We start from the raw sequence: 114,117 nt of genomic DNA on the forward strand, positions 1-114,117 counted from the left end.
TGCAAGAGCTTGAATCGGAATGCTTAACCGTTCTGTCAGACGGTTTTGACAATTTCGTGAAGTCGATGGGAAATCTTGAAATCAGCCGCGCTGGTTGGGCCAGATACGTTCGAACTTGAATAATTCCGGGTCGAGCGTGACACCTTCTTCTGTATTGAACAGGGTCACTGTCGTTTCGATCCCGGCGGGGTCGGTGACAATCCACTGGCGCAACTGCATCGGGTTTTCCTGGAATACAAGCGTGACACTGCCAGCACCCTGATCGGATTTGCGGACCATTTCGACGCGCATGGTTTCTGCAGTCCGTTTGAAATCGACAACCTTGACTTCGCGCGTTAGCGAGACGTCTTTTGCCAGAATGATTCCGGCTGGGGTTTCGTCGATGTCAAAATAGGTCGGAGCGTTGATTTCCTTGTCATAATAGATGAAATCGGATCCGGTCGAGACCAGCAGAATCTGGGCCGGCGGATTATACTCAAATCGCATCTTGCCGGGGCGCTCCATATAAAGCTTCCCCTCGGCAGCAGCACCATCCGACGAAATCTGGACAAAATCGGCTTTCAGCGTGGTGATGTCTTCGAGATAGTTTTCGATCTTGTCGGTGGTTGCCTGATCAATCGCTCCCGATTGTGCAAGTGCATTTGCCGGGGTCAGGCTAATTGAAGCCGGTGCGGCAATCGCAAAGGCGGTCGCAAAGACCGATGCCGCCGTCATGGTGCGGAAGCGCGCGCCCATCTGTTTGATGCGGAATTTGCCGAATTTGCTGAAGAACGCCATTTGACAGCCTGTTTACCCGTTTAAGAAATTATGTGATCGCGATTGCGAAACCCGAATGGCGAATGATAAAAATTCAGCCAAATTGTAACCAACCACAATATGTACAACATATCGCATCATTTGGCCGGGAAGGCCAGCCGGGTCAAGTCGCGCCCGCAAATGATCACAATTGGCCGGGTTTGGCCGCATTTGCAGCAGTGACCGGCTTTCCGGCAACAGGAGAAAGCGTTTCATGAGTCGCACCGTCGCTATTCAGATGGATCCGATCGCATCGATCGATATCAAAGGGGATTCAACCTTTGTCATGGGGCTCGAAGCCCAAGCACGCGGTTATGACCTTTTGCATTATCATCCTGATGACATGTTTTATGACCGTGGCCGGATCAAGGCCGAAGTCCGCCCGATGAAGCTTCGCTACGAAAAGGGCAACCATTACGATCTTGGTGATGCAAAGATCATCGACCTTGCGAAGGAAACCGATGTGATCCTGATGCGTCAGGACCCGCCGTTTGACATGAATTACATAACGGCAACCCATCTGCTTGAAGCTGTTCATCCGGAAAGTTTCGTGGTTAACCATCCTGGCCATGTGCGCAACGCACCGGAAAAGATTTTTGTCACCGAGTTCCCCGACCTGATGCCGCCGACCCTGATTACCCGCTCAGCTGCGCGCATTCGCGATTTCCGCGAGGAATTCAAGGATATCATTGTCAAGCCGCTGTTTGGCAACGGCGGGGCTGGCGTGTTTCACCTAAAACCGGGGGATGAGAACCTTAATTCGCTGTTGGAACTGTTTGCCGTCCAGTCGCGCGAACCGCTGATGGTCCAAGCCTATTTGCCGGACGTGCGCAAAGGCGACAAGCGCATCATACTGGTTGATGGCAAACCGGTCGGTGCGATCAATCGCGTTCCGGCAGAGGGCGAAGCACGGTCGAACATGCATGTCGGCGGGGTTGCCGAAAAATCCATGCTGACCCCGCGTGAGATTGAGATTTGTGAACGCATCGGGCCGGAACTGAAAAAGCGCGATCTGATCTTTGTCGGGATTGATGTGATTGGTGACTATATGACGGAAATCAACGTTACCTCTCCTACCGGACTCCAGGAAGTGAACCGGTTTGATGGATCGAAACTGGAATCCCTGATCTGGGATGCGATTGAAACCCGCCTATCCTGAACGGATTTCAGGACGGTACGATTTTGGGGCCAAGTGGTATAACCACTTGGCCTTTTTTCTGGTTTTTCGGTCTGGTTGAAACAGATGGCCGTGAAATGGCCGGATTTTATCATCAATTCTGCACCAGTTAGCTGCCCATATCGGTTGATGTGACCGAATTCATGCCCGCAGGCTGGAACCAAATGCCTGTTTCTGCGTATGATTTTGGGGATCAATTATCAACAAAGCGGAATCCGATTGCATGGCGGATAAGCAAAACAGCGCAATTTCAACGAATGGCACCTTTGGTCCGTTTCTGTTTGCGCGTGGCAGCGACGATAAAACAGCCCGTCTGGCCGCCCTTGTGGTGACGCAGGAAGGGGACGATCCGGCCGAGTTTCGCATCATGGATAAGGACATTGTGACCCCGGCAAAGCTCGCGACCCGGTTTGGACGCGATTACTGGCGCTATGATTTCGAGCTGCCGGTTGCATCGGATGCGCGTTACAGTTTCGATACCGAAACATATCATGTGAATACCGATATGACCCATGACCTTCGGATCGGGTTTGTTTCGTGCAACGGGCAGGAAGACGGCGATTTGGACCGGCCTTTGGCGGATCGCAACGCGCTTTGGATTGATCTTGGTCACGAGCATGAGAAACGGCCCTTTTCGCTGCTTTTGCATGGCGGGGACCAGATTTATGCCGATGGTGTTTGGGAATGCCATCCTGATATTGTCGCGTGGCAAAAGATGCAAAAGCGCCAGAAACTGGCGACAGATTTCACGCCAGACATGCATGACGGCGTTCTGAAGTTCTATCTTGAACATTATCTTGAAATTTATGGCCAGCCGCAGATCAGCCATATGCTGGCGCGCGTGCCGTCTTTAATGATGTGGGATGATCACGATATTTTCGATGGTTGGGGCAGCCACAAGAAATGGTTCCATGACAGTATGGTTGCCAAGGGCATATTTGACTGCGCGCGCGAGGCATTCTGTTTGATGCAGCTTTGCACGGCACCCGACGATCTGGCTGGCAAGATTATTGATCGCAGTGGGGAAAGCCTTGGCTGGCGGACGGATTTTCCCGAATTTTCGGTGATTGCGCCCGACCTCCGGTCGGAACGGACCCCGCATGCGATCATGGGCGAACATGGCTGGCGGGACATGATTGCGACACTCGATACTGTTCCGGAACATAATCGTATTTTGTTGATGTCGAGTGTGCCGGTAATTGGCCCGCGCCTGTCGCTGGTCGAGGCGATTTTGCACCTGATGCCCAGTGCCCAGAAATACGAAGATGACCTGCGCGATCAGTGGCAAAGCCGCTGGCATCGCAAGGAATGGTGCCGTCTTCTGGAAACGCTTGAAGAAGTTGCGAATGATCGCAATCACGATATCACCCTGCTGTCGGGGGAAATTCATGTGGCGACGCGAGGCACGTTTGAAACAGGTGGAAAAATCATCCATCAACTGGTGGCATCGGGGATTTCACATACTGCACCTCCGGTCGCATTCGCACGTGCACTTGGTCTTCTGGCGTGGATTGGTGACAATCCCCTGCCTGGTCGCCCGACGAAGCTTAAACCGCTTCCGGGGCGATTTGGCACCTACTGCGCGGCGCGCAATTACCTGACACTGGATCGCGAGGATGAAAACTGGCGGGCCAACTGGCATCTGGAAAATATCGGCTGGACGCCGGATTTAAAGATTTAGGGAGGATCGCATAGTACCCACCATGCAGCTTTATTACGCACCGACTTCGCCATTTTCGCGCAAGGTCCGGATTATTGCGCGTGAATTGGGGCTTGAAGGCAAGATCGCCGAAATCATGATCGATCCTTGGACCGATGCGGCGTTACGCGAACACAATCCGCTGGCCAAGGTACCGACTCTGGTACTTGAAAACGGGATGGCGGTGTTCGAGTCTGCGGTGATTTGTGATCACCTTGATGAAGTTGCCCGTGCGAATAGTGATGAGACCGGCATCATTCCGCAGGAAGGCTCCGAACGGCTTAATGCCCTGCAGTGGCAGGGATTATCTGACGGCATGATGGCGGCAACCGGTCGACTTTTTGCCGACAGCAAACGACCAGAAAATGAACGTTCCGATTTCGTAATGGATCGGCAGCATGCGGCAGTCCAAAGAAGCATTGACGCCATAGAAGGCGGCATCCTCAGTCTTGCAGCAGGCCGGCCCGATATCGGCACTCTGTCCGTCGCAGCCGCCCTTGAATATGTCGATTTTCGCTGGCCAGACGGGCGCTTTGCCCTTTCGGATGATCTGCGTCACTGGATGGCGGCACTAGCAGATCGTCCATCAATGATCGCCACGCGGTATCATCTTTTGCCGGCTTGACAGACCTGACCTGCATGGATGCGATATTGCCCGTGCAGTTTATACCGGCTATAGCGTGGTCGGGCTGCCAAATGTGCTATGATGCCGGGCAGCAACTTTTCAGATGAAACGGGTTTCATGACCGAAATTACCAAATCCATGCGTGAACGGGCCTGGGCCAGGGCCGGTAAAATCCAGGGCGAGGATTCCGCCGAAGTGCGCAAGCACCGTGCGAGCGGCATCACGATGAAAAAGGAAAGCTTTGGCAAGTTCCGCAATTTCGGCTGGACCGTGGTCAATGGCGTTGCCGTCCCGTGCCGCAAGGAATTCCTGCCACCACGCGATGAAAACGTGGGTGTTGGCGAAAATCCTGATGAAGATAAGGCAGCATCCGAAGATTAAGCTGTGATTGGCTTGACGCACTTTACCGGATTAGCCGGCATGTTCCCGTGACAAGCTGACCAGATCAGCCAGAAGCTGTGACGAATCCGGACCGGCAACCATGCTTTCAAGTTCAGCCTGGGTTTTTTGCCAGATCGGAAAGGCGCGCATCAGAAGCGCCATGCCCGGGTCGGTCAGGGTCAGAAGGCGACCGCGTTTGTCCTTCGGGTCGGGCTGAATATTAACCAGCCCGCGTCGTTCCAGCGGCTTGAGATTGGCCGTCAGTGTCGTTCGATCCATTGCCAGCAAATTGGCGACATCCTGCATATGCGGTGGTTCGGGCCGGTTAAGTGACATCAGCAGGGAAAATTGCCCGCTGGTCAGATCAAGTGAACGAAATGCATCGTCAAACCGTCGCGCAATCGTGCGCGCGGCCCGTCGGACATGCAGGCATAGACAACTGTCACGCACCATCAATGTCGATGAAAACGGGACTTTATCGTTCTGGTTGAAATCTTTCTTTGACATGAATTAATTATGTTGATATCAACGTATTTGTCAAACGGGAAAATAAGAAAAAACTGATCAACCCTTTGGTTCAAAAGCGCCACCACGCCTTTGATCTTTACGACAACCTTCTGAGAGGCAAGGAGGAAGCCCAATGCAGAAGATAAGCCCCTTTTTGTGGTTTGACGGCAACGCCGAAGAGGCCGTCAATTTTTATGCGTCCATTTTTCCAAATGCCAAGATCGGCGAAATCCTGCGCAGCAGCAAGGCAGGACCCGGACCGGAAGGCAATGTTTTAACCGTAAGTTTCGAGCTGGAAGGTCTGCAGTTCACGGCTCTTAATGGCGGGTCGCAGTTCAGGTTTACCGAAGCTGTTTCCTTCACCGTATCCTGCAATGACCAAGCAGAAGTTGATTATTACTGGGACTGCCTTTCCGAAGATGGGGAACCCAGACAGTGTGGATGGGTAAAAGACAGATTTGGCCTTTTCTGGCAGATCACTCCGGTCCGCCTTATCGAACTGATGAACGATCCGGACCCCGACATAGCCGCCCGGGTGGCAACAACCATGATGTCGATGGACAAATTCGACATCGCCGGGATTGAACGTGCCGCCAAAGGCATCTGAAAACTCCACACAAAACTTTAGCCAGTCCCTCGCACCACCAAGGCAAGGAAATTCCCCCATGACTGATAAACAAATTAAAGATCAAGCGGCCATTCGTGAGATTTTCACCCGTTGGTCAACGGCGGCACGCAACAAGGATCTCGACGGTATCATGGCGTTATATAGCGATGATATCTGCTCCTATGACGCAGTCGGTCCGCTGCAATTTAGTGGCCGGGAAGACTACCGTGCCCATTGGGAACGCTGTATGGCGTTTGATGATGAATTCATCATGGAACCGCAGGAACCGACTATTCGTGTTTCCGGTCATCTGGCGGTTGCACGGTTCCTTATCCGGTGCGGTATGCGCAAGGAAGACGGAACCGAGCAGGCAAGCTGGATGCGGTCAAGCTATCACCTTGAAAAGCAGGGTGGTGAATGGCGCATCGCGCATGAACATTTTTCCGTGCCCTTTGATTTTGAAAACGGTGCCGCCCAGTTCGGGCTGCAGCCGTAAATCTCCAAACCAACCAGATTTTTACACATAAAGGAACGCTCCGATGAAACTGATCACCTATCTGAATTTCGATGGGAACTGCCGCCAGGCATTTGAATTCTATCAATCCATCCTGGGTGGTGAACTGATTATGATGCCGTTCGGCGATACACCTATGGCTGCTAACTCGCCCGAGCATAATGACAAAATTGCCCATGCATGCCTGATGGGCGATGGCTGGCATTTAATGGCATCCGACTGCCCACCGGAATATTTCACCAAGATGCAGGGTATGACTGCATCCCTGCATCTTGAAAATGCGACTGATGCCAGAAAGATGTTCGATGCCCTTTCCAAAGACGGCCAGGTGACCATGCCGTTCGAAGAAACCTTCTGGTCGCCGGGCTATGGCATGTTTACCGATAAGTTCGGTACACCCTGGATGATCAATACTGATATGTCGCCGGAAGACAGCGCTGGTTGCGCCTGATCTGTCGCGGATAAACGACTTGTTGCCTTGATCCCCGTTTCCCGCCAAAGTGGTATATAGAACTTGGGGTTACGGGGATCAGCACCATATGACAGCACGGGTTACGACCGTCGCCTTTGCCGGGATTGATACAATTCCGGTCGATGTGCAGGTCCAGATGGCAAGCGGTTTACCGGCCTTTACCGTGGTTGGTCTGCCTGACAAGGCAGTTTCCGAGGCACGCGAACGTGTAAGGTCGGCACTTTCGGCGATGGGGCTGGCATTGCCGCCCAAACGCATAACGATTAATCTGGCCCCGGCTGATTTGCTGAAAGAAGGATCGCATTTCGATCTGCCGATTGCACTTGGCCTTTTGGCCGAAATGGATGTGATAGGGCACGAGGATATCGCCAGTTTTGTCGTGCTGGGTGAGCTGGGACTTGATGGCAGCGTTACAGGTGTTGGTGGGGTTTTGCCAGCAGCCATGCAGGCGAACAGCATGGAAAGGGGAATTATCTGCCCCGTTGACAATGGTGCGGAGGCCCTTTGGGCCGGGGAGCTTGAAATTCTCGCACCATCACGCCTGACCACCTTGATCAATCATTTCAAGGGCACACAAATCCTCCCGCGACCAAAGATGCCCAAGACTGAACCATCGCCCATCTCCCTGCCCGATCTTCGCGATATCAAAGGGCAGGAAAGCGCCAAACGCGCGCTTGAGATTGCCGCGGCCGGAGGGCATAATTTACTGATGAGCGGTCCTCCCGGTTCGGGGAAATCGATGCTGGCGGCAAGGTTGCCGGGGCTTTTGCCAGAACTGGATGCCAGACAGGCACTTGAAACCACAGTAATCCATTCGGTTTCCGGTATGTTGCCTGAAGGCGGGCTTATTCGTACCCGTCCCTTTCGTTCGCCGCACCATTCAGCATCCATGCCAGCACTTGTTGGTGGGGGACACAGGGTGCGACCGGGCGAGATTTCGCTGGCGCATAATGGTGTGCTGTTTTTGGATGAATTACCGGAATTTCAGCGCAATGTCCTTGATGCGTTACGCCAGCCGCTTGAAACTGGGCAGGTATCTGTGGCACGCGCCAATGCCCATGTGACTTACCCCGCGCGCGTCCAACTGGTCGCCGCGATGAACCCTTGCCGGTGCGGATACTTGGGCGACAATGACCTTGCCTGTACGCGGGCGCCGCGTTGCGGCGAGGATTATCAGGCCCGAATATCAGGGCCCCTGCTGGATCGTTTTGACATTCAGATCGACGTTCCGGCCGTCCGTCCTGAAGAGCTTGACCTTCCCTCAGGTGGCGAGACGACGCAAACCGTGCGGGACCGGGTTCTGGCCGCGCGTACCGTTCAGTCATTACGATATAAAAATGATCATATTTCAACCAATGCCGAGGCAGATGGTGAAGTGCTGCAGACTGCTGCGGCACTTGATACTGATGGCCGCGGTCTTTTGCAGGATGCCGCGCGTCAGATGAGGCTGTCGGCACGCGGGTATCATCGTGTTTTGCGCGTTGCGCGCACAATTGCCGACTTGGCAGGCATGGATGGCGTCAAGCGTAGCCATATTGCCGAAGCTCTTGGCTATCGGCATATGGTGTATCGGCGATAATCAGGACATGCGTGAAATACGATAAACCGACGATGGTGGAACATTGCGAACAATGGTGCCAATTCGTACGGATTTAAGACCCATTCGTTCCAGAATGGCGGAGGGTACCGGGCAGCGCGGGCCATAGGTAAACTGATAAAATGCCCCATCGGGTCCGAGATAACGGAATGCACCGTTCAATACTCCCATCACCTGACGCGGGCGCATTGACAACAAAGGAAGTCCGCTGATGGCGGCACCAAGGCCGTGCGCAGGATACAAATCACTACGGGCAAGCCGGGTGGCATCTGTGTGAAAAACACGGGCGCGCGGATAGCGATCTGCCAACAGGCGCGCGAATTCCGCCCCGGCTTCAATCAGGGTCAGATCACCTTCATCAAGACCGCGCGCAATCAGAGCCCGGGTAAAAACACCGGTTCCCGGTCCAAGCTCCAATACCGATCCGGTTGTGGGGGAAATTTCAGACGTAATCATTTCTGCCAGAGCCGGGCTGGAAGGCGATATGGCCGAAACGCGTCTGGGGTCGGCTACCCAGGCCCGGAAGAACGGCAAAAGATCTGACATGGCGGTTCCCTGTATTGACCACGAATGACGATATTTTCCCCGACTGGTGCACTATATGGGGATGGGAAGATGTGCAGTGCAACGTGTTGTCACGAAATATCGATCCTCATCATGTCGTTACAGGTGCGGGTTTGTGTTCTTTTTGTGTGGTTCAGTGGGTATTCTTGCGCAGCTCGTCGATCAGCTGTGCCTTGTCGGGGTCGGCATGGAAACTTGACGGAATGATCATCATACCCTTCGTGCCATCACGGGCCTCTATCATGTAAAGGGTGGCGTCATCCCCCGGATCGGTGCCGGCATCGACACTGTTGCTATGAACGATTTTTAGATCGGCAGCAGCATAAACCGGACCGCTGCCGTCGCAGCGTACCCCGCCTGCCTCGTAGACAAAATGATGTGAAAAGCCATGACGGATGGCATTTTCCTGAAGTTCGGCCAAAGTCATTGTCGTCTCTCCTGCTGGTTACGGGATACCTGTTCCTGAAACGCGGAAGCGATGCGACTGTTCCGATTCTATCGGGACTGACTGCGCAGATGATCGATCAGTTCCGCCTTGTCGTGCTCGGTGTAAAAGCTGCTGGGCACGATCAGGGTGCCACGTGTGCCGTCGCGGGCTTCAATCATATAAAGCGTGGCGTCATCCCCAGGATCGGTGCCGCTATCGACGGATCGACTATCGATAATGGTCAGATCATTGGCGGAATAGCTGACTTCCTTACCATCGCAGGTGACATGATTTCCGGTCGCACTGAAATGGTGGGTGAAGCCCTTTAGTGTGGCAATTTCCTGCAGTTCGGAGAGGTTCATGTCTTAAGCTCCGTTTGCTGGTGTTTCCGGGATCTCGATCATAGCACTATAAGGCTGGGAAATATTGCCATCACTATGGCAGAAAACCTCAGATTTCCTTTTTCATACCTTCGTGGCTGGCAACAAAACCAAGCCGTTCGTAGAAGCGATGGGCATCCTTGCGGGTTTTGTCGGTGGTGAACTGCACAAGCGATGCGCCTAGTGATTTCGAAATCGAAATGGATTCGATGATCAATTTTTCGCCTACTTTCTGACCTCGGCATTTCGACGGTACCCGTACACCTTCGATCTGTGCACGCAGACGGCCTTTGCGCGAAAGTCCGGCAATCAGGGTCAGTTGCAGACAACCGACAATGTCATTCCCCTGACATGCTAAAAGGTATTTGTTTGGAAGGGCTTCGGTGCTTTGACTTTGCATGGCATCAAACGCGGCATAACAGACATTGGGCAGCGGATTGCGCAGTTCTTCGCGGGTTTTACCCTTTTCGTCATCGGCGAGAAGGGTAACGATGGCAGGCAAATCTTCGCGGGTGGCATAGCGGAAGGTAATATCGGTCATAAAGGCATCCTTGTTCGGGACATGGTGCCATCATGATGGAAAATCCGGAACTTGCCAATTTACCCAGCGGAAATTTCGCAAAACTTCTGCCCCTGTTTCGGCAACAGGGTGGTCTTCAAACGGCAAGGGTGCCTTCCCATGCATTGGAAACGGCACCCTTGGTCAATTACCCTGTCGCACAGGATCTGGGGAAAGGCGGCAAGGCAATCAATTTAGTGATCCAGATCAGGCAAGCCCGCCATTGGCGCGTAGCGTCTGTCCGTTGACCCAGCCCGAATCCGGTCCGGCCAGGAAGGAAACGACACCGGCGATGTCTTCGGGTTGACCAAGACGTTCAATCGGCGGCATTTTCGAAAACTGTGCGATTTGTTCATCGGTTTTACCATTCAGGAACAGTTCGGTTGCAACCGGGCCGGGGGCGACGGCATTTACCGTAATGTTACGACCACGCAGTTCCTTGGCATAAACACCTGTCATCGCTTCAACCGCTGCCTTGGTTGCGTTGTAAACAGCATAACCCGGCAATTTCAGATGTAGGGCGGTGGTCGAAAAATTGATGACACGTCCGTCGTTACGCAGGCGCTTGGCCCCCTCGCGCAGCATGTTGAAGGTGCCGCGCACATTGGTATCCATCATCGCGTCATAGATCGCGTCACTCATTTCCGAGATTGGCTGTGTTGTCATGATACCGGCATTATTGACAATGACGTCAACCCCGCCAAAGCGGGTTTCGGCGTGATCAAACATCTGTTTGACGGCATCTGCATTGGTGATGTCGGCCTTGATTGCCATCGCCTGATGGCCGCTTGCTGTCAGTTCTTCGACAAGGGCGTCCGCGCTGGTAGCGCTGTTGGCATAGTTGATAACAACCGCAAAGCCATCCTGTGCCAGGCGTTTGGCAAGGGCGACACCAATGCCGCGTGCGGCACCGGTGATGATGGCGGTTCTGGTTTCATTTGCGTTTGTCATGTCGGGTTCTCCTGTTTGGTGATGAACCAATTTCGATAGGCGGAGTATGAACCGGATGACATTTGGGATAATTACGCCATAATCGACAATACTGTTCGATTATCTACAACAATTGGAAATATGATGGACCGGTTCGAGGAGATGCGGAACTTTGTTCGCATTGTCGAGCGCAGCAGCTTTACCAAGGCCGCGACGGATCTTCAGATCCCGCGTGCCACCATGACCAATACCATTCAGCGCCTTGAAGAACGGTTGGGCACGCGGCTTCTGAACCGGACCACCCGACAGGTCCGGCCAACCCTGGATGGTGAAGCCTATTACAAGCGCTGTATCCGGATACTGGGCGAACTGGAGGAAGCCGATGGCCTTTTTCGACCGTGTGCGCCCAAGGGGCTTTTGCGCGTCAATCTTCAGGGGACACTAGCCCGGATGTTTGTCATTCCGGCTCTGCCTAGCTTCATGGACGAATATCCCGATATCACGCTTGTGGTGGCGGATGGTGACCGCTATGTCGATCTGGTTCATGAAGGATATGATTGTGTGTTGCGCAGTGGGGAGTTGGTCGATTCATCCATGATCGGCCGTCGTTTGGCAACAATGCCCGAGGTGACGGTTGCAAGCCCCGGCTATCTTGAAAAATATAGCATGCCCGAACAGATCGAGGATTTTGAACGACAGGGGCACCGGGTTGTTTCCTTTCTTTCCGGGGCGGATGCCAAGCCGATGCCACTTGATTTCACAATTAACGGTCTTGTGCGGCAGGTGGAGATTCCGGCCAATATTTCCGTGACCGGTGCGGATCTGTATATGGCGGCAGCTATTGCAGGACTTGGGATCATTCAGGTCCCGCATTACCGTGCGGTGGCCGATCTGAAGGCCGGTCGGCTGGTCGAAATCCTGCCGCAATATCCACCGGAACCGATGCCTGTATCGGTGCTTTATCCACAGAACAGGCAACTTTCACCGCGCGTTCGTGTGTTTACCGACTGGTTGGGGCAGCTTTTTGCCAATGGGGTTGAAGGGCTAATGGCAGGCTGAATGAGATTTGCAGTGAATAACACTGGCCTCCAGGATGGCTAGCGATACCATCTCATCTCTTCCGTGTTGTCGTTACGGCTTAGTATCCGGTTTTACGATCAACAAGGCCGCGCGGGGTTTCGCCGCGGGTGATGCGATCAATATTTTCGGCGATCTGATCGACCGATTCCTCAATTCGGGTCGCGGCCGCGATATGCGGCGTGATGCGGATTTTTGGATGGTCCCAGAACGGATGGTTTTCGGGTAGCGGTTCGTTGACCGCAACATCAAGGAACGCGCCGCGCAGATGACCGGTGTCAAGCAGGCGTAGCAAATCAGCTTCGACAATCATCGCGCCACGTGCGGCATTGATGACAGCGGCATCCTTTGGCAGGTGTGACAGGGTCTTGCCATTCAAAACACCTTCGGTTTCGGCGGTGCGCGGCAACATGCAAATCAGGATGTCAGACTGTGACAGGAACTCGCGCAGGGTTTCGGACCCGGCATAGGTTGTAATGCCGTCAATCGCCTTCATCGTGCGGCTCCAGCCTGATACGGCAAAGCCAATCTGCGTCAATGCACTGGCAACCGCAGCACCAAGTGCCCCCAGCCCCATCACGCCAACCCGGCATTTGGAAATACGGGCAACATCATGCTGGGCCCAGTCGGCCTTGGCTTGCTGGCGGGCGTAAATATCGAAATCACGCATAAAATGCAGGGCGGCATATAGATGATATTGCACCATCTGATCGGCCATACCGGCATCTTCAAGACGAATGACCGGCACATCCGCCGGAAGGCTGGGTGCTGAAAGCACATGATCAACCCCCGCGCCAAGCGAGAAGATCGCCTGAAGGTTGGTCAGGCTTTTAAGCAGCCCCTGTGGCTGTTTCCACAACAGGGTAAAGTCAATCGTTTCGGGATCGTAATTTTCATGTTGGGTGACGATATATGCATCCGGCAGTCGGGAAACCATCGCCTCTTTCCATTGTTCGTCCACGCCCGCCGCGGCAATCAGGATTTTCGGGTTGGCATTGGCGGTGGGGCTGGCGGCAGACATGGGCAATTCTCCTGACGGGCGGATGAAATGGGTTGATGATTTTGGAGTGTTGCGGATATCGGTCGGAACCGGTATCGCTAATAACACATGATCATATAACGCATTGCAGAGCAAAGCGTTCCGGCACTGTGATCAAAGTCGGTTGGCAGCTCGCCCAAAGGCGGCACGATAAGGCAAATCAGTGCGCAAAAATCATCGCCGGATCGCGGAATGTCTTGAATTCAAGGCCATTGCCAGCCGGATCTTCGACAAAGAAAGTTCCCTGTTCGCCCGGTTCATCTTTGAATCGGATTTTCGGTTCGAGCAGGAATTTGACCCCTGCAGCTTTCAGGCGATCCGCGAGATCATGCCATTTCTCCCATTCCAGAACCGCGCCGAAATGCGGGATGGGTACCGCATCGCCATCGACATTTCCGGCACCGGCATTTTGGCCTGCTTCGGGGCGAACATGGGCGGAAAGCTGATGACCAAAGAAATCGAAATCAATCCACGCCTCGGTTGAACGGCCTTCGTCACAACCAAGGATGTCGATGTAAAACGCGCGGGTATCGGCAATCGATTTAATCGGAAACGCCAGATGGAACGGGGGTAGCGACATGGGAACCTCATAACGTTAAAGAAAATTGCTGCGGCCTAGGCACTTGGTTTTCGATGATAAATACTGTGCAACAAATGATCTTTCTTTGGGCCTGTTATTTTTATTTTCGTTTCGAAATGATTTCTATCATACCAGATCATGCAATGATGATAAAAATCCTCCCCACAAGTGTGAATGTCGCGCGCGCTGTACCCTTCGTCAGCAGTATCCTCACCGAATTGCAGCAGCACATAGCGATTGCCAAAGCTTAATGGATCACGAAACAGCATCTCGATCGCGGGCGGTTTTTCATGCAGGACGAAGTCATATTCGCGGTAACCGTCAAAGCGTTTGCCATCGCCGCGTTCAAGAATCCCTTCCTCTCGATAGCGCAGAAAACCTGCCTTTTCCGGTTCTGCCATGTGGAAGGTCACATTGCCACTGAACTTTCCTGTAGGACCAAGGTCGCGCTCAAGCGTCCAGTGACCCGGGAGGTTTTGAAAAATCGTTGCGGTGGATGGCACAGGTTGGATCATGACATTCCAATAAAGCAAAAAGGCAGGGACGCCTTGGTTGCCCTGCCCTGAATTCTGGTTTCGCGGGCGTTAACCTTAGTCTTTTGGCAACATCAGGCCCAGCTTCTTGCCGCCAATGATATGAACATGCAGATGCGGGACGTCCTGACGGCCGTGATCGCGGGTATTGGCGATCAGACGGTAACCGTCCTCGACAACGCCTGCCGTGGCGGCAATTTTGCCGATTGCGCGGGTATAGGCGATGATTTCCGCGTCCGATGCGTTGGTCGCAAAGTCGTCATAGCTGGTATAGGTACCCTTTGGGATCACAAGGATATGGGTCGGGGCCTGCGGGGCGATGTCGTGAAATGCAAGGACGTGGTCGTCCTCAAAAACCTTGTTACACGGGATTTCACCACGAAGAATTTTGGCAAAGATGTTTTGTGGATCATAGGCAGAGACGGCCATGGGGATGCTCCTGATCTTGACGGGATATGACCCTACTTATCTGTGCGGGATGCCTTTTCGGCAATACCGGAAATACCCTGGCGTTCGGCCAGAATGTTCCATACGTCTTCCGGCTTTACCCCCTGATCGGCCCAAAGCACGGTCAGGTGATAGAGAAGATCGGCACTTTCCGATGCGACTTTTTCCGGGGTTTCGGCAAGGGCCGCGATCACGGTTTCAACGCCTTCCTCGCCAACCTTCTGGGCGATTTTTGCCGTGCCTTTGGCAAAAAGTCTGGCGGTATAGCTGGTTTCGGGATCGGCACCCTTGCGGGCGGCAACCACAGTGTAAAGCTGATCAAGAATATGTTTATTAGTCATAATCACCCCTCGCGGACCGGGATGCCGGCTGCTTTCATGTGGTCCTTGACCTCGCGGATACGATAGGTCCCGAAATGGAAGATCGAGGCAGCCAGAACCGCCGAGGCATGGCCTTCGGTCACACCTTCGACCATATGGTCCAGCGTCCCGACACCGCCCGATGCAATCACCGGCACATGTACGGCATCTGCAATTGATCGCGTCAGCGGCAGGTTAAAGCCCGACTTGGTGCCATCCCGATCCATCGAGGTGACCAGAAGTTCCCCGGCACCATATTCGGTCATTTGTTTTGCAAACGAAACAGCATCAATCCCGGTTGGTTTTCGGCCGCCATGGGTGAAGATTTCAAACTTGTCCGGGCCGGTCGATTTGGCGTCAATCGAAACCACAATGCACTGTGACCCGAACTTGCGTGCTGCTTCGCGCACGAAATCGGGGTTATTGACCGCAGCCGTGTTGATCGAAACCTTATCCGCACCGGCCAGAAGCAGCTTGCGAATGTCTTCAAGCGTGCGTACGCCACCGCCGACGGTGACGGGCATAAAGCAGGCTTCTGCCGTGCGAGCGACGACGTCGAAAATTGTATCGCGATTGTCGCTTGATGCGGTGATATCAAGGAAGCAAAGCTCGTCAGCGCCTTCGGCGTCATAGATGCGCGCCTGTTCTACCGGATCGCCAGCATCGATCAGATCAACGAAATTAACCCCTTTGACGACACGACCGTCCTTAACGTCGAGACAGGGAATGACACGGGTTTTCAACATGATCGGTTATCCTGTTTGGGTCCGTTCAGGACAATGCCCTGATGGCATCTGCCAGATCAATACGGCCGTCATAAAGCGCACGCCCGGAAATCGCGCCGTCAATCCCGGCATCGGTATGTTTGGCAACCGCTATCAGATCATCCAGCGATGAAACACCGCCTGATACGATGACCGGGGTCGAAATCGCACTGGCAAGGGCCACTGTGCTTTCGATATTGGGGCCGCCCATTGCACCATCGCGGTCAATATCGGTAAAGATGATTGCGGTGACACCGCAATCCTCGAATTTTTGTGCCAATTCAAGGGCGGTGACTTCGGATGTTTCGGCCCAGCCTTCGACCGCGACATAGCCACTGCGGGCATCAATACCAACCGCAATCCGGCCCGGCCATTTTACACAGGCTTCCTTGACGAAATCGGGATTACGCAGGGCCACAGTGCCAAGGATCACACGGGTAATACCCTTGTTAAGCCAGTAATCAACCGTTTCCATCGTGCGAATACCGCCGCCAAGTTGTGTTTTGGCCTTGCCAGAGACTGCGGCAAGGATGCTGTCGACAGCTGCGCCATTGACCGGTTCTCCGGCAAAGGCACCGTTCAGATCAACGATATGGACCCAATGGCAACCAGCAGCAACAAATTCACCAGCCTGCGCGCCTGGATCGTTGTTGAATACGGTGGCCTTGTCCATATCACCGCGCAGCAGGCGAACGCAGGCACCATCTTTAAGGTCGATTGCCGGATAGAGATTCACTGGTCAGTGTCCTGTATTTTCTTGGTGTAGTAGTAACCTTCGACCATTTTGCCGTCGACCATCGCATAATAAGGATTGATACCCCAACGGACATAACCCAGCCCATTATAAAGTGCGATGGCAGCAGTCTGGGTTTCACGAAGATCAAGTTTCAAAACCGAGTAACCGCGTTCACGTGCATAAAATTCGATGCTGCGCACGATGGCCTTTCCATTGCCGCGCCCGCGCGCCCACGGTGCCACGAAATGGCCGGTGATCTGGGCCGAATGGCGCTGTGCTTCAAGGTTGGAAGGTGTTTCAAGAAGCTGTGCGGCCCCGGAAATCACGCCGTCTACACGCGATACAAACAGATGACGTCCCGGCATCAGTAAAACGCCGCGCCAGTATTTTTCCATATCCGGACGATCCGGCGGTGTTAACCAGCCAAAACCACCGCCTTCGATGATTGCCTGGGTACAGGCATCAACGATGTCGGAAAGGTCGCCCGCACTAAGTTCCGTAACGCGTTCGGCGGTAACACCGGGTTCGATCGTATTGCTGGGTGCGGTCATGGTTTCCATCCCAGGAAGTTACCAATGATGGTAAGTCCGGTTTTCTGGCTTTTTTCCGGGTGGAATTGCGTGCCGATCATGTTGTCACGCCCCATCATTGCGGTCAGCGCCCCGCCATATTCGACCGATGCCAGACGCTCGTCCGGGTTTTGCACATGCATGTGATAGCTGTGTACAAAATAGGCGTGATCGCCATCCGAAATATCCGACAGCACGGCATGTTTCCTGCCCGACGGATCAAGCACCAGCTCGTTCCAGCCCATATGCGGGATTTTAAGCGACGGGTCGGCGGGTTCAATCGCAACCACCTCTCCCTTAATCCAGTCAAGACCCCGGGTATCGGCAAATTCACGCCCGACGGATGACATCAACTGCATGCCGACACAAATGCCAAAGAATGGCTTGCCGCCCTTGATGACCTGTTCGTTCAGAACTTCGACCATACCGGTAACGGCATCAAGTCCGGCCCGGCAATCAGCATAGGCACCAACACCGGGCAGGACGATATGGCTGGCATTGCGGACCTTTTCCGGATCATCGGTGACAATGATATCGGCGGAAATGCCGTTTTCGCGGGCGGCGCGTTCAAACGCCTTAGCAGCAGAACGCAGGTTGCCTGAACCGTAATCGATAATCGCAACACTCATGGGTATTGGGTGCTCCCGGATAAGGGGGTGGGTGCAGCAATTTGCAGGTTATTGTAAGACGCCTGACCGCCACGCAGACGATCAAAGAAGCGATGTTCGGCTGCGTTTTCGTTGGGGCCAGCGACAATTTCGACAAGCTTCCAGCCGCGGGCCGTAAGCTTCTTGCGGCGCAAGTCATTGGCAATCAGGCCAAAACCGATGCCGGTCGCAAGGGCGAGGGCAAAATCCATTTCCGGTCCGCCGTCAAACACATAGATCAGCAGATTGCAAATCAGCGATACGCCAAGCAGGCCAAAAAAAGCGGCCCACAAACGGTGATAAAGCGCCCATATACCGCTAAAAACAAAGGCCCAGAAATTAAAGCCTTCGCGGATCAGGATCGCATTTTCCATCGGATCGGCATCGCCGGGATGGGTATGAACTGTGTAAACCTTCATCGAAAACCGACTTCCTGTTCCGGGTGATGCGTCACTCGGTCATTCGGATCTGATCAGGGGCATTTGGCGGGTTAAAGCGACCCGCCCAGAACACCCTTGGTCGAGGGAATGGCATCGGATTTGCGCGAATCGATTTCGATCGCACTGCGCAGGGACCTCGCCAGCGCCTTAAAGGCACTTTCGACGATATGATGGTTGTTATCGCCATACAGGTTTTCGACATGCAGCGTCAGACCTGCGGCCTGGGCAAAGGCCTGGAACCATTCGCGGAACAGTTCGGTGTCCATATCGCCAAGTTTGTCGCGGGTAAATTCGACATTCCAGATCAGATAGGGGCGGTTTGAACAATCCAGCGCGACACGTGTCAGCGCCTCGTCCATCGGAAGCAGGCAGCTGCCGTAACGATTGATGCCCTTTTTGTCGCCCAGTGCCTGCGAGAACGCTTGACCAATGGCGATACCGGTATCTTCGGTGGTGTGATGGAAATCGATATGCAGGTCGCCCTTGGCCCGGACTTTAAGGTCCATCAGGCTATGGCGTGAAAGCTGTTCGAGCATGTGATCAAGGAAGCCAACCCCGGTCTCGACATCATAGATGCCGGTTCCGTCAAGATTAAGCTCGACCATGATCTGTGTTTCGTTGGTATTGCGCTCTACGCGGGCCTTGCGCATGCAAAGCTCCTTTCCTGCAGGTATCGATGCATCTGTTGGGTCGTATTTAGCAATAACAGCAGCGAAAAGCCAGTTTAACCGGCTACGCATTGGCCGCAAATATGTCCGGAGCCTGCAGTTGGCCGGCTCGGGTTGCTTAGCGGGAGGTTTATTTGGTTTCGATATGGGAAACGCCACCCCAGTCGCTAGGTGGCGGTGACTTTATGAATTGTCGGCAACGTTTGATATAGATCGAAACAAGTTTGTCCACGCTCGCCTGCGTTTTCAGGGCATTAAAGGCTTCCAGAGACTCTTGCCAGTTGCGGTCTCTATAAAGCTTCATGCATGCGTTCCACTTGGAGACCTCGTCATATTGTTCTTTGGTGGCAGAGAGGTCACTATTTGCTTCGTCCTTTTCGCCCAACAGCTCAAAAATATCGACTGGAAGGGTTGTGCCAACCGGGGAAACGCGGTCCACAAAACGAAACAGGAAGTTTTCCTGTGCTTTTCGGGCGATGGTGCCGCTGGCGAGAATGCGGGTGCCATAAATTTTGTTCAGCCCCTCTATCCGGGAGGCAAGATTAACCGCTGCACCCAATGCAGTATATTGAATGCGACTTTTTGACCCAACATTGCCAACCACGACCTGATCGCAATGCAGACCGAACCGTGTACGTAGGGGAAACAGTTCCGACTGGCTGGAAATCGAATTCAATTGCCGTCCGGCATGTCGGCAGGCCAATGCAGCCCGGCAGGCATGAACGGCATGATCCGGGTCCGTTGTCGGGGCGTTCCAGAAAGCCATGATCGCATCGCCAATATATTTGTCGATCGTGCCGTTGCCATTGGCGGTGATTTCCTTTTCCATGGCCGCAAAGTAGTTTGACAGTTCAAGCATCAATGCCGTTGGCGCATAGCTTTCGGTCTTGCCGGTAAAGCCCTCAATATCGGTAAACATGATCGACAATTCGCGCGATGTACCTCCGATTTCGACGGGGTGGCCAGAGGCAACAATCGACTTCACCAGATCAACAGGTACGTAAGAGCCAAAGTTCTTCAGACTTACTTTCATATTCGATACCGCATTGGCCAGCGCACTGACTTCGTAAATATGGGACGACATCTGAAAGTCGCCTTCAAGATCGAAATGGCCGACTCTCTCGGCCTCCAACGCTACGGCATTAAGCTGGCGGCTTAGCATGCGCGATATGATAACGATCAGAATAACGGTAACAACGATGATGATTGCCGCAATCTGCAAGACGTTTCGGGTGGTTTCCTTGATGGCACCGACAAATTCATCTTCGGGTACGATGAAGCCAAGTGTTGGGGAAATACCAAATAATTCGGGAATGGGCGCTGCGGATGCCAGATATTTACGCCCATCTTTGGTTCCTGTGAAGTCGAAGAAAGTCTCGCGACTTTTTATCCATTGCGTAATCGCCGTTTCGACAATGGAATCATCAATTTTACGATTACCGGCTTCGGTAAATTTCAGATCGGTGGCATCGTCACGTGTCCCGCTATAAGCGATGACACCATCCTCCCTATCAAGAAGAAAGACACGGCCTTCGTTGCCTATCCGGATGTCGTTCAGGATGTTTGTGATCTTGTCCATTGTCAGGTCCGCGCCGACAACACCCAAGAGTTTTCCGTCGGTATCTGTCACCCGTTTGGCAAAGGTAACCCCAGGTTTTCCGGTGCTATTAAAAATGTAGAAGCTACTTACGAAAATCTCGTCTTGCTTACGTGCACCTTCGTACCAAGGGCGGGTTCTGGGATCATATTCAACGTTGATCTTTTCGCGCCCTGTAACCGTTCCCCAAGATGACTGATACAGGAACGTTTCGATCATATCATTGGTCGGTCCGTCGATTGTGCGATAGATGATTTTGGTATTTGCGGGTAACGGGCTCTTGTTCGGACCAAATTCCGCAACGCCGACAGGGACTTGTACGACCTGATAAAATTGCCCTTGATCCTCAAGGCCAAAGAACAAGCCGTAAATATAGGAATAGGGTTTGATCTGGCTTGCCATGACAGCCCCGCTACGCGGTTCGGTTATGGCTTCTGGGAAGGTTTTGATAAAATCAACGCTTGTTTCAACCACTTGCCCGACCGGGACGATCACATTTATCAGGTTTTCAACCGTATTTTCCCGCGCGGAGGTCATCTCGGATCGCGCTGTTTCCAATGCAAGCCGGTGATTACTTTGGTAAAGAATGGCAACAGTGATCCCGATCATGAATACCGCGATTGCTGTGAACGCGGTGGTCACACCTATTTGCAGTCTGATCTTCACCTGTTCACCCCATCGTCAATTCCCAGGATCAGATATTTCTTTTCCGGGTTGAAGATTGGTATGTGGTATTGCGCGTTAGGATGAAAACCCATCCATTAGAACAGGCTAAAGGTGCCAAAAGGTCAGACAAAGTCAAACTTGTCGACGTCAAACAGGCCTTTGTCGGTCATTTTCAGATGCGGGATTACCGGCAAGGCCAGGAAGGCGACCTGAAGGAACGGTTCGGGCAAAACACAGCCAAGATCCTTGGCCGCAGCGCGCAGTGTGATCAGGTCGTTTTCGACGACCTCGAACGGTTCCGTGCTCATCAGTCCGGCGACCGGTAACGCCAGTTCGGCCGTAATCCTGCCGCCATCTGCAACGGCAAAGCCGCCACCCAATTCGATCAGGCGATTGACGGCGGCGGCCATATCCGCGTCATTGGCACCGACCACGGTGATATTGTGGCTGTCATGGCCGACCGAAGATGCAATTGCCCCGCGTTTCAGACCAAAACCACGGACGAAACTGCGCCCGATATTTCCGTTCTTGCCATGGCGTTCGACGACGGCCACCTTGATCACATCGTTTTCAAGATCGGGCGTCAGCCCGTTTTCACCAATTTCGAGGGTGGCTTCATCCCGGAAGGTCAGGATCAGGCCGGGTTTGACCTTGATCACCGGGGTCTGATTCTGACCCGGTTTGGGCTTAGTCATGAAGGCCTCGACGTTGACCGGTTTGGCCTTCATTGATGTTAAACCAATTGGCGCAACGGTTTCGCGGGCGTCAAACAGACCGTTGGTGACCAGTCGTCCACCGGCAATCACGTCGCTGACCGCACAGGTTTCCAGATCATCAAGGATCGCGATATCGGCCCGCCAACCGGGCCCGATCAGGCCGCGGTCACGTAGCCCGAAAATACGGGCCGCCGAATGCGATGCCGCGCGATAGACATGATGGATTGGGCAATTACGTGCCTTTAAATGACCGATTAATCTTTCAATAAGGCTATCAAGATGACCTTCTTCGCCGATATCAAGCGGATTGCGGTCGTCCGTGCACAGTGCAACGAAGCTTGAAGTGTTTTCATCAAGGATTTCGGCCAGTGCCTCAAGATCCTTGGAAACCGATCCTTCGCGGATCAGGATCGCCATGCCTTTGGCAAGTTTTTCGCGCGCTTCGGCGGCGGATGTTGCCTCGTGATCGGTGCGAATGCCCGCAGCCATATAGCCGTTCAGTGCAGTGCCTAGAACCAGCGGTGCGTGACCGTCAATGTGACCATCCTGAAAGGCTTCAAGTTTTGCCATGATGCCGGGATCAAGGTTCAGAACACCGGGATAATTCATCATTTCTGCCAGCCCTACAACCTTGGGATGGTTTCGGAACGGCAGAAGATCATTGATTTCAAGCTGCGCACCCGATGTTTCAAAACCGGTGGCCGGCACGCAGGAAGATAGATTGACGCGGATATCCATCACGGACCGTTCGGCGCAATCCAGAAAGTATCTAATTCCGTCTGCGCCCAGAACATTGGCAATTTCATGGGGATCACACAGGACCGTGGTCACACCATGCGGTAAGACGCAGCGATCAAATTCAAGCGGTGTGACGAGCGAGCTTTCGATATGCAGATGCGTGTCGATGAAGCCCGGAACGGCGAATTTGCCGGTACAGTCAATTTCGCGATCACCTTCGTATTTGGCGTGGGTGCCGACAATCCGGTCGCCGACAATGGCAATGTCGGTTTCAGTTACTTTGCCGGTGATGACATCAAGCAATCTGACATTGCGCAGGACCAGATCGGCCTTGATCCTGCCCTGACCGGCCATAATGCATTTGCCAAGATGGGTGTGGGCAAGGTCGGGATTGCTCATGACTATCGTCCTTCATTCTTTGAAATTCTTTTATCGACCAAGGGTAAAGCATGTGGCGGCGATACGCCCTGAATTTTTTAACCTCTTTCGCTTTGAAACAGTGTTTGTGAATCGGCAATTGTGGTTCGCGGGGCTTGGCCCTTGACCGGGCGGTTGTGCGTGCTAACTCTTGATCGAATGCATTGGATGAAAATCTAGGGATTATTTATGAGCGAACAATCGCAGCCGAGCTGGCATGGCACGACGATTCTGTCAGTGCGCAAGGGCAATGAAGTGGTGGTTGCCGGTGATGGTCAGGTTTCTTTGGGCCAGACCGTAATCAAGGGTAACGCCCGCAAGGTGCGCCGCATCGGCCAGAAAGGCGAGATCATCGTCGGATTTGCCGGGGCAACGGCGGATGCCTTTACCCTTTTGGAACGTCTTGAAGCCAAGCTGGATCGTCATCCGGGCCAGACCATGCGCGCCTGTGTTGAACTGGCCAAGGATTGGCGCACGGATCGTTATCTGCGCAAGCTTGAAGCAATGATGGCGGTGGCCGACAAGGATGTTTCGCTGGTGCTGACCGGGATGGGTGATGTGCTTGAACCCGAAGACGGCATTATTGCCATCGGATCGGGCGGGAACTATGCGCTTGCCGCCGCACGGGCTCTGATTGATCTGGACCTGAGTGCCGAGGAAATTGCCCGCAAAGCCATGGCGATTGCCGGTGATATCTGTGTTTACACCAATGACAGCGTCACGCTGGAAAAGATCGAGGATGCGAAATAAGGGTGCCGTTTCGGGCCTGACATCGCATTTCCGTCGCAAGAACTAACGGATAAATTTAATGACCCAACATTTCAGCCCGCGCGAGATCGTTTCCGAACTGGATCGCCATATTATCGGTCAGAAAGATGCCAAGCGCGCGGTCGCCATTGCCTTGCGCAACCGCTGGCGGCGTCAACAACTTGACGACAATATGCGCAATGAAGTGCTGCCCAAAAACATTCTGATGATCGGCCCGACCGGCGTCGGTAAAACCGAAATTGCCCGGCGTCTTGCGAAACTGGCAGAAGCCCCGTTTATCAAGATCGAAGCCACCAAATTCACCGAAGTCGGTTATGTCGGCCGTGATGTCGAACAGATCGTTCGCGACCTTCTGGAAGTGTCGTTGGACCTTACGCGCGAAAGCATGCGTAAGAAAGTCCGTGCCAAGGCGGAAATGCAAGCCGAAGAACGCATTCTGGATGGTCTGGTTGGTGAAAATGCATCGGCCGATACCCGCCAGAAATTCCGCAAGATGCTGCGCGAAGGCGAATTGCAGGACAAGGAGATTGAAATCCATGTCCAGGAAAGCAGTTCATCCTCGTTGCCGACCATCGATATTCCGGGGATGCCGGGGGCACAGATGGGGATGCTTAACCTGTCGGACGTGTTTGGCAAGGCATTCGGCGGTCAGACCAAACCAAAACGCATGACCGTCGAGGAAGCGTTTGAACGTTTGATCGACGAGGAAGGCGACAAGCTTCTGGATATGGACAAGGTCACCGCCGAGGCGATCGAGAATGTCGAGCAGAATGGCATCGTGTTCCTTGACGAGATCGACAAGATCACAGCACGATCCGAACGCGGCGGCGATGTATCGCGCGAAGGTGTCCAGCGTGATTTGCTGCCGCTAATCGAAGGTACAAGTGTTTCGACCAAACATGGCACGGTCAAGACCGATCATATCCTGTTTATCTGTTCAGGTGCATTCCATCTGGCAAAGCCTTCTGACCTGCTGCCGGAATTGCAAGGCCGGTTGCCGATCCGGGTCGAGCTGAAAGCCCTGACCGAGGAAGATTTCCGCCGTATTCTGATGGAACCGGAAGCGTCCCTTATCAAACAGTATGTCGCATTGTTGAAAACCGAGGATGTTACGCTGGAATTTACCGACGATGCAGTTGATGAACTTGCCCGCATTTCGGCCAGCGTCAATGAAACCGTGGAAAATATCGGCGCACGTCGACTGCATACGGTGTTGGAAAAGCTTTTGGATGACATCAGCTTTACCGCGACCGACCGGGGTGGTGAGACGGTCAAGATTGATGCGAATTACGTCCGCGAACAGGTCGATGAGCTTGCCAAGGATGCAGACCTTTCGAAATTCATTCTTTGATCCTTGGCGATAGCGAAAAACAAAAGACCGGCATAAAAATGCCGGTCTTTTTATTTTATGCGAGATATTCAGGTCTTCCCTGAATCAGGCTCGATGCAAGGTTCGGATATTATCGCTGGCCTTGGCAGGCAGATAGACCGTAAAGACCGATCCGACACCCTGTTCGCTGTCGATAGTCATTGTGCCGCGGTGGCGCTGCACCAGATGTTTAACGATGGCAAGACCAAGACCGGTGCCGCCAACGGCCCGCGACCGCGCCGTATCCACTCGGTAAAACCGTTCGGTCAGGCGTGGCAGATGTTCGCGTGCGATCCCGTCTGAATGATCCCGAATGGCGACGGCCAGAACACGGTCATGCCGGTAACGGGCTAATGCACCGGGGGTGTTTTTGGCCAATGTGATCGAGACATCAATACTGGTTTTCGGGTGACCGTATTTGATGGCATTTTCGACCAGATTGACGAAAACCTGCGTCATTTCCTTTTCCTCGCCAACAATTTCCGTGTTGTCGAGTTCGCAGGAAACCTTGATTTCCATGCCTTTCGCTTCGGCTTTCATGGCGAGAGTCTGTGCGACTTTGTCGATGATCCTGCCGATATCGCAGTCATCGGATGGCGGAGTATGTTCGTTCAACTCAATCCGGGCGAGTGACAGCAAATCTTCGATCAGATGCTGCATGCGCTGTCCCTGATCACGCATGACCGGCAGGAACTGGTTCAGGGCATCGGGATCATCTTTGGCTGGGCCTTCAAGCGTTTCGATAAAGCCCAGCAACACTGAAAGTGGTGTGCGCAATTCATGCCCGGCATCGGTTGCGAAATCGGCACGCATTTGTTCAAGCTTGCGAAGTTCGGTCAGGTCCGAGAAGGACAGAACAAAGTTCCGGTCGCCGGTTGCGGCGGGCAACCGTGCGGTTAGCACATCGAAATGACGATGGGCATCACTTGCCAGTACAAATTCGGCATGTTTCATCTGCTCGCGTTCGCCCGCGACATCATCAAAGGCGTCCAGCAGGATCGGATCGCGGATATAGCGTGTCAGATCACGACCGATTTCCAAATTGTGGAATAGGCCACGCGCTGCCTGGTTAAAGCCGGTAACAACGCGTTGCCGGTTCACCATCACCACCGGGTTTGGCAGGTGGTCGAGAATTTCGGCATCCGTACTGGTCTGGGCTTCGAGATGGGCGATGCGTTCGCGAAACGTGCTGGCGATCTGGGTATAAAGAGACGATAGTTCGGACGCGGCACCGAAAGAGAGATGCTGTGGCGGTGTGCCACGGAACTTGTCACGCAAAGCCATGGCGTAGCGTGCTACACGGCGCAAATCGCCAAAATAGATGCGCAGGACCCCGGCAATGCCAAGCCATGCCAGCGTTGCACACAGGATCGCCGTGCCCCAGCCAAGCAATTCCATCGCCGCCAGAATGATAAATATCGTGGCAGTCGGGAATCCAACCGCAAATGCGGTCATTAACAATTGGCGAAAGCCCAACGGATGCTCCTGATGTTGGGGATCTGTGCCGGTACGCGTTAACGCATGCAAAAAATTTGGACTAAAATGATTATGCGCCAGTAAAGATCAAATAAAAGTTAGATGACAGTTTTCAAGCATCGGAAAAGCTTGAAAAAATACGTCGTCTGAACCGTGATCATACATGCGTATAAGCCGGGTTTGCCAATAAATATGCAAATGCGTTAACGCCGTTGTCCCGCGTCGGTTTTGACCTCCGATAGCAAATCAGAGAATTTCGGCTCCTTCGTCAAACGCAAGACGTGGGCTGCGGGCAAACAGTTTTGACGCATCACCATAGCCGATATTGATCAGGAAATTGCTTTTGACCGGGGTACCGGCAAAAAATTCGGCATCGACCTTGGCATTGTCAAAACCTGACATCGGGCCGCAATCAAGGCCCATAGCCCGCAACGCAATAATGAAATAACCGGCCTGTAGCGTACCATTGCGAAATGCGGTAGCGGCAATTGCGTCATCCTTGCCGGCAAACCACGATCTCGCATCTGTATGCGGGAAGAGTTGCGGCAGTTTTTCATAGAATTCCATGTCATGGGCGATAATGGCAGTCACCGGTGCTGCCATGGTTTTTTCAAGATTTCCTTCGGAAAGTGCAGGTTTCAGCCGTTCCTTGGCTTCGGGTGATTTGACGAACTTAATCCGCATCGGCTCGCAGTTCGCACTGGTCGGACCCATGACGGTAAGGTCCCATGCCTTTTTTAGCAGAGCCGTATCGACGTCACGATCCTGCCAGCAATTGTGGGTTCGGGCTTTGTTGAAAAGGATGTCGAGTGCGTCGGAATCAAGCATGCGAATCTCCGTTAATGCTGCGGTTGAAACAGGTATCCTGAAGTTAGGCTACGGAGGACTATACACAAGCGCAGTGACGAAATTGTGGAAAAACAATTGGTTCGCTGGTAGGTTCACAAAAAACACAATTACCGGAAACCATGAAATCAAGGCTGTGGTTTTGGGGGCTGCAGTGACCAATGAGTGGGGTCGCAAATAAAGATGGATGTGGCAATGCAATCACAGACCAATGTGCAGCAAAATTCTGACGCTGTTGTGTGCGCCAATGGCGTGAATATGTTTCGTTGCATGGTATTTGGTGCGGCCTTTGCGATTGGCCTGACGGTTGGAGTTTCGCCGGGGATTGCGCAGGAAGCCAGCACAAGTGGTGCAACCACGTCCGCAGAATCACCGTCAGGTAATGCAAACTCGGCCGTTGTCTTCATGTATCACCGGTTTGCGGAAACCGATTACCCGTCGACCAATATTCGCGGGCCGCAATTTGAAGCACATATTCGCGAGCTGACAAACGGAAAATACACGGTGATGGGTGTCCCCGAAATCATCGATGCCATGCAAAACGGCAAAGGATTGCCTGATTACGCTATCGGTATCACCGTCGATGATGCTTACCGGTCTGTGTATGATGTTGCGTGGCCAGCGTTTAAAAAGCACAACCTGCCGATGACAATATTTGTTTCGAGTGAGCAGGTCGATGCCGGGTACGAGAATTACATGACCTGGGACATGTTGCGCGAGATGGTCAAAGACGGGGTTACCATTGGCGGCCACAGCCAGCATCATTCGCATTTGCCGAGCTTGTCGGTCGAGGAAGTGAAAGCGGAACTTGCGCATTCTGCCCGGCGCTTCAAGGAAGAACTAGGCTTTGTTCCGGACATTTTTGCGTATCCTTACGGGGAAGCCAGTGATGATGTGATCGCGGCGGTCAAGGAGGCCGGTTACAAGGCGGCATTTGGCCAGCAAAGTGGTGCCGTGAGCACAGAATCGGATATAATGTATCTGCCGCGTTTTGCGATGAACGAGAATTATGGCGAGATGGACCGTTTTACGCTGGCAGCCAATTCATTGCCACTACCGGTCAGCGATGTAACCCCGCCAAATTATACGCTGGAACGTAACCCGCCAGCGTTTGGGTTCACATTGAAGGAAAAGACAGGTGATGTCGCCTGCTACCCGTCGGAGGGTGAACCGACCATGAACCGGCTAGGCGAAGAACGGGTTGAAATTCGGCTGGATGCCCCGGTTTCGTCAGGACGGTGGCGGATCAATTGCACCTCGATGGGGCCGAATGGCCGGTGGCGCTGGTTCGGAATGCTTTATACCGTTCCGTGATAAATTGTTGAAAATGAATAGTAAAATAACGCCATGGGTTTTACGAACCTGTGGCGTTTTTTCTGATCATTTTGGACGCTTGCACGGGATCAACGGAGAAGGTAGGTTAACCACACTTCTTCAACGTAAATAGTTGGTAACCACAGTGCTAGCAGGAAAAAATATCCTTCTGATCATCTCGGGCGGCATTGCTGCCTATAAGGTTCTTGAGGTGATCCGACGCTTGCGCGACCGGGAGATCAATATCCGAGCGATCCTGACCAAAGGCGGTGCGGAATTCGTAACCCCGCTTTCGGTGGCCGCCCTGACCGAGAACAAGGTTTATCAGGATCTTTTTTCCCTGACCGATGAGGCCGAAATGGGCCATATCCGCCTGTCGCGTGAGGCTGACCTTGTGCTGGTCGCCCCGGCAAGTGCGGATATTCTTGCCAAAATGGCGACTGGACAGGCGGGCGATCTGGCGACGACGGCCCTGCTTGCGACCAACAAGCCGGTGATGGTTGTACCGGCGATGAATGTCGAAATGTGGAATCACGCAGCAACACAGGCAAATATCGCGACTCTTGAAGGACGCGGTGTAATGCGGGTTGGTCCGGCGACGGGTGATTTGGCATGCGGTGAAACCGGATCGGGCCGTCTGGCGGAACCTGCCGAAATTATTGCGGCGGTTGTTGATTTTCTGGAAGGTCAGCCAGCCAGAAAGCCGCTTGCTGGGAGAAAGGCAGTTGTGACCAGCGGTCCGACACACGAAGCGATTGATCCGGTGCGATACATCGCCAACCGGTCGTCGGGCAAGCAGGGTCATGCAATAGCCGCGGCACTTGCTGTTGCTGGAGCCGATGTGACGCTGGTGAGCGGACCGGTCAGCTTGCCTGATCCGACGGGGGTCAAGGTTGTGCGGATCGAAACGGCCCGGCAGATGCTGGATGCTGTGCAGGCTGCGTTGCCTGCCGATATTGCGGTATGTGCCGCCGCGGTTGCCGATTGGCGTGTGGCCGCAGAAGCCGGTCAAAAACTAAAAAAAGATGGGTCGGGTGTAATTCCGGACCTGAAGCTTTCGGAAAATCCGGATATTTTGGCAACCATCAGCCAGAAAGGGCCAAAACGCCCGGATTTGGTTGTTGGTTTTGCAGCCGAAACAGAAAATGTCATCGAACATGCCCGCGCCAAGCGGGCGCGCAAGGGATGCGACTGGATTCTTGCCAATGATGTGGCACCGAGTGCGGGCACCTTTGGTGGTGATCACAATGAAGTTTTCCTGATTTCCGGCGCGGATGGTGCCAGTGACGAGGTCTGGCCCCGGCAGGGCAAGGCCGGTGTCGCACGTGCGCTTGTGCAACGGATTTCCCGGCATTTTGCCTGATTTGAATAGTTTGATAACCCGCTGCATGTCCAAGGCGTGCAGCCAGAAATATGAAGACAAGGAACTTTTATGACGCGTTTGACTGTCGATCTGAAACAGTTGCCCCATGGTGCAGATTTCCAGCTGCCTGACTATGCCACCGCACAGTCGGCGGCCGTCGATCTGCAGGCGGCGATTGACGATACGCTTGTGATCGCGCCGGGTAAACGGGCCATGGTCGAAACCGGAATCGCGATTGCCCTGCCAGCCGGGTTTGAAGCGCAAGTTCGTCCGCGTTCGGGGTTGGCGGCGAAGAACGGTGTGACGGTTCTTAATAGCCCGGGAACGATTGACGCTGATTACCGCGGCGAAATCAAAGTGATCCTGATCAATCATGGGGATGAGGCATTTACCATCGAACGTGGTATGCGCATTGCCCAGCTTGTGGTCGCGCCGGTGACGCAGGTGGCATGGAATGCGGTTGCCGATCTGGATGAAACGGCGCGTGGTGCCGGTGGTTTCGGATCGACCGGTGTTGCCGCACCGGTAGGTAAAACGGACTGATTACCGTTAAAGGCAGCAGCAATATCACCGAGGAATATGGGTCGGTTGGTGATGTTGCTGCCTTGTGAACTCTGAAAATGGCTGGTCCCGGTACTTCCGGGGGGATCGACGGGACCGCAAGGGGAGTATGAAAGAAACGATGTTAAAACTGTCAAAGAAGATGCTGTTTGCCATCGAGGCGGTGGTGGACATTGCCTATAACGCCGCAGGTGAGCCAGTGCAAAGCCGTGACATCACCGCGCGCCAGGGTATTCCGAAACGCTATCTTGAACAGACTTTGCAGCAGCTGGTGCGTGCCGACATTCTTGTCGGTGTGCGTGGTCCGCGTGGCGGCTATCGTCTGGCACGTGAACGTCGTCGTATCACCCTTGCCGATATCGTGTCGGTCATCCGGTCGATGGAAACATCCGATGACCCGATCGAGGATCCGGCAGGATCTCCGTTGGGTAAGGAAGTCGTGCGCCCGCTTTGGCGTGAATTACAGGACGAAATGATGGTGTCGCTGACCCGGATCACGGTCGAAGATTTATGTAATAGAGCACGTGACGCTGGTCTGCGAAGCGGGATCGAGGAATCCCCGGATTTCATCATTTAATCGTCGGAACAGGCTGCGGATTGTTGTATCGTTAAACCACAAGAATCCGCTGCGGTTCACATCTGATACACAGGCATCAGGAAACCAGCCCAACCGGGATTTACGTAAAAACTGTTTAAACCCGATTGACTTGGGTGTTAAACGGGATAAATACAAAATCAGAATGTGGTTGGTTTTAAATTACAAGAAATTGCGAGGAAAACATGACTGAGTTTCGCGGCAAGATTTACGACAGCATCATCGACACCATCGGTGCGACGCCGCTGGTTCGTCTTTCACGTCTGGCGGCGGCCGAGGGTGTGAAGGCAGACCTGATTGGCAAGCTTGAATTCTTCAACCCGCTGGCCTCGGTCAAAGATCGTATCGGTCTCGCAATGATCGAGGATGCCGAAAAATCAGGACGCATCAAACCTGGTGCGACGCTGGTTGAACCGACTTCAGGTAATACCGGTATTGCGCTAGCTTTCGTGGCGGCGGCCAAGGGTTATAAACTGATCCTGACCATGCCTGAAAGCATGTCGCTGGAACGCCGCAAGATGCTGATGCTTCTGGGCGCGCAGATCGACCTGACCCCGGCTGCCAAGGGCATGAAGGGGGCGGTTGCCCGTGCCGAGGAACTGGTTGCCGAGATTGATGGCGCGATCATGCTTCAGCAGTTTGAAAACCCGGCAAACCCGGAAATTCATCGCAATACCACTGCCGAGGAAATCATCAAGGATACCGCCGGCAAGATCGATATCTTTGTTGCCGGTGTCGGTACCGGCGGGACATTGACCGGTGTTGGTGAAGTCCTGAAAAAGCATAACCCGAATATCCAGATTGTTGCGGTTGAACCGGAAGACAGCCCGGTTATTTCCGGTGGTGCACCGGGCCCGCATAAAATCCAGGGCATTGGTGCCGGTTTCATTCCGGGCAACCTTCATACCGATGTGATCGACAAGGTCATGACGATCGGAAACGAAACAGCCTTTGCCACTGCGCGCAAACTCGCAAGCATTGAAGGCCTGCCGACCGGCATTTCGTCCGGCGCGGCTGTTGCCGCTGGTATCGAGTTGGGTCAGTTGCCGGAAAACGAAGGCAAGCGCATTGTGGTTATCATCCCGAGCTTTGCCGAGCGTTACCTGTCGACCCCGCTGTTCGAAGGTCTGCAGTAATTCGGTTTTGCTGACCGAGTATCTTGTAAAAAAGGCCCGGAATTTTCCGGGCCTTTCTTGTCTGTGGCATGCGCGCTATATGCAATGGCAGATCGTTTGGACCGAATGAAAGAAACCGCCTGTGAGTGATTTTGATTTCAGCGAAAATGAAGTGCAGCGTTATGCCCGGCATATCGTCCTGAAGGATGTTGGCGGCACAGGCCAAATGAAGCTGAAGCGCGGGCGGGTTTTGATTGTGGGCGCAGGCGGACTTGGATCGCCCTTGGCGATGTATCTGGCGGCAGCCGGGGTCGGTACCATCGGGATCGTCGATGCCGATAGGGTCGAACTTTCCAATCTGCAGCGTCAGATCGCGCATGGTATGAAAGACTTGGGCTCGCCCAAGGTCGAAAGTGCCAAGTCGACCATGCTTGATATGAACCCGGAAATCAGTGTGCAGACGCATAATGTGCGGCTTGATGCGTCCAATGTTATGGACCTGATTGCGGGTTATGATGTGATTGCCGATGGGTCGGACAATTTCGAAACACGATTCCTTCTAAACGATGCGTGCTATTTTGCGGGCAAAACGCTGGTATCGGGTGCGGCCCTCCGGTTTGACGGCCAGGTTGCGACATTCAAGGCGCATCAGGGCGATCCGCATCCCTGTTATCGCTGCATCTATCACAGTCCACCGCCCGAAGACGCCATTCCGTCCTGTGCCCAGGGCGGTGTCCTGGGCTCGGTCGTGGGAATGATTGGCGGGATTCAGGCAACCGAAATCCTCAAGGAATTGATGGGGATTGGCGATGGTCTGTCCGGCAGGCTTGTGATTGTCGATGCACTTGGTGCATCCTTCCGAAAGATCAAAGTCCCGCGTGATCCGGGCTGCCCGCTTTGTTCCGAAAATGCCAGCATCAAGGACCTGTCCATTCATGAGCACTGAAAACGCCAACCAGTCCGAAAGCCCGAAGAAACTGTCGCTGGTGGTGTTTTCCGGCAGCTTTGAAAAGGTTCATTACGCACTCGTAATGGCATCGGCAGCACTTGCATCCGGGCGCGAGGCAACCCTGTTTTTTACGATGGAAGCCAGTCGCGCCGTGTTGGCCCCTTCGGGCTGGCGTCACTTGCGGACCGAGGCCGAAGGGGCAACGGCTACCTCGATTGATCTCAGCTATTCCACACGCGGCATCGGCACGTTCGAGGAACTGCTGTCGGCCTGTGTGGCGCTGGATGGTAAGTTCATGGTTTGCGACATGGGCCTTCGCGCGCTTGGTCTGGAAAACGAAGCAAAGCGTGAAGAGCTCAAAATCGAGACGGGCGGCGTGGTAACGTTCCTTAATGACGCCCGTCAACAGGGCGAAATGCTTTTTATCTAAGAAACATTGATGAATTCAGTTGGTGCTTGTTAGTAGCTTGATGCCAAGTCCGGCAAGGCACAATCCCACACCACGTTCGATCCAGATTTTGATGGCTGCGATGCGCGCTTGCACCGAAGGCAATGTCAACGCAACCGCGACCAGCGCAAACCAGATCATGTGGCATGCTGCGATATAAAAACCGTATCCGATCTCCATCAAAACCGGTGTATCGGGAGAAATGACCTGACTGAACAACGAAACGATGAACAGCATCGTCTTGGGGTTCAGGGCATTGCAGACAAAACCGACCCAGAACGCGGATCCATTCCGTTTATGATTCGCTTTCGGCTTGTTGATGTTTTTGTTTGCCATTTGAGTCTGAATTTCGGTTGGATTTTTCGCCAATAAGGCCCGTATATCCGGCCAAAGTGCCGATATTCCCAGCCATATCAGATAGGCAGCACCCAGATAGCGTAAGCTGGTCAGAACCCAGACATTACTGGCAAACACAACGCCAAGCCCGATCAGCGTATAGGTAAGATGTACCGAAACACCGCTGCCGATCCCGATAGCGCACAACACACCAGCGCGACGACCACGTGCAAGTGCAATACGCGTCACCATGGCGAAATCCGGCCCGGGGCTGATAACGGCAAGAATGGTGATAATGGCGACGGCAATGACTTCGATCTGAGCAATGGCTGGCATGTTCGTGGTCCTTGATCTGTGAGATTATTCAGTATCAAATTGAAAAGATCGCCAGAAAATCGAAAATTCGTAGGAAATTTCGTGAGTAATATTCACAGAAAACGCAATCTGCCACCCCTTGCCGCTTTGCCCGCCTTTGAGGCAGCAGCGCGACACCAAAGCTTTTCGCGTGCTGCCGAGGAATTGCACCTGACGCACGGGGCGATCAGTCGCGCCGTGGCGCAGATCGAGGAACGGTTGGGTATTGATCTGTTTGTTCGTCGTAATCGGCGTGTCTGGTTAACTCAGGCAGGCGAAAGGCTTTTGAAGTCGGTGGCAACCGCACTGGACGGGCTTGATGGCGCTATCGAAGAAATTCACCGCCATGATAGTGCATCGCCGATCCTGTCGGTGTCGTGCGAGTCCAGCCTTGCCATGCGCTGGTTAATGCCAAGGCTGGGCGCGTTTCGCGAATCCAATCCTGACTTGAATATCGATCTACGGCTGGCTGGTGGCCCGGTTGATCTGCTGGTTGAGGGATGCGATGTGGCAATCCGGCGGGCTGATTTCGGTATCGGCGGGGATTACGAGGTAACGCGCCTTTGGCCGGAATTTGCCGGGCCGGTTTGTGACCCGGATTGTTGGGAAAACATTCTGGCTCGCGATTTGTCAAATGCCCGCTGGTTACACAGTCGCACGCGACCTGACGCCTGGGATGTCTGGAAACGGGCGAGTGGAAGCAATGCTAGCCCGGCAAGCGAGCAATATTTTGACCATTTCTTTTTTACGCTTCAGGCAGCCGCCAATCGTTTGGGGACCGCAATCGGGTCCTTGCCTCTGGTTTATGATGATCTGGTGGCAGGGCGGCTGATCGCCCCGCATGGTATGGCACCTACCGGCTATGATTACGTCCTGATCACGTTAGATAGACCGGGGCGCGACCCGCGGATTTTACGATTCTTTGACTGGTTGATGACTGAAGCCAAAGGGATTGAAGATGGCGCCGTGCCACAAGGCTGATTGATATCGCGGTGCCCGATTTGCCGTTGGCGGAACAATGCGCGAACAGTAGGCGTTTCGGTCTGTATATCAAACAGATTGAAACGCGAACTGGATATGGGCATGACCGACCTTCCCTATTTTGCAACGGCTGAGCGATATTTCGATATCGGCGTGATTGATATGGTTTTGCGGCTGTGTGCGGCAACCGTGATCGGAATGGTGATCGGCTTGAACCGTGATGTGAATGGCAAGCCGACCGGCATGCGCACATTGGCGCTGGTTGCGCTTGGCGCGGCTGTGGTGTCGGTTGTTGCGGTCCATTTTCAGGATCTGATCGATCATCCCGATGCGTTATCGCGCGTCGTGCAGGGGATTTTGCAAGGCGTTCTGACCGGGATCGGCTTTATCGGGGCGGGTGTGATCCTGCGCCAGCCAAAAGACATGTCGGTTAGCGGCCTGACAACGGCGGCCACCGTCTGGATCACGGCTGCCCTTGGTATCGCATGTGCTCTGGCGGCTTGGCATGTGGTGGTGATTGCGACGGTCCTGACGCTGATTGTCCTGATCGCCTTGAAACCGTTCGAACTTATGCTGGTTCGCCTTCTGGGCAACGAGCAAACCGTCGAGGATATCAAGGAAGACAAACAGGGATAGTCGGGTTTGATCAGAAATCCTCTCCCTCGCGGAAGGCGGCAAGATCGTCGATCCGTCGATAGGGTAAAAGCGTTTGCAGTTCTTCTGCCGGGGTGCCGGTCATCAGGTCGTGCAAATGTTCCGAAAGCACTTTACCGACCTTGCGTTGTGGCTGGTAGTAATAGGCGAGCTTCTGTCTGGACAGCATGCGAAACGGCATGCCGCCAAAACCGACAATACCGATCCCGTCCCGTATCGTGTCCATGCCCAGTTCCAGCAATGCCTCCAGCGCACCAATCATGGTCATCTGGCTGGCGCACACCACGGCGGTTGCATCGCGCTGATTGGTAAGCAGGCGGATAGTGGCTTCGCGCGCGGCACGGACGGACACGTCCGATGTCATCCAGATCAGGCTTTCTGGATCAAGTCCTGCCTCGATCATCGCGCGCCGCGCACCGCGTTTGCGATAGCCAAAAAAAGTCAGATCTTCGGGCGGATCAATCATGCCGATTTTGCGATGGCCATCATCAATCAGGCGTTTGACCGCATCATAAGCCGCTTGTTCATCGTCATGATCGACAAAGGCATGCGGGGTTAAAAGTTCCGTCCGGCCAAAACTGACAAAGGGAAAGTCATGTTGCAGGCAGTATTTGGCGCGGCTGTCCTGCAGGGTCGTGCGCGAAAATACAACTGCGTCGGCCATATGCTGCGTATGAACGCGACGTACGGGTTCAAGCGGGTCTTCACTACTGGTCTGGGCAAGAACGACCAATGAGTAATGATCGGCCTCCAGCCCCTTGGCGAGGCTTTCAACCTGAGCCAGAAAACCCGGGTCGCCGTAATCGCCGACTTCCGGGGAATACAGGATAGAACAGACCTGCATCGTCTTGCCAGTGCGCAGCATGACGCCGCGGGCATCGGGATGGTAGCCGATTTCGGTCGCCGCGGCTTTGACGCGGGCGACCGTATCGGGTTTGACCTCCGGCCCGTCTTTCAATGCACGCGAGACCGTCGTGACCGACAGGCCAAGACGATCGGCGATGGTGCGAAGGTTCGGGCGGGTGGCTGACATATACAGGTCCGTTCATTTATTCTTTGGCGGACAATCTAATCGCCCGTTTGCGGTTAAGGCAATGCGTTGCTTTCGATCACGCGACGCATGAAGTCATAGGATGCCTTCGGCGTGCGTTTGAGTGTGTCGTAATCGACATGCACCAACCCGAACCGTTTTTCATAGCCGTAGGCCCATTCGAAATTATCCAGCAACGACCAGGGCATGTATCCCTGCACATTTGCGCCTTCTTCCACCGCCCGCAAAAGGGCCGAAAGATACTCGTGGTAATAGGCAATGCGGTCCTGATCGTCGATATAACCATTATGGCCGGGAACGTCCGTGAAGGCACCGCCATTTTCGGTCACGAAAACCGGCGGGTTGCCATAGTTTTCCTGCAGGATTTTCATGGTGCGATAGAAGCAGTCACCGTCAATCGCCCATCCCATTTCCGTACGGCGGAAATATCTCGGCGGTTCGGCATGTTTGAATGGCCATGCGCGCCCTTCGGCGGCTTCGATATAGCTCGGGAAATACTGGTTCAGCCCCTGAAAATCGACTTTGGTCTTGACCGCTTCAAGGTCACCATCCTGAATGTGCGGTTCCATTCGATCAATGATCAGCTCGGGATATCGACCGTAATAAACCGGATCAAGAAAGATGCCGTTCCATTTGGCCTCGAACAGATCGATTAGGTGGGCATCCTGTTCGCGCCGATGCGGCAGCGTATAGGCCTTGTGCATCGGCAAAACGAATCCGACTGGTACATCCGAAGAGTGATGCTTGATCACGCGGGTCGCACGGGCATGGCACATATTCAGATGGTGGGCGGCCCGCATTGCCGCGCGCGGGTCGGTAATTCCCGGTGCGTGGCGGCCTTCTTCGTGGCCAACCCACGCCACAACGTTGGGTTCGTTAAACGTAACCCATGATTTGACCCGGTCGCCAAATCGCGTCACCAGCAACTCGGTATAGTCGCCAAACCAATCGACAATGTCGCGATTGGTCCAACCGCCGCGGTCCTGCAATGCCTGCGGCAGGTCCCAGTGATACAGGCATAACCAGGGATCAAGGCCGCGTTCGCACATGCCGTCAATTAACCGGTCGTAAAATGCCATGCCGGTTTCATTGACTTTGCCCGTGCCGTTCGGAATGACACGCGGCCACATCACCGAAAATCGATAATGTTTGGCACCAAGCCCCCTGATCAGGTCAAGATCTTCGGCCCAGCGATGATAATGGTCGCAGGCGACACTGCCGTTATCGCCATTGGCAACCCGGCCGGGTGTTGCACAGTAGGTATCCCAGATGCTGTCGCCGCGCCCGTCGTCGCTCGCGCCGCCTTCAATCTGATAGCTTGAGGTCGAGACACCCCAGCGGAAACCGTTGGGAAAAGGTTTGGTCATGGTTGTTTCCTTGCCCTGTCGCGGATCGCATTCGTTGGCAGATCCAAAATCGTAACGTTTCGGAAATTTCGGCAAAAAAATAATGCCGAATTGATTTCGCCTTATTATGGCCGGGTTTTGTTGATTGACAAGAGTGAATAAAGCGCCTATCAAAAAAATCGAAACGTTACGAATTTTCGACCATCAAGAAGTCGGGCGCGAACGTATCCATTAGGGAGGACATCCGTTATGAAGAAATTTTCAAAGGTCGCAGCACTCGCGACATTTCTGAGCGCCGGTGTTTCTGTCGGTGCGCTTCACGCCCAGACAGCCGAAGTTCTGCACTGGTGGACCTCGGGCAGCGAGCAGGCTGCCTTGGGCGAAATTCGTGCGGCTTTCGAGGCGCAGGGCGGCAAATGGGTCGATACACCGATTGCCGGTGGCGGCAATGCCCGCGCGGCTGCGGTCAACCGCATGCTGGGCGGCGATCCGGCGACTGTTTTCCAGTTTTCCATCGGGCAGCAATTGCGTGAACTGGCCGACCAGGGGCTTTTGGCCGATGTGAATGCGGTGGCCGAGGAAGAAAACTGGGATGAAAAGCTGCCGCCGCTGATCGTTCAGGCGGCAAAATATGATGGTGATTACATCGCGGCGCCGATCAACATCCACGGTGAAAACTGGATGTTTTACAATACCGAAGCGCTTGAAAAAGCCGGGATCGAGGTGCCAAAAAGCTGGCCGGAATTTATTGATGCGGCCAAAAAGCTTGAAGATGCGGGCATTGTCCCGATCGGTCTTGGCGGGCAGCCGTGGCAGGAACGTATCCTGTTTAACAGTGTCCTTCTGGGTGTTGGCGGACGTGAATTTTACGCCCAGCTATACAGCACGCTGGATAATGAACTTTTGGCATCCGACACCATGCGCAAGGTGTTTGAAACCTTTGCAGCGCTTAAACCCTTTGTCGATGAAGCAAGCCCGGGCCGGAACTGGAACGAGGCGACCAATATGGTCATTCGCGGCGATGCGGCGTTTCAGTTTATGGGCGACTGGGCCAAAGGTGAAATCATTGCTGCCGGGGTCGAACCGGGTACAACGGTTGGCTGCGCCTTCGCCCCGGCTATTGATACCGCCTATATCATGACGGTTGATGCCTTTGCCTTTTCCGCCATGGACGGTGACGAAGCCCAGGCTGCCCAGCAAAAGATGGCCGAGGTCATGCTTGAACCCGATGTTCAGATTGCCTTTAACAAGAAAAAGGGCTCGATCCCTGCCCTTCTTGACGTGTCGGGTGACAGTTTCGATGCCTGTGCACAAAAAGCCATGGCAACATTGCAGGACAAGAAAACCCATCTGGTCAGTACCGGACTGTTTGGCGTTCCCAGTGCCGTTTCCGGGGCAATTGATGACAGTATCTCCAATTTCTGGAACAGTGCTGACATGAGCCCGGAACAGGGACAGGAAGAATTCCGTCAGGCGATTTCCTACGCCAAATAAGGCAGATGGAATGACACGACTTTGCAGGTGCGCCGCTGCCTCATGCAGCGGCGCCTTTACAAAGAAGCGAGATTATTCATGGCCGAACCGGCACAGGGTGCGTTGAAGACTTCGCACGACGGCAGATGGCGCTGGCGTCCGCAATGGACGGCAAAAATGGCGCTGATTCCTGCCATGACGATTACCATCGTCTGTTTCTATGGTTTTATCATCTGGACCTTTGTGATCTCGCTGACGCGTTCGCGTTTGTTACCGGTTTATAAATTTACTGGGTTTGATCAATATGTGCGTCTGTTTGCTAATGAACGCTGGTGGACGGCGATGCAGAATATCGCCATCCACGGCTTCCTGTTTATCGGTGGATGTATTGTTTTCGGCTATTTGCTGGCGATCCTGATTGATCGCGGGGTCAAGGCCGAAGGCATGTTTCGCACGGTTTTCATGCTGCCGCTTTCGATGTCTTTCATCGTTACCGGTGTCATCTGGCAATGGGTGATGAATCCGGGGCTGGGTCTTCAGGATGCAGTGCGCGAACTGGGCTGGACCACGTTTGAATTCAACTGGATTGTGCGACAGGACCGGTCGATTTATACGCTGGCAATTGCTGGGATCTGGCAACAGGTCGGGCTGTGCATGGCACTGTTTTTGGCGGGGTTGCGTAATGTCGACCCCAATATCTGGAAAGCATCCCGGGTGGATGGCATCCCGGTCTGGCGGGTCTATCTGCATGTGATTACGCCGATGATGCGGACCGTGTTTTTTACGGTCTTTATCCTGATGAGCGCGATTGTCATGAAAGCCTTTGACCTTGTTGTCGCCCTGACGGGTGGTGGTCCGGGCTTTTCATCGGATTTGCCGGCGAAATTTGTGGTCGATCATATCCTGAACCGGCAGGAACTGGGCCTTGGCGCGGCAGGTGCGTTTGTTTTGCTTTGTACCGTGATCGCAGTCATTTCGCCCTATATCCATTTTGAATTGCGCAAAGCACGCGACGGCGGAGGGCATTGACCATGCGATATAACCGTGTTGCGCTTTACGCGATGCTGGGGATCGCGGCCCTGATGATTTTGGCGCCGGTCTTCATCATGGTTTCGACGTCGCTGAAATCGATGGATGAAATCCGCGACGGCAGTATCTTTACTCTGCCGGCAGAACCAAATTTTGACGCATGGGGCGAGGCATGGTTTGGCGATTGTACCCAGACTGTGGGTGAGGATTGCGGTGGTTTGTCATCGTCTTTCCTGACATCGGTCAAAATCGTCATTCCGGCCCTGTTTTTATCGGTCGGGCTTGGTGCGGTGACGGGTTATGCCCTGGCAGCGTGGAAGATGCGCGGCGCCAATCTGATGTTTGCCGCCCTTCTGATCGGCATGTTCATCCCGCCTCAGGTCACACTTTATCCCCTGATCATCATGGTGCGTGAATTGGGGATATTTGGCTCAATTCCGGGACTTGTTCTGGTGCATGTCATCTGGGGTGTCGCCTTTACCACCATGATGTTTCGAAACTTTTTCAAAACCGTTCCGCAGGATCTGCTGAAAGCCGCCCGGATTGACGGGGCGGGATTCTGGCCCTTGTTCTGGCATGTGATGTTGCCCCTGTCGTTGCCGATCCTAGGCGTCGCGATGATTTTGCAATTCACATACATCTGGAACGATTTTCTGCTGGGCCTGACCTTTGGCGGGCGATCCGGACAGCCGATGACGGTTGCGCTTAACAACCTTGTCGGATCGCAGTTCGGCGCAAAGGAATATAACGTGGATATGGCTGCCACCATGCTGACAGCGCTTCCGACACTGGCGGTTTATCTGCTGTCGGGGCGGTTGTTTGTTCGCGGAATTGCGGCTGGTGCAGTGAAAGGATAACGGAAATGAACGGCGTTGAATTACGTGGTGTGACCAAGGCCTATGCCGGTCTGACCGTAATGAAGGACATCAATCTCGAAATCGAGGATGGCGCGTTTCTGGTTCTGCTGGGGCCATCGGGTTGTGGAAAATCGACGATCCTGAATATGATTGCCGGTTTGGAACCCGTTACCGGTGGGGCAATTCACATCGCCGGGCGGGATGTGACAGAACTGGAACCCGACGAACGCGATATCGCGATGGTGTTTCAGTCCTATGCGCTGTATCCGACCATGTCGGTTCGCAGGAATATCGGTTTTAGCCTTAAAATGCGCGGTATGCCCAAGGCCGATATCGAAAAACGGGTCGATGAAATCGGTGAACTTTTGCAAATCACCCCGCTTTTGGATCGCAAACCATCGCAATTGTCCGGTGGCCAGCAGCAGCGTGTGGCAATCGGCCGTGCGCTGGTGCGCGAACCATCGGTTTTCCTGTTTGATGAACCGTTATCGAATCTTGATGCCAAATTGCGTGCCGATATGCGTGTGGAACTGAAACGCCTGCATGAACGGCTTGGCCGGACAATAGTCTATGTCACCCATGACCAGATCGAAGCCATGACGCTGGCAACCAAGGTGGTGGTACTGGACAAGGGGGCCATTCAACAGGCCGATACACCGGAAAATGTCTATCGCCGGCCGGCCAACAAATTTGTCGCCAGTTTCGTCGGGGCCCCGACCATGAATTTCATTGATGGCAAGCTGGTACAGGATGGCGACGGTATTGCATTCGATGGTGGGTCTGGTCAGTTGCCTTTGGCAAATTTGCCTACCCGCTCATGTGATCTGATCGGGCAGCCCCTGACCTTGGGCGCGCGTCCCGAACATCTGATGTTTGACGATCTTGGGGCCAATGCACGGGTGCTTCTGGCTGAGCCGACCGGACCGGATCAGTATGTCCGTCTTGCGGTTGCCGGATCGGAAGTCACCGCGCGCACCGGCCCCGAACAGCATTTCAGTTCCGGCACTGATGCGCGGATCATGATTGACGGGGCACGTGTGTCGCTATTTGATCCTGAAAGCGGACGCGCAATTCTCTAGATTGATCAATTCCGCATTCGGGGAATCTATCCGATATTATTTCATCATGCTTTGTGGCAGGGAACTGTCCGAAAACAGCGGGTATTTGCTGCGCGCGTTGGGTAACTGATAGTGCCACCATTCATGATCGTAATATTCGAACCCGGCGCTGACCATAATGCCAAGCAACAGCAAACGATTGGCTTCAGCGTCTTTTGAAAGCCCGTCCGCCCCGTGATAGGACCGGATATGCATTTCGTCAAACCCTGCCCCCATATCCAGTTCCTTGCCGTTTTCGTCCAACAGCGTTAGATCAATGGCCACACCACGGCCATGTGGCGATCCAATATCGGGATTGGCGATGAAATCGGGATTGGGTGTATGGTTCCAAAGGGCCCTCTGGGCTTCTTGTGGGCGGAAAGCATCCAGAATGCGAATGCGTTTCCCGTGACGTCGTGCCATGGCGACAGCCTTTTTCAGGCAGTCGGCCGCATCGCGATGAAGATAGCAGGCAGGCCGTGAATAAATTGTTGCCCCGGTGAAATTGCGATCCGTGGCATAAACAATATCGATTTCGACATCATATTCTTGTGGCGTAATTTCGACCAGCGCCATTGCCGGAGGCCCCCTATTCTTGTCGTTTACCGATTACATCAAAAAGATGCTTACCGGTCAGTTGCGCAGCAATCCCCATAGCGCAGATCACACCGCATCGCAAATGCCATCCGGGGCCATTGAAAAAACAGGCCCGACGCTTTTGGCAATCGATACTGCGTCAACATCGCTTTCAACAGCCGTTCTGATCAATGGCGTGGTCAAGGGCGAGCTTTACGAAGACATGGAACGCGGTCAGGCCGAAAACCTGATGGGCTTCATTACCGAAAGCCTTAGCCAGGCAAGCATCACGTTCGACGAGGTTGACGGCATCGCCGTGACCGTTGGACCCGGGGCCTTTACTGGCATGCGGATCGGGCTTTCGACCGCGCGTGCACTGGGACTGGCGCGCAAAATTCCGGTGGTCGGTGTCAGTTCGCTTGAGGCGGTGGCTTATGGGGTTTCCGAACGCGATCAGCAGGGACGCAATATTCTGGTCGCACTCGACAGCAAGCGGAACGAGATTTTCGCCCAGGCTTTTGATGGCAAGAAACGTCCGTTAAGTGCACCGGAATGTGTTGCTCCGCGACAGGCACTGATGATGGCGCCACCCGGTGATACGCTTCTGGCCGGTGATGCGACCCCGCGCCTTTTGACCGCCGCTGCCCATGCGCCTGATGCGTTTTATGATTGCACCGCACCCGGCCTTCCGCGGGCAGGAAATGTGGCACGGATTGCCGCGGCACGTTGGGGGACGGATGAAAACCTTCCACCGGTGCCGATGTATCTGCGTGCGCCCGATGCGCGCCGTATCGAGGATCAGGGACCGGCAAAAAACAGACAGGCAGACGAAGGATGATTCATTCTTCCCGTCAGCCGGAACTTGTGGACAGGATTGAAATCGTTCCCCTGACGGCGGCGTTTTGCCCTGTTGCCAGTGCGCTTCATGCCGAAGGGTTCGAAGATCAGGATCACTGGTCGGCAGACGAGATGATTGCGCTGCTTGATGTTCCCGGTGCTTTCGGACTTCTGGCCTTTGCACCGGGAAACGAGGTGGAAAACCAGCTTGATACGCCGCTTGGTTTTATTCAGATGCAGGCGGTGCTGGACGAGGCGGAAATCAACACCATCGTTGTAGCCAAAGAAGCCCGTAAACGCGGTGTGGCCAGAAAGCTGCTGTTTGCGGTCTTCGAGCGGTTGCGTGAAACCGGTGTCGGTCGTGTCCTGCTGGAGGTTGCCGAGGATAACGCTCCGGCGATTGTGCTTTATCGTCATTGCGGCTTTACCGAGATCGGGCGGCGTAAAAAATACTATCGCCGCAAGTCCGGCCGCGAGGTAGATGCACTTGTTATGGAACGTGATCTTGGAACTTGTGTTTTGGGCTGGAATGTTTGATGCAAGCTGGATGCATTCTATTTTGATATATCCACATCAAATGTGTGGTTTTGACTGCCAAGCTGTTATAGTCTAAGCGCCGATGACGGCGCACCGGATCGGTTTCATCCCTTGCGGATGGTTACCCGATATGTTTCCGGGGCGTTGGCAAGTTCGACAATATCGATGACTGTGTCGCCCATTTCGGTGACGGAACGCGGAACGTTTTTTAATGGTTCGCCTGCGCCCAGTGTGACTTCCAGAATCTGGCCTTGTGTCATGGTTTCGAGTTTCAACCGGGTGCGAACAAATGTCATCGGGCAGACATCGTTTGTGATGTCAATCTTATGGTCGGGCGTGGTGTCGTCCATATGCTGTCTCCTGATCGGGCACCGGAAACGTGAAGTAGCGTTTCATAGGGCGGGAGGCAAGCCGGAGAGAACAAAATATCGCGATTTGTACCTTGCGATATGTGACAGTTTTCTCGATATTTAGCCCACATGAGAGCAAAAGCCTGGGAGCATCCTGGCTTGGGGACAGGCGGAACCGGAAACGAGAAACAAGACTATGCTTGCAGAATCAACCATCGAGCAGAAGTGCATCGACGCGGGTCTGAAAATGACCGGCCAACGCCGGGTAATTGCCCGAGTCCTGTCGGAATCAGAAGATCATCCCGATGTGGAGCTCGTTTATCGCCGGGCGACGGAAATTGACCCGAAGATTTCGATTGCGACCGTTTATCGGACCGTTCGCCTTTTTGAAGAGGCGGATATTCTCGAAAAACACGATTTCGGCGATGGCCGTGCGCGTTACGAGGAACTGACCGAGGAACATCATGATCATCTCATCGACATGCGGTCGGGTAAGGTGATCGAATTTTCGAACGAAAAAATCGAAAAGCTTCAGGAAGAGATCGCCAAAGAGCTTGGTTTCAAGCTTGTTGGTCATCGTCTGGAGCTTTACGGCGTTCCGATGAAAGACGAAAAGTAACCGATTTCTGACAAACCGGTTGCGAAAATCGCAGATTTCAAGCCACCCGCTCGACAAGAGCGGGTGGTTTTTCATATTCCTGTTACGCGTTCTTAACAAAGCCTTCACTCGCCCCTGATGCGAAACTTGCGCAAAATCTGCGCAGATGAACGAAAGGGAGTTGCGATGAGCGACGATCGACAGCAGCGGCTAGAGGTACGCCTCGCCGAAACCGAGGACGAAATCCTCGCCAGCCAGAAACTTCGCTACAAGGTGTTCTATGAGGAGCGTGGGGCAAAACCCAGCGCAGAAATGGCTGCGGCCGAGCGCGACTTTGACCACTACGATCCTTTGTGCGACCACCTGCTGGTAATCGATCATAATCGCGGACAGGGACCTGACGGTGTTGTTGGAACCTATCGCCTGTTGCGTCAGTCGGTTGCCAATCAGCACGGTGGCTTTTACAGCGCAGATGAATATCACATCCAGTCGATGCTTGATGCGGCACAGGGCAATGGCGAGATCATGGAACTTGGTCGTTCCTGTGTCGAGGAAGCCTACCGCACCATGCCGACTCTGCAACTCCTCTGGCAGGGAATTGCGGCCTATGTCTTCAAATACGATATCAAACTGATGTTTGGTTGCGCATCGTTCCATGGCACCGATCCGGATGCGTTTGGTGATGTTCTGACCTATCTGCATCACAACCATCTGGCACCCGAAGAAATGCGCCCGCGTGCGGTCGAAGGTCGGTACGAACCAATGGCGCGTACGACTATCGACGCAATTGACGCCCGCCAGGCGCTTCGCGATCTGCCGCCATTGATCAAAGGCTATCTGCGATTGGGTGGTTTCGTTGGTGACGGTGCGGTGATTGATCATCAGTTCAATACCACTGACATCTGCATTGTGTTACCGACGGAAAAGGTAACGGATCGTTACTACAAGCATTATGAGCGGACCGCGAGGGTATCGTGAACTGTTATGCGTGTGCAGCCATCCGGCTGTTGGCCTATGCTCTGCTGACTTTGATCCTGATCCCGGTTCAGGTGATGGCGATTGCATTTCGACTGCGATTGGCTGATGACCTGCCGCGGGTTTATCATGCACTTTGCCTCAAAATCCTGCATATCGAGCTTCGGGTTTCCGGGGCAGAGTTGATGGATGGGCCGGGTGTGATTGTGGCTAATCACGCATCTTACCTTGATATTCCGGTGCTGGGGGCTTTGGTTCGTGGCAGTTTCATTGCCAAGACCGAGGTCGCCAGCTGGCCGGTTTTTGGAACACTTGCCAAGTTGCAGCGATCCACCTTTGTCGAACGTCGTCCGGTTCGTGCACGCGAACAGAATGACCAGATTTCCCAGCGTCTTGCCGACGGGCATAAGCTGATCCTGTTCCCGGAAGGCACCAGCAACGACGGCAACCGTGTGCTGCCGTTCAAATCGACCCTGTTTGGTGTTGCCGAACGCACCATGCCTGATGGATCGCCAGTAAAAGTCCAACCGGTTTCGATTGCCGCCACCCGTCTTGACGGTGCACCGATCGGGCGTGATTTACGGGCATTCTATTCCTGGTACGGGGATATGGACTTGGCGCCGCATTTGTGGCAGTTTCTGGCGCTTGGCAAAGTAACGGTTGAGCTGGTTGTTCATCCGCCTGTGACGCTGGCAGATGCCGGGTCACGCAAGGAACTTGCCCGGATGTGTGAAACAGCTGTTGCGCGTGGACATCACGCAGCACTGACCGGCATGCATCAGGGCGTTCCGGTTCCGCTGATTGATAATGGACGTTCGGGTGACCTGATCGGTTTTTCGCCGCTGGCCATTGTTTCCGAAGACTTTCGTTTGTTCGGACCTGATCGTCAGTTCGGTTCCTGACCGTTTTGCCATATAATCGGGTTGTGTGAATTGGGTTTCATGTAACCGGAATTTCAGATATCGAAGATGTCCGTTCTGCGGTGTGAGCTTTCACACCGCTTTTCGGCGTATTCGGGAAAGCAAAAACGGATCCAGAAGTGAGTGTGACGAAGAAGCTTTTTGTAAAAACCTATGGCTGTCAGATGAATGTTTATGACAGTCAGCGCATGCAGGATGTATTGGCGCCGCTGGGCTACCAGCCGGTCGACGACGCCGCAGGTGCGGATATGGTTATTCTCAATACCTGCCACATCCGCGAAAAGGCTTCTGAAAAGGTCTTTTCCGATCTGGGTCGTATCCGCAAACACAAAAAAGCCAAGGAAGCGAACGGAACGGACAAGATGATTGTCGCCGTTGCCGGTTGTGTTGCGCAGGCCGAAGGTGCCGAATTGATGCGTCGCGAGCCGATGGTTGATATGGTGTTCGGGCCGCAAACCTATCATCGTTTGCCGGAAATGGTGGCACGCGCCAATCGTGCCATCGGGCGTGATCGCATCATCGATACCGATTTCCCGGCGGAGGAAAAGTTCGATCATCTGCCCCAACAGGTTTCAAGGCAGGGCTATTCAGCTTTTCTGGCAATTCAGGAAGGATGCGATAAATTCTGCACCTTCTGTGTTGTGCCTTATACCCGCGGTGCGGAATATTCCCGTCCGGGCATGGATGTCGTTAATGAAGCCCGACAGCTTGTTGGCAAGGGCGCGCGCGAAATCACCCTTCTGGGGCAGAACGTCAATGCCTATCATGGCGAAGCCCCGAACGGTGGAGAGTGGACGCTTGGCCGTGTGTTACGCGAATTGTCCGAGATCGATGGACTGGATCGCATCCGTTACACCACCTCGCACCCGCGCGATGTTGATGATGATTTGATTGCAGCCCATCGTGACCTGCCAAAACTGATGCCGTTTCTGCATCTTCCCATTCAGGCGGGATCGGATCGTGTGTTGCAGGCGATGAACCGCAAACATGATGGCGCGTCTTATCGAGAAATCGTTGCTAAACTCAAAGATGCCTGCCCCGATCTTGCGTTGTCATCCGATTTCATCGTGGGTTTCCCCGGCGAATCCGACAAGGATTTTGAGGACACGATGCAGATGGTGCGTGATATTACCTTCATTCAGGCGTTCAGCTTTAAATACAGCCCACGTCCTGGCACCCCGGCATCGGCCATGGAATTGCAGGTTCCCGAACCGGTAAAGACCGAACGGATCATGCGTTTGCAGGCGCTTCTTGCCGAGCAGCAGCTGGAATTCAATCGAAACTGCCTTGGCCGGGAAATGGATGTCCTGCTGGAACGTTATGGCAAACTTGAGGGACAGCTTGTCGGAAAAAGCCCGTACATGCAGCCGGTACATGTTAGCGGTTTACCGGAATCCTCATTGGGACAAATAGTAAGGTTGAAAATCACCGAAGCGCTGCCTAATTCCCTTGGCGGTGAACTGGTCGATGCCCCGGTTCAAAACCGGGATTCTGAAAGGAAAATTGCGTGACTGCCACCTCAGCAAAGGCAAAAAACACGGCAAAAGCCAAGTCTTCGACCAAGGATACCGATCAGATCGAATTTGCAGATAATGCGCTTGCTCAGCTTTTATACGGGCCACAAGCCGAAAACCTGACTCGCCTTTCCGAAGGCACCGGTGTTCAGATTTCCAGTCGCGGGTCGGTCGTAACCCTTGCAGGGCAGGGTCCCAAAGTAGCCCAGGCCAAAAAGGTTCTGGGGCAGCTTTACGCGCGTCTGCGGGACAAGGAAATTGACCATGTCGATGTTGAAACGGTCGACGGTGCGATTCGACTGTCCGAACCTGATGAAGCCGATCCTTGGACCGGCCAGACCAAGGATATGTTTGGCGGATCGCGCCTGACCATCCAGACCAAGAAACGCCGGATTTCGCCGCGATCCAAACGCCAGAAGGATTATGTCGAGGCGATGCTTGATCACGAGCTGGTCTTTGGTATTGGTCCGGCCGGTACCGGGAAAACCTATCTGGCGGTCGCAATGGCGGTTCAGTCGCTTATTCAGGGGCAGGTTGACCGTATCGTTCTGTCACGTCCGGCGGTCGAGGCTGGCGAACGGCTTGGCTTCCTGCCCGGCGATCTGAAGGACAAGGTCGATCCTTATCTGCGCCCACTTTATGATGCGCTGCATGATACTCTTCCGGGCGATGTTGTTATCAAGCGCATGGAGAGCGGCGAGATTGAAGTCGCACCGCTTGCCTTCATGCGAGGCCGTACGCTTGCACATGCCTTTGTTATTCTGGACGAAGCGCAGAACACGACAGCCATGCAGATGAAAATGTTCCTGACCCGCCTTGGCGAAGGATCGCGGATGGTGGTGACAGGTGACCTGACACAGGTCGATTTGCCCGATGGTACCAAATCCGGCTTGCGGGATGCGCTTGAAACCATTGCGGATGTCAAAGGTGTTGCGACGATCAAGTTTGATCAACGCGATGTGGTTCGTCACGCACTGGTGACCAAGATTGTTCAGGCCTATGACGCAGCAGATGCCTTGCGCGACCGCCTGAAAAAAGGCTATCGCGGGATCAAGGACGAGGATCAGGGCGATGACCGCACAGCTTGATCTGGACCTTGATGTTGAAGCCGGCAATTGGGCCAAGACCGAGATTGATGCGATTGAAAACGCTGTGCGTGCGGCACTTGATGGCGCTGCGCGTGAGCGTGCGCTTTGGGAAGAAGATGCCGTTCCAACCGATGGAACATCCGACGAAGGAGATGGCGCATCACTTCTGAGCATTGCACCCGTGGTCGAAGTTGGTGTTCGGCTATCGGACGATGCATCGGTCCGGATATTGAACCGCGATTATCGCGGCAAGGACAACCCGACCAATGTTTTATCGTTCGCAGCACTTGAAAGTGCGGATGATGCGGCAGATTTCATGATGTCACCTGATATGCCCCTGATGCTGGGTGATATCGTCATTGCACGTGAAACATGCGAACGTGAAGCCTTTGAACAGAACAAGACACTGATAAATCATCTTGTTCATCTGACGGTGCATGGCACGCTGCATCTTGTCGGCTATGATCATATGGTTGATGATGAAGCCGAAGAGATGGAAGAACTTGAACGGCAAATTCTTGCCGCACTGGGGATTGATGATCCCTATGAACCGATCGAAGATCAAGATATCGAAACAGGACAATGAACGAGAATAGTCAGCGCGACGACGACCACGACAGTATGAGCCCTCGCCAAGGCGGGGATAATGGTCAGGATTCGGATAACGGGTCCTTATGGGGCAATGTCGCATCGGCATTGGGCCTTAAGCGCGGCAAAGCGCGAAACGGCGAAGCATCGCTTTCCGATACGCTTGAAGAGCTTGCCGAACGTAGTGAAGAAGATGATGAGCCCGTCTCGCTTCATGAACGGTCGCTTTTTGAAAATATCATCGCCCTTCGCGATATGACCGCCGAAGATGTGATGATCCCGCGCGCCGATATTGTAGCGGTCGAAAAAAGCATCACCCTCGACGAACTGGTCGAGGTGATGGTGAAAAAGGCACATTCCCGTCTGCCGGTTTATGGCGAGTCTATCGATGAAATCGTTGGTATGGTCCATATCAAGGATGTTTTGGGCTGCGTTGCGGCGGGCAAGGAATTCCAGCTGCAGACCCTGTTGCGCCGGGTGCTGTTCGTGTCGCCTGCGATCCGTGTCCTCGACCTGTTATCGGAAATGCGTCTGTCGCGGACGCATATGGCGCTGGTGGTTGACGAGTTTGGCGGTATCGATGGCCTGATCACCATCGAGGATCTGGTCGAGGAAATTGTCGGCGAAATTGACGACGAGCACGACATTGACCAGACACCTAAGCTGATCCGCCTTTCGGATGGCTGCTATATTGCCGATGCGCGTTACGAGGTCGAGGACCTGGAGGAAAAGCTGGGTTTTGGCCTGCTGGACGAGGATGAGGACGAAGATATCGATACGCTGGGTGGGTTGGTCTTTTCGCTGGCGGGGCGTGTTCCCGCGCGAGGCGAACTGATCGAGCATCCGACCGGTATCCAGTTCGAGGTTCTTGATGCCGATCCACGCCGTATCCGGCGCTTGCGCATTCACCTGATCCGCACGGAACCGGCAGTGATCAGTGACGAAAGTTCCAAACAGGGATCATCCAATGATTGATAGACTGGCGGTGCGTCTGGCCAACCTTACGGGTTGGCGCAGGCGTTTTTTGTGGCTGGTGTCCGGGGCGGTTGCGGTATTGGCGTTGCCGCCTTTCTTCTTTTTACCGGCCCTTCCGATAGCTTTTGCCGTGCTGCTTTGGTCGCTTGACGGCGTTAAATGCAACAAAGGCGCGCTTTCGGCGGGTTGGTGGTTCGGAACCGGACATTTTGCCGCCGGTTTTTACTGGGTCAGTCATGCCTTTCTGGTCGAGCCGGAAATCTATGGCTGGATGATCCCGTTTGTCTTGCTCGGACTGGGGGGCGGGCTTGCGATCTTTCCGATGGTTGCCGTTTGGGCGAGCTGGTGGCTGACGCGCGAAATTATCGGGCGTGCTGTGATGCTGGCAGCTTTGTGGGCGGTTGGTGAATTCCTTCGCGGCCATCTGATGACCGGTTTCCCCTGGAACCTGCTGGCCCATGTCTGGGCGGTCGATCCGGCTCCGATGCAATTTGCCTCAATCATCGGGGTTTATGGACTATCGGTGATCACGGGCCTCTTTGCGACTTTGCCTGCGACTTTCGTTGCAGGACGTGCCGGGCGATTGACAGCTTTTGCGGGCATCATGATTGCAGTGCTGTTGTGGGGTGGTGGTGCGCTTCGCCTTGCTCTCGTGGGACCAGCGGATGCCGAGGCTGCCGTTTCTGAAGATTTGCCTGTGGTGCAGGTCGTGCAGCCCAATATCCCGCAGCGTGAAAAGTGGGTACCGGAACTTCAGGATCAGCATTTTGCAAAACTGCTGCGACTGTCGCGTCGCCCCGCCGATATGGCGCCGGCCCGCAGACGTATCGTGATCTGGCCCGAAACTGCTGCGACATTTTTTGTCGAAGCCCAACCGGTACGCAGGTTGCAGATGGCATCGGTTCTCGGACCTGGTGATATTCTGGTTACCGGGGCTCCACGAACCTATCCGCGGGATACGGATGAATTCAAAGTTTGGAACGCGGTTCAGGTTCTCGACAGTACCGGTGAGATTGTTGCGAGTTTCGACAAGTTCCACCTCGTCCCATTTGGCGAGTACGTGCCGTTCCGCAACTGGATACCGATCCCGAAACTGACGGCAGGACGCACTGATTTCTCTTTTGGGCCGGGACCGCAGACACTTGATATTGCAGGTTTGCCGAGTTTCTCGCCCCTGATTTGTTATGAGGTGATCTTCCCGGGTGCGGTTATTGACGATGCCAATCAGCCCGACTGGTTGCTAAATGTGACCAATGATGGCTGGTTTGGCAAAAGTGCCGGCCCTTATCAGCATCTGGCAGCTGCACGGTTTCGCAGTGTCGAAGAAGGGCGTCCGATGGTTCGGGCGGCCTATACCGGTGTATCGGCAATGTATGATGCATATGGACGGGAACTGGCGACACTCCCCTTAAGTGGAGAGGGAGTCATGGTTCACCCCCTTTCGGGGGTGTATAACCATACCACGGTATATTATTTGTGGCGCGATATTCTATTTTACGGTATTGTAACCTTTCTAGCCGTTCTCGTTTTGGGATATAGTGGGTTTTTCAAATCCCTTAAAGCGGCTGTGTGAAGCACCGAACCGCTCCCTGATTGTCCCACCAAAAATAAGAGCGGGTAGGTCGGAGTGAGAGAAGGACAACACAAAATGTCGCCTAAGGATGAAAACACGATGGTCAAAAACACCCGTGGCAGAGGTCGGGGCCGGACCGCAAGTGGCAAGCCGAACCCGGTTGATATTCATGTTGGTGCACGCGTTCGACTGCGCAGAACGCTGCTTGGCATGAGCCAGGAGAAGCTTGGCGAGGCCATCGGCCTGACATTCCAGCAGGTTCAGAAATATGAACGCGGTGCAAACCGTGTTGGAGCGTCGCGCCTATATGATTTGTCGCGCGTTCTCGAAGTGCCGGTTTCATTCTTCTTTGATGACATGCCAGACGAGATTTCGTCGAAATCCGTGCACGAGCGTCGCGAAATGTCGGAAAGCCCGGATCCGTTCGATAACGATCCGATGAACCGTCGCGAAACGCTTGAGCTGGTGCGGGCATATTATCGGATTACTGATCCGACGCAGCGTAAACGTGTTTTCGAGCTGGTCAAATCAATGGGCATTCTTGTTGCAGACAACGAAAACGCAAAATAGAAAACTCGGAACTATCAATTTGAAAAGCGCATTTGTGGCTTCAGGCCCGATGCGCTTTTTTGCCTTTGTTAAGACCATTTTGATCCTCGAAATTCAATTGGTGCGTTACGCTTATGCACCGATCTTTCTTGACCTGAAAATGTCATTGAGGCAAAACCGCAGTTCGGCGATATGCCTAATCGAATACGTGGACGGATTTGGACCGCTTGCCACCACGCAAAAAAAGGCTAAGTGGGCGCAATTGGTACAGGTCTGTATCGATGCCCTCCGGTCCAGTTTATGGAACTCCTTTTTTCACCGGAGAAGGTTTATATGTCTCTTTCCGAATATCTTTTTACCAGTGAGTCCGTTTCTGAAGGCCATCCGGATAAGGTTTGCGACCGCATTTCCGATTCCATTGTTGACGCGTTTCTTGCTGCTGATGAAGATTCGCGCGTTGCCGTAGAGACTCTGGCAACTACCAATCGTGTCGTTCTGGCTGGCGAAGTTCGCGGTCCTGAAAGCGTTTCCAAGGAAGTGATGGTCGAAGCTGCACGCGAAGCCATTCGCGCCATCGGTTATGAGCAGGAAGGTTTCCATTGGAAAACGGCCGAAATCGAGTGCCACGTCCACGAACAGTCTGCCGATATTGCCCAAGGTGTTGATTCCGCTGGTGAGAAAGACCTTGGCGCTGGCGACCAAGGCATTATGTTCGGTTACGCTTGTGACGAAACGGACGAACTGATGCCGGCACCGATCCAGTTCTCGCACCGTATCCTGCGCAAAATGGCCGAAGATCGTCATTCCGGTAAATCTGCCGAGTTCGGTCCGGACGCCAAAAGTCAGGTTACCCTGCGTTATATCGATGGCAAGCCGGTCGGTGCGACCTCGGTTGTGGTTTCGACCCAGCATGCTGATGGCCTGAGCCAGGCTGATGTCCGTTCGCTGGTCATGCCCTATATTGAGACGATCCTGCCGGAAGGCTGGATGCCGCCGGAAGACGAGATTTACATCAACCCGACAGGCCGTTTTGTTATCGGTGGTCCCGATGGCGACGCCGGCCTGACTGGTCGTAAAATCATCGTTGATACCTATGGTGGCGCGGCACCTCATGGTGGTGGTGCGTTTTCGGGTAAAGATCCGACCAAGGTTGACCGTTCAGCAGCCTATGCAGCGCGTTACCTTGCGAAAAACGTGGTTGCTGCCGGCCTTGCCGAACGCTGCACCATTCAGGTTGCCTATGCGATCGGTGTTTCCAAGCCGCTGGCGCTTTATGTCAACAACCATGGCACCGGCAATGTGGACGAAATCAAACTGGGTAGTGTTTTGCGCCAGTTGATGGATCTCAGCCCGCGGGGCATTCGCGAACATCTTTCGCTTTGTCGTCCGATCTATACCCCGACCTCTGCCTATGGCCACTTTGGTCGTCAGGCAGAAGAAGACGGTCGTTTCTCTTGGGAGCGCACCGATCTGGTTGGTGAACTGAAATCGGCATTCGGTGCCTGATTGGCAGAAAAGACAAAGCACGATTTGCCAAAATCGTGTGACGTGATATGAGGCGGGCGGCCCCGATACAAATCCGGGGTCGCCCGTTTGATTTTCAGCCATTTTTCGAACCCGTCCTGACAGATAAGACAATGCGCAACAGCAATCGCCCGTTACCGACCCCGGACCGCCCGAATTTTTATGGCCGTCGCGGCAGCCGCCCGCTCAAAGATTCTCGCCGGGCACTGGTTGACGAGTTGCTTCCGAAAATCGGGATTACCTATCCAGATCAGGCCGGTGTCGATCCGAACGACTATTTCGGGGAAAAGCATGATCAGCTTTGGCTCGAGATTGGCTTTGGCGGTGGCGAACATTTGGCTGGTCAGGCCCAGGCCAACCCGCAGATCGGGATTATCGGGGCTGAGCCGTTTATGGACGGGGTTGGCAGCCTCCTGCGTCATATCGACGAGCGTGGTCTAAGCAATGTCCGGATCATTGCTGACGATTCCCGCCCCCTGCTTTACAAGCTGGTTGACGCCTGCTTTGACCGTGCATTCTTGCTGTTTCCGGATCCATGGCCGAAGAAACGCCATGCGGAACGCCGGTTTATTGGTCCCAAGAATCTTGCATTGCTGGCGCGTCTCCTGAAAGACGGCGCGGAGTTCCGGGTTGCCAGTGACGACATGCAATATATTTCCTGGACCCTGCAGCATATGCACAATCATCGGGATTTCGAGTGGCTTGCCGAGAGTCCGGAAGACTGGCGCAACCCGCCTGCCGACTGGGTTAAAACCCGGTATGAACAAAAAGCGCTACGCCAGGGTAAAAAATGCAATTATTTGCGGTTCCGGCGTAAAAACCGCTCTTGACCGTCTGATGCAGAAGTTCTGGCTAGCCCGTGCAAAAGTTTCTCCTTTTGCACGGGTTTCTTTTGGGTGAACAACATCACCACATAATTTCAATAAGTTGAAATTTTAATTGAGAATGATTGTCATGTGCGATATTTATGTTGTTCCGCTGATATGACGCCGCCGCAAGCTGCTTGTGCCAAATACCTGCATCAAGCTCTACGCGGATAATTCCAAAGGTCCGAGCCGTGACGCACTGGGATGTCAACATACTATTCCGTACCTATCGGTCCCGACTGCTGCATTTTGTGCAGCGGCGGAAACTTTCGTGGCATATGGCCGACGATATCGTGCAGGACACGTTCCTTCGGGTTGTAGCCACGCCATCGTTGCCTGATCCGCAATTTGCCCAGTCCTATCTGTTCAGGACAGCGCAGAATCTGGTGATTGATCATTTCCGGCGGGAACGGATACTGACCTTCGTTCAGGAACCTGACAAAGCATTTGAATTCGTTGCCGATGACGCCCCTTCTCCTGAACAGATCGCATGGTCACGACAGGAATTACGACAGTTGCAGGCATCGCTGAATGCTTTGCCAAAAAACCTTCGGACCGTTTTCATTCTCGCCCGACTTGAAGGTAAGACCTATGGTGAAATTGGCGAGCAACTTGGGATTCCGACGCAAACCGCCTTTAGCCGAATGGTCCGCGCTCTGACACTTGTCAAAGAGGCAATGGATAAATCGGAAAAAAATTGAATGTCGGATCAGAAATATGCGCATCAGGTTCGTCCCAATAGTCGGGGTGTTTGTGTGATGCGCGCAAAGACCATCTGATCAATGAAGCATGGAATCCGGCATTCATGGCTATGACAGGTGAAAATCACGCCGCAAATCTGCCCGATACTGTATCGGAACAGGCGATCTATTGGTTTGCCCTGTTGCTTGATGGCAGTGAAACCGAAGAAGACCGTCGGGCGTTTGCTCGCTGGCTCGATGCCGATCCGGCGCATCTTGAGGCTTTTGCCGATATCGAAAGGCTTTGGAGCGGCAGCACCAGCCTTAATCTATCAACTGACAACAAGGTCGGCCGACGCGCCTTTATGACGGGAACGGCAGCAGCGGTCGTTATCGGTGCGGGTTGGGTATTCGCTCCGCATCATCCTTTTGCCGATATACGGACTGCGACCGGTGAACGGCATCGTTTTTCCCTTCCCGGTGATGTGGAGGCCGAACTTGCAAGCGACACCGTGATGTCCTATGTCGCGCGTGATGGGGTAAACGGTGTCGAACTTCATCGCGGCGAAGCGTGGTTCAATCATTTGGCAACCGGCAGCGACTTTTTTGTTGCGGCTACCAATGGCACAAGCTGGTCGCGGGGGGGGAGGCTCGACGTGGCTGTTTATGACGGGGATGTCACAGTAATCGCCGAGCAAAATCCGTTGACTGTTCGTTTGGGGAGCGCGCAAACGCAATTGGCCGCGGGAAATGCCGTGCGGTATAGCGACTTGCAAATCGGGAGACCTTACGAGGTTGATATTTCGACAGAGTTGGCCTGGCGGAACGGCCAGCTTGTCTTTATGGGGCAGCCTCTTGGGGAAGTCGTTCGTGTTCTGCAGCGCTGGCAGAACGGCAAGATCATGATCATCGGCGAAGAACTCAAATCCCGCCCGGTAACCCTTGTGGTCGACCTTGAACGGTCAAAGGATGTTCTGCCGGTTCTGGCCAGTGTCCTTTCGATCAGTGTGCATCGGTTTACAGATTACCTGACTATCATTCGCGCCGCCTGACCCTCTCAAAATTCAAGATCACCAATCAATGTCACTCTTCGGTTCGGTCGGAACAACTTGATAATAAAAATTATTATCAAAAAAATGCATTGAATATCAGATATCTGAATTTCAGCTTCGTCTAACTGGGTAACGAAACAACGAATGCGACGCAATCTCATGAATATGCATTCGTGACTCAGGAGACAAAAAGAATGCTCTCGGACGGGGTGGGTCGCATTGTCGGCACCAACAAAGTAACTCTCAAATCCAGGACATCTTTGGGGGATGTTCGCACAATCGCCTTCTCAGCACTTGGCAGTAGCATGATTGCTTTGATGCCGCTTGCCGTGGGTGCTCAACCCCTAATGCCACAGCAGGTCAGCAAAACTGAAATTGCGCAAGCCGCAACGGGGGCTGCGACCCTGTCAAATGATGTGTATTCATTTGACATCGCTGCACAGCCTCTTACCCCGGCGCTGGTCTATTTCTCGCGTGCGTCAGGCGTGGATGTGGCGGTTGACGGAACGCTGCCTGACGGGGTGCAAAGTGTCGCCGTACAGGGCGACATGACTGCCGGTGCGGCTCTTGATCGTATGTTGTCGCAAAGTGGCCTGATCTGGAATGCTATCAACTCGACAGCCATTTCTGTAATTGATCCCAGTCAGATAGATGCTGAGAACGCTTCGATCACTACGGCACCAGTCACTGTAACGGCAGCCAAAAGGGCACAAGGTCCCAATGGAGTGCCAGACGAAGTGTATGAAACGCTAGGGTCGGTAGCGGTGATTACGCAGGAAAGTATGCGTAAAGTTCCGGCTCGAGACGCCCGGGATATCTTTAACAATGTTGCTGGTGTCGATATTGCCAATGACGGCCGCGACCCGGGTTTGACCGTCAATGTACGTGGTCAGCAGGAAATGGGGCGCGTAAACGTCAATATCGACGGTGCGCGCCAAAACTATAACCAGATGACCCATGGTACGTCCTCGCGCGTGTATCTTGACACCGCCTTGCTGGCCGAAGTCGAGGTTGAAAAGACTAACCTGAACCAAAACGGCGGTGCGGGTACGACTGCCGGTATCGTGACAATGCGGACTCTGAATACGCAGGATATCCTTGATGACAACGAGGATTGGGGCGGTAAGGTCAATGTCAGTCACGGGACAAACGCATATGAATTTGCCGGTGACGCCGCTGCAGGCGTAAGGGTTTCACCCAAGCTTGATATGTCTGCCGCAATTAGCCGCAAGGTTATTGGTGACTACCGTGCGGGCACGCACAATCCAGGCCTGTTTGCGACAGCAAATGGAACTTACTATGACAGGGATTCTTCGCGGCCAGAATACACTTTCTTACGTCAGACATCGGGGCTTGCAAAAGCAAACTTTTACCTGACGGAAGACCAGGAAATCAATCTCGGCTATGTCGGGACAAAAACCAACTATACAAAAACGAATGATATCACGAACAATTTGCCTGACCTGAATGAGACCAAAACACATACGCTGACAGCCAAGCATAACTGGAACCCGTCAAGCGATCTGGTTGATCTTGATACCAACCTTTACTGGACCCGGACCGAGAGCAATCAATACCGTCCGGCAAGATATAACGCCGGCGGTTCGATCAGTCAGAATCCCTATGATACGGATTACAAGCTTGATACCACTGGTCTTGACTTGGCCAACAGCAGCAAACTGTCACTTGGTTCCCTTGCCGACGGTTTGAGTACGTTGCAGTTTGATTATGGAACTGAGGTCTTCCACGATAAGGCCAAAACAACGTCTGAAGTCGAAGATTTGGGTGGTTCTGGCGCAGCCTATCAGGCAGAGGGCACGACGCCTGGCGGAGAGCGCGATGTATATGGCGGATATGTGACGGCAACATACGGCTGGAATGACCTTTTCCGGGTCAATGGCGGTCTTAGGTATGACCGGTTCAAGCTGGCCGGTGACTCTTACTGGTGTGAAGCTCTGCCTGTGTTTGCGACTTCTCATCAATGCGGGACTGGCAACGATGTGCCGCTTGATATCGATCTTGTTCAGGATAAGTTTTCGCCATCGTTTGGCGCAAGTATTACCCCGGTTACAGGCATACAGCTATATGCCAACTACCGGCAAAACTTCCGTGCACCAACAATCATGGAAACCATGTTCAAGGGTAGCCACATTGGTGATCAGGCCGTTGCGTATTTTGCCAATGCCAATTTGAAAGCCGAAGAAACCGAAACAAACGAAGTCGGCGTCAACTTCAAGTTTGATGATGTCGTTCAGCAAGGCGACGGGTTCCGCGCGAAGCTCTCATATTATCGCACAACGATTGAAAACTATACGACCGTTGCCTTTGTGCCACAGCCTTCAATGCCGTCACCGTCTTGGCCTGCTGTGGGTGCTGGGATGGTCAACTTGACGGACCCTGTATACATCACCGGTACGGAGCTGGAGGCATTTTATGACGCTGGCGAATACTATATCGGTGGAACCTTGACCACCTCAGATATGGATCTTCAGGGCGACTACAATCAGTTCATTCTCGACACGACTTACTCCGCCTCAGCACTTGCTGCATCCGATTTCGGAACGTCTGCGGGTCTGTTTGGCATCTATGCAACTCCCAAACGCAAATACACCCTTGATGGCGGATTTCGCCTGCTAAATCAGGATCTTGTATTGGGTATGCGAGCAACCTTCGTCTATCCAGAAGATAACTATGGCTCTCAGATTGGGTCTGTAAGTTTGTCCAATATTGCGGGTGAGTATTTCAAATACCGTGTTTTTGACTTCTACAGTTCTTATGAAATCAATGATGCGCTGCAAGTACGGTTTGCCGTCAATAACCTGCTTGATGAAGCTTATGTTCAAGGCACAGGGGGGACTTATGCGCCAGCACCCGGACGAACCGGCATCATAACGATTAGCGGCAACTTCTAGGTTGCTTCAAAGGCTAAATCTGAAAAGCCGGTCAGGCCGAAAGTCTGACCGGGATAGTCTGCGATTGCCTAGTTAACATATTGTTTTATATATATTTTCTCGTTGACTCTTTTTGCGAATAAGAGTCAACTTCATATCATCGCTTCAATGGTTGGGGCGATCAAACAAAGGAGATGCCAAGATGGCTATTTCGATTGACCTGAATGCTGACGGTTCTGGTAACGGTGTTGACCTGCAGGGTCTTTTGGCCGATTTCGATGCCAATTTTTCCAAAGGTTCCTTTAACTGGGGACAGTTCCTCAATGGCGGGTTCTTTGACGGTCCGCAATATTATCTGAGCGATGAAGACAGCTCTTCAAGCTACACTGACGGGTTCCTGGCAACCACGGGAAGTGGTGACGAGTTCTCCTATGATATCGGCACCCATCAGATCGTCGGCAACCTTGATGCGCTCTCATTTGGTGAGACCCTCGTTCAGGATGGTAATGGCGATTATTACTTGAGTGATTCGGCAGCTGACATTTCCGGCCTCAACCTGAGCAACGCTGATACGGGAACTGTTTTGACTGCACTCTATAGCGGCGACAGTTCCGAACTGCAGTCTGTCTTTGCATCCCAAGGTGTTGCAATCAACGGCAGCACCGGCAATGACACCATTGGTGGTTGGGCTGGCGACGATGTCCTGACCGGTAATGGCGGTGCGGATACTTTCGAATTCGACACTTCGGGCAATTTCGGTGACGACACCGTTACCGATTTTACCGATGGCACCGATCTTCTTGATATCGATTTCAACTCGGTAACGGTTGCTTCGGCCAACGGCGGTGCAGATACCCTGATCACCCATGCCAATGGCACCATCACCCTGACCGGTGTTGATTTCAACGATATCGACGCGACCGACTTCGTTTAACGAAGACGGCTCGCTCCGCAAGCTGCGGAACGAGCACAAGGTCTTTCAATGCAGGGCACCGCGTAACAGCGGTGCCCACCTCATCCTATCTTTTTCTTCTCCGGAATGGAAACAGCGTGTTTGAACAGGTCCATTCGCATCATTTGCGCAAATCGCCCGTATCCTCGCCGCTGGCGGCCGCCATTCGATCCTTGCGTGGCGCGTTCCTGTCGGTCGCAGCACTTAGCGGTGTGTCAAATATCCTGATGCTGACCGGGCCGCTTTTCATGCTGCAGGTTTATGACCGGGTTCTGGCGAGCCGTAGTGTGCCGACGCTGGTTGCGCTCGTGGTTTTGATGCTGGCGCTGTATCTGTTTCTGGGCACTGTCGATGCGCTTCGGGCGCGTATGCTGGTGCGGATCGGCTGGCGGGTGGATGAGCAGGTCGGACCGCTGGCGCTGGCAACCACTCTTGATCAGGTGCTGCGAAATGATAACGCAGCCGTAAGACCGCTTAACGATCTTGATCAGATTCGCCAGTTTCTGGGCGGCGCCGGGCCCATCGCGATTTGTGATATGCCATGGATGCCGCTGTTTCTGGGCATCGTTTTTGTTTTTCATCCCTGGCTTGGTTTTTTGGCCCTCGTTGGCGGTATCCTCCTTGTGATCCTGACGCTGATCAGCGAGCTTGCCACCCGGAAGCAGGTTGAACGCATGAACCGTCAGGCCGTTTCACGGGCCAGTCTGGTCGAAGCTGGTCGCCGCAACGCCGAAGCCATTCGCGCCATGGGAATGCAGGGAACGTTCAATGCCTGTTGGGCGCGGTTGAATGACCGTTATCTGCGCGACAATACCGGTGTCGGCGACGTCAACTCGACCTTCTCGGCCTATATCAAGGTTATTCGCCTTGCGATGCAGTCCGGTGTTCTGGCACTTGGTGCCTATCTGGCGATCCTGCAGGAAGTAACACCGGGTGTGATGGTTGCCGCATCAATCCTGACGGCTCGGGCATTGTCCCCGGTCGAACAGGCGATTGGCAATTGGCGCGGATTTGTTGGTGCACGTCAATCGCGCCATCGTCTTGAACGCTGTTTTGCCGATACACAAAAAACGTCTGAACGCCTCGAACTGCCTGCCCCGCAAAAAAGCCTGCTGGTTTCCAATCTGATCGTTCGGGCCCCTGCAACGCGGGCGGAAGGCAAACCGATGGCCCCTGGCCGGGTGTTGTTGCGCATCAGTGACGTGACCCTGAAAGCAGGTGACGGGCTTGGCATTATCGGACCCAGCGGATCGGGGAAATCGACATTCGGTCGCGCGCTGGTCGGGATCGGAACGATCCAGAACGGTACCATTCGTCTGGACGGGGCGGAGCTTGATCACTGGGAACCGGACCGGCTGGGTACGCATATCGGCTATCTGCCGCAGGATGTTGATCTGTTTGATGATACCGTCGCGCGCAATATCGCAAGGCTGCGCCATGACGCGGACCCGGTGGCGATCATTAAGGCCGCGCAATCGGCCGGGGTGCATGACATGATCCTGTCCCTGCCCAAGGGATACGACACGCTGGTCGGAAGTGGCGGTGTGGTTTTATCGGGCGGGCAAAGGCAACGGATCGGATTGGCACGTGCCCTGTTCGGTGATCCGTTCCTGATTGTGCTTGATGAACCCAATTCCAGCCTCGATAGCGCCGGGGAACAGGCCCTGATCGAAGCAGTCCGTCTGGCCCGGAAACGCGGGGCGATTGTCATCATGATCGCCCATCGCCCCAGCGCCCTTGCAACGGTCAATTTGGCGATGGTCATTCAGGACGGACGACAGGTTGCGTTTGGGGCGCGTGACGACATTCTGCGCAAAACCATGCGCCAGGTTGGAGAAAGCGCATGACCAGAAAACCGTCACCCACATCGTCGAAAACCACCTTGGACCTCAGTCCTGCGCTGCAAAGTTTACGCCGCCATACCCTGTTTGGTGTGACGGTCGTTTTGGCGCTATTCATCGGTTTGGGAAGCTGGATGGCGATGGCAAGTCTCTCCGGGGCGGTGGTTGCGTCCGGCAAGCTGGTTGTGGAAAGCAATGTAAAGGATGTGCAGCATCCTGACGGCGGCATTGTCGGCGAAATCCACGTACGTGACGGTGATCGAGTACAAGCTGGTGACCTTCTGATTCGGCTGGATGATACGATGGCGCGTGCAAGCCTCGGTATTGTAGACAGTCAGATTGATGCCTTGCGGGCGCGCAAGATGCGCTTGATTGCCGAACGGAACGATGCTGAAACCATTACTGTGCCTGATACGTTCATGTCACGGATGAAGGACACGACAGTTACCGAACTGGTCGCGGCCGAAACAAAGCTTTTCGAAGCACGGCGCAGAAGCCTTGAAGGCGAAAAAGCGCAGCTTCAGCAGAAACTGTTGCAACTTTCGGAAACGATTGTTGGGCTTGAGGCGCAGAAAACTGCAAACGAAGAAGAAAGCCGTCATATTCGCGACGAGCTTGCAGGTCTTGAAATGCTTTATAAAAAGCAACTCGTGCCGATTACCCGTGTGGCGGCATTACGCCGTGAACGTGCCAGTCTGGGCGGTAAGCACGGAGAGCTGATGGCACAGATTGCCGCGACCGGCATGCAAATCTCGGAAACCGAAATGTCGATCCTGCAGCTTGACCGGGACCGTCAAACTGACGTTTTGACTGAACTGGGCGACATTGATCAGCAATTGGCAGAATTGATGCAAAAACAGGTTGCCTTGCGTGACCAGCTGCGTCGTATCGATATTCGCGCGCCTTATGGGGGAACGATTTATCAGATGGCGATACATACTGTTGGCGGTGTGGTTGCAGCCGGGGATCGGATCATGGGTATTGTCCCCGATCAGGATGAACTGGTAATCGAAGCTCGGACCAGCCCAAACGACATTGATCAGGTTCATTTTGGACAAAAGGCGATGCTGCGTTTTACCGCTTTTAACCAGCGTACCACGCCGGAGCTTTCCGGAACGGTTTCTTTTGTGGCAGCGGATTTGTCACGCGATGAACTGACCGGGGAGACCTACTACAATGTTCGGGTAAAAATTGTATCTGGTGAGATGAAGAAACTTGATGGTCAAGGTTTGATGCCCGGTATGCCGGTTGAAACCTTCATTGCGACGGGGGATCGCACCGCACTCAGTTATCTTGCCAAACCGCTAACCGATCAGTTTGCCCGTGCATTCCGTGAAGAATAATTTGCCATCTGTTTCGGATATCGAACACCCCGGATCGTTTCTGGTTTAATGGGCTGCTGAGTTATGCGGCATTTGCGGACAGGGACGAAAGGTGATCGGTATGACTTTGGATGTAACGGCAGACGGCGCAGTGAAAACCCGCCTTCAGACCCTTAAACAGGCAACAACCGGCGACCATCAGCATATCGACGACATGGTGATGGAAATGGCGCCGTTCGAAAGCCGCGATAACTATGCCCGGTTTGTTGGGATGCAGTATGTGTTTCACCGCGCTGTAAAACCACTTTATGACGCGAGTGACCTGAATGACCTGATATCCGGCCTTTCGGCACGCAGTCGGTTTAATGATGTCTGTGCAGATCTTGCAGATCTGCAATGCAGTTTACCGGAAAATGGTATTCCATCCTCTGTCCCGAAAACCGGAATGGCCCGTCTGGGATGGTTATATGTTTGTGAAGGTTCGTCGCTTGGGGCTGCCTTCTTGCTCAAAGCAGCCGGAAATATCGGGCTGGATACCGGGTTTGGTGCCCGTCATCTGGCTGGACATGAAGATGGTCGCGGCAAGCATTGGCGCGAATTTGTTGATCAGGTCAATGGCTTGGCGTTAAGTGCGGAACAGGAACAGGAAGTGATTGATGGTGCGATTGCTGCCTTTGACTTTTTCCGGACACTTTTGATCGAAGATCGCAAGCTGGCTGCATAGGCGCAAATCCCTTGGTTGAAAGGCTTGCGGGGTCAGGATCGTGACTTGATTTCTGGCAAAACCGGCTGTATAAAGCCGCCAAGCTTTTTGTAAATTCTGACAAAGAGTGGGCCCTCCGCCCGCTCTTTTGTGCTTTTTGGGGTATGGCATCGCTATATGGCTGAGCTGATCGGACAACAGTTGAAAGACCCGCTGATGATGCGGATCACGGAGATTATCGAACCGTCGATCAACGCGCTGGGTTTCGAACTGGTACGTGTCTCCATGATGGGCAAGGACAGCAATGTCCTGCAGATCATGGCGGATCGTGCGGATGGCAACGGCAGCATCAATGTCGAGGATTGCGCCGAAATCAGCCGTACCGTTTCTGCCCTGATGGATGTTGAGGACCCGATTTCAGGGGCTTATCACCTTGAAGTCAGTTCGCCGGGTATTGACCGCCCGCTGACCCGTGCCAAGGACTTTGATGTCTGGCGCGGGTTCGAGGCAAAGGTCGAACTGGTGATGGCCCAGAATGGCCGTCGCCGTTTCAGCGGAAAGCTGGATGGAATCGAAGATGATGCGGTCGCCTTGATTGTCGATGGCGAACGTGAATTGTTGCCGTTGGCCGATATCGCCAAATCGAAATTGGTGCTGACGGATGAATTGATCGCGCATGTCACCGGCAAGGGCCGGTCTGACGATAACGCAGAATAGAGGTTGGATATGGAAGCAACTTCGGGAATGCCGCGGCCGGAACTTTTGCAGGTCGCAGATGCCGTTGCCCGTGAAAAGGGCATTGATCGTGATGAAGTTCTTGGTGCAATGGAACAGGCCATCCAGAAGGCCGGTCGTTCCAGATATGGCCATGAGCATGACATCCGTGCCCATATCGACCGTAAAACCGGTGAAATCAAACTGGCCCGTTTCATTGAGGTCACGGACGATATTGAAAACGACTTCACCCAGATGTCGCTGGAACAGGCGCGTATTCGCGACGAAAATATCCAGCTTGGTGAGTTTCTGATTGATCCGCTGCCGCCGATCGATTTCGGACGTATTGCCGCGCAGACCGCAAAACAGGTCATCGTGCAGAAAGTCCGTGACGCGGAACGTGAACGTCAGTTCGAAGAATATAAAGACCGTGCCGGTGAAGTGATCAACGGCGTCGTCAAACGCGTCGAATTCGGTAACGTTCTGGTCGATATGGGTCGGGCGGAAGCCATTCTGCGCCGTGAAGAACTGATCCCGCGTGAAACCGTCCGTCAGGGAGATCGCGTTCGTGCGCTGATCCTTGATGTGCGTCGTGAACAGCGTGGTCCGCAAATCTTCCTGTCGCGTACCCATCCGACTTTCATGGCAAAACTGTTTGCCCAGGAAGTGCCGGAAATCTACGACGGCATTATTGAAATCAAATCGGTTGCCCGTGACCCGGGTTCGCGCGCCAAGATTTCGGTTCAGTCGTCCGACAATTCCATTGATCCCGTCGGGGCATGTGTCGGTATGCGTGGTTCGCGCGTTCAGGCCGTTGTCGGCGAACTTCAGGGTGAGAAAATCGACATCATCCAGTGGTCGGAAGACCCGGCAACCTTTGTTGTGAACGCATTGGCTCCGGCCGAGGTCACCAAGGTTGTTCTTGATGAAGAAACCAACCGTATCGAAGTTGTCGTTCCCGATGATCAGCTGAGCCTTGCCATTGGTCGTCGTGGCCAGAATGTGCGTCTGGCATCGCAGCTGACCGGATGGGATATCGATATCCTGACCGAGGAAGACGAAAGCGAACGTCGCCAGGAAGAAGCCCGTAAACGGGCGGAAATGTTCATCAAGGCACTTGATGTTGATGAAGTCATTGCCCATCTTCTTGTCGCCGAAGGCTTTACCTCGATCGAGGAAGTTGGTTACGTGCCGCTGGCCGAACTGGCAGAGATCGAAGGTTTTGAAGAAGAAATTGCCGAAGAGCTGCGCACCCGCGCACGCACCTTCCTTGCCGAAGAAGCCGAACGTCTTCAGAAGCGCCGCGAAGAGCTCAAGGTTGCCGATGACCTCGTCGAGTTTGGCGGACTGTCGCTGGCCGTTGTTGTTCGCCTTGGCGAGAATGACGTCAAAACCCTTGAAGACTTCGCAGATCTCGCAAGTGACGAGCTGATCGAATATGTCGGTGATGCAGACAACATGACCATGGACCAGGCCAATGACCTGATCATGGATGCACGTCGTCAGCTTGGCTGGTTCGAAGGGCTTGAAGAAGAAGTTTCCGAGGATGCCAAAGAAGGCGAAGAAGCCTGAGGGCTGATCGGAGGACGCCATGTCGCACCGTAAAGGCGGCAAGGTAGCCGAGGTTCCGGAACGCCGGTGTATCGTCACCGGCGAAGTCCGGCCCAAGGAAGACCTTCTCAGGGTTGTGATCGGACCGGATGACACGGTCGTTCCCGATCTTGAGGAACGGTTGCCCGGACGGGGATTATGGTTGTGCCCGTCGCGGGATGTGATAAATACCGCCTGTGCAAAAAATGCCTTTGCCAAGGCGGCGCGGCAAAAAGTCGTGATTGACCCTGCGCTGGCAGACCGGATCGAGAAGCTTTTGCTTCAGAAAAGCCTTGATCTGCTGTCGCTTGCGCGCAGAGCCGGTCAGGCGGTTGCTGGCTACGAAAAAGTCCGGGCCCAGATTGATGAGGGCGCGGCAATGATATTGGCAGCCCGAGATGGTGCTGCGGACGGAAAATCCAAGATCGAGGCGAAGGCCCGGGATCTGCCGATTTATACCGTTCTGGATGCTGCCGAGATTGGCGCGGCCTTTGGTCGCGAGAAAGCAGTACATGTGGCTGTTGCGCCGGGTGGACTGGCAAAGCAGTTAAGTCGTTCGCTTGGACGGCTAGAAGGATTTCGCGCGGTCTGAAGGCAGGCTTGCGCAGAACGGACAGGACAGGACAGGCAAAGGATGCCGGTCCCGCAGGAAATGAGGAAGTTGGACGGATTATGAGTGATCGCGATCAGGAGAAGAAACCGCTGAGCCTCAACAGATCGAAACTTGAACTGAGCAAGACGGTCGAGGCTGGGCAGGTACGTCAGAGCTTCTCGCATGGACGGTCCAAATCTGTGACTGTCGAAGTGCGCAAGAAGCGGACTTTCGAAAAGAACGAATCCGGCCGCTTCCGTGAAGTGAAAAAGGATGCGGTTGCTGAACAGCAGCAGCAACCTGCCGCACCGGCACCGGCTGCCAAACCTGAGCCGGTTGCCAAACCTGAGCCGGTTGAAGACCATAGCAATCTGACCGATAGCGAGCGCGCAGCCCGTATGGCCGCCCTGAAAGCAGCCGAAGAGCGCCGTAAGCAGGAAGAAGCCGACGCAGCTGTACGTGCCGCCGAGGAAAGCAAACGCAAGGCAGAAGAAGCCGAACGTCGCAAACAGGAAGAAGCTGAGGCAGCAAAAGCTGCTGCGGCAGAAGCTCCTGTGCTTGAAAAGGAAGCCCCGGTTTCTGTTGAAGAAGTCGAAAAGGCCCTTGAAGCATCGACCGCCAAAGGCAAATCCAAGCCGAAACCCGCTGCTGTTGCGAAAAAACAGGAAGAAATCATTCCTGGTGAACCGGCAGAGCCGCTGGTTCCGGAAGAACGCCGTCGTGCTGACCCGTCCACCGTCAAGCCGAAAAGCCGCAAGGAACTGGACGAGGAAGAAGCCCGTAGTGCAGCCGCACGCAAACGCGCCGAAGAGGAAGCTCTTGGCCGTGCCGCACGCACGAAAGGCGACGAAGGCCGTCGTCGTGGCAAGCTTTCGATCAACAATGCGATGACCGGTGACGAAGGTGGCCGTCGTCGTTCGATGGCCTCGATCAAGCGTCAGCAGGCAAAAGCCAAGGCCCGTATGCAGGGTCAGCAGAAGCCGAAAGAGAAAATCGTACGTGATGTTATTGTTCCGGACGCGATTACCGTTCAGGAACTCGCCAACCGTATGGCCGAACGTGCTGCCGACGTGATCAAGTGCCTGATGGGCCTTGGTGTTATGGCAACCATCAACCAGAGCCTTGATCCCGATACCGCACAGCTGGTTGTCGAGGAATTCGGCCACAAGATGAAACGCGTTTCGGATGCCGACGTTGAAGAAGCGCTGGTCACTGCAGACGACAACGAAGATCAGCTGATCGGTCGTCCGCCGGTAGTGACCGTCATGGGTCACGTTGACCATGGTAAAACCTCGTTGCTGGATGCCCTGCGCAAAACTGACGTTGTCAGTGGTGAAGCCGGTGGCATCACCCAGCATATCGGTGCCTATCAGGTGACGATGGAAACCGGTTCGAAGATCACCTTCATCGATACACCGGGCCACGCCGCATTCACCGAGATGCGTTCGCGCGGTGCCAAGGTTACCGACATCGTCGTTCTGGTTGTTGCTGCTGACGACTCGGTCATGCCGCAGACGATCGAAGCCATCAGCCATGCAAAAGCGGCTGGCGTGCCGATGATCATTGCGATCAACAAGATCGACAAGCAGGGCGCAAACCCGACCAAGGTTAAAACCGAACTGCTTCAGCACGAAGTCGTCGTCGAGGAAATGGGTGGTGAAGTTCAGTGTATTGAAGTTTCGGCAAAACAGGGTCTTGGCCTGACCGAACTTGAAGAAGCCATTCTGCTGCAGGCTGAGGTTCTTGACCTTAAAGCCAACCCGGCACGTGTTGCTGACGGTGTGGTCGTTGAAGCCCGTATGGAAAAAGGCCGCGGCCCGGTTGCCACGGTTCTGGTTCAGCGCGGTACGCTTAAAAACGGTGATATCTTTGTCACGGGTGCCGAATGGGGTCGCGTTCGTGCGCTGGTCAACGACCATGGCGTTCGTATCGAAGAAGCCATTCCGGGCATGCCGGTCGAAGTAACCGGTCTGAACGGCGTGCCGTCGGCTGGTGATGACTTTGTCGTTGTCGAAAACGAAGCCAAAGCCCGCGAGATTTCCGATTATCGTCAGCGTCGCATCCGCGAAACGCAGGCTGCCGCGATGAAGAAATCGGCACTCGAGAACATGTTCTCGAGCTCGGGCGAGGTCAAAGAATTGCCGATCCTTATCAAAGGTGACGTACAGGGTTCTGTCGAAGCGCTTATCGGTACCCTGCAGAAGCTGGGTAACGAGGAAGTCAGTGTCCGTGTCCTGCATAGTGGCGTTGGCGGAATCAACGAATCCGATGTCACGCTGGCGCGTGCGTCGAATGCGCTGATCATCGGCTTTAACGTTCGTGCCAACCAGCAGGCTCGCGAACAGTCCCGTCGCGATAATGTCGACATTCGCTATTACTCGATCATCTATGATGTTGCAGACGACATCAAAAAGATGCTGTCGGGCATGCTGTCGCCGGAAGTCCGCGAGAAGTTCCTGGGTTACGCGGAAATCCGCGATATCTTCACCATCTCGGGCAACAAGATTGCCGGTTGTATGGTTACCGAAGGTACCGTCAAGCGTGGTGCGGGTGTTCGCCTGCTTCGCGACAACGTCGTGATCCATTCGGGCGAGCTGTCCACACTGCGTCGCTTCAAGGATGAAGTAAAAGAAGTCCGCGAGGGCTATGAATGTGGCATGTCATTCGCCAAATATAATGACCTGCAGGTCGGCGATATGATCGAGTGCTTCGAGCAGGAGGAAATCGCCGTCGAACTTTAAGACGGTGGATTGACGATATGGCGAAGCAACCGGCCAAAGCACCAAGTCAGCGACAGTTGCGCGTGGCGGAGGAAATCCGCCAGGCCCTGTCGCAGGCACTTGAGCGCGGAGATATTTACGACCCGGACCTGACCCGGCGCCCGGTAACCATTACCGGTGTCAGTCTTAGCCCGGATATGCGCAATGCCATGGTATCCTTTACGCCGCTTGGCGGGGGCGAGGCGGAAACCTCGCTCAAGGCGCTGACGCGTCAGAAGGGCCATTTGCGTACCCATGTGGCGCGTACGGTTCACATGAAATACGTACCGGCATTGCGTTTTGTTGAAGACAAAAGTTTCGATGTCGCCGACCATATCGGTGCCCTCCTGCGTGACCCGCATGTTGCACAGGATCTTGCGGCGGACGGGTCGGAGGACCATGAGAATGAGGACGACTGATGGCGCGTCGGCGTCGCGGTAGAAGCATCAATGGCTGGCTGGCGGTCGACAAGCCCCTGGAAATCACGTCTTCGACGGTGGTCAATCAGGTACGTCGGCTGCTTGATGCGGCAAAGGCCGGTCACGGCGGGACACTCGATCCATTGGCGAGTGGTGTCCTGCCTATTGCATTTGGTGAGGCGACAAAAACGGTTGCCTATGTCATGGATGGAAGCAAAAGTTATCGTGTGACGCTGAAGTTCGGCGAAGCACGCAGCACCGACGATGCCGAGGGCGAAGTTACTGCCACCTCGGATCATCGTCCGGATGCAGACGAGATAAAGGCCGTGCTGGGTGAGTTTATTGGCGAAATTCAGCAGGTGCCGCCAAAGTTTTCGGCGATCAAGGTCAATGGCAAGCGTGCCTATGATCTTGCGCGTCGCGATGAAGACGTGGTGCTTAAACCGCGTCCGATTCTGATCAAGGATCTTCGACTGGTCGATATGCCGGATCGCGATCATGCCGTTCTCGAAGTTGTTTCGGGCAAAGGGGCATATATGCGGTCTTTGGCGCGCGATATCGCGCTACGCCTTGGTTCTGTCGGCCATATATCCGCCCTTCGCCGGACATCGGCGGGGCCGTTTCCTGAAACGAGTTCCATTCCGCTTGCGGAATTGCTCGAAATGGATCCGGATGCGGTGTTGGAGAAATTGCTTCCGGTCGAGACCGCGCTGGACGACATCCCGGCGCTGGCCCTGACCGAAGTCGAGGCGCAGCGGCTATCGAGTGGACAACCTGTCGGGTTGTTACCGGTGGCAAAACGCAGTGCCCTCGAAAACCCCGTCGTGCAGGACGATATCGTCTGCGCCATGCTCCATGACCGCGCGGTTGCGTTGGCGGAGATCAGTGGCGGCGAAATCCGGCCTGTACGTGTTTTTAATCTCTAAAGGCGAAAGGATGCCTGATGTCGATTACTGCTGAACGCAAAGCTGAGCTGATCAAAGAATACGCTCAGAAAGACGGTGACACCGGTTCCCCCGAAGTCCAGGTTGCAATCCTGACCGAGCGGATCAAGAACCTGACCGAACACATGAAAGAACATAACCACGACTTCCACAGCCGTCGTGGTCTTCTCATGATGGTTGGCCAGCGCCGTCGTCTGCTGAAGTACCTGCAGCGCAAAGACCAGTCGCGTTACGAGACCGTTATCGAACGCCTCGGTATTCGCCGCTGATATCGAACTGCGGCGGAGGTGGTTGATCCCCTCCGCCGTCGTTTTTTTAATGTCCCGAGCGGATCGGGAAACACGGGGAAGCAGGGTCGGATGGGCCGACCTCTTTGCTTGGTCCGGACCCATTAATTATGCAGCTTTTATGAAAGCCTCATAATTAATGTGTTCGGAACTCGTGTAAGACTATCCGGGTCCGCTGAAGGTTTGTAAGAGGAAGAGAAAATAATGTTTAATGTCGTCCGCAAGGAAATGCAGTGGGGCAATGCCAAGCTGGTTCTCGAAACCGGCAAGGTCGCGCGCCAGGCCGATGGTGCCGTCATGGTCACCTATGGCGAGACCGTTGTGCTTTGTACCGCTGTTGGCGCGAAATCACCGCGCCCGGATATCGACTTTTTCCCGCTGACCGTGAACTACCAGGAAAAGGCATTCGCTGCCGGTAAGATCCCGGGTGGTTTCTTCAAGCGTGAAGGCCGTCCTTCGGAAAAGGAAACCCTGGTTTCGCGTTTGATTGACCGTCCGATCCGTCCGCTGTTCCACCCGCTGTATCGCAACGAAACCCAGATCGTTTGTACCGTTCTGTCGCATGACATGGAAAACGATCCGGACGTGGTTGCCATGATCGGCGCATCTGCTGCGCTGACCATTTCCGGTCTGCCGTTCCTCGGCCCGATCGGTGCCGCACGCGTCGGTTACAAAGATGGCGAATATATCCTGAACCCGGCGACCGAATCGGTTAAGGAAAGCGACCTTGACCTGGTTGTTGCCGGTACCCGTGACGGTGTGATGATGGTTGAATCCGAAGCCAGCGAGCTTTCGGAAGAAATCATGCTTGGTGCCGTTAAATTCGGTCACGAGCAGTTCCAGCCGGTTCTCGATCTGATCATTTCGCTGGCCGAAGATGCTGCGAAAGAGCCGCGCGATATAGCAGAACTGCCGGAAGGCTATGATGCACTGGTCGAAAAAGTTGCTGCCCTTGGCACCGATGGCCTGACCAAGGCATACAGCCATGTCGTCAAGCAGGAGCGTTCGGCTGCTGTTTCCGACGCCAAAGCTGCCATTGCCGAGAAACTGGCTGAAGAAGAAGTCGCCGATGCCCTGAAAGGCAAAGTTTCGTCGATCATCAAGGATTTGGAAAAAGACATCGTCCGCGGTGCCATCCTGAAGACAGGCAAACGTATCGATGGCCGTACCGGTGCCGACGTTCGCCCGATCCTTGGTGAAGTTTCGGTTCTGCCGCGCGCACACGGTTCCGCGATCTTTACCCGTGGTGAAACCCAGGCACTTGCCGTTGCCACCCTTGGCACCGGTCAGGACGAGCAGATCGTCGATGCGCTGGACGGTGAATACCGTGAAAACTTCATGCTGCACTACAACTTCCCGCCTTACTCGGTCGGTGAAGCTGGCCGCATGGGTTCGCCGGGCCGTCGTGAAATCGGTCATGGTAAACTGGCATGGCGTGCCCTGCACCCGCTCATGCCGGGCAAGGATGCGTTCCCTTACACCATCCGTATCGTTTCCGAAGTCACCGAATCGAATGGTTCGTCCTCGATGGCGACTGTTTGTGCAACCTCGCTTGCAATGATGGATGCCGGTGTTCCGCTGGCACGTCCGGTTGCCGGTATTGCCATGGGTCTGATCAAGGAAGGCGATGATTTCGCCGTTCTGTCCGACATCATGGGTGATGAAGATCACCTTGGCGATATGGACTTCAAGGTTGCCGGTACCGAAAACGGTATCACCTCGCTTCAGATGGATATCAAGATCACCTCGGTGACCCCGGATATCATGCAGATCGCACTGGGCCAGGCCCGCGACGGCCGTCTGCACATCCTTGGCGAAATGTCCAAAGCGCTTCCGGAAGCACGTGGTGAAGTTTCGGGTAATGCACCGACCATCACCCAGTTCTCGATCCCGCGTGACAAGATCCGTGACGTTATCGGTTCGGGCGGCAAGGTCATTCGTGAAATCTGCGAAGAAACCGGTGCCAAGGTTGATATCGAAGACGATGGTTCGATCACTGTTGCACATACCGACGGTGCAAAAGGCAAACAGGCTGTCGATTGGATCAAATCGATCGTTGCGGAACCTGAATTGAACCATATCTATGATGGTAAGGTTGTTAAGGCTGTCGATTTTGGCGCATTCGTCAATTTCTTTGGCGCGCGCGACGGTCTGGTCCACATTTCCGAACTGGCGCAGGAACGCGTCAAGCAGGTTTCGGATATCGTCAAGGAAGGCGATGCGGTCAAGGTCAAGGTCATTGGCTTTGATGATCGCGGCAAGATCAAATTGTCGATGAAACGCGTTGACCAGGAAACCGGTGCCGATCTCGAAGCCGGCGACGCTGAATAATCCGATCTGATAGACCGGACGGCGATAACAACAACACGCCGTCCGGTTTTCCAAATGCGATGCCGGGGCATCGCTGGCGATGAAAAGCCGAATGGGAGAGACGAATTTGAAAGCCCTTAAACCGCTCGTCATGTCGGGAAAAGAGGTCTTGCCACTGATTGAAGGTGGCAAAGGTATCGCTGTTTCGACGGGTAAAAGTTCCGGCGCGTGGGCAGCTGCTGGTGGCATCGGGACGTTTTCCGCCGTCAATGCCGATTCTTATGACGAAAATGGCAATCTGGTTCCGGTCGAATATGCCGGAAAAACCCGTGGTGAGCGCCATCAGGAACTGATCGCCTATGGCATCCGCGGCGGTATCGCCCAGGCACAGATCGCACATGAAATGCGCGGCGGCGAGGGTCGCCTGCATATGAACGTTCTGTGGGAAATGGGCGGTGCGGAAGAAATTCTGCGTGGCGTGCTTGAGGGGACCAAGGGTCTTGTCCATGGGGTGACCTGTGGCGCGGGCATGCCTTACAAGGTATCGCAGATCGCAGCCCAGTATGGCGTGCATTATTACCCGATCGTATCTTCTGCGCGTGCGTTCCGTGCCTTGTGGCTGCGGTCGTACAAGAACACCCCAGAATGGCTTGGTGGTGTGGTCTATGAAGATCCGTGGCGCGCTGGCGGTCACAACGGTCTTTCGAATTCCGAAGACCCGCTGGTGCCCGAAGATCCGTTCCCGCGTGTTGCAGCCCTTCGCGAATACATGAATTCGGTCGGTCTGAACGACGTTCCGATCATTATGGCTGGTGGCGTCTGGTTCCTGCGTGACTATGAAGACTGGCTCGACAATCCGGAAGTCGCCCCGGTGGCCTTCCAGTTCGGGACCCGTCCGCTTCTGACCAAGGAAAGCGAGATTTCCGAAGAATGGAAAAACCGTTTGCTGACGCTGCAGGACGGCGACGTCTCGCTGCATAAATTCAGCCCGACCGGTTTTTACAGCTCGGCTGTTCGCAACGACTTCCTTGAAGATCTGCATCAGCGTTCCGATCGTCAGGTCCGTTATTCGCGTACCGCAGAAGCCGACCTGCATGTCGGCATTCCGCTGGGCCGTCGCGGTCGTCCGATCTATGTCCGCGAAGATGACGCCGACAAGGTTCGGGCATGGCTTGATGCCGGTTATACCGAAGGCATGCCGACACCCGACGAAACCATGGTGTTTGTCACGCCTGACAGTGCGCTTACGATCAAGAAAGACCAGATCGACTGCATGGGTTGCCTGTCGCAGTGCCAGTTCTCGAACTGGGAACAGCATAGCGGTACTACCGGCAAACGTGCCGATCCGCGTTCGTTCTGCATTCAGAAAACGCTTCAGAACATTGCGCATGGCGCGATGGTTGAAAACGAACTGATGTTTGCCGGTCACAATGCCTATAAATTTGGTGAAGACCCGTTCTACACCAATGGCTTTGTCCCGACTGTCAAAGAGCTGGTCGACCGGATCGCCACAGGCGATTAAGCCAAATGCCGGTCCTGCATGGATCGAAATCAGAAAAAGGGGCCGGTTTTCGGCCCCTTTTTTAATGACTTGCCGATGAAACAGCATCGAAAATTGGGATGATTGGAGTTGATCAAAATCAAAGAAAGGCGCGTCTTGGTTCCCTAATATACGCTTGGATTTGATCGGGAACCGGGAATTGACCGGTCCTGAAAAGCGTATGAAGGGACAATTTCATGACGACGAACCCGCGTCCTTACACCCATGCCCTGAACCGTCTGAAAGAGGCCGGTTTGCGTCCGACCCGCCAGCGTCTGGCATTGGCCCGTCTGCTGTTTGATAACGGCCATCGGCACATCACCGCCGAACAGCTTCATTCCGAAGCTATGAGCCAGAATATCAAGGTATCACTGGCGACCGTTTACAACACGCTTCATCAGTTTACCGAAGCGGCACTTCTGAACGAGATCGTGATCGATTCCGGTCGATCCTATTTCGATACGAACACGGCCCCGCATTACCATTTCTATTGCGAGGAAGACGGCATGCTGAGCGATATACCGGCCGAAGCGGTTCAGCTTGCGCGTGTTCCCAATATGCCGCGCGGTACCGAACTGGCATCGGTTGATCTGGTGTTTCGTTTGCGTCGCCAATCGGCACGCAGTGCCGCCTGATTGCTGTATCGGACAGTGATGTGTCCCAATTGTAGCGGCGCGGTGACAACGAAATGACGGGTCGATGAAAACCGCCTGAAATGGCGCAAAACGTCCCTTCAGTGCTTGACGGGCAGGGTTTTCAAGACAAATACAGAGGCGACGGTCCCGTCTGGAACTGTCGCTCTTTTTTTGCCCATGTGTGTGACAGCAACACCGCAAATTTCAGACTTCAACGACAAATAAGGAAGCCCGTAATGGTGCTCAAGGGAACACGGACCGAGGAACTTCTCCGTGCGGCATTTGCCGCCGAGGCCCAGGTCAATCGCCGTTATCTCTATTTTGCGCAACAGGCCGATATCGAAGGCTATCCTGAAATAGCCGAGATGTTCCGTGCAACGGCCGAGGCCGAAACCGGCCACGCATTTGGTCATCTCGAATTTCTCGAACAGGTCGGGGATCCCGTGACCGGGCAGCCGATCGGTAACACCCGGCTTAATCTTGAAGCTGCATTTGCCGACGAACAGAACGATGCCAAATCGCGTTATCCCGAAATGGCCCGTATCGCCCGCCAAGAGGGTTTTAATGATATCGCCGACTGGTTCGAAAGCCTGTCGCGGGTCGAAGATGCCCACGCTTCGCGGATGGAACGCGCACTGGCATCTTTTGGCACTGTTTCCGAACCGGTGGAATAAGATTGAAGACAATTCGACGATGCTTTTACAAATATAGCGCGGTTCTGGTGTTTTTGGCGGTAATGACACCCATTGCCGCCATGGCACAATCCTTGGAGCTTGACGATATTCTGACCGAGGCCGGGCGTCTTGAACCCCTGCAGGCGGTGATGGTCGCTCACCGTGGCGAGGTGATCGCACGGCGGGGCTATCACGGCAGTTCCCCCGATCAGTCGACCAATATCAAATCCGCATCGAAATCGATTATCTCGGCATTGGTTGGCATCGCAATTGAACGGGGTGTTTTAATCGGCACCGATCAGAAAATCGCCCCCTTGCTGCGTGATCAGTTGCCAGCCGATCCTGACCCGCGGTTGTCTGAAATTACCATCGGGCACCTTTTGTCGATGCAGGCCGGTCTTGGGCGGACATCGGGGCAGTATTACGGCCAGTGGGTCGCGCAATCAAACTGGGTGCGTGCAGCCCTTGCCCGTCCTTTTGCTGACGATCCGGACGGAGATATGCTGTATTCAACCGGTTCAAGCCACCTGCTATCGGCCATCCTGACCCGTGAAACCGGAAAAACCACACTGGAACTGGCGCGTGAATGGCTGGGGCCGCTGAATGGTTTTGCCATTACGGCCTGGGATCGCGATCCGCAGGGAATTTATTTTGGCGGTAACCAGATGGCGATGAGCACCACATCCCTTCTGGCTTTTGGCGAACTTTATCGCAATGGCGGGCGTGCTCCGGACGGGACACAGATCATCACGCAGGACTGGATTGATCAAAGCTGGCAGCACCGGACAAATTCGCGTTTTACCGGTGATGAATACGGGTATGGCTGGTTCATGCGCGATATTGCCGGGCAGGATGTCATCTATGCCTGGGGATATGGCGGGCAGATGCTTTACATCGTTCCCGCACTTGAATTGACCGTGGCGATGACATCGGACGAAACCAAACCGTCGGCGCGTACTGGTTACCGTGACCGGTTGCATGGTTTGATGGCCGATATCATTGACCGCGTCGCGGCAGAGACAAGCTGAACGAATTCAGCCTGCCTGATTGGATGATTATTGCCAGTTATTGGGCGGCGATGCGTTCCGCCGGATATTCGGCAACCGTGCCGGGGGTCAATGGGCCGCGCAGGACAATATGGGGATGACCAAGCGAATTGTGTTCGACATGCCCGTCAACCTGATAAACGTCGCGAAGCAGATCACGGTCAATAACCTTGGCGCATTCGCCAAATGCCACCATACGGCCATTGCGGATTGCCATGGCGTGATCGCAATATTGCAGGGCATGGTTAAGGTCGTGAATGGCGATCAGGACAATCATTTTTTGGCGCTTGGCGATATCGCGCATGAAGGACAGGACCTCCATCTGGCGATGCAGATCGAGGGCCGAGGTCGGCTCGTCCATCAGCAGGATTTCGGGTTCACGCACCAGCGTCTGGGCAATGGCAACAAGCTGCCGCTGACCACCGCTAAGCTCGCCCAGATTGCGCGCGGCCAGATCGGAAATTCGAAGGGCGGCCAGAATATCATCAATCCGAGCCAGTTCTTCGGCCTGAACGCGTAGTGACGATCCCTGCTTGGCGGCCAGAATAACCGACTCATATACTGAAAGAACGGCGTTCGAGCCGGTATCCTGTGGCATGTAGCAAATCGTGTTGCGGCTATAATTCGCCGTTTCGACATGCACTTTGCCGCCACCCTTGGCAAGACCGGCAACGCGTTTGAACAGGCTTGATTTTCCTGCTGCGTTCGGCCCGATGACGGCAATCACGTCGCCACCTGTCAGAACCGGCGTACTGACACCGGAAACCACATGGGTACGGCCGTAGCGGGTGCCAAGGTCTTCAAGACGAAGTGTTGTTACCATGATTTCCTCCGGCTTGCGAAAATCAGCGAGAAGAAGAACGGCACGCCGACAAGCGCGGTAATTACCCCAATGGGCAGGATCGCGCCGGGGATCAGAAGTTTTGACAGAACCGACGTTGCCGACAGGATCAACGCCCCGCATAGTACCGATGCCGGCAGGAAGAAACGCTGATCCTCACCGACCAGCATACGGGCGATATGCGGCCCGACCAGACCGATGAAACCGATGGTCCCGACAAACGAAACCGGGATTGCCGCCAGCATACTGACCAGCAACATGGTTTTGAGCCGCAGCGACTGGACATTCACCCCGAAACTTTCCGCCTTGGCATCGCCTAACCGAAGGGCGGTCAGTGCCCAGGCCTGACGGGTAAACAGCGGCAGGGCGATGGCAACGGCAATGGCCGTGATGGCAACCTTGGACCAGGTTGCCTTGACCAGACTGCCCATCGTCCAGAACACAACTGCGGCCAATGCCTGTTCGCTGGCAAGATATTGCAGCAGGGCCAGAAGCGCGTTGAAGGTAAAGACCAGCGCAATCCCCAAAAGGACGATGGTTTCAACCGTAACACCGCGCATGCGGCTGAAAAAATGAATGATCAGCGCGGTTCCCATTGCCATGACAAAGGCATTGATCGGGATGATGAATTCGACAAAGGCAGGCAGGATCGCAACGCCAAGAACCAGCGCCAGAGCAGCGCCAAAACCGGCTGCGGCCGAAATGCCTAACGTAAAGGGGCTGGCAAGCGGGTTGGCAAGGATGGTCTGCATCTGGGCGCCTGCGGTCGAAAGGGCGGCACCGACGGTCAGCGCCATCAGGGCGACAGGCATGCGGATTTCCCAGATCACGACGCGCAACTGATCGCTGGCATCCGATGGGTTTAATAAGGCAAAGATCACGTCAGACAGCGGATAATTGGCCGGTCCGGTTGCCAGATCGACAGCAAAGGACAGGAACAGCGCAATCGTCATGCCGGTAAGGATCAGGACACGACGCAGGGAGCGCGCCTTGTAATACGCGCTCCCTGCCGGAATGGTGGTTTGATCGGAGATCATGGAAATCAGTTCTGATCGCTAACGGAAACGAAATAACCCGGCTGATACGGCGTTGACAGGAACCGCTCATGCAGTTCGCGGAACGATGCCTCCGGGTCGATATCGGCAAACAGATCCGGATGCAGCCATTTTGCCATCTGTTCGATAACCACGAACTGATAGGGGCTGTTATAGAACTGGTGCCAGACCGCATGAATTTTACCGTTTTCAACGGCTTTGATGCCGGTGAATGCCGGGCGGTTCATAAGGTTTTCAAGCTTGCGATGAGCTTCTTTCATGTCTGCATTCGGGCCGAGTCCGACCCATGCACCACCCGGTGAATAGGCTTCCCAGCTTGCGCCGGTTGCAATGACCTGATCGGGGTTTGATGCAACAACCTGTTCGGGGTTGATCGTACCGAAGGTGCCCGGAATGATTGTTGCAGCGATGTTGGTACCACCGGCAATCTCAACCATTTTCCCAAAGTTTTCATTGCCAAATGACATGCAGCATTCATCGGAAAAACCGGCTGCGCGTTCGATGAAAACGTCAGGTTTGGCTGGATTGGTCTTAGCAAGGCGATCGGTCACAATGGCGATTTTATCGTTGCGGAATTTGATGAATTCCTCGGCACGGTCCTGTTCACCGGTGATGGTGCCCAGGATGCGCATGCTGGTATCGGTGTTTTCAATCGGGCGTTCGCGGAAATCGATATAAACCAGCGGAATGCCGACCGCTGCCAGCTTTTCGTCAAGGGCCGCGTCTTCGGTGGCTCCCTTGGCTTCAAGGTTCATCACGATGACGTCTGGTTTCAGGGCGATGGCCTGTTCGATATCGAATGTGCCATCCTTGATCCCGCCGAAGGTCGGCAGATCATTAATGGACGGGTATTTGGCGGCATAGATGTCATAGGTCTGCGGATCGGCCTTTTTCAGGTCATCGCGCCAGCCAACGACTCGCTTGAACGGTTCTGCGCTATCAAGCGTTGCAAGGCCGTAAATCAGGCGGCCTTCACCAAGAATAAGCTTTTCTGCCGGAACCTTGACCGAAACTTCACGCCCGGCCACATCGGTGATCGTGACGGTTTCTGCTGCGTGGACGGTCCCCGCGACCATCAACGCAACCGCAGCAATAGCGCCAAAAAATTTCATTCCCGTACCCTTGTTTAGGATTGCCTGACCGCGGCATTATCATTTAATGAGAATGCAAATCAATACTTTTCGCATTAATTGATTTTTTTATGGATTGGATGGTATTTGTGCCGATATCTGTCGGTGTGCGGTTCCCGCAAGATCGCGCAAATTTTTCGCAGATATGGGCCATTGGGGGACGACCGGACGATGACAACGCATTCAAGCAATTTCAATCTGCGTGACGAGATCAAGGAATACTGGTCCATGCGCGCGGCAACGTTCGACGAACAGCCCGGGCACGAGATTTTCTCAGATCAGGAACGTCTGGCGTGGCACGACCTGTTTCGTCGTCATCTGGGCGACGGGACTGGCAAACGTGCGCTTGACCTTGCCAGTGGTACCGGGGTTATCAGCCATTTGATGCATGATCTGGGGTTCGAGGTTACCGGGCTTGATTGGTCCGAAGCGATGCTGGAAAAGGCGCGGGCCAAATCGAAACTGCGTCAGTCCAATATCCGGTTCATCCTTGGCGATGCGGAAAACACGCTTGAAGACGATAACAGCTATGACGTCATCGTCACACGGCATCTGGTCTGGACTCTGGTGGATCCGGCGGCGGCCTTTGCTGAATGGTTCCGGGTTTTGAAACCGGGGGGCAAGCTTCTGGTGGTGGATGGTGATTTCGTCTCGCCCACCTGGATCAGTAAGCTAAACAAGGCGATGACGGGGTTCCTGCAATCCATCGGGTTGAAACGCGATGTTGCCGAAATCCCGCAGCTCAAGACCCATCGCGATATTCTTGCGCGCGTTCATTTTTCCCAGGGTGCCCGTGCTGACGAAGTGACATCAATGCTGAAAACCGCCGGGTTCGACCCGGTGATGGCCGATTTCAACATGCGCCAGATTCACCGCGCCCAGTCAAAGCATCTTACGCTTGCCAAGGGTCTGGAACGTGGTGCCCAGCATCGTTACGCCATCTGCGCGACCAAGCCTTAAAAGGCCACTTGGGCCGGTTATGAGCGGCCTGAAAACAAGGCGATGTCGCTGCGCATCGGGGTCCAGACGATAATCTCGCGCGGGATCGCAAGAAGCCCCGGCAAACTGTCCCAGAAGGCCTGCCGATAGGGACGGTGCATCTGTACTTCCATCAAATCTTCCAGATCGGTCCATGTTTCATACAGCATGAAACGGTTGGGTTCGTCCGGATGATGATGCAGGAAGGCATTGATGAATGTTGCCTCATAGCGCATCGCATCCAGAACCGGGTGAAGCAGGGCAAGAAAGTCATCTTCCCTGCCCGGTTTGATGGTCAGGATAACGGTGCCGGCAATCGGGCCTGTTTCGGTGTTAACGGTTGCATTCATGATCTCGGCCTTCGGTCTGATTTCGATATTGACCGGGGTAGGTTATGACAGGCCGGGAAGCAAAACGATTACCTGACAGGTAATGAGCCTAATCAAGTTTGATGCTGATTTCGGTTTTGACCGAATTGGCAAGGAAGCAGGCCTCGTGGGCGGCGTGATGCAGTTCGGCCTCAATCTCTGCCGTCGGGGCTGTGCTGGCATAGGTGACCTTGGGGCAAAGTTCGACTTTGGTGACCACTGTTTTGCCGTCCTGCATTTCCATGACGCCGGTTGCAGCATCGACATAGCTGTCGACAATGATTTTCCGGCGCGATGCGAAATCAAGGAAGAACAGCATGTGGCAGCTTGAAAGGGCGGCGACATAGGCTTCTTCGGGATCGACATTTTCGGCGACGGAATAGGGTAGCGGCACGACATGGGGGGATGACGATGCGGGGACTTCGACCCCGCCGTCAAACCGCCAAAGATGACCGCGGCTATACCGGCGGTCGGCAAAGTTTGCGCCGTCGCGTTGCCATCTGACTTCTGCGCCGAAACTGCTCATTGCGGGGCTCCATTTTCGGGGTGCTCGACAAGTTGTCGTGAGGTGATGCCGATGTGTTTTTCAATGATTTCAACGGCCTTGCTAACATCGCCAAGGTTACATACGGCCAGCAGGTCATTATGTTCTTCGTAAAACGCTTTGCGTGCCTGTGATCCCGGGGGCTGCCGGTGATAGGAGCGGCGGGCTTCGCGGCGCAATTCGTCAATCATCTGTAACAGGCGACCATTGCCACACGGGGCATACAGGGTCCGGTGAAAAGCGATATCGAGCTCCTCGATGATCGCAGGGTCTTCTTCTTCAAAAAGATCGTCGTTCAAACGGATCGCCTTGCGCAGGTCGCGTTGTGTCAGATGCGGGATCGACAGGATAAGGGCGGTTGATTCCAGCGAAATGCGGATTTGCGACAGTTCGCGGGCCTCGTTGGCACTTAAGCCGTTTACCGCGAGGCTGCGGTCGGATCGTTTGGTTAGCAACCCGTTTGCCAGCAACCGTTCCAGCGCCTGACGTACCGGTTGGCGACTGACACCGAACCGTTCGGCCAGCCGTTCCTGTTTCAGGATTGTGCCGGGCGAAAGGGTACCGTTTTCGATTTCGCTTTGAAGCGTTTCAGTGATTTTATTTGGATCCATGGATCCAAAATCATGCAAATTTGCCGAAGAGTCAAGCGGGTTCCGTTGGCGTGAATTCACCCGAAATTTGATGCGTCAGCATCGTAAATCCCGGGCGCATTTTATTTGTATGAGGATTTAACCTGCGGCATTGTGGAGGTGGCGTGGGCGTTGGGCGTTTGCCCGAGGGGGCTCAAGGGCTCCGGGGGCTAAGGGAGGCTTTGGCGGGCATTCCCTCGGATTATTGGGCCGGGATGGCTGCGGTCAGGGTGCTGTTGGCCGGGGCGGTTTTGGAGACGAAGTCGATCACGCGATTGACCGCGTTGTCGATATCCTCGTTCAGGATGCCGTGGCGATCGGAGTCCAGGACCTGGATATCAAGATGGCTGCATCCAGTGGCGTGGCGTTTGATCAGAGTCGCACTGGCGGGATCTACGACCTGATCGCCATCGCCCTGTAAAATCAGGATCGGGCAGGCAACATCGGGCAGACGGTTTTGCATTTCGGCAACCGCCTGACGGAGATTGTGCAGACCGCCAATCGGGATGTTACGGTAATTGATCTCGGGATGTTCGGATTCGTTAAGCCGGAAACTGAGCATTTCCTGTGCCGAGGGTACCCAGCCCATCAGTTTGTTCGCACCATAAAGCAGCGGCACAAACATCAGATTGCGATTGCGGAATTTAAGCGGTGTCGATGCCATGACGAGCCCGGCCAGTTTTTCGGGCCGGTCAGCCGCAAGAATGGCCGAAAGCGCCCCACCGGTTGAAAAGCCGACAATGATGATGTTGTCGCAAAAGGCCGACAGGATTTCATAGCCGCGCCGAACCGATGCCAGCCAATCGCCCCACGGACGTTTTTGCAACTCGTGCGGGGATGTCCCGTGCCCGGCAAGGCGGACTCCCATCACGGCATAATCGCGTGCGGCTAGCCGATCACCAAGATTTCGAAGTTCCGCCGGGGAGGCAAGGAACCCGTGGACGACGAGAACGCCGGTGGTGAAATGTTCGTTGCCATTAGGCAGCAACAGATAGGGGCGGCTATCGGCGGTTGCAGTTTCCTGATCATTGATCGCGGCGTATTTGGGTTTCTGGTATTTGGCGCGGTTCCATTGCCATGCCCGGATTTCATCATCAAAACGACGTTTGGCAAAATCGCGTGGTGTCAGATGGTCGACTTCGTCCCGCGCCTTTTCAAGTGCAGTCCATGCGGCGTTGATCGGTGCCATTTCATTGGCATAGACCATCACCGGATTATCCATGCGGATCTGATCAAAGGTGGCTTCTTCCTGCAATTTCGGCAGGAAGCAATATTTGCCTTCGGACCGTTCGATCAGGCCAAGATGAACCGCGGCATCAATATATTCGCGAATCTGCGGGCATTTCAGATCAAAGATGCCGATATAGTCGGCCGGGTTGCGCATGCCGCGATGCAAATGAATGCCTTCGGCCTGCTGGACATTCTTGATCGCCAGATAAAGTGTGCGGTCAAAATGGGCGATATCGACCTCGGTCACGCCATCAGCCAGCCACATCATGATCAGGCGCGATGCCAGATGACTGACATTGAGTGTCAGGTTGGAATACATCACACCCATGCAATGATCGCGAAGCGGGTTGATATGGCGGCTAATGGCATATTGGGTGATGCGGTCGGGTATTTTCTCAAGCGCTTTGGCCGGACGGAAAAGATCATCGATGCTGTTTGCGGTTTCAACCCGGTGAGCCAGCATACGCCGGTCAATCCAGTTGAACTGATGGCGTGGATCAACCGGATCGCCAAGTCGGATATCCATATCCGTGCGTTTGAACAGAAGATTGCCTTCGATAATCAGTTCTTCGGCCATCTTGGGGCTAAGGCCGCCAGCAAAAAGATCTGCGCCCCGCGCCAGGAGGTTCTGGTCAACACGCAACGGGTGAAAGGTGATGTTGGCCGGAAACATCAATGTTGGCTTGGCAAGGGCGGCTTTGAGAGTTTCGGGCGTGGTATCAATCGCGTCTGCCCAGCGATCAAGCTCATCGTGTTTGCCTTTATCAAGCAGCATCGACAAACCGATCTTGAAGCCGTCAATGCAAAGCCCAAGCAGCGCCGCCCCGGTATGATGGGCGCGCCGTTGATCGGCAGAACGGGAATAGATGCTGTAATCCGGGCGTTTGGGATGCGGGCGTTCGGCAGCAAGAACGCGCCGGTCCTTGACCATGCCACCCTCGGGAAAGATCACGACCTTGCCGCCGCGCAGGATTTCCTCGGCCAGGAACGGCAGCAGACGTTCGTAATCGTTGGGGACACCGCCAAGTGCGCGCAGATAGCGTGAAAACCGGTTGTCTTCGACAAAAAACTCGCCCGATGCGATAGAGCGGCAGAACACTCCGGTTTCGAGCGCGATCAGATATTGCGGGATGAAGGTTTCAAACCGGGCGAAATGGTTGAACATGAAAATATCGCCCTGCGCCAGATGATCCCGGTCGCCATGCATCTTGATATTGATGTCGACTTTGGCGCGCAGCGCCGACATGGCCCGAATGGTCCATTCGCAAGTCTGGTTGCGGATCGCGAATTGCTCGCGTTCGATTTCCCGGAAGTTCTGATGCATGGGTGTTTCCGCCCCGAAGGCCTGAATGCCAAATTGATCGGCGTTATGATTAACTGCAGTCGTTTCCTTTAGGTCCTGATGCCTAAAACAAATATGTGTTTTCCTGAGGGGTTTGAGAAGGCCAGATACACGCATCAGGCGAACAATCTATGGTACGTGCCTTTGCCCCTATACTCGTCGCGACATTTCAAATACCGTTCTGTCCGGATAGCAGGCCATTTCGCCCCAAATATGGCCATCAAAGATCGTTGTTAATATAGCTGTCCGGTACAAGATGATCCCGCCCCGTCATGAAAACTGGAAAATCCGTGCTGCCACCAACCGCCGAGCCATCCCGGAAATCAATCTTTCAGGATCGAAACTTTGTCCTGTTTCTGGTCGGCCAATGCATCACCACCCAGGGACTTTGGGTACAGAAAATCGCCATGTCGTGGCTGGCATGGTCATTGACCGGATCACCATTCTGGACCGGGTTGATTGCCGCCCTTAATTTCGCCCCGGCCTTCATTCTGGGGCCGGTTTTTGGTGTGATGGCGGACCGGGTCAATCTGCGCAAAACGGCGGTGACCCTGAACCTGATGATGGCAGCAACCGCATTTCTGTTGATGATCCTGTCGATGGCAGGGCAGATAAACCTTTTCTGGATGGTGGTTCTGGCCGGGACGAACGGGGTTTTGGCTAGCGCGATGACGCCCGTTCGGCTTTCACTGGTGCCGGTGATTGTCCAGCGGGAGTTTATGAGTCGCGCCGTGGCCTATGCGGCGATGAATTTCAATATATCGCGTCTGGTTGGTCCGGCGGTTGGTGGTGTGGTGATCGCGACATGGGGTACCGGGGCGGCATTCATGATCAATGCGGCATCCTATATCCCGATGATCTTTGTTCTGGCGACTGTCAAAATCCATGTCGAACGGGCACCCGATGCCAAAAGCAAACGGGTGCTGGCGGCGCTTGTCGACGGGGCGAACTACGCCATTCATCATCCGATGATCCGCTCGGTTCTGGCGCTATCCTGTTTTGTCGCACTGGTGGGCACGGGCATGGTGGAACTGATGCCGGTCTTTGCCGAGGCGGTCTATGACCGCGGCGTCACCGGGCTTGGCATGCTGGCATCGGCAAGCGGGGTTGGTGCGGTGGCATCGACATTCATGTTGTCGCGGGTCAAATCCGATCCGGCCGCCTTTCAGCGGGTGACGATCATCGGGGCTTTTGCTGCGGGGTGCGGCATGCTGGGGCTTGGTTTTGCACCTTGGTACGAGCTTGCGGTGATGCTGGTGGCGATTACCGGTTTTGGTCTGACAGCGGTCGGAGTCGGGTCGCAAACCGCTTTGCAGTTGACCGTCGATAACAAATTGCGTGGCCGGGTGATGAGCTTCTGGAGTGCGACGAGTTTTGGCGGGATTGCTGTTGGCGGCACGATGCTTGGCGCGATTTCCGAGGCAGGGCATATTCAATATACTGCGCGCGGGTCGGGGGCATTGATCCTGTGCGCGGCGATTGTCGGACTTTGGCGTTTATATCGTGTTGGTATAATTGATGCGAAATCTGCCACAGAAACGGCAAAATGATCGGGTTTTTCGGCGTGCTTCGTAAACGCTTGTTTAAAACTCGTCGGGTTACGGTGCCAGAGTCAGGACCATTTAAATCATCGTGCCTTTTGGGGGAATATCGCATGCGGCTGGCCGTCGTTATCGGATTTTGTATGCTTGTATCGGGATGTTTTGCATCCGCAAGTACGCCGAAACCCAATAGCGGCCTTGAAAGTGACGGCGTTTCGACTGTCACCAATGTCAGCCTGCCGTCGTCGCGTCTGCTGCCTTTTGCGCCCACCGATGAATTTTTGCAATGCGTACCCTATGCACGCGCGGTTTCCGGGATCGAGATTTATGGTGATGCCTGGACCTGGTGGGATCAGGCGAAAAATACTTATAGCCGTGGCAAAAAACCCGAAGTCGGTGCCGTTCTGGCGCTCAAGAAAACATCGCGTTTGAAATACGGGCATGTTGCGGTGGTTGCCGCCATCCTCGACAGCCGCAAGATCATGGTCAATCATGCCAACTGGGGAAGTGATTCGCGTACGCGGGGCAAGGTGCATTATCGCCAGCCGGTTGTCGATGTTTCGCCCAATAATGACTGGTCGGAAGTGCGGATGATGAACACGATTGGCACATTCGGCCGGGTTTATCCGGCGCATGGCTTTATCTATCAACCACACGAAACCGCCGAAGCCCACTAGGTTTTCAGTCCTTTCCCTGCTGTTTTCCGATCATTTATAAAAAATGGCGAAGGCCCGACTGAGGGGCGCTTCGCCAAGGTGAACCTTGCGCGGGTGGGGCGCACAAGTTCGGGGGTTGATTTGGGTATTGTCAGGCCGCCGACGCCGGAATCGGGCCGAGTGCTGCAAACAGGGCGGTATCGCAATCTTCCTGCGGGTTTGGCGTGGTCAGAAGTTTTTCCCCGTAAAATACAGAATTGGCCCCTGCCATCAGGCACATGATCTGGGCTTCGCGCGTAAGGTCGGTGCGCCCGGCTGAAAGGCGGACGGTTGATTTTGGCATGGTGATGCGCGCGGTTGCGACCATGCGGACCAATTCAAGGGCATCGACGGGATCACGGTCGGCAAGCGGCGTTCCCGCCACCGGTACGAGTGCATTGATCGGCACACTTTCGGGATGGGGCGCGAAGCCGGCGAGGACCTGAAGCATTGATGCCCTGTCCCGGATGCTTTCGCCCATGCCGATGATCCCGCCACAACACAGGTCAATCCCGGCGCCACGCACGGCAGCCAGTGTATCAAGCCGGTCCTGATAGGTCCGGGTCGAGATGATCTGGCTGTAATATTCCGGGCTGGTATCAAGATTATGGTTATAGGCGGTCAATCCCGCCCCGGCGAGGCGTTCGGCATGGCGGGTTTCAAGCATACCAAGGGTCACGCACGCCTCCATGCCAAGACTGCGCACACCACGCACCATTTCGATCACCGCATCAAAGGCCGCACCATCGCGCACGCGTCGCCATGCGGCTCCCATGCAGAAGCGATCCGCCCCGGCCGCCTTGGCGCGAGCCGCCATTTTCAAAACCATGCCGGGGTTCATCAATTGTTCCTTGCCCAGATTGACCTCGCGGTGGTGGGACGATTGCGGGCAATAGGCGCAATCTTCGGGGCAGCCGCCGGTTTTGATCGATAGCAGGCTGGCCTTTTGCACGGCATTGGGATCATGATGGGTGCGATGGACCGCGCTGGCGCGGCCCATCAGTTCAAGCAGTGGCAGGCGATAAATCGCCTCGATCTCGTCCACCGTCCAGTCGTGACGGATGGTTTGATCGACTGCCGGGTTTTGTGCGGGAATACTGTTCATCAGGCGTTGCCGTCTTTATTGCGGTTGAGAAGGCGGGTGCAGGCCGCGCTGCCAAGGGCAACAAGGGCGATCTTGATGGTGTCGCCCAGAATGAACGGGGTGAAACCGTATTCGGCAACCTTTTCAATCGGCACAAAGGCGGCAAGCCATGCCAGGCCCAGAACATAGACCGGGATCATACCGGCCATCATGATGCCAAAGCGCGCCAGCGTGCCGCGTCCCTTTGAAAGTGCACCGACCAGCCATGAGGCAATCAGATAACCCAGCAAATAGCCGCCGGTTGGCCCAACCATATAGGCAAGCCCGATGCCGCGTTCCGGCGTCCCTGCAAAAACCGGCAGACCAGCCGCTCCCGCCGCCAGATATCCCAGCACCATCGCACAGGCAACGCGCGGCCCGGTCGCCAGTGCAATTGCCATGATTGCCATGGTTTGCAGGGTCATCGGCACTGGCCAGAAGGGAACGGTGATTTTCGCACTTGCGGTCAGGATGGCGACCCCGGCCAGAACCATCAGGCTGTATTTCATTCCCGATGATATGCGGGTTTCGGCCGGTTTGGAGACTGCATTGCTCATGGTGATTTCATCCTCCTCAGGATCGGATTCAAAATTATAGATAAAAAACGAATCTCATCTATTAATTACGCCGCGACTGGGAGGTGAAATCAATCCCCAAAATAGATAATTGGGTCAAACTGGTGAATATTTGCAAAGGTATGCAGTTATAGCGTTGATTTTAATAATATATTTTTATCTATAAAATGGAAATTTGCACGCGAGCCAGCGGCCTGCATTGCCAAAAGGCAGGCAGGATCAGGTTCGCGCCGTGGATTTCGGGTTCGGAGCAGTTCGGGATGGGTTCAAGAAATGGGTTACGGGCGGGTTTTGGTGCCCGGTTTGGTGCCGATCCATTTGACATGACGGGCAAGGGTGGCGGCGGCAACATCAAACTGCCGTTCGCGGAGTGCCTTGAGGATGGCGCGGTGATCCTGATCGGTGGGGGCTTCCCATTCCATGCGGAAGCCTGAAAACAGGAAACGCGCGCTTGCTGCGTGCAGATCGTCAATGGTTGCCAGCAGGCGGGGCATGCCGCACGGGGTCAGGATCAGGCGATGGAAGGCACGGTTGGCTTCTTCCCATGCCCGGACATCGGAGGCATTTTCGCCTGCGCGGTTGATTGCCTCGGCCTCGTCCAGTATGGCGCTGGTCAGGTGCGGGGCGGCATGGCGAAGGGCGAGGACTTCAAGGGATGCGCGCATTTCGGCAACTTCGCGAACTTCGGCGATGTCAAAACTTGCAACCCGCACACCGCGGCGCGGTTCGCTTACGACCAGTCCCTGTGCTTCGAGGCGGCGAAAGGCTTCGCGCACCGGTACGTGGCTTGCGCCGAATTCCTCGGCAAAATGGTCCTGTCGCAATTTCGTGCCCGGCGCGATATGCCCGGCGATGATGCGGTCGGCCAGTTCGCGAGTGATCCTGCCGGTAACGGTATTGTCGATGTCACTTTTCATGATTTTATAGATAATTTGCGCGCCCGATTTTGTCGAGCGCGCATATCCGTAACCGGTAAATTAATCGTGCGATATCAGAAGGTTTGTTTAGCAGTCCGGCGCACAATGTTCGTCAGGCATATCAGCGAATGCTTCGCGCAATGCCTGCGACCATGCGTCCGAAAGGGCCTTGAACCCGGCATCTTCGGCCTCAATCCGCCGATGTTCGGAGAAATGGCATGATCCTTCGGGCAGGACGGCAAGATCAAGCGGCATGCCGACTGACAGATTGGATCGCAATGTTGAATCCATCGACAGCAGGGCGGCCTTGACGCCATCGGCAATCGGCGTTTCGGGGGTGATCACGCGATCAAGGATCGGTTTGCCGTATTTATGTTCGCCGATCTGAAGATAGGGCGTGTCTTCGGTGGCCTCTATAAAGTTGCCCGCCGCATATACTAGAAACAGGCGTTGTGCCCCGCCTTTACGTTGCCCACCGACCATGATCGAGGCCGAGCTGCTTTCTTTGCGCTGTTCAAGCGTGTCCTGATATTTGTGCTGCACTTTCTGCATCGCCTCGCCCATCAGTTCGGCAACGCGGAACATGCTGGGTGCGCTCAGGATACAGTCGCCCGGTTCGGTTTCCGGGTTGTCGATGGCTTCCTGAAGGGTGCTCATCACGGCCTGTGTGATGGCAAGGTTCCCTGCGGTCAGCGCCACGATGGCGCGTTCACCGGGGACTTCCCAGGTGAACATCTTGCGATAACGCGAAATGTTATCGAGCCCGGCATTGGTTCGGGTGTCGGAGAGGAATACCATCCCCTCATCAAGCATCAAGCCCACGCAGTAGGTCATCTTCTATTCTCGGGTCCGGCTATTGCTGTGATTGCGCAACGATGACTGTTACATCCAAATTCTCGTTCGCACCACCAGTATGTACACCCCGTATAGGTGTGGCACCCTGCGCATCAAGTCCAGACCCCAGACGAATATAATAATCGGTCGGGCAGCAGCGGTTTGCCGGGTCAAACCCGACCCAGCCGAGTTCGGGCAAATGCAATTCCGCCCATGCATGGGATGCTTCGTGTGATTTGCCATCCTGATCGGCAAACAGATAACCCGATACATAGCGCGCGGGGATGCCAAGATGGCGGGCCGCCGAAATCATGACATGGGCGTGGTCCTGACAGACACCCTGGCCATCGGCCAGGGCATCGGCCGCGGTGGTATGGACATGGGTGCTGCCCGGGACATAGGCGATGGCGTCAGACACGGCGGCTGAAAGGGCATGGGCCCGTTCAAGTAGATTATCCGCACTGGTTTTCTTTTCGACCTTGGTGGCCATTTTGCGGATGGCGGCGCTGGGTTTGGTGACCGGGGTCGAGCGCAGAAATACCGCCGGAAAGGCACGTTCCCTATGCCCGCGCAGGACACCAGCGGTATCAATGGTTTCGACTTCGCCAGACACGATGACATCGACGGAATCAACCGGGCCGCTTGCGGTCAGGGTGCTGATGGTATCGCCGTTGCCATCGACAAATTCGGAATTGATCACGCATCCGTCTGCCTTGATCGACCAGCGGATGACTTTTTGGCCGTCAAAAATGGACGGGGTGAGTTTAAGACTTTGCACCACGTAGCGGGCCGAAGGGGCAAATCGGTAATGGGTGCGATGTTCGACAGTCAGGCGCATCTTACTGGCCCCCGAAATAATAGGTTTCGGCGATTGCCGATGACAGGGTTTGATTGCGTTTCAGGAAGTCCGACAGGAATTCATGCAGGCCCTGGCTGAAAATTTCCTCCATCTGGCTTTGGGTCAGCAGTGAATAGGTTTCCACAGCCAGACTGTGCACCGGGCTTCGTTGTCCGTAATGGCGGGCCAGATGTTCCAGATGGTTGGTGATCTGTTCGGAACAGTGGGCCAGCGACCGCGGGCTGAACGGATTAAGGATCAGGAAGTGCGCGATGCGATAGGGGGAATAGTCATCGCGATACACCCAGTGGAAGGCCCGCAAAGACGATGCCGCCCGCAAAACCGTTGTCCATTGGTAATTATCGACGCCATCGCCAACCATGCTGGTTTCCGGCAGCAGGACATAATATTTCACGTCAAGCAATCGTGCGGTGTTGTCGGCGCGTTCGATAAAAATCCCAAGACGGATGAAATCGTATCCGTCGTTACGCAGGATCGTTGAATCGGTTGCCCCGCGAAACAGTGCACCCTGCCGTTTGACCCAGTCGATGAATTCCGGCAGGTCGGTTTTTGCAAGGTTATGCATTGCCGTCCGGCGCAGTTCCATCAGGGCATTGTTCAATGCTTCCCACATTTCCGCAGTGATGGCGGTACGCATGGCGCGTGCATTGGCACGTGCATTTTCAAAGCAGTTCAGGATCGAAGACGGATTATCACGATTGAAAATCAGGTAGTCGGTGACCTCGGCCTGACGAAGCGGCATATCGGGATCATAACCCTGTGCGCAGCCCGATGCCGAAAGAACCGACGCCCATTCGGACCGGTTGCCGTCGCCTGCGGCCGGCATCAGAGCCATGCGATAGCCCATTTCCATCAGTCGGGCCATGTTTTCGGCCCGTTCCACGTAACGGGACAACCAGAAAAGGTTGTCAGCTGTACGACTAAGCATGTGTGACCTCCCTTTTCCTAATCAGCCATGATCCATGTGTCCTTGACCCCGCCACCCTGCGACGAGTTCACGACAAGCGATCCTTCGCGCATGGCCACACGGGTCAAACCGCCCGGAGTCAGGCGGATGTCATCGCCGACAAGGCAGAAGGGCCGGAAATCGACATGCCGTGGGGCGATGCCACTTTCGACGAAGGTCGGACAGGCGGAAAGGGCAAGAGTTGGCTGGGCAATGAAATCACCCGGATCGGCCTTGATGCGTTCGGCGTAGGTGGCTTGCTCTTCCTTGGTGGAAGCCGGGCCAACCAGCATGCCGTACCCGCCCGAACCGTGGACTTCCTTGACGACCAGTTCACCAAGATTTTCCAGCACATATTTCAGATCATCGGGATTGGCACATTTCCATGTCGGGACATTGTTCAGGATCGGTTCCTGCCCAAGGTAAAACCGGATCATGTCCGGGACATAGGTATAGATCGCCTTGTCATCGGCGACACCGGCGCCGGGGGCCGAGCAGATGGCAACCCCGCCTGATCGATAGACATTCATCAGGCCGGGAACGCCCAGCACGGAATCGGGCCGGAAACAGAGTGGATCGATAAAGGCATCATCAATCCGGCGATAGATCACATCAACCCGTGCGGGCCCGCGCGTTGTGCGCATATAGACGCGACCTTCGGACACGAACAGATCCTGACCTTCGACAAGTTCAACACCCATCTGGTCGGCAAGGAAGGAATGTTCGTAATAGGCGCTGTTCATCGCACCCGGTGTCAGGACCACGATATTGGGTTCTCGATCACACCGTTTGGGAGCGATGCTTTTGAGCGTCTTATGGAGCATGTCCGGATAGCTTTCGACCGGTTCGATCCGTAATTTCGAAAACAGTTCCGGGAACATCCGCATCATGATTTCGCGGTTTTCGAGCATGTAAGACACGCCCGATGGGGTGCGGCAGTTATCTTCCAGCACATAGAAATCATCAGGCCCGACGCGCACGACATCAACCCCGACAATGTGACTGTAAACCTTCCGCGGCGGATCAATGCCGATCACGGCCGGTTCAAACGCGGCGTTTTTAAACACCAGATCGGCGGGGATAATCCCGGCCTTGATGATTTCAGCGTTGTGATAGACATCGTAAAGGAAGGTGTTGAGCGCGCGTGCGCGCTGCTTGACGCCGCGTTCAAGCTTGCGCCATTCCGTGGCGGTGAAAATGCGTGGAATAAGATCGAACGGAATGAGCCGTTCCGGATCGCCACCTTCGCCATAGACCGCGAAGGTGATGCCGATTTTGCGAAAGAGTGTTTCTGCCTCAAGTCGCTTCTGCTGGAGGGTCTCGGGCCCGCTGGCCTCCATCCAGTCAACCAGTGCGCGATAAGGTTCGCGTACTTCATCGTTCATCATCATTTCGTTGAACATGCACACTCCCCTTGCTTATCCTTTGATTAAAGGCGGTGTCGCAAGGGGCGGTCAAGCATGTTCACGGTTGAAATGATTCTTTTTTCGGCAAAATAAGGGTTTGATGAAAAATTGAACTGGCGTGTTTTGTTGATTGCGTAAAAAACGGGCGCTTTACAGTTCGGTTACGGTTTTGCCGGCCGCAAGACATGGGTGTGATCGGCGGCATACAGGCGGGAATCGGTGAAATCCTTACGCCCAAAGACCTCGCCCACCATGATCAGGGCGGTCCGTGTTATGCCGCTGCCTTTGACCTTGGCGCGGATATCGCCAAGCGTGCCGTGGATGAATTGCTGATCGGGCCAGGTGACGCGATAAGCAACCACCACCGGGCAATCCTCGCCGTAATGCGGCACCAGATCACGGACAACATTGACCAGATTATTGACCGACAGATGCACCGCAAGTGTCGCCCGCGAACGGCCAAGTTCGGCCAGGCTTTCGCCTTCGGGCATGGCGGATGACCGCATGGCGGTGCGCGTCAGGATCACGGTTTGCGAAATATCGGGCAGCGTCAGCTCCGCCCCCAGTTCGGCGGCGGTGGCGGCATAGGCCGAAACGCCCGGCGTGATGTCATAGGGGATGCCAAGGTCATCAAGCCTGCGGATCTGTTCGGCAATCGCACCATAGATCGACGGATCACCGGAATGCACGCGCGCGACATCCTGCCCTGCGGCGTGGGCCGTTTCAATCTCGGACAGGATTTCGTCAAGGTTCATTGGTGCGGTATCAATCACGCGCGCACCATCAGGGGCAGATTTGACGATTTCCTCGGGCACGAGCGATCCGGCATAGAGACAGACCGGACATTTTTCGATCAGTTTAAGCCCGCGAACGGTGATCAGATCGGGGGCGCCGGGGCCGGCACCGATAAAATGAACGGTCATCAGTTTGCCTTATCGTTTTTGGGTTCATTCTTGGAGTTATCGAGGCTGTGGACGGGTGCATTGGCTGCGTCCGGGCCCTTTTTGGCATAGCCACGTGGGGTATAGACCCAGCTGTTTTCACCACGTGTGATATGGCGGCTGTTACTCGATCCGACCAGAACGGTGGTCAGCATATCGACCATGTCGACTTCAAGTTTGGCAAGCGGAACGACCGTGATTTCCTCGTCTGGGCGACCAAGCTGCCGACCCAAAACAACTGGTGTTTCCGGCCCGCGGTATTCAAGCAGGATATCACGCGCCTGTGCCAGAAGATCACGGCGGCGTTTGGATACCGGATTATAGAAGGCAATGACAAAATCACCCTCGCCCGCGGCCTTGAGGCGGCGCAGGATATCTTCGCGCGGGGTCAGAAGGTCAGAAAGCGATATCGCGCAGAAATCATGCCCCAGTGGCGCACCGATCCGCGATGCGGCGGCCTGAAGGGCGGAAATGCCCGGCGATACCTGCACGGCAACGCGGTTCCAGTCAGAACGATTTTCGCGATCAAGCAGTTCGAACACAAGTGTCGCCAGCGCATAAATCCCGGCATCGCCGGACCCGATCAGGGCGACGTCCCTGCCAGTGGCGGCCAGTTCAAGTGCGTGTCGGGCACGGGCTTCTTCGGCACCAAGGTCGGAATGATGGCAGGATTTGCCGTCAATCAGCGGTCCCAGCAGATCAAGATACATCTGATAGCCGACAATATCGGTGGCGCGCGAAATCAGGCTACTGGCTTCGGGGCTGCGCCAGCCGGGCTGTCCAGGGCCGATGCCGACAATCGACAAACGTCCCTGTGGACGACCGGATTGCATCGGGTCGATATCATTGCTGGCAAGCCCGATGGCACAGGTGGCCCGTTTTGATTTCTGTTTCGAAACGATCAGGGTGCCGTCCTTGCCGACCATGGCAAGTGCCGCGCCCTCGGCAACGCCGTGGCAGCCGGTTTCGGCAAAGACAATGTCGGACGGATTGGCAAGGCGGGGGGCTTCGGCTTCCAATGTTTCAGCGTCATAAAAACGTGCCGGGACGCCCAGATGATCGGCCAGTGCGTGAACAGCGGCTTCATCGGCCTTGAGATCGATGGATGCCACGCAGGCAACGCTTTGCGCGCTCAGGCCATTTTCGGCAAGAGTTTCGGTTGCGAGTTTGATCAGCTCGTCCGGTTCGCAATGACGTTCGCATCCGACGCCAAGCGCCAGAACCGGCGGGTGATAGACAATCTCGTGATTGTTCCTGTCGTCGCTATTCATTTCCATCGCCTTGGCGGTGGCGCGAATGACGACCTTGCCGGTGTCGTTGCGTTCGATATTGCTGTTGGTTAGCCAAGCGGCTGATCCTGCCTCAATCTCGAACCGGGCGGTTTCACCGGCCAGAAGGGCGGCAGTGGCCGGTTTGGCGGCCTGCGGATTGGCAAGATGCCAGCCGACGGGGGGCTCATCAAGGGCCAGTCCCAGCATCGCATCGCCGGGCGTGGTGATCGCCGCCTGCCCGCCCAGCCGTTCGGCCAGATCGCGTGCCAGCCGATTGCCGCCGTGATGGCCGCCCAGAAGCGGAATAAAGGTGCTGCCGGCTTCGTCGACGGCGATGACCGCCGCATCCTGCCATTTACCGGCCAGAAGCGGTGCCAGTGCGCGGATCAGAATGCCTGATGCGCAAACACCGATAATCACATGATCGGCCGAAAATGTTTGTTGCAGATGTGTAATGGTATCATCGAACGCGACATCGACATCGCTTATCGAAACGCGCGTGCGCAGGCCGTGGACTGATGCACCCTGCAGGTTTGCGGCAATGCGTTTGGCGGTGGCAAGGGCGCGCTGTGTCAGACAGATGACCGCAATCGGCGCAATCGGGTCCGTCGGCAGGATCGGGTTGGTCGTGCTGGCGTCGGGGGAATTCGGGGTCGTCATCGCCATGCATCTCCGCGACGGTGGATCAGGATCATCGAGAAATAGGGTGCGATGGTATCTTCCGGAAGGTCACCAAGCGGTACCATTTTCTGGGTTTCAAGCGTCGCGCGTTCGATATAGCGCGCCCGGCCGGTCAGGCCAAGTTCTTCGATCACCTTGCGGACCTTGGCGAAGTGGCGGCCAAGTTTGATGATGGCGGCCGCATCGGTATCGCCAAGCTGCGCGCGCAGCCGTTCTTCGGATAAGGGTCCCGGAATGACCTGCAACACATCGTTTCTGGCGGCAAGCGGTGCGCCAAGCTGGGCGGCGCAGGCCATCATTGAACTGACACCCGGCACGGTTTGAACCGGATGCCCTGCCTCGGCCAGGCGGCCAAACAGATACATGAAGCTGCCATAAAAGAACGGATCGCCTTCGCACAGGACGGCAACGCTTTTTCCGGCTTTCAGATATTCGCCGATTTCAAGGGCGGCGGCATCATAGATCGGGTCGGCGGGCTGGCCCATGGTGATGCGAATGGCAATTTCGATCCGGCCATCGGGGACATGCGGGGCGACGATCTGGCGGGCCAGACTGGCACCGTCTTCGAGGGCGGGATAGGCAATCACATCTGCCTTTTGCAGGATGTTATAGGCTTTGAGCGTGATCAGGTCGGGTTCGCCCGGCCCGATGCCAAGGCCATAGGCCGTACCCGCCACGGGTAATGCGCTGGCGGGTGTGATGGCCGCGTCGCTCATACTTTTACTCCGACATAGTGGGTGACGGGGGCAAGGTTGCTCCAGCCCCTGAAACTGCCGCGTGGAACCAGCCGGGAAACAGACAGGCGCGACAGGGTGCCACCCTTTTTATTATAGAACCGTAATAATTCTTCTTCGCCTTCCAGCGTGACCGTATTGGCCACCAGCCGCCCATGCATCGGCAGGATATCCCAGCACCGATCCATCAGACCGGGGGTCGTAATACCGCCGCCGACAAAAATCGCATCAGGTGTAGGGAGCTGATCGGCGAAGGCAATTGCGTCCTCGATTGCCTTTTGGCGGATGACCAGATCGGGTGTGCCAAGGCGGATGGCATTCTTGCCGATCAGATTGCACCGTTTTACATCGCGTTCAATGGCGATGGCCTGACCGCCAGCACGCATCCATTCAATGGAAATCGAACCGCAGCCGGCCCCCAGATCCCAAAGCATGGCGTCGCGCCATGGCGCAAGGGATGCCAGTGTCTGGGCGCGAATTTCCGATTTGGTGATCATGCCGTCATGGATGAAGGCATCATCGGGCAGACCAGCACCATTGCCCAGAACGCGGCTTTTGGGCCCGGCCACCAGATCAATCATGATCAGGTTTAGCGGATCGACCGGTTTGACATCGGGCATTGAGGTTGCGGTGGATTGCCATGTCTGTGCGGTTTGGGTGGTGATGCGTTCCTGTGTGCCGCCCAGCCGTTCGCAAATCGTCATTTGGCTTTGATCGTAGCCGGCTTCGCACAGCATAACCGCCACCAGTGCAGGGGTACTGCCATCGGCACTAAGCGCGATCAGTTTACCGCGCGGGCGCAGGCGCGATCGCAGGATTTCCGGTTCGCGCCCGTGCAACGTGATCACATCGCATTCGGCAAGTGCCCAGCCCATGCGGGCGGCTGCCAGACTGATGCTGGAGGGATGCGGGATTACGGTAATTGATTTGGAACCGAAATAATTGACAAGTGTGTTGCCGACACCAAAGAACATTGGGTCGCCACTGGCCAGGATAACCGGGTTCTGATCAAGGCAATCCTCGATCAGGGGCATATTGGCTTCGAACGGGGTAATCCAGCTGTTCTGGATGGCAATATTTGATCCAGGCAGCATGGCGATATGGCGTTTGCCGCCAAAGATCACGCTGGCGGTTTCAAGTATCTGACGGGCAATCGTGCTTAGTCCGTCATAACCGTCTTCGCCAATACCGATCACGGTGATTTTGCCGTTTAGGGGTGATTGTTCGTTCATTTGCCATCCCCTTTGTCAGCGCCGCTGGGGTTTGCGGTCGTGCCATCCGGTGTCTGCCCCGGCGCTGCAAGGCGCGCCAATGCGTTGAGCGTTGCCGCAGTAACCGCACTGCCGCCAAACCGGCCGCGTAATGTGGCGAAGGGGATGTCACCGGCATGGGCAATCAGGGCTTCCTTGCTTTCCTCGGCCCCGACAAAGCCCACCGGCATGCCGATGATCAGTGCCGGTTTCGCCAGACGGTTCGAAATCAGAGCTTCGAGCAGATGAAAAAGCGCGGTTGGTGCATTGCCGATGGCAATTATTGCACCATCGATATGATCTGCCCAGTCTTCGATGGCAGCGGCCGATCGTGTAGTGCCAAGTTTGCCCGCGCGTTCAGCATTGCCATCTGCATTCAGTGTGCAAATGATCGGATTATCGGCGGGCAACAGGCGGGAAATGATCCCCTGACGGACCATTTCCGCGTCACACAAGATCGGCTTTCCCTTTTGCAGGGCGCCTATTGCAGCAGGTGCGACATTTTCGCCAAATGCAATTTTATCGGAAATTTCAACCATGCCGCAGGCATGAATGATCCGCACGGCAACCGGCCGCAATTCTTCCGGAAAGCGGGCGAGATCGGCTTCGGCTTCGATGGTTGCAAAGCTTTGCCGATAGATTTCCTGCGGGTCCCGCAGATAGTCGAACATCGCCGCGCCTTTCGCAAAGGAACGAAGGGCGACCGGTCAGGAGCCGGTCGCCTTGTTGACATCATGGGCATGATCGTGGGCGTGGTCATGTGTATGGCTGTGCCCATGATCGTGTGAATGATCATGTGAATGACTGTGGGAATGCCCATGTCCGTGATGGTGCCCATGAGCATGTCCATGACTGTGGCCGTGGCTATGCCCGTCTGTACCGATTCCCATCACATGGTGATGGTGGCCGACCTGGGCTGTGCCGACATCACCTTCGAACCCGATGATCTGTTCGCGGTATTTGCACAGCTGACAGTTCATGTTGTTTTCGCCGGTATCGATCTCGGCCAGACGTTCGGCAAAGCTTTCCAGCACCAGTGGATGATCGCGCAGATATTCCGCCTTGATGAATTCGACATCGGGGAATTCGGCGGCAACTTCGTCGGTGTGGGTGTAAATCCGGTCGATCAGGATGCCTGCAAACAGGAAATACGGGAAGACCACCACACGCTTGTAACCAAGCTTCATGGCTTCGCGCAGGCCAACATTGACGCGTGGATGCGCAACACCGGAATAGCTGATTTCGGTACGACCGAAACCAAGACCTTCCTGCAGCATGCGGGCGACCTTATAGACGTTTGAATTGGCATCCGGATCATTGGTGCCACGACCGACGACCATCAGAAGGGTGTCCTTGCGCGTGATGCCATCATCAGCCGTTGCAAGGGCTTCTTCGATGCGATCAGCACTTGCGCGCAGAAGCTTAGGATCAATCGCCAGATCGCGACCGAATTTCACGTCGATATCAGGGTTTTCATGGGCGAAGTTGTTCACCTCGCTTGGCAGGTCGTTTTTGACGTGACCGGCGGCAAACAGCATGCCCGGAAGCGCGTAGATTTTCTTGTGGCCCATGGCTTTGAGTTTTTCAAAGCCGTCACGCAGGATCGGGTGGGCAAATTCGAGAAAGCCGCTTTCGACATCATAATCGGCCAGATGGGTCTGCTTCATTGTTTCAACCATGGCGTTGAACTGTGAAACAGCGCGCTCATCACGCGAACCGTGTCCGCAAATCATTACGGCGCCTTTGGGGGACATAAAAGGCTGCTCCTTTGTCTCTCTCGTGTTTTTGTGCATGACGGTCACAAACCGCCACGGTACCCGATGCCACCCCCGTTTTCACCGATTGGCCTGCGGAATGCAAGCCGCAGCTGATTGAACAATGGTCGCGAGGGTAGACAGGAATGGAAATACAAACTGTTGTGGTCCGTTTTACGGACGTTTGCAGATGTTGTGGTGATGCACCTTGCCGCTCGAAACGCGGATAGGGATGGGGACGGCCTCCTGACGTCGGATGTTAAACATGATAGTCAACATTGTTATGAAGAAAAAATAAAAAGTATGAAATCGCTTCTATCAAAGCCGGGTCGGATTGGCAAATCGTGCCGTTCGTTCAGACGGTTGCCCGTTTAACATCGTATGAGCATTGACGGGAATACGTGCGCAACGCACATTGCCGCAATGGAAACCGCGATCCTTCAATTTCTGATCCCGCAGCCCGGTTTTACGGGCCCGCTTTTCACCGTGCTGGTACTGGCGCTGGTGCTGGATGCCGTTTTTGGTGATTTTCCGTGGCTGTTCGGGCGGGTACCGCATCCGGTGGTCTGGATTGGCAATTTGATTGCGTGGTTTGAAAAACGCCTGAACAAATCGCGATATGGCAACAGTACCCGCTTTTTACGCGGAAGCCTTACCAGTCTGGCGGTCATTGCCTGTGCGACGGTGTTTGGTGGCGTTATCCAGCTGATATCCTCGTTTGGCGGTATTTTCCGGTTTGCCGACATTCTGCTGCTTGCCATCCTGATTGCGCAAAAGGGGCTTTATCAGCATGTCAAAGCGGTTTCGGTTGCTTTAAAGCGTGATGGTCTTACGGGGGGACGGGCGGCGGTTTCGATGATTGTCGGGCGTGATCCGCAATCGCTTGATCAGGCCGGGGTCAGCCGGGCGGCGATTGAAAGCTGTGCGGAAAACTTTTCGGACGGTGTGGCCGCCCCCCTGTTCTGGTACGTGCTGGGCGGGCCGATCGGGCTTTGTGCCTATAAGGCGATCAATACGCTTGATTCCATGATCGGTCATCGCAGTGACCGTTATCTTTATTTTGGCAGGTTCGCGGCCCGTCTTGATGATGTTGTGAACTTTATTCCGGCACGGATTGCCGGTGGGGTGATCTGCCTGGCCGCCGTGATAGGCCGCAAAACTTCCGGTGCGCATGCCTGGAAAATAATGCTGCGCGATGCGTCAAAGCACAAATCGCCGAACGCCGGATGGCAGGAAGCGGCTTTTGCCGGGGCGCTTGACCTGTCGCTTGCCGGGCCGCGCCAATACGGCGCGGAACTGGTCGAGGATCCCTATATTGGCGATGGCAGGCGGGATGCCGATGCCAGCGATATCGACCGCGCACTTAAGCTTTACACCACGTCCTGCATTCTGAACGCGGCATGGCCGGTGGTGTTGAAGATGATGTGGGTTTCGCTATGAGCTCAGGGAATGCCATTGATCAGGTTGCGCAGGGGCAGCTGTTTCTTGATCTGGTGTTACGTAACCGTTTCAACCGGACAATCCTTGATCGGTTTAGTGATTTGGGAATTGATGACTGGTGGTTAACGGCTGGGTGTCTGGCGCAATCGATATGGAATATTTTAGCAAACCGCCCTGTTGAAGACCGGATTGATGACTATGATCTATTCTATTTTGACGCTGACATCCGTTGGAATGCTGAAGATAAGGTGATTGCACGAGTGGCTGATTTATTCTCAGATCTGCCCATTCGGATCGAAATTCGCAATCAAGCAAGGGTGCCGATTTGGTACCGGAAGAAATTCGACATTGAATATGGTGATGTATCAGCTGCGTGCGAAGGGATTGATCGATTTGCTTATCGAACAACTGCAATCGGGCTGCGCAAACTGCATGACGAGTATCGTATATATGCGCCATTTGGGCTTGAAGCGGTTTTGGAAGGCACAATCATTCCAAACCCTGTCCTGCCGCTCCGGGATGTGTATGTGGCCAAAGTCATCCGATGGCGGAAAAACTGGCCCTGCCTTAAAGTGATGCCATGGCCCGATAACCCGGAATAATCTGGACTATTTCTTGCCCTGATTGATCCGCGCAATGGTGGAGGTCGTCGAAAAACCGTCGGCGAGATTGGCCAGAACGACTTTGCCGCCATACCCCTGAACGATATCTGCGCCGACAACCTTGTCGATGGTGTAATCGGCACCCTTGACCAGAATATCGGGTTTGAGGGCCTCGATCACAGTGATCGGGGTGTCTTCGCCGAAAATCACCACACCGCTGACGGTTTCAAGAGACCCCAGGACAGCCGCACGGGCGGCTTCGGATTGCACAGGTCGTGCTTCGCCCTTAAGCCGTTTGACCGACGCATCGGAATTAAGCCCGACAATTAGGCGGTCACAATTGGATCGTGCCTGTTGCAGAAGGCTGAGATGGCCCGGATGCAAAAGATCGAAACAGCCATTGGTGAAACCGACCTTGTAACCCTTGCGGCGCCAGCGTTCGACACGGTCCACCATGCGGTCAAGCGGCATCAGTTTGGCTTCGCCGATCATCAGGTCGTGATGATGCAGAACAGAAATCAGTTCGTCCGGATAAACAACAGCCGTGCCGATCTTGCCAACCACAATGCCTGCCGCGACATTGGCAATGCGGGCAGCATCGGAAAGCGACGCACCCCCGGCAATCGCCGAGGCAAGGCAGGCAACAACCGTGTCACCGGCACCGGAAACATCAAAGACTTCACGGGCCTCGGTCGGAAGGTGAATGGCCTCACCCGTGCTGGTGACAAGTGTCATGCCGTCCTGGCTTCGGGTCAGAAGCACATTTTCAATGCCGCATTCGGTGATGATTTTTGTTGCCGCGGCAATGGCGTCTTCGTCGCTATGAATCTCGATCCCGGTTGCGGCCAGGGCTTCGGCGCGGTTCGGAGTGACGACCGTGGCACCGCGATAGATGCTATAATCCGTACCCTTGGGATCGACAATCACCGGTTTTCCAGCCTTGCGAGCGGCGGCAATGGTTGCGGCGACGACGTCACCATGCAGAACACCCTTGCCGTAATCGGAAAGGATGATGGCGCTGACATCGGGGGCCAGTTGGGTGGCCAAAGCCGACAGGTTGCTGATGGTTGTCGCCGCAAGCGTTGCGGTAGTTTCGTTATCAGATCGTAACAATTGCTGTCCACCCGCGATATAGCGGGTCTTGATCGTTGTCGGGCGGTTGCGTTCAATCTGGATATAGGGTTCGACGCCCTTGTCATTGGCAACATATTCCATGACCTCGCGGCCCGGAAGATCATCACCGACAAGTGACAGAAAACGAACCGATGCGCCAAGGGCTGTCGCATTGCGGGTGACGTTGCCCGCCCCGCCCAGCATGGCGCTTTCGCGTTCGACCCGAATGATCGGGATCGGTGCCTCGGGCGAAATGCGCGTGACTGAGCCATACACAAACCGGTCGAGCATGACATCGCCGATGCAAAGTACCTTGGCATTGGGCAGCTGTTCAACCAGTTGGGCCAGATGGCTAAGATCGGTCATGTTCGTATCGTCTTCTGTTCGTTAAGTCGAAGGTGTTTGGTTGGCTCAGGCTTTGGTCAGGCCAAGGGTATGTTCCAGCGCGCCAACCAGCATCTGCCCGATCTGGATATGCATTTCCTGAATGCGGGCGGTGGTGTTGCTGGGCACGATCATTAGCGGATCGCACAGATCGACCATCGCGCCGCCAGTTTTACCAGTCCATCCGGTGGCGATCAGACCCATCTCGCGGGCTTTTTCAAGGCCGAGATTGACGTTCCTGCTGTTGCCGGATGTCGAAATGCCAATCGCGATATCGCCCGGCCGCCCTAGTGCCTCGATCTGGCGCGAGAACAGATAATCGAAACCGAAATCGTTACCGATGGCGGTCAATGCCGAGCTGTCTGTTGTCAGTGAGATGGCTGGTAAAGCACGCCGGTCATTGATGTAGCGAACCGTAAATTCGGTTGCGATATGCTGCGCGTCGGCGGCCGATCCACCATTGCCAAAGAACAGGAGTTTGTTGCCTTCATTCAGTGCCTTGGTGCAGATCGATACCAGCTTTGCAAAGGGTGCACGCGTTGCTTCGCGGGTTTTGTCGACCAGATCAAGATGCTCGTCAAATTCGGCATCGAAGAAGGCATTGATATCCATGTTTTTGATCTCTGGAATGTTCGAGGCGATGAAATCGGGCTGAAACTAGCAGCTTGGATGATGTATTGCCATGACTTATCGTTGTGGAAATCGGTGTTCGCGGCAATTGGCGGAACGTCAGAAAGTGCCCATTTTTCCCGTTTGGTTTCAATTTATCACAATGATAAATACATAAGCTGTTAACAGGCAGCGAACTATTGTATTTCAATCGGGACTTTCGCCGCGCGTTGCACATTGGAAAATCTGGTCATCCTGTATGTCTGAAAGTACGTTACCTTCACCCGAAGCCTTTCTGGTCGATTATGTGCGGCGTCTTGAACGTCGCAAGGATGGCGTGGGGGCAATTCATGTGCATTTTTCAAAACTTCTGCCATTCAACCGGCGTGACCATCACATCCGTACGGCAATTGCGTCGTTCGAAGACATTGTGCCAGAAGTTACCGGGCGCATCTTTACGCTGTCCAATCAGGATCTGATTTTTATATTTGATGCGGCCGAGATTGACGAGGTCAATGCCGTCATTTTCCGGCTTAAGTTCCTGTTCAATGACGATCCACTGATCAGTGATGGCAAGGATGAAAGTGGCGCACCGGCGACCTTTACCGACTATTTTGACGTTGCCCAGCAATACAAGGACTTCTTGCATCTGACCCAGACGCTTGTGCGATCGAACGCCAACCGGCCGCGTCAGGTCAGCAAGGCGGCCGAGCGCCATAACGATAGTCCGGATCTTGAGGACGGTCGTGCACCACTGACGCCGAAAATCCTTGGTCGTATCGACGAGGCATTGCGTCGTGCCGATCTTTCGAACCTGATGCGCCGACAGGCGATTTGTGCCGTTGTTGGTGATGCAAACCCGACGCCGGTTTTCCACGAACTGTTCATTTCGATCAAGGATTTGCAGCAGACGTTGCTGCCTGATGTCAATGTTCTGTCGAATCGCTGGCTGTTCCAGCACCTGACGGAAATTCTTGATCGGCGGATGTTATCCCTGCTTACGCGCAGCAATGACGCATCGGTTACCGGCTCGGTCAGTATCAATCTGAATGTTTCGACGCTGCTATCGCCGGATTTCCTGACGTTTGACAGCAATGTCAAAGCAGGCCAGCGCGGCACAATCGTGCTTGAGCTGCAGAAGATCGATATTTTCGCTGATCTTGGGGCGTTTTTCTTTGCGCGCGATTTTTGCCGTGATCGCGGATACCGGATTTGTATTGATGGCATCAGCCATCTGTCGCTGCCCTATATCAACCGCAACAAGCTTGGCGTTGATATGATCAAGATGATCTGGGACCCGGAAATGGAAAATCTGGACGAGGAACACGGCAATGCGATGCGTGAAGCTGTCGCGCAGTCAGGCGATACGCGTGTGATCATGTGCCGTTGTGATGATGAACGCGCGATCAAGTTCGGTCATGGCATCAATATCACCATGTTCCAGGGGCGTTATGTCGAGCAGCTGCTAAGCGAACGCACTAAAAAATAACGCCAGCAAATAGCTGGCGTCTTTTAATTCCGAAGTCAAAACGATTATGCGCCGCGGCTTGCAACACCAGCCTTGGCAAAGGTTGCCATGCCGTTGTGGCATTCCGCTGATGCCCGCAAAAGAGGGATGGCAAGGGCTGCCCCCGATCCTTCGCCAAGGCGCATGCCAAAATCGAGAAGCGGCTGTTTACCCAGTTTTTCGATCAGGCGCTTGTGGCCCGGCTCGGCCGAGACATGCCCGATCATGCAATGATCAAGCGCATCGCTGCGGATGGCGGCAAGGGTTGCCGCAGCGGCACAGGATACATAACCATCAAGAAGAACCGGCACCCGCTGATAACGAGCAGCAAGAATGGCACCGGCCATCGCCGCGATTTCACGACCGCCAACACAGCGCAGAACATCAAGTGCATCATGCATCTGATTTTTGTGCAGGATGATGGCGTCACCTACCACGCGTGTTTTGCGTTCAAGCGTTTCATCGTCAATGCCGGTACCGCGTCCAGTCCAGTCGGCGGCTGCACCGCCAAACAGTGCGTGGGCAATAGCCGCTGCCGAGGTGGTATTGCCGATTCCCATTTCACCGGGCACAAAAAGGTCGAGCCCCTTTTCGATTGCACTCATGCCAAAGGCCATTGCTTCGGCACAGCCTTCGTCATCCATGGCGGGTTCTTGTGAGAAATCGTTGGTTGGAATTTCAAGTGCGACTTCCATCACGCGCAATTCGGCATCTACTGTTTTGCAGATCTGGTTGATCGCCGCACCGCCATTGATGAAGTTTTCCACCATCTGCTGGTTGACCTCGACCGGGAAGGCAGACACGCCCTGGGCGCAGACACCGTGACTTCCGGCAAAGACCGTGACACGCGGGCGTGACATGTTCGGGCGTGAATTTCCCTGCCACCCGGCCAGCCAAAGGCTGATATCTTCCATGCGCCCAAGTGCGCCTGCGGGTTTGGTCAGTTCGGGCTCGCGCGCGCTGACGGCGGCCTGTGCCTCGGTATCGACACCGGGCAATTCGGCCATCAGGGTGCGGATTTCATCAAGGCTTTGCGGGGGATGCTTGGGGTCGAACATGGAAAATCTCCGGCTGGCGGACGAGGATGCAAAGCGTCTTCTGCTTGGCTTCTGTCGCGCCCATGATTAGTCTGATTGCGTGCAAAATGCCAGTTCGAATATGGGAAATCACCCGTGACAAATGATCATAATCAAGCCGGAATGAAATCGCAAAGCCCTGATGACGAGGGCATTGCCAGCAAGGTTGAGCACGACGAAGACATTTCGTCGCCAAAGGGACCGGTTGCCGATTTCTGGCGGGCGCTGGCCCTTTTGAGCCGTGTTCCGGTTTCCGCAACATGTGACTTTCGCCCGGTTGCGATCGCGCGGTCGGTCTGGTGCTGGCCATTGGTGGGACTGTTTATTGCAGGTATCGCGATCATCCCGGCATATCTGACCGAAGTTCTCACCGGAAATGGCATGATTGCGGCCATTGTCGCGACGCTGGCACTGATCCTGTTAACCGGGGCGATGCATGAAGATGGTATTGCCGACTGCGCAGATGGATTTGGTGGCGGGCAGGACAAGTTGCGTAAACTTGAAATCATGCGTGACAGTCGCATCGGCACATATGGTGTTGTTGCACTTGTTTTATGCCTTGCGATGCGTGTTGCGGTTCTGGCGGCTGCGGGTGAAAGCGGCAGCATGGCCGCCATTCTGATTGTGATGGCGACACTATCGCGTGCGGCGATGCCGATTGTGACCTATGTTTTTGATCCGGCGCGTGAAGACGGGCTTGGCAAGGGAGCCGGACGTCCCGACATCAGAATGGTCGCGGCAGGAATTGCCGTTGCCTTGATGTTGGTGGTGATTGTTGCAGGCGCATTGACCGCATTCATGTGTTTGGTTGCCATGATGGTCGGGGCATCTATCGTCGGTTGGATCGCCCGGCATCAGATTGGTGGCCATACCGGTGATGTGCTGGGTATGACGCAAATCATTTCCGAGCTATTTGTCGGCATTGCATTTATCGCAGTGCTGCAGGTCACTTGGTGATAAGATCATAAAAATACCGCCGCGCAAATTGACCGGCATTTCATGGATTACATTTTTCCTTGGGGGAAGAATGCAGAAGGTAGTGACGACGCGGTGGTGGCTTGTTCGCCATGCGCCGGTGACAAATCCGGAACGGCTTGTTTATGGTCGAAGTGACATGCCGGTTAATCTGTCGGATGAAAAAGCGTTGCGGGCCTTGGCGCGTCAACTGCCTCGCGAGGCGATCTGGGTTACCAGTCATTTGTCGCGAACGCTTGATACCGCGTTAAAACTCCTGGAACTGATGGATGAAAACATACTGCCGACCCGTGAGACCGGGTTTGCCGAGCAGCATTTCGGTACGTGGGAAAAGAAGCACTGGAATGACCTTCCCAAGGGGGAAACCACACGTTTCTGGACGGATTTTGCCAGACAGCATCCCCCGAATGGAGAAAGTTTCGGGGATGTTGTCGAACGCGTCGGGCCGTTGTTTGACCGGCTGACGCGCTATTGGGCAGGGAAAGATATTGTCGCGGTTATTCATGGGGGAACGGTACGCGCGGCTTTGGCAAGCGCCCTTGGTCTACCACTTGAGGCGGCGTTGTCGTTTCATGTCGATACACTCGGTTTGACGCGGATCGAACATATTGCCGGTGTCGATCAGCCTGGCTGGCGGGTAACCGGTGTGAATTTGCGCTTTTAGACGATCTGGCGATTTTGGATGAAAAGAACCCCGCGCGAAAATCAGGCAGGGTATCTGTTTCAGGCTGATTTTCGCTGTTCGGTTTCACGCGCGCCAGAAAGGGCGTATTCCGACAAAAAGCGATCTACCATATCGGCAGTGACATCGTATCTGCCACAGATTGATGCGACGTCTTCGAGATAGGCTTCGTAGTAGGGAATAGGGCGGCTGCGCGATTTGCCGCGAAGCTCGTTGATTTCACTGAAATCGGACGCGAATTCCGGTGCCTCTATCACCTGAATAATCGTGTCGTCGATGATGGCCGCTGGTTTGCCCTTGTATTTCTTGCCACAGGCTGAAAGCATTTTGCTGGCGGTTGGGATGGATATCCCCGGCTGACCCAGAAGCTGTGACATTTGATCCTCGTCGAAATCGTCATTTTCGAACAGTTCCACGAGTTTGGTCAGGTCACGGACCAGAAGCGAAAGCGCATTTACGCGAATGCCACGCGCATGCGACCAGATAATGGTCGCGACAACACCACAGGTCGGACGGCTGGCATAAATGTTTCGAACATCACGACGCGCCAATGATATTTCACCATTCACGGCATGATGTTGCAGGAATTCGGGAAAGGATTGATCGTTATAGTTCAATCTATCAAGCAGCCCGCGCCACATGTCTTCGCGTGATACGGTTTGCCAGGTTGTTGATTTCAGCTTCCGAATTCGTTGAATTTGTTCATGAATTGCCATTTGATCAGCAAATTTCCAATTAACCCCAAGAGTTGGCCCGAAACCTTTTGCAGTTCCGGCATCCGGACTTTGTTTGTTTTGTAATGTCCGGCGATCACGCTGGCGGCTTTTGGCAGCTCTGATTCCAACGTGATAAAATTATGTTCTCCTAAAGAATAACCGCTCACAAGCAGTCAATTCTTACAAATACTGACCTTATGGCTAGGTCGGAGTTTGGGCTTTGGTCATAGGGGTAAAGCTGCTAGGTTCGGCGCTGCCGTTTGGTGATGGGAAACCGGTGTGATGCCGGTGCTGCCCCCGCAACTGTAACGGGTTGGGTGACCCGGGTGATGTGATGTCACCAGCCACCGGTAACGTTGATGCGTAGCCAACATGCCGGGAAGGCGGATTGCTTTCATGCCCGCAGCCAGGAAACCAGCCATCGGTATCCCTGTTCGCAAGGATATGGGGTGACGCAATCGGGCCTCGGTGGGAGGTCAAAGCGAAGGAAAACGGGTATGACCCAGAATATGGCTGAAAACAGCCAGCTTGCCGGGATCCATCTGATCCTTGGCGGTGCCAGATCGGGCAAAAGCCGGTTTGCCGAAAACCGGATCAACCATGCAGGCGGCGGTATTTATATCGCGACCGGTCGTGCGTGGGACGACGAAATGGCAAACCGTATCGAACTTCACAAATCATCGCGCGGCGAGATGTGGCAAACGATCGAGGAACCGCTTGATCTTTGCACGGTCCTGTCTGCCTGCAGTAGTGATGGCAGCAAACCGGTATTGGTCGATTGCCTGACGCTTTGGCTGACCAATCTGATGCTGGAAGATCGCGATATCGAGGCCGAATTTGACCGATTATGCGACATCCTTCCCGGGCTGGACATTCCGGTTCTTCTGGTGTCGAACGAGGTCGGCTTCGGGATTGTGCCGGAAAATACCATGGCGCGCAGCTTTCGGGATCACGCAGGACGATTGCATCAGCGAATTGCCGAACTTGCCGATCAGGTGACGCTTGTGGTTGCCGGCATTCCGATGGCAGTTAAATAGAACAGAATTTATGGATTTAAGGACAATTGAACATGGCACAGCTTGGAAAAATCCCGGCAACAGTGATCACCGGTTTTCTTGGTGCAGGCAAAACCACGATGATCCGCAATATGCTGGAAAATGCCGGGGGTAAGCGGATTGCGCTGATCATCAACGAGTTTGGTGATCTGGGTGTCGACCGCGAGGTTATTAATGGATGTGGCATATCGGGTTGTGCCGAGGATGATGTTGTCGAACTGGCAAACGGGTGCATCTGCTGCACGGTGGCCGATGATTTCCTGCCAACCATCAAGGGCCTGATTGATCGTGATACACCGCCAGATCATATCGTGATCGAAACATCCGGGCTGGCATTGCCAAAACCGTTGGTCAAGGCGTTTAACTGGCCGGAAATCCGGTCGCGCGTCACGGTGGATGGTGTTGTTGCCGTTCTGGATGGGGCGGCGTTGCGTGACGGGCTGTTTGCCCATGATCATCACGCGGTTCAGGCGCAGCGCGAAGCGGACGACAATCTGGATCACGAAAGCCCGCTTGAGGAGCTGTTTGAAGAACAGCTCCATTGTGCGGATATGGTGGTTCTGAACAAAACCGATCTGCTGAGCGAGGCCGAAATTGCCAAGGTCGAGGCAGATGTCCGGGCCGAGCTGAAACGTCCGTCCGTCAAGATTATCGCAACCGCGCACTCAAAGGTCGAAAATGCTG

Annotated in this window: 118 protein-coding genes and 1 riboswitch (1 of these 119 only partly in view); of the genes, 66 read left to right on the forward strand and 52 right to left on the reverse strand. The window is 54.6% G+C overall.

Annotated features, from left to right (window positions below; genetic code table 11):
- Positions 1 to 81: 81 nt before the first annotated feature.
- Positions 82 to 777, reverse strand: a complete 696-nt coding sequence (locus R1T41_RS07750) for an outer membrane lipoprotein carrier protein LolA (protein ID WP_317341051.1) — start codon at positions 775 to 777, stop codon at positions 82 to 84.
- 232 nt (positions 778 to 1,009) lie between these two features.
- On the opposite strand from R1T41_RS07750, the gene gshB reads away from it, so the two are divergent.
- The 4 genes from gshB (at position 1,010) to R1T41_RS07770 (ending at position 4,677) form a co-directional block, all read left to right on the forward strand.
- A complete protein-coding gene (gene gshB / locus R1T41_RS07755) occupies positions 1,010 to 1,954 on the forward strand; it encodes a glutathione synthase (protein WP_209220763.1) in 945 nt (314 codons plus the stop codon).
- 241 nt (positions 1,955 to 2,195) lie between these two features.
- Positions 2,196 to 3,653, forward strand: a complete 1,458-nt coding sequence (locus R1T41_RS07760) for an alkaline phosphatase D family protein (RefSeq protein WP_317341053.1) — start codon at positions 2,196 to 2,198, stop codon at positions 3,651 to 3,653.
- A 22-nt stretch (positions 3,654 to 3,675) separates the two neighbouring features.
- Positions 3,676 to 4,296, forward strand: a complete 621-nt coding sequence (locus tag R1T41_RS07765) for a glutathione S-transferase (protein ID WP_317341055.1) — start codon at positions 3,676 to 3,678, stop codon at positions 4,294 to 4,296.
- A 117-nt stretch (positions 4,297 to 4,413) separates the two neighbouring features.
- Entirely contained in the window at positions 4,414 to 4,677 is a 264-nt protein-coding gene (locus R1T41_RS07770) for a hypothetical protein (RefSeq protein WP_317341057.1), read from the forward strand.
- 30 nt (positions 4,678 to 4,707) lie between these two features.
- Here R1T41_RS07770 and R1T41_RS07775 read toward each other — a convergent pair whose 3' ends face one another.
- Positions 4,708 to 5,184: a MarR family winged helix-turn-helix transcriptional regulator gene (locus tag R1T41_RS07775; protein WP_209220765.1), complete on the reverse strand. Its 477-nt coding sequence runs from the start codon at positions 5,182 to 5,184 to the stop codon at positions 4,708 to 4,710.
- Between the two features lie 133 nt (positions 5,185 to 5,317).
- Between R1T41_RS07775 and R1T41_RS07780 the strand changes: the two genes are divergently transcribed.
- The 4 genes from R1T41_RS07780 (at position 5,318) to R1T41_RS07795 (ending at position 8,356) form a co-directional block, all read left to right on the forward strand.
- Positions 5,318 to 5,791, forward strand: coding sequence for a VOC family protein (locus R1T41_RS07780; RefSeq protein ID WP_317341058.1), 474 nt, complete (start codon positions 5,318 to 5,320; stop codon positions 5,789 to 5,791).
- A 58-nt stretch (positions 5,792 to 5,849) separates the two neighbouring features.
- Complete coding sequence (locus R1T41_RS07785; protein ID WP_317341060.1) at positions 5,850 to 6,287, forward strand: SgcJ/EcaC family oxidoreductase; 438 nt, start codon at positions 5,850 to 5,852, stop codon at positions 6,285 to 6,287.
- A gap of 43 nt (positions 6,288 to 6,330) precedes the next feature.
- On the forward strand, positions 6,331 to 6,756 hold the full coding sequence (locus R1T41_RS07790) for a VOC family protein (protein ID WP_317341061.1): 426 nt from the start codon (positions 6,331 to 6,333) through the stop codon (positions 6,754 to 6,756).
- Between the two features lie 88 nt (positions 6,757 to 6,844).
- The gene (locus R1T41_RS07795) at positions 6,845 to 8,356 is read left to right on the forward strand and encodes a YifB family Mg chelatase-like AAA ATPase (RefSeq protein WP_317341062.1); all 1,512 of its coding nucleotides are present in this window, start codon (positions 6,845 to 6,847) and stop codon (positions 8,354 to 8,356) included.
- Here R1T41_RS07795 and R1T41_RS07800 read toward each other — a convergent pair whose 3' ends face one another.
- From R1T41_RS07800 to R1T41_RS07820, 5 genes are all read right to left on the reverse strand, one after another.
- Entirely contained in the window at positions 8,357 to 8,920 is a 564-nt protein-coding gene (locus R1T41_RS07800; RefSeq protein ID WP_114109228.1) for a class I SAM-dependent methyltransferase, read from the reverse strand. It lies immediately after the preceding gene.
- 151 nt (positions 8,921 to 9,071) lie between these two features.
- On the reverse strand, positions 9,072 to 9,365 hold the full coding sequence (locus R1T41_RS07805; RefSeq protein WP_062949984.1) for a hypothetical protein: 294 nt from the start codon (positions 9,363 to 9,365) through the stop codon (positions 9,072 to 9,074).
- Positions 9,366 to 9,433: 68 nt separating this feature from the next.
- Positions 9,434 to 9,727 (reverse strand): hypothetical protein, encoded by a 294-nt coding sequence (locus R1T41_RS07810; protein ID WP_062949982.1) that lies wholly within the window; start codon positions 9,725 to 9,727, stop codon positions 9,434 to 9,436.
- An 88-nt stretch (positions 9,728 to 9,815) separates the two neighbouring features.
- Positions 9,816 to 10,286: a GNAT family N-acetyltransferase gene (locus R1T41_RS07815; protein WP_317341066.1), complete on the reverse strand. Its 471-nt coding sequence runs from the start codon at positions 10,284 to 10,286 to the stop codon at positions 9,816 to 9,818.
- Positions 10,287 to 10,511: 225 nt separating this feature from the next.
- Positions 10,512 to 11,255: an SDR family oxidoreductase gene (locus R1T41_RS07820; RefSeq protein WP_317341067.1), complete on the reverse strand. Its 744-nt coding sequence runs from the start codon at positions 11,253 to 11,255 to the stop codon at positions 10,512 to 10,514.
- A gap of 141 nt (positions 11,256 to 11,396) precedes the next feature.
- Here R1T41_RS07820 and R1T41_RS07825 point away from each other — a divergent pair, with 141 nt between their 5' ends.
- Complete coding sequence (locus R1T41_RS07825) at positions 11,397 to 12,293, forward strand: LysR family transcriptional regulator (protein ID WP_411045554.1); 897 nt, start codon at positions 11,397 to 11,399, stop codon at positions 12,291 to 12,293.
- A 79-nt stretch (positions 12,294 to 12,372) separates the two neighbouring features.
- On the opposite strand, the gene R1T41_RS07830 is transcribed toward R1T41_RS07825, so the two are convergent.
- From R1T41_RS07830 to ade, 13 genes are all read right to left on the reverse strand, one after another.
- Entirely contained in the window at positions 12,373 to 13,332 is a 960-nt protein-coding gene (locus R1T41_RS07830; protein ID WP_317341068.1) for a glyoxylate/hydroxypyruvate reductase A, read from the reverse strand.
- A 178-nt stretch (positions 13,333 to 13,510) separates the two neighbouring features.
- Positions 13,511 to 13,930, reverse strand: a complete 420-nt coding sequence (locus R1T41_RS07835; RefSeq protein WP_097053390.1) for a VOC family protein — start codon at positions 13,928 to 13,930, stop codon at positions 13,511 to 13,513.
- Between the two features lie 35 nt (positions 13,931 to 13,965).
- A complete protein-coding gene (locus R1T41_RS07840; protein ID WP_317341071.1) occupies positions 13,966 to 14,445 on the reverse strand; it encodes a DUF6314 family protein in 480 nt (159 codons plus the stop codon).
- Between the two features lie 75 nt (positions 14,446 to 14,520).
- Complete coding sequence (locus tag R1T41_RS07845) at positions 14,521 to 14,892, reverse strand: histidine triad nucleotide-binding protein (protein ID WP_317341073.1); 372 nt, start codon at positions 14,890 to 14,892, stop codon at positions 14,521 to 14,523.
- 32 nt (positions 14,893 to 14,924) lie between these two features.
- Positions 14,925 to 15,251: a phosphoribosyl-ATP diphosphatase gene (locus R1T41_RS07850; RefSeq protein WP_297012282.1), complete on the reverse strand. Its 327-nt coding sequence runs from the start codon at positions 15,249 to 15,251 to the stop codon at positions 14,925 to 14,927.
- 2 nt (positions 15,252 to 15,253) lie between these two features.
- Entirely contained in the window at positions 15,254 to 16,015 is a 762-nt protein-coding gene (hisF, locus tag R1T41_RS07855; RefSeq protein ID WP_062949970.1) for an imidazole glycerol phosphate synthase subunit HisF, read from the reverse strand.
- 25 nt (positions 16,016 to 16,040) lie between these two features.
- Complete coding sequence (hisA, locus tag R1T41_RS07860; RefSeq protein WP_317341077.1) at positions 16,041 to 16,769, reverse strand: 1-(5-phosphoribosyl)-5-[(5-phosphoribosylamino)methylideneamino]imidazole-4-carboxamide isomerase; 729 nt, start codon at positions 16,767 to 16,769, stop codon at positions 16,041 to 16,043.
- The gene (locus R1T41_RS07865; protein WP_062950533.1) at positions 16,766 to 17,320 is read right to left on the reverse strand and encodes a GNAT family N-acetyltransferase; all 555 of its coding nucleotides are present in this window, start codon (positions 17,318 to 17,320) and stop codon (positions 16,766 to 16,768) included. Before R1T41_RS07865 ends, hisA begins: the two co-directional genes overlap by 4 nt.
- Positions 17,317 to 17,967 (reverse strand): imidazole glycerol phosphate synthase subunit HisH, encoded by a 651-nt coding sequence (hisH, locus tag R1T41_RS07870; RefSeq protein WP_317341079.1) that lies wholly within the window; start codon positions 17,965 to 17,967, stop codon positions 17,317 to 17,319. The genes R1T41_RS07865 and hisH overlap by 4 nt, the downstream gene beginning before the upstream one ends.
- Positions 17,964 to 18,404: a DUF2628 domain-containing protein gene (locus R1T41_RS07875; RefSeq protein ID WP_062960285.1), complete on the reverse strand. Its 441-nt coding sequence runs from the start codon at positions 18,402 to 18,404 to the stop codon at positions 17,964 to 17,966. Before R1T41_RS07875 ends, hisH begins: the two co-directional genes overlap by 4 nt.
- 71 nt (positions 18,405 to 18,475) lie before the next feature.
- The gene (hisB, locus tag R1T41_RS07880; protein WP_317341081.1) at positions 18,476 to 19,075 is read right to left on the reverse strand and encodes an imidazoleglycerol-phosphate dehydratase HisB; all 600 of its coding nucleotides are present in this window, start codon (positions 19,073 to 19,075) and stop codon (positions 18,476 to 18,478) included.
- Between the two features lie 148 nt (positions 19,076 to 19,223).
- Positions 19,224 to 21,356, reverse strand: coding sequence for an adenylate/guanylate cyclase domain-containing protein (locus R1T41_RS07885; RefSeq protein WP_317341083.1), 2,133 nt, complete (start codon positions 21,354 to 21,356; stop codon positions 19,224 to 19,226).
- Positions 21,357 to 21,478: 122 nt separating this feature from the next.
- Positions 21,479 to 23,209, reverse strand: a complete 1,731-nt coding sequence (ade, locus tag R1T41_RS07890; protein WP_317341085.1) for an adenine deaminase — start codon at positions 23,207 to 23,209, stop codon at positions 21,479 to 21,481.
- Positions 23,210 to 23,416: 207 nt separating this feature from the next.
- Between ade and hslV the strand changes: the two genes are divergently transcribed.
- Together hslV and hslU are read left to right on the forward strand one after the other, a co-directional pair.
- Positions 23,417 to 23,977: an ATP-dependent protease subunit HslV gene (gene hslV, locus R1T41_RS07895; RefSeq protein WP_062960281.1), complete on the forward strand. Its 561-nt coding sequence runs from the start codon at positions 23,417 to 23,419 to the stop codon at positions 23,975 to 23,977.
- 58 nt (positions 23,978 to 24,035) lie between these two features.
- On the forward strand, positions 24,036 to 25,346 hold the full coding sequence (gene hslU / locus R1T41_RS07900; protein ID WP_317341087.1) for an ATP-dependent protease ATPase subunit HslU: 1,311 nt from the start codon (positions 24,036 to 24,038) through the stop codon (positions 25,344 to 25,346).
- Positions 25,347 to 25,430: 84 nt separating this feature from the next.
- Here the strand turns inward: hslU and R1T41_RS07905 are convergent, their stop codons facing one another.
- Positions 25,431 to 26,819: an ATP-binding protein gene (locus R1T41_RS07905; RefSeq protein ID WP_249278167.1), complete on the reverse strand. Its 1,389-nt coding sequence runs from the start codon at positions 26,817 to 26,819 to the stop codon at positions 25,431 to 25,433.
- Between the two features lie 267 nt (positions 26,820 to 27,086).
- Positions 27,087 to 27,668, reverse strand: a complete 582-nt coding sequence (locus R1T41_RS07910; protein ID WP_062949956.1) for a malonic semialdehyde reductase — start codon at positions 27,666 to 27,668, stop codon at positions 27,087 to 27,089.
- A 213-nt stretch (positions 27,669 to 27,881) separates the two neighbouring features.
- Between R1T41_RS07910 and R1T41_RS07915 the strand changes: the two genes are divergently transcribed.
- From R1T41_RS07915 to R1T41_RS07945, 7 genes are all read left to right on the forward strand, one after another.
- The gene (locus tag R1T41_RS07915; RefSeq protein WP_317341090.1) at positions 27,882 to 29,000 is read left to right on the forward strand and encodes a polysaccharide deacetylase family protein; all 1,119 of its coding nucleotides are present in this window, start codon (positions 27,882 to 27,884) and stop codon (positions 28,998 to 29,000) included.
- 145 nt (positions 29,001 to 29,145) lie between these two features.
- Positions 29,146 to 30,363 carry a bifunctional phosphopantothenoylcysteine decarboxylase/phosphopantothenate--cysteine ligase CoaBC gene (gene coaBC, locus R1T41_RS07920; protein WP_317341091.1) on the forward strand — a complete coding sequence of 406 codons (1,218 nt, stop codon included), beginning with the start codon at positions 29,146 to 29,148 and terminating at the stop codon, positions 30,361 to 30,363.
- Positions 30,364 to 30,432: 69 nt separating this feature from the next.
- Positions 30,433 to 30,906, forward strand: coding sequence for a dUTP diphosphatase (gene dut, locus R1T41_RS07925; RefSeq protein ID WP_317341092.1), 474 nt, complete (start codon positions 30,433 to 30,435; stop codon positions 30,904 to 30,906).
- 139 nt (positions 30,907 to 31,045) lie between these two features.
- Positions 31,046 to 31,501, forward strand: a complete 456-nt coding sequence (locus tag R1T41_RS07930) for an RrF2 family transcriptional regulator (protein WP_062950528.1) — start codon at positions 31,046 to 31,048, stop codon at positions 31,499 to 31,501.
- A 203-nt stretch (positions 31,502 to 31,704) separates the two neighbouring features.
- Entirely contained in the window at positions 31,705 to 32,655 is a 951-nt protein-coding gene (cysK, locus tag R1T41_RS07935; RefSeq protein ID WP_062949947.1) for a cysteine synthase A, read from the forward strand.
- A 121-nt stretch (positions 32,656 to 32,776) separates the two neighbouring features.
- Entirely contained in the window at positions 32,777 to 33,580 is an 804-nt protein-coding gene (locus R1T41_RS07940) for a molybdopterin-synthase adenylyltransferase MoeB (protein ID WP_317341094.1), read from the forward strand.
- Positions 33,570 to 34,013 carry a DsrE family protein gene (locus R1T41_RS07945; RefSeq protein WP_062949943.1) on the forward strand — a complete coding sequence of 148 codons (444 nt, stop codon included), beginning with the start codon at positions 33,570 to 33,572 and terminating at the stop codon, positions 34,011 to 34,013. The genes R1T41_RS07940 and R1T41_RS07945 overlap by 11 nt, the downstream gene beginning before the upstream one ends.
- 15 nt (positions 34,014 to 34,028) lie before the next feature.
- Here the strand turns inward: R1T41_RS07945 and R1T41_RS07950 are convergent, their stop codons facing one another.
- Positions 34,029 to 34,703 (reverse strand): LysE family translocator, encoded by a 675-nt coding sequence (locus R1T41_RS07950; RefSeq protein ID WP_062949942.1) that lies wholly within the window; start codon positions 34,701 to 34,703, stop codon positions 34,029 to 34,031.
- 81 nt (positions 34,704 to 34,784) lie between these two features.
- Here R1T41_RS07950 and R1T41_RS07955 point away from each other — a divergent pair, with 81 nt between their 5' ends.
- Entirely contained in the window at positions 34,785 to 35,702 is a 918-nt protein-coding gene (locus R1T41_RS07955; RefSeq protein ID WP_317341097.1) for a LysR substrate-binding domain-containing protein, read from the forward strand.
- A gap of 102 nt (positions 35,703 to 35,804) precedes the next feature.
- Complete coding sequence (locus tag R1T41_RS07960; RefSeq protein WP_062950527.1) at positions 35,805 to 36,338, forward strand: MgtC/SapB family protein; 534 nt, start codon at positions 35,805 to 35,807, stop codon at positions 36,336 to 36,338.
- 10 nt (positions 36,339 to 36,348) lie between these two features.
- Here R1T41_RS07960 and R1T41_RS07965 read toward each other — a convergent pair whose 3' ends face one another.
- The gene (locus tag R1T41_RS07965; protein WP_317341101.1) at positions 36,349 to 37,389 is read right to left on the reverse strand and encodes a LacI family DNA-binding transcriptional regulator; all 1,041 of its coding nucleotides are present in this window, start codon (positions 37,387 to 37,389) and stop codon (positions 36,349 to 36,351) included.
- Between the two features lie 53 nt (positions 37,390 to 37,442).
- Positions 37,443 to 38,774, reverse strand: a complete 1,332-nt coding sequence (locus tag R1T41_RS07970; RefSeq protein WP_317341103.1) for a GH1 family beta-glucosidase — start codon at positions 38,772 to 38,774, stop codon at positions 37,443 to 37,445.
- A 228-nt stretch (positions 38,775 to 39,002) separates the two neighbouring features.
- On the opposite strand from R1T41_RS07970, the gene R1T41_RS07975 reads away from it, so the two are divergent.
- The 4 genes from R1T41_RS07975 to R1T41_RS07990 all read left to right on the forward strand — a co-directional run bounded on the left by R1T41_RS07975 (position 39,003) and on the right by R1T41_RS07990 (position 43,191).
- Positions 39,003 to 40,247, forward strand: coding sequence for an ABC transporter substrate-binding protein (locus tag R1T41_RS07975; protein ID WP_097053373.1), 1,245 nt, complete (start codon positions 39,003 to 39,005; stop codon positions 40,245 to 40,247).
- 78 nt (positions 40,248 to 40,325) lie between these two features.
- The gene (locus tag R1T41_RS07980; RefSeq protein ID WP_317341106.1) at positions 40,326 to 41,255 is read left to right on the forward strand and encodes a sugar ABC transporter permease; all 930 of its coding nucleotides are present in this window, start codon (positions 40,326 to 40,328) and stop codon (positions 41,253 to 41,255) included.
- Positions 41,256 to 41,257: 2 nt separating this feature from the next.
- The gene (locus R1T41_RS07985) at positions 41,258 to 42,112 is read left to right on the forward strand and encodes a carbohydrate ABC transporter permease (protein WP_317341108.1); all 855 of its coding nucleotides are present in this window, start codon (positions 41,258 to 41,260) and stop codon (positions 42,110 to 42,112) included.
- 5 nt (positions 42,113 to 42,117) lie between these two features.
- A complete protein-coding gene (locus tag R1T41_RS07990) occupies positions 42,118 to 43,191 on the forward strand; it encodes a sn-glycerol-3-phosphate ABC transporter ATP-binding protein UgpC (RefSeq protein WP_317341110.1) in 1,074 nt (357 codons plus the stop codon).
- Between the two features lie 36 nt (positions 43,192 to 43,227).
- On the opposite strand, the gene ddpX is transcribed toward R1T41_RS07990, so the two are convergent.
- Entirely contained in the window at positions 43,228 to 43,785 is a 558-nt protein-coding gene (gene ddpX, locus R1T41_RS07995; protein WP_097053369.1) for a D-alanyl-D-alanine dipeptidase, read from the reverse strand.
- A gap of 19 nt (positions 43,786 to 43,804) precedes the next feature.
- Between ddpX and tsaB the strand changes: the two genes are divergently transcribed.
- Positions 43,805 to 44,623, forward strand: a complete 819-nt coding sequence (gene tsaB / locus R1T41_RS08000) for a tRNA (adenosine(37)-N6)-threonylcarbamoyltransferase complex dimerization subunit type 1 TsaB (RefSeq protein WP_317341112.1) — start codon at positions 43,805 to 43,807, stop codon at positions 44,621 to 44,623.
- Positions 44,620 to 45,159: a GNAT family N-acetyltransferase gene (locus R1T41_RS08005; RefSeq protein ID WP_317341114.1), complete on the forward strand. Its 540-nt coding sequence runs from the start codon at positions 44,620 to 44,622 to the stop codon at positions 45,157 to 45,159. The genes tsaB and R1T41_RS08005 overlap by 4 nt, the downstream gene beginning before the upstream one ends.
- Before the next feature lie 104 nt (positions 45,160 to 45,263).
- Here R1T41_RS08005 and R1T41_RS08010 read toward each other — a convergent pair whose 3' ends face one another.
- Positions 45,264 to 45,509: a sulfurtransferase TusA family protein gene (locus R1T41_RS08010; RefSeq protein ID WP_062949924.1), complete on the reverse strand. Its 246-nt coding sequence runs from the start codon at positions 45,507 to 45,509 to the stop codon at positions 45,264 to 45,266.
- Positions 45,510 to 45,705: 196 nt separating this feature from the next.
- On the opposite strand from R1T41_RS08010, the gene R1T41_RS08015 reads away from it, so the two are divergent.
- From R1T41_RS08015 to R1T41_RS08160, 30 genes are all read left to right on the forward strand, one after another.
- Entirely contained in the window at positions 45,706 to 46,128 is a 423-nt protein-coding gene (locus R1T41_RS08015) for a Fur family transcriptional regulator (protein ID WP_062949922.1), read from the forward strand.
- 165 nt (positions 46,129 to 46,293) lie between these two features.
- Positions 46,294 to 47,085, forward strand: coding sequence for a GNAT family N-acetyltransferase (locus tag R1T41_RS08020; protein WP_082832775.1), 792 nt, complete (start codon positions 46,294 to 46,296; stop codon positions 47,083 to 47,085).
- Positions 47,082 to 47,984 carry a lysophospholipid acyltransferase family protein gene (locus R1T41_RS08025; protein WP_062960269.1) on the forward strand — a complete coding sequence of 301 codons (903 nt, stop codon included), beginning with the start codon at positions 47,082 to 47,084 and terminating at the stop codon, positions 47,982 to 47,984. Before R1T41_RS08020 ends, R1T41_RS08025 begins: the two co-directional genes overlap by 4 nt.
- A gap of 143 nt (positions 47,985 to 48,127) precedes the next feature.
- Positions 48,128 to 49,513: a tRNA (N6-isopentenyl adenosine(37)-C2)-methylthiotransferase MiaB gene (gene miaB / locus R1T41_RS08030; protein ID WP_317341571.1), complete on the forward strand. Its 1,386-nt coding sequence runs from the start codon at positions 48,128 to 48,130 to the stop codon at positions 49,511 to 49,513.
- Entirely contained in the window at positions 49,510 to 50,604 is a 1,095-nt protein-coding gene (locus tag R1T41_RS08035; RefSeq protein WP_317341119.1) for a PhoH family protein, read from the forward strand. The genes miaB and R1T41_RS08035 overlap by 4 nt, the downstream gene beginning before the upstream one ends.
- Positions 50,588 to 51,190 (forward strand): rRNA maturation RNase YbeY, encoded by a 603-nt coding sequence (gene ybeY, locus R1T41_RS08040; RefSeq protein WP_317341121.1) that lies wholly within the window; start codon positions 50,588 to 50,590, stop codon positions 51,188 to 51,190. Before R1T41_RS08035 ends, ybeY begins: the two co-directional genes overlap by 17 nt.
- Positions 51,191 to 51,225: 35 nt before the next feature.
- Entirely contained in the window at positions 51,226 to 52,167 is a 942-nt protein-coding gene (locus R1T41_RS08045; RefSeq protein WP_297015549.1) for a hemolysin family protein, read from the forward strand.
- The gene (lnt, locus tag R1T41_RS08050) at positions 52,160 to 53,740 is read left to right on the forward strand and encodes an apolipoprotein N-acyltransferase (RefSeq protein ID WP_317341123.1); all 1,581 of its coding nucleotides are present in this window, start codon (positions 52,160 to 52,162) and stop codon (positions 53,738 to 53,740) included. The genes R1T41_RS08045 and lnt overlap by 8 nt, the downstream gene beginning before the upstream one ends.
- Positions 53,741 to 53,815: 75 nt before the next feature.
- Positions 53,816 to 54,310: a helix-turn-helix domain-containing protein gene (locus R1T41_RS08055; protein ID WP_385969967.1), complete on the forward strand. Its 495-nt coding sequence runs from the start codon at positions 53,816 to 53,818 to the stop codon at positions 54,308 to 54,310.
- 312 nt (positions 54,311 to 54,622) lie between these two features.
- Positions 54,623 to 55,795, forward strand: a complete 1,173-nt coding sequence (gene metK / locus R1T41_RS08060) for a methionine adenosyltransferase (RefSeq protein ID WP_317341126.1) — start codon at positions 54,623 to 54,625, stop codon at positions 55,793 to 55,795.
- 131 nt (positions 55,796 to 55,926) lie between these two features.
- Positions 55,927 to 56,643 carry a tRNA (guanosine(46)-N7)-methyltransferase TrmB gene (gene trmB / locus R1T41_RS08065; RefSeq protein WP_062949904.1) on the forward strand — a complete coding sequence of 239 codons (717 nt, stop codon included), beginning with the start codon at positions 55,927 to 55,929 and terminating at the stop codon, positions 56,641 to 56,643.
- A 227-nt stretch (positions 56,644 to 56,870) separates the two neighbouring features.
- Entirely contained in the window at positions 56,871 to 57,380 is a 510-nt protein-coding gene (locus tag R1T41_RS08070; RefSeq protein WP_231886991.1) for an RNA polymerase sigma factor, read from the forward strand.
- Positions 57,381 to 57,484: 104 nt separating this feature from the next.
- Positions 57,485 to 58,411 (forward strand): FecR family protein, encoded by a 927-nt coding sequence (locus R1T41_RS08075; RefSeq protein WP_317341129.1) that lies wholly within the window; start codon positions 57,485 to 57,487, stop codon positions 58,409 to 58,411.
- 194 nt (positions 58,412 to 58,605) lie between these two features.
- Positions 58,606 to 61,323 carry a TonB-dependent receptor gene (locus tag R1T41_RS08080; protein WP_317341131.1) on the forward strand — a complete coding sequence of 906 codons (2,718 nt, stop codon included), beginning with the start codon at positions 58,606 to 58,608 and terminating at the stop codon, positions 61,321 to 61,323.
- A gap of 181 nt (positions 61,324 to 61,504) precedes the next feature.
- A complete protein-coding gene (locus R1T41_RS08085) occupies positions 61,505 to 62,236 on the forward strand; it encodes a calcium-binding protein (RefSeq protein ID WP_317341133.1) in 732 nt (243 codons plus the stop codon).
- 116 nt (positions 62,237 to 62,352) lie between these two features.
- Positions 62,353 to 64,101 carry a type I secretion system permease/ATPase gene (locus tag R1T41_RS08090; protein ID WP_317341135.1) on the forward strand — a complete coding sequence of 583 codons (1,749 nt, stop codon included), beginning with the start codon at positions 62,353 to 62,355 and terminating at the stop codon, positions 64,099 to 64,101.
- On the forward strand, positions 64,098 to 65,438 hold the full coding sequence (locus R1T41_RS08095; RefSeq protein ID WP_317341137.1) for an HlyD family type I secretion periplasmic adaptor subunit: 1,341 nt from the start codon (positions 64,098 to 64,100) through the stop codon (positions 65,436 to 65,438). The genes R1T41_RS08090 and R1T41_RS08095 overlap by 4 nt, the downstream gene beginning before the upstream one ends.
- A gap of 100 nt (positions 65,439 to 65,538) precedes the next feature.
- Entirely contained in the window at positions 65,539 to 66,141 is a 603-nt protein-coding gene (locus tag R1T41_RS08100) for a biliverdin-producing heme oxygenase (RefSeq protein ID WP_317341139.1), read from the forward strand.
- Between the two features lie 156 nt (positions 66,142 to 66,297).
- Positions 66,298 to 66,837 (forward strand): ribosome maturation factor RimP, encoded by a 540-nt coding sequence (gene rimP, locus R1T41_RS08105; protein WP_082832784.1) that lies wholly within the window; start codon positions 66,298 to 66,300, stop codon positions 66,835 to 66,837.
- A 9-nt stretch (positions 66,838 to 66,846) separates the two neighbouring features.
- A complete protein-coding gene (gene nusA / locus R1T41_RS08110; RefSeq protein WP_317341141.1) occupies positions 66,847 to 68,406 on the forward strand; it encodes a transcription termination factor NusA in 1,560 nt (519 codons plus the stop codon).
- Between the two features lie 19 nt (positions 68,407 to 68,425).
- Positions 68,426 to 69,016, forward strand: coding sequence for an RNA-binding protein (locus tag R1T41_RS08115; protein WP_062949892.1), 591 nt, complete (start codon positions 68,426 to 68,428; stop codon positions 69,014 to 69,016).
- 80 nt (positions 69,017 to 69,096) lie between these two features.
- Positions 69,097 to 71,757, forward strand: a complete 2,661-nt coding sequence (gene infB, locus R1T41_RS08120; RefSeq protein ID WP_062949891.1) for a translation initiation factor IF-2 — start codon at positions 69,097 to 69,099, stop codon at positions 71,755 to 71,757.
- A 17-nt stretch (positions 71,758 to 71,774) separates the two neighbouring features.
- Positions 71,775 to 72,194, forward strand: a complete 420-nt coding sequence (rbfA, locus tag R1T41_RS08125; RefSeq protein ID WP_317341144.1) for a 30S ribosome-binding factor RbfA — start codon at positions 71,775 to 71,777, stop codon at positions 72,192 to 72,194.
- Entirely contained in the window at positions 72,194 to 73,120 is a 927-nt protein-coding gene (gene truB, locus R1T41_RS08130; RefSeq protein ID WP_062949887.1) for a tRNA pseudouridine(55) synthase TruB, read from the forward strand. The genes rbfA and truB overlap by 1 nt, the downstream gene beginning before the upstream one ends.
- 17 nt (positions 73,121 to 73,137) lie before the next feature.
- The gene (gene rpsO / locus R1T41_RS08135; protein WP_007088414.1) at positions 73,138 to 73,407 is read left to right on the forward strand and encodes a 30S ribosomal protein S15; all 270 of its coding nucleotides are present in this window, start codon (positions 73,138 to 73,140) and stop codon (positions 73,405 to 73,407) included.
- 222 nt (positions 73,408 to 73,629) lie between these two features.
- Positions 73,630 to 75,756: a polyribonucleotide nucleotidyltransferase gene (gene pnp / locus R1T41_RS08140; RefSeq protein ID WP_062949885.1), complete on the forward strand. Its 2,127-nt coding sequence runs from the start codon at positions 73,630 to 73,632 to the stop codon at positions 75,754 to 75,756.
- 106 nt (positions 75,757 to 75,862) lie between these two features.
- On the forward strand, positions 75,863 to 77,257 hold the full coding sequence (locus tag R1T41_RS08145) for an NAD(P)H-dependent flavin oxidoreductase (RefSeq protein WP_062949883.1): 1,395 nt from the start codon (positions 75,863 to 75,865) through the stop codon (positions 77,255 to 77,257).
- Positions 77,258 to 77,472: 215 nt separating this feature from the next.
- Positions 77,473 to 77,910: an iron response transcriptional regulator IrrA gene (gene irrA, locus R1T41_RS08150; RefSeq protein ID WP_062949881.1), complete on the forward strand. Its 438-nt coding sequence runs from the start codon at positions 77,473 to 77,475 to the stop codon at positions 77,908 to 77,910.
- 236 nt (positions 77,911 to 78,146) lie between these two features.
- Complete coding sequence (locus tag R1T41_RS08155) at positions 78,147 to 78,584, forward strand: rubrerythrin family protein (RefSeq protein ID WP_317341149.1); 438 nt, start codon at positions 78,147 to 78,149, stop codon at positions 78,582 to 78,584.
- A 62-nt stretch (positions 78,585 to 78,646) separates the two neighbouring features.
- Positions 78,647 to 79,612 (forward strand): serine hydrolase, encoded by a 966-nt coding sequence (locus tag R1T41_RS08160; RefSeq protein WP_317341151.1) that lies wholly within the window; start codon positions 78,647 to 78,649, stop codon positions 79,610 to 79,612.
- A 37-nt stretch (positions 79,613 to 79,649) separates the two neighbouring features.
- Here the strand turns inward: R1T41_RS08160 and R1T41_RS08165 are convergent, their stop codons facing one another.
- From R1T41_RS08165 to R1T41_RS08175, 3 genes are read right to left on the reverse strand one after another with little or no spacing between them, the layout of a single operon-like run.
- On the reverse strand, positions 79,650 to 80,453 hold the full coding sequence (locus R1T41_RS08165) for an ABC transporter ATP-binding protein (RefSeq protein WP_114120890.1): 804 nt from the start codon (positions 80,451 to 80,453) through the stop codon (positions 79,650 to 79,652).
- Positions 80,447 to 81,508 (reverse strand): iron ABC transporter permease, encoded by a 1,062-nt coding sequence (locus tag R1T41_RS08170; protein WP_317341152.1) that lies wholly within the window; start codon positions 81,506 to 81,508, stop codon positions 80,447 to 80,449. Before R1T41_RS08170 ends, R1T41_RS08165 begins: the two co-directional genes overlap by 7 nt.
- 5 nt (positions 81,509 to 81,513) lie before the next feature.
- A complete protein-coding gene (locus tag R1T41_RS08175; RefSeq protein WP_114120891.1) occupies positions 81,514 to 82,638 on the reverse strand; it encodes an ABC transporter substrate-binding protein in 1,125 nt (374 codons plus the stop codon).
- Positions 82,639 to 82,827: 189 nt separating this feature from the next.
- Here R1T41_RS08175 and R1T41_RS08180 point away from each other — a divergent pair, with 189 nt between their 5' ends.
- On the forward strand, positions 82,828 to 83,616 hold the full coding sequence (locus tag R1T41_RS08180) for a class I SAM-dependent methyltransferase (RefSeq protein ID WP_114109195.1): 789 nt from the start codon (positions 82,828 to 82,830) through the stop codon (positions 83,614 to 83,616).
- A 17-nt stretch (positions 83,617 to 83,633) separates the two neighbouring features.
- Here the strand turns inward: R1T41_RS08180 and R1T41_RS08185 are convergent, their stop codons facing one another.
- From R1T41_RS08185 to R1T41_RS08200, 4 genes are all read right to left on the reverse strand, one after another.
- Positions 83,634 to 83,984: a putative quinol monooxygenase gene (locus R1T41_RS08185; protein WP_317341155.1), complete on the reverse strand. Its 351-nt coding sequence runs from the start codon at positions 83,982 to 83,984 to the stop codon at positions 83,634 to 83,636.
- 88 nt (positions 83,985 to 84,072) lie between these two features.
- Entirely contained in the window at positions 84,073 to 84,528 is a 456-nt protein-coding gene (locus R1T41_RS08190) for an OsmC family protein (RefSeq protein ID WP_317341157.1), read from the reverse strand.
- Positions 84,525 to 85,157, reverse strand: coding sequence for a GntR family transcriptional regulator (locus R1T41_RS08195; RefSeq protein WP_317341159.1), 633 nt, complete (start codon positions 85,155 to 85,157; stop codon positions 84,525 to 84,527). The genes R1T41_RS08190 and R1T41_RS08195 overlap by 4 nt, the downstream gene beginning before the upstream one ends.
- A gap of 220 nt (positions 85,158 to 85,377) precedes the next feature.
- Positions 85,378 to 87,729, reverse strand: coding sequence for an alpha/beta fold hydrolase (locus tag R1T41_RS08200; protein WP_317341160.1), 2,352 nt, complete (start codon positions 87,727 to 87,729; stop codon positions 85,378 to 85,380).
- A 290-nt stretch (positions 87,730 to 88,019) separates the two neighbouring features.
- Between R1T41_RS08200 and R1T41_RS08205 the strand changes: the two genes are divergently transcribed.
- Both R1T41_RS08205 and R1T41_RS08210 read left to right on the forward strand, forming a co-directional pair.
- A complete protein-coding gene (locus tag R1T41_RS08205; protein ID WP_317341161.1) occupies positions 88,020 to 89,297 on the forward strand; it encodes an MFS transporter in 1,278 nt (425 codons plus the stop codon).
- Between the two features lie 104 nt (positions 89,298 to 89,401).
- A complete protein-coding gene (locus tag R1T41_RS08210) occupies positions 89,402 to 89,965 on the forward strand; it encodes a CHAP domain-containing protein (RefSeq protein ID WP_097053349.1) in 564 nt (187 codons plus the stop codon).
- Between the two features lie 130 nt (positions 89,966 to 90,095).
- Here the strand turns inward: R1T41_RS08210 and bioB are convergent, their stop codons facing one another.
- The 13 genes from bioB to R1T41_RS08275 all read right to left on the reverse strand — a co-directional run bounded on the left by bioB (position 90,096) and on the right by R1T41_RS08275 (position 103,274).
- The gene (gene bioB, locus R1T41_RS08215) at positions 90,096 to 91,088 is read right to left on the reverse strand and encodes a biotin synthase BioB (protein WP_317341165.1); all 993 of its coding nucleotides are present in this window, start codon (positions 91,086 to 91,088) and stop codon (positions 90,096 to 90,098) included.
- Positions 91,088 to 91,663: a biotin transporter BioY gene (locus R1T41_RS08220; RefSeq protein ID WP_317341166.1), complete on the reverse strand. Its 576-nt coding sequence runs from the start codon at positions 91,661 to 91,663 to the stop codon at positions 91,088 to 91,090. Before R1T41_RS08220 ends, bioB begins: the two co-directional genes overlap by 1 nt.
- Positions 91,664 to 91,959: 296 nt before the next feature.
- On the reverse strand, positions 91,960 to 92,598 hold the full coding sequence (locus R1T41_RS08225) for a GntR family transcriptional regulator (protein WP_317341167.1): 639 nt from the start codon (positions 92,596 to 92,598) through the stop codon (positions 91,960 to 91,962).
- Between the two features lie 87 nt (positions 92,599 to 92,685).
- Complete coding sequence (locus R1T41_RS08230; protein WP_247794869.1) at positions 92,686 to 93,432, reverse strand: proteasome-type protease; 747 nt, start codon at positions 93,430 to 93,432, stop codon at positions 92,686 to 92,688.
- Positions 93,433 to 93,451: 19 nt separating this feature from the next.
- Positions 93,452 to 94,270: a transglutaminase family protein gene (locus R1T41_RS08235; protein ID WP_317341169.1), complete on the reverse strand. Its 819-nt coding sequence runs from the start codon at positions 94,268 to 94,270 to the stop codon at positions 93,452 to 93,454.
- Between the two features lies 1 nt (position 94,271).
- Positions 94,272 to 95,219: an alpha-E domain-containing protein gene (locus R1T41_RS08240; RefSeq protein ID WP_062949851.1), complete on the reverse strand. Its 948-nt coding sequence runs from the start codon at positions 95,217 to 95,219 to the stop codon at positions 94,272 to 94,274.
- A 17-nt stretch (positions 95,220 to 95,236) separates the two neighbouring features.
- Positions 95,237 to 96,640, reverse strand: a complete 1,404-nt coding sequence (locus R1T41_RS08245; protein ID WP_062960243.1) for a circularly permuted type 2 ATP-grasp protein — start codon at positions 96,638 to 96,640, stop codon at positions 95,237 to 95,239.
- Between the two features lie 164 nt (positions 96,641 to 96,804).
- Positions 96,805 to 97,566 carry a precorrin-4 C(11)-methyltransferase gene (gene cobM / locus R1T41_RS08250; RefSeq protein ID WP_317341172.1) on the reverse strand — a complete coding sequence of 254 codons (762 nt, stop codon included), beginning with the start codon at positions 97,564 to 97,566 and terminating at the stop codon, positions 96,805 to 96,807.
- A complete protein-coding gene (cobJ, locus tag R1T41_RS08255) occupies positions 97,566 to 99,515 on the reverse strand; it encodes a precorrin-3B C(17)-methyltransferase (protein WP_317341174.1) in 1,950 nt (649 codons plus the stop codon). Before cobJ ends, cobM begins: the two co-directional genes overlap by 1 nt.
- Positions 99,512 to 100,252 (reverse strand): precorrin-2 C(20)-methyltransferase, encoded by a 741-nt coding sequence (cobI, locus tag R1T41_RS08260; RefSeq protein ID WP_317341176.1) that lies wholly within the window; start codon positions 100,250 to 100,252, stop codon positions 99,512 to 99,514. Before cobI ends, cobJ begins: the two co-directional genes overlap by 4 nt.
- On the reverse strand, positions 100,249 to 101,502 hold the full coding sequence (cbiE, locus tag R1T41_RS08265; protein WP_317341178.1) for a precorrin-6y C5,15-methyltransferase (decarboxylating) subunit CbiE: 1,254 nt from the start codon (positions 101,500 to 101,502) through the stop codon (positions 100,249 to 100,251). Before cbiE ends, cobI begins: the two co-directional genes overlap by 4 nt.
- Positions 101,499 to 102,191, reverse strand: a complete 693-nt coding sequence (locus tag R1T41_RS08270; protein ID WP_317341180.1) for a precorrin-8X methylmutase — start codon at positions 102,189 to 102,191, stop codon at positions 101,499 to 101,501. The genes cbiE and R1T41_RS08270 overlap by 4 nt, the downstream gene beginning before the upstream one ends.
- A gap of 36 nt (positions 102,192 to 102,227) precedes the next feature.
- Entirely contained in the window at positions 102,228 to 103,274 is a 1,047-nt protein-coding gene (locus tag R1T41_RS08275; RefSeq protein ID WP_317341181.1) for a sirohydrochlorin chelatase, read from the reverse strand.
- A gap of 423 nt (positions 103,275 to 103,697) precedes the next feature.
- Here R1T41_RS08275 and cbiB point away from each other — a divergent pair, with 423 nt between their 5' ends.
- The gene (gene cbiB / locus R1T41_RS08280; RefSeq protein ID WP_317341183.1) at positions 103,698 to 104,714 is read left to right on the forward strand and encodes an adenosylcobinamide-phosphate synthase CbiB; all 1,017 of its coding nucleotides are present in this window, start codon (positions 103,698 to 103,700) and stop codon (positions 104,712 to 104,714) included.
- Entirely contained in the window at positions 104,675 to 105,316 is a 642-nt protein-coding gene (locus R1T41_RS08285) for a nucleotidyltransferase family protein (protein WP_317341185.1), read from the forward strand. The genes cbiB and R1T41_RS08285 overlap by 40 nt, the downstream gene beginning before the upstream one ends.
- A 6-nt stretch (positions 105,317 to 105,322) precedes the next feature.
- Here R1T41_RS08285 and rfaE1 read toward each other — a convergent pair whose 3' ends face one another.
- Both rfaE1 and R1T41_RS08295 read right to left on the reverse strand, forming a co-directional pair.
- Positions 105,323 to 106,795, reverse strand: coding sequence for a D-glycero-beta-D-manno-heptose-7-phosphate kinase (gene rfaE1 / locus R1T41_RS08290; protein ID WP_317341187.1), 1,473 nt, complete (start codon positions 106,793 to 106,795; stop codon positions 105,323 to 105,325).
- A gap of 45 nt (positions 106,796 to 106,840) precedes the next feature.
- A complete protein-coding gene (locus R1T41_RS08295; RefSeq protein WP_317341189.1) occupies positions 106,841 to 107,425 on the reverse strand; it encodes a D-sedoheptulose 7-phosphate isomerase in 585 nt (194 codons plus the stop codon).
- Positions 107,426 to 107,681: 256 nt separating this feature from the next.
- On the opposite strand from R1T41_RS08295, the gene R1T41_RS08300 reads away from it, so the two are divergent.
- Positions 107,682 to 108,911, forward strand: a complete 1,230-nt coding sequence (locus R1T41_RS08300; protein ID WP_062949827.1) for a hypothetical protein — start codon at positions 107,682 to 107,684, stop codon at positions 108,909 to 108,911.
- 44 nt (positions 108,912 to 108,955) lie between these two features.
- Here R1T41_RS08300 and cobT read toward each other — a convergent pair whose 3' ends face one another.
- Positions 108,956 to 109,987 (reverse strand): nicotinate-nucleotide--dimethylbenzimidazole phosphoribosyltransferase, encoded by a 1,032-nt coding sequence (gene cobT / locus R1T41_RS08305; protein WP_317341192.1) that lies wholly within the window; start codon positions 109,985 to 109,987, stop codon positions 108,956 to 108,958.
- Positions 109,988 to 110,101: 114 nt separating this feature from the next.
- Here cobT and cobS point away from each other — a divergent pair, with 114 nt between their 5' ends.
- Entirely contained in the window at positions 110,102 to 110,962 is an 861-nt protein-coding gene (cobS, locus tag R1T41_RS08310; RefSeq protein WP_062949823.1) for an adenosylcobinamide-GDP ribazoletransferase, read from the forward strand.
- A 70-nt stretch (positions 110,963 to 111,032) separates the two neighbouring features.
- A complete protein-coding gene (locus R1T41_RS08315; RefSeq protein ID WP_317341194.1) occupies positions 111,033 to 111,644 on the forward strand; it encodes a histidine phosphatase family protein in 612 nt (203 codons plus the stop codon).
- A 59-nt stretch (positions 111,645 to 111,703) separates the two neighbouring features.
- Here the strand turns inward: R1T41_RS08315 and R1T41_RS08320 are convergent, their stop codons facing one another.
- Positions 111,704 to 112,279, reverse strand: coding sequence for a hypothetical protein (locus tag R1T41_RS08320; RefSeq protein WP_317341196.1), 576 nt, complete (start codon positions 112,277 to 112,279; stop codon positions 111,704 to 111,706).
- Between the two features lie 59 nt (positions 112,280 to 112,338).
- The gene (locus R1T41_RS08325; protein ID WP_317341199.1) at positions 112,339 to 112,545 is read right to left on the reverse strand and encodes a hypothetical protein; all 207 of its coding nucleotides are present in this window, start codon (positions 112,543 to 112,545) and stop codon (positions 112,339 to 112,341) included.
- Positions 112,546 to 112,604: 59 nt separating this feature from the next.
- Positions 112,605 to 112,816, forward strand: a riboswitch (cobalamin riboswitch).
- A 59-nt stretch (positions 112,817 to 112,875) separates the two neighbouring features.
- Between R1T41_RS08325 and cobU the strand changes: the two genes are divergently transcribed.
- The gene (cobU, locus tag R1T41_RS08330) at positions 112,876 to 113,415 is read left to right on the forward strand and encodes a bifunctional adenosylcobinamide kinase/adenosylcobinamide-phosphate guanylyltransferase (protein ID WP_197468244.1); all 540 of its coding nucleotides are present in this window, start codon (positions 112,876 to 112,878) and stop codon (positions 113,413 to 113,415) included.
- Positions 113,416 to 113,447: 32 nt separating this feature from the next.
- Positions 113,448 to 114,117, forward strand: partial view of a cobalamin biosynthesis protein CobW gene (cobW, locus tag R1T41_RS08335; RefSeq protein WP_062960231.1) — the 5' portion only. The gene runs 371 nt beyond the window's last position; the window shows 670 of its 1,041 coding nt (coding positions 1-670); the start codon lies at positions 113,448 to 113,450; its stop codon lies beyond the right edge, outside the window.

Source organism: Thalassospira lucentensis, from assembly GCF_032921865.1.
Lineage (GTDB): Bacteria > Pseudomonadota > Alphaproteobacteria > Rhodospirillales > Thalassospiraceae > Thalassospira > Thalassospira lucentensis_A.

Bases quoted from the DNA above. Each gene is read 5' to 3' on its own strand.
- R1T41_RS08095 (WP_317341137.1), top strand. From the start codon at position 64,098: ATGACCAGAAAACCGTCACCCACATCGTCGAAAACCACCTTGGACCTC.
- R1T41_RS08220 (WP_317341166.1), bottom strand. From the start codon at position 91,663: ATGAGCAATGCAGTCTCCAAACCGGCCGAAACCCGCATATCATCGGGA.
- R1T41_RS08230 (WP_247794869.1), bottom strand. From the start codon at position 93,432: ATGACCTACTGCGTGGGCTTGATGCTTGATGAGGGGATGGTATTCCTC.
- hisF (WP_062949970.1), bottom strand. From the start codon at position 16,015: ATGTTGAAAACCCGTGTCATTCCCTGTCTCGACGTTAAGGACGGTCGT.
- rpsO (WP_007088414.1), top strand. From the start codon at position 73,138: ATGTCGATTACTGCTGAACGCAAAGCTGAGCTGATCAAAGAATACGCT.
- R1T41_RS08155 (WP_317341149.1), top strand. From the start codon at position 78,147: ATGGTGCTCAAGGGAACACGGACCGAGGAACTTCTCCGTGCGGCATTT.
- R1T41_RS07760 (WP_317341053.1), top strand. From the start codon at position 2,196: ATGGCGGATAAGCAAAACAGCGCAATTTCAACGAATGGCACCTTTGGT.
- cobU (WP_197468244.1), top strand. From the start codon at position 112,876: ATGACCCAGAATATGGCTGAAAACAGCCAGCTTGCCGGGATCCATCTG.
- R1T41_RS08055 (WP_385969967.1), top strand. From the start codon at position 53,816: ATGTCGCCTAAGGATGAAAACACGATGGTCAAAAACACCCGTGGCAGA.
- R1T41_RS08165 (WP_114120890.1), bottom strand. From the start codon at position 80,453: ATGGTAACAACACTTCGTCTTGAAGACCTTGGCACCCGCTACGGCCGT.
- R1T41_RS08170 (WP_317341152.1), bottom strand. From the start codon at position 81,508: ATGATCTCCGATCAAACCACCATTCCGGCAGGGAGCGCGTATTACAAG.
- R1T41_RS08195 (WP_317341159.1), bottom strand. From the start codon at position 85,157: ATGGATCCAAATAAAATCACTGAAACGCTTCAAAGCGAAATCGAAAAC.
- R1T41_RS08080 (WP_317341131.1), top strand. From the start codon at position 58,606: ATGCTCTCGGACGGGGTGGGTCGCATTGTCGGCACCAACAAAGTAACT.
- R1T41_RS07850 (WP_297012282.1), bottom strand. From the start codon at position 15,251: ATGACTAATAAACATATTCTTGATCAGCTTTACACTGTGGTTGCCGCC.
- R1T41_RS07970 (WP_317341103.1), bottom strand. From the start codon at position 38,774: ATGACCAAACCTTTTCCCAACGGTTTCCGCTGGGGTGTCTCGACCTCA.
- R1T41_RS08300 (WP_062949827.1), top strand. From the start codon at position 107,682: ATGTCTGAAAGTACGTTACCTTCACCCGAAGCCTTTCTGGTCGATTAT.
- R1T41_RS07820 (WP_317341067.1), bottom strand. From the start codon at position 11,255: ATGACAAACGCAAATGAAACCAGAACCGCCATCATCACCGGTGCCGCA.
- R1T41_RS07845 (WP_317341073.1), bottom strand. From the start codon at position 14,892: ATGGCCGTCTCTGCCTATGATCCACAAAACATCTTTGCCAAAATTCTT.
- metK (WP_317341126.1), top strand. From the start codon at position 54,623: ATGTCTCTTTCCGAATATCTTTTTACCAGTGAGTCCGTTTCTGAAGGC.
- R1T41_RS07790 (WP_317341061.1), top strand. From the start codon at position 6,331: ATGAAACTGATCACCTATCTGAATTTCGATGGGAACTGCCGCCAGGCA.
- R1T41_RS07905 (WP_249278167.1), bottom strand. From the start codon at position 26,819: ATGACCGCATTTGCGGTTGGATTCCCGACTGCCACGATATTTATCATT.
- cysK (WP_062949947.1), top strand. From the start codon at position 31,705: ATGACTGAGTTTCGCGGCAAGATTTACGACAGCATCATCGACACCATC.
- R1T41_RS08295 (WP_317341189.1), bottom strand. From the start codon at position 107,425: ATGGATATCAATGCCTTCTTCGATGCCGAATTTGACGAGCATCTTGAT.
- R1T41_RS07930 (WP_062950528.1), top strand. From the start codon at position 31,046: ATGTTAAAACTGTCAAAGAAGATGCTGTTTGCCATCGAGGCGGTGGTG.
- R1T41_RS07865 (WP_062950533.1), bottom strand. From the start codon at position 17,320: ATGACCGCACCCAGCAATACGATCGAACCCGGTGTTACCGCCGAACGC.
- R1T41_RS08115 (WP_062949892.1), top strand. From the start codon at position 68,426: ATGTCGCACCGTAAAGGCGGCAAGGTAGCCGAGGTTCCGGAACGCCGG.
- R1T41_RS08240 (WP_062949851.1), bottom strand. From the start codon at position 95,219: ATGCTTAGTCGTACAGCTGACAACCTTTTCTGGTTGTCCCGTTACGTG.
- R1T41_RS07815 (WP_317341066.1), bottom strand. From the start codon at position 10,286: ATGACCGATATTACCTTCCGCTATGCCACCCGCGAAGATTTGCCTGCC.
- R1T41_RS07985 (WP_317341108.1), top strand. From the start codon at position 41,258: ATGCGATATAACCGTGTTGCGCTTTACGCGATGCTGGGGATCGCGGCC.
- bioB (WP_317341165.1), bottom strand. From the start codon at position 91,088: ATGAACAGTATTCCCGCACAAAACCCGGCAGTCGATCAAACCATCCGT.
- R1T41_RS07785 (WP_317341060.1), top strand. From the start codon at position 5,850: ATGACTGATAAACAAATTAAAGATCAAGCGGCCATTCGTGAGATTTTC.
- R1T41_RS07990 (WP_317341110.1), top strand. From the start codon at position 42,118: ATGAACGGCGTTGAATTACGTGGTGTGACCAAGGCCTATGCCGGTCTG.
- ddpX (WP_097053369.1), bottom strand. From the start codon at position 43,785: ATGGCGCTGGTCGAAATTACGCCACAAGAATATGATGTCGAAATCGAT.
- trmB (WP_062949904.1), top strand. From the start codon at position 55,927: ATGCGCAACAGCAATCGCCCGTTACCGACCCCGGACCGCCCGAATTTT.
- R1T41_RS08085 (WP_317341133.1), top strand. From the start codon at position 61,505: ATGGCTATTTCGATTGACCTGAATGCTGACGGTTCTGGTAACGGTGTT.
- R1T41_RS07840 (WP_317341071.1), bottom strand. From the start codon at position 14,445: ATGATCCAACCTGTGCCATCCACCGCAACGATTTTTCAAAACCTCCCG.
- R1T41_RS07780 (WP_317341058.1), top strand. From the start codon at position 5,318: ATGCAGAAGATAAGCCCCTTTTTGTGGTTTGACGGCAACGCCGAAGAG.
- hslU (WP_317341087.1), top strand. From the start codon at position 24,036: ATGACCCAACATTTCAGCCCGCGCGAGATCGTTTCCGAACTGGATCGC.
- R1T41_RS08245 (WP_062960243.1), bottom strand. From the start codon at position 96,640: ATGTTCAACGAAATGATGATGAACGATGAAGTACGCGAACCTTATCGC.
- cobT (WP_317341192.1), bottom strand. From the start codon at position 109,987: ATGTTCGACCCCAAGCATCCCCCGCAAAGCCTTGATGAAATCCGCACC.
- R1T41_RS08075 (WP_317341129.1), top strand. From the start codon at position 57,485: ATGGCTATGACAGGTGAAAATCACGCCGCAAATCTGCCCGATACTGTA.
- R1T41_RS07875 (WP_062960285.1), bottom strand. From the start codon at position 18,404: ATGAAGGTTTACACAGTTCATACCCATCCCGGCGATGCCGATCCGATG.
- R1T41_RS07950 (WP_062949942.1), bottom strand. From the start codon at position 34,703: ATGCCAGCCATTGCTCAGATCGAAGTCATTGCCGTCGCCATTATCACC.
- R1T41_RS07805 (WP_062949984.1), bottom strand. From the start codon at position 9,365: ATGACTTTGGCCGAACTTCAGGAAAATGCCATCCGTCATGGCTTTTCA.
- R1T41_RS08045 (WP_297015549.1), top strand. From the start codon at position 51,226: ATGAGCCCTCGCCAAGGCGGGGATAATGGTCAGGATTCGGATAACGGG.
- cobI (WP_317341176.1), bottom strand. From the start codon at position 100,252: ATGAGCGACGCGGCCATCACACCCGCCAGCGCATTACCCGTGGCGGGT.
- hisH (WP_317341079.1), bottom strand. From the start codon at position 17,967: ATGAGTGTTGCGATTATCGATTACGGTTCAGGCAACCTGCGTTCTGCT.
- R1T41_RS07750 (WP_317341051.1), bottom strand. From the start codon at position 777: ATGGCGTTCTTCAGCAAATTCGGCAAATTCCGCATCAAACAGATGGGC.
- R1T41_RS07810 (WP_062949982.1), bottom strand. From the start codon at position 9,727: ATGAACCTCTCCGAACTGCAGGAAATTGCCACACTAAAGGGCTTCACC.
- R1T41_RS08200 (WP_317341160.1), bottom strand. From the start codon at position 87,729: ATGCATCAGAACTTCCGGGAAATCGAACGCGAGCAATTCGCGATCCGC.
- dut (WP_317341092.1), top strand. From the start codon at position 30,433: ATGACGCGTTTGACTGTCGATCTGAAACAGTTGCCCCATGGTGCAGAT.
- rimP (WP_082832784.1), top strand. From the start codon at position 66,298: ATGGCTGAGCTGATCGGACAACAGTTGAAAGACCCGCTGATGATGCGG.
- R1T41_RS08100 (WP_317341139.1), top strand. From the start codon at position 65,539: ATGACTTTGGATGTAACGGCAGACGGCGCAGTGAAAACCCGCCTTCAG.
- R1T41_RS07770 (WP_317341057.1), top strand. From the start codon at position 4,414: ATGACCGAAATTACCAAATCCATGCGTGAACGGGCCTGGGCCAGGGCC.
- R1T41_RS08010 (WP_062949924.1), bottom strand. From the start codon at position 45,509: ATGGACGACACCACGCCCGACCATAAGATTGACATCACAAACGATGTC.
- ybeY (WP_317341121.1), top strand. From the start codon at position 50,588: ATGACCGCACAGCTTGATCTGGACCTTGATGTTGAAGCCGGCAATTGG.
- R1T41_RS07965 (WP_317341101.1), bottom strand. From the start codon at position 37,389: ATGTCAGCCACCCGCCCGAACCTTCGCACCATCGCCGATCGTCTTGGC.
- R1T41_RS08185 (WP_317341155.1), bottom strand. From the start codon at position 83,984: ATGAATGCAACCGTTAACACCGAAACAGGCCCGATTGCCGGCACCGTT.
- R1T41_RS08015 (WP_062949922.1), top strand. From the start codon at position 45,706: ATGCTTGCAGAATCAACCATCGAGCAGAAGTGCATCGACGCGGGTCTG.
- R1T41_RS07915 (WP_317341090.1), top strand. From the start codon at position 27,882: ATGCAATCACAGACCAATGTGCAGCAAAATTCTGACGCTGTTGTGTGC.
- R1T41_RS08175 (WP_114120891.1), bottom strand. From the start codon at position 82,638: ATGAAATTTTTTGGCGCTATTGCTGCGGTTGCGTTGATGGTCGCGGGG.
- R1T41_RS08270 (WP_317341180.1), bottom strand. From the start codon at position 102,191: ATGTTCGACTATCTGCGGGACCCGCAGGAAATCTATCGGCAAAGCTTT.
- R1T41_RS08160 (WP_317341151.1), top strand. From the start codon at position 78,647: ATGACACCCATTGCCGCCATGGCACAATCCTTGGAGCTTGACGATATT.
- R1T41_RS07910 (WP_062949956.1), bottom strand. From the start codon at position 27,668: ATGCTTGATTCCGACGCACTCGACATCCTTTTCAACAAAGCCCGAACC.
- rbfA (WP_317341144.1), top strand. From the start codon at position 71,775: ATGGCGAAGCAACCGGCCAAAGCACCAAGTCAGCGACAGTTGCGCGTG.
- R1T41_RS08005 (WP_317341114.1), top strand. From the start codon at position 44,620: ATGATTCATTCTTCCCGTCAGCCGGAACTTGTGGACAGGATTGAAATC.
- R1T41_RS08180 (WP_114109195.1), top strand. From the start codon at position 82,828: ATGACAACGCATTCAAGCAATTTCAATCTGCGTGACGAGATCAAGGAA.
- R1T41_RS07945 (WP_062949943.1), top strand. From the start codon at position 33,570: ATGAGCACTGAAAACGCCAACCAGTCCGAAAGCCCGAAGAAACTGTCG.
- R1T41_RS08210 (WP_097053349.1), top strand. From the start codon at position 89,402: ATGCGGCTGGCCGTCGTTATCGGATTTTGTATGCTTGTATCGGGATGT.
- cbiB (WP_317341183.1), top strand. From the start codon at position 103,698: ATGGAAACCGCGATCCTTCAATTTCTGATCCCGCAGCCCGGTTTTACG.
- R1T41_RS07775 (WP_209220765.1), bottom strand. From the start codon at position 5,184: ATGTCAAAGAAAGATTTCAACCAGAACGATAAAGTCCCGTTTTCATCG.
- nusA (WP_317341141.1), top strand. From the start codon at position 66,847: ATGGAAGCAACTTCGGGAATGCCGCGGCCGGAACTTTTGCAGGTCGCA.
- R1T41_RS08235 (WP_317341169.1), bottom strand. From the start codon at position 94,270: ATGCGCCTGACTGTCGAACATCGCACCCATTACCGATTTGCCCCTTCG.
- hisB (WP_317341081.1), bottom strand. From the start codon at position 19,075: ATGCGCAAGGCCCGCGTAGAGCGCAATACCAACGAAACACAGATCATG.
- gshB (WP_209220763.1), top strand. From the start codon at position 1,010: ATGAGTCGCACCGTCGCTATTCAGATGGATCCGATCGCATCGATCGAT.
- cbiE (WP_317341178.1), bottom strand. From the start codon at position 101,502: ATGAACGAACAATCACCCCTAAACGGCAAAATCACCGTGATCGGTATT.
- R1T41_RS08225 (WP_317341167.1), bottom strand. From the start codon at position 92,598: ATGAAAAGTGACATCGACAATACCGTTACCGGCAGGATCACTCGCGAA.
- cobM (WP_317341172.1), bottom strand. From the start codon at position 97,566: ATGACCGTTCATTTTATCGGTGCCGGCCCCGGCGCCCCCGATCTGATC.
- R1T41_RS07980 (WP_317341106.1), top strand. From the start codon at position 40,326: ATGGCCGAACCGGCACAGGGTGCGTTGAAGACTTCGCACGACGGCAGA.
- cobJ (WP_317341174.1), bottom strand. From the start codon at position 99,515: ATGACGACCCCGAATTCCCCCGACGCCAGCACGACCAACCCGATCCTG.
- R1T41_RS08205 (WP_317341161.1), top strand. From the start codon at position 88,020: ATGAAAACTGGAAAATCCGTGCTGCCACCAACCGCCGAGCCATCCCGG.
- ade (WP_317341085.1), bottom strand. From the start codon at position 23,209: ATGAGCAATCCCGACCTTGCCCACACCCATCTTGGCAAATGCATTATG.
- R1T41_RS07765 (WP_317341055.1), top strand. From the start codon at position 3,676: ATGCAGCTTTATTACGCACCGACTTCGCCATTTTCGCGCAAGGTCCGG.
- rfaE1 (WP_317341187.1), bottom strand. From the start codon at position 106,795: ATGACCGATCTTAGCCATCTGGCCCAACTGGTTGAACAGCTGCCCAAT.
- irrA (WP_062949881.1), top strand. From the start codon at position 77,473: ATGACGACGAACCCGCGTCCTTACACCCATGCCCTGAACCGTCTGAAA.
- R1T41_RS07975 (WP_097053373.1), top strand. From the start codon at position 39,003: ATGAAGAAATTTTCAAAGGTCGCAGCACTCGCGACATTTCTGAGCGCC.
- truB (WP_062949887.1), top strand. From the start codon at position 72,194: ATGGCGCGTCGGCGTCGCGGTAGAAGCATCAATGGCTGGCTGGCGGTC.
- R1T41_RS08315 (WP_317341194.1), top strand. From the start codon at position 111,033: ATGCAGAAGGTAGTGACGACGCGGTGGTGGCTTGTTCGCCATGCGCCG.
- pnp (WP_062949885.1), top strand. From the start codon at position 73,630: ATGTTTAATGTCGTCCGCAAGGAAATGCAGTGGGGCAATGCCAAGCTG.
- lnt (WP_317341123.1), top strand. From the start codon at position 52,160: ATGATTGATAGACTGGCGGTGCGTCTGGCCAACCTTACGGGTTGGCGC.
- R1T41_RS08285 (WP_317341185.1), top strand. From the start codon at position 104,675: ATGGCCGGTGGTGTTGAAGATGATGTGGGTTTCGCTATGAGCTCAGGG.
- infB (WP_062949891.1), top strand. From the start codon at position 69,097: ATGAGTGATCGCGATCAGGAGAAGAAACCGCTGAGCCTCAACAGATCG.
- hslV (WP_062960281.1), top strand. From the start codon at position 23,417: ATGAGCGAACAATCGCAGCCGAGCTGGCATGGCACGACGATTCTGTCA.
- R1T41_RS07800 (WP_114109228.1), bottom strand. From the start codon at position 8,920: ATGTCAGATCTTTTGCCGTTCTTCCGGGCCTGGGTAGCCGACCCCAGA.
- R1T41_RS07960 (WP_062950527.1), top strand. From the start codon at position 35,805: ATGACCGACCTTCCCTATTTTGCAACGGCTGAGCGATATTTCGATATC.
- R1T41_RS08020 (WP_082832775.1), top strand. From the start codon at position 46,294: ATGAGCGACGATCGACAGCAGCGGCTAGAGGTACGCCTCGCCGAAACC.
- R1T41_RS07825 (WP_411045554.1), top strand. From the start codon at position 11,397: ATGCGGAACTTTGTTCGCATTGTCGAGCGCAGCAGCTTTACCAAGGCC.
- R1T41_RS08190 (WP_317341157.1), bottom strand. From the start codon at position 84,528: ATGAGCAGTTTCGGCGCAGAAGTCAGATGGCAACGCGACGGCGCAAAC.
- R1T41_RS07835 (WP_097053390.1), bottom strand. From the start codon at position 13,930: ATGTCGCTACCCCCGTTCCATCTGGCGTTTCCGATTAAATCGATTGCC.
- R1T41_RS07795 (WP_317341062.1), top strand. From the start codon at position 6,845: ATGACAGCACGGGTTACGACCGTCGCCTTTGCCGGGATTGATACAATT.
- R1T41_RS08275 (WP_317341181.1), bottom strand. From the start codon at position 103,274: ATGTCCCCCAAAGGCGCCGTAATGATTTGCGGACACGGTTCGCGTGAT.
- R1T41_RS07830 (WP_317341068.1), bottom strand. From the start codon at position 13,332: ATGTCTGCCGCCAGCCCCACCGCCAATGCCAACCCGAAAATCCTGATT.